The sequence below is a fragment of the Bacillus sp. RE35 genome (genome assembly GCF_052146655.1).
Classification (GTDB): domain Bacteria; phylum Bacillota; class Bacilli; order Bacillales; family Bacillaceae_G; genus Bacillus_A; species Bacillus_A cereus.
This window is the reverse complement of sequence record NZ_CP197377.1, coordinates 4027125-4139192: the sequence shown is the minus strand read 5'-3', so window position 1 is coordinate 4139192 and position 112068 is coordinate 4027125. Positions and strand designations below refer to the sequence as shown.

Below are 112068 nucleotides of genomic sequence, written 5' to 3'. Positions count from 1 at the left end.
CTTACATTAGTCGGGAAGGCAATTGAAGGGAGAATGAAGAAAAGTGATTAAAATTGAAAACCTTCATAAATCATTTGGTAAAAACGAAGTATTAAAAGGAATTACAACAACGATTGAAAAAGGGGAAGTAGTTGCAATTATAGGACCTTCTGGATCAGGAAAATCAACATTTTTACGTTGTATGAATATGTTAGAAGCACCAACGGATGGTCACATTTGGATTGGAACGGAAGAAGTAACGAATCCGAAAACGAATGTTATGCATGTTCGTGAAAATGTCGGTATGGTATTTCAACATTTTCACTTATTTCCTCATATGACTGTATTAGAAAATATTACGTATGCTCCTACCAATGTAAAAGGGGTAACGAAGCAAGAAGCTGAAAAGAAAGCTGAGAAACTTTTAGAAAAGGTTGGACTAGTAGATAAAAAAGATACGTATCCAAATCGTCTTTCGGGAGGACAAAAGCAACGTGTAGCAATTGCAAGAGCGTTAGCAATGGAACCCGAAGTTATGTTATTTGATGAACCGACATCGGCGCTAGATCCAGAGATGGTGAAAGAAGTGTTAGAAGTTATGAAATCGTTAGTTACGACAGGAATGACGATGGCTATCGTTACACATGAAATGGGCTTTGCAAAAGAAGTGGCAGATCGTGTTCTTTTCTTGGACGGAGGAAAGCTTGTAGAAGATAGTGCGCCAGAAGAATTTTTTGCAGCGCCGAAAAGTGAACGTGCGCAACAATTTTTACAAAAAATATTGTAATATGAAAAGGTTATGTGAATAATAAGTAGAAAAGGATGACATTGTGTCATCCTTTTTTTATACTAGCTGTAAATACGTTTATACATATAGGAGTAATGATATGTTTAAAATTGGATACCGTACAGTAAAAACAGCAATAGGGACAGGCGCGGCAGTTTTTATTGCTCAGTTATTAGGGTTGGAATTTTATAGTTCAGCAGGTATTTTAGTTATTTTATGTGTACAAAATACGAAGCGCAAATCGCTTCAAGTGTCGTTACATCGTTTTCTAGCTTGTGTATTATCAATGGTATTCGCGTTTTGTATTTTTGAAACGATCGGCTATACACCACTTGCAATTAGCATATTGTTACTTACATTTATTCCGACTGCAGTAATGCTTAAAATTCAAGAAGGCATTGTCACGAGTTCAGTTATTGTTATGCATCTATATTCATTGAAGCAAATTACATGGCTTATAGTTGGAAATGAAATTGCTATATTAACGATAGGGATTAGCGTGGCGTTATTAGTAAATATGTATATGCCGAGTAGTGAAAATAAGCTAAAAGAGTATCAGGATAAAATAGAGAGCAATTTTAAAACGATTTTGTTTGAAATGGTTGTGTATTTACGAAATCGAGAAAGTAGTTGGAGTGGGGCAGAACTCATTGAAACCGAGAATATGTTAAATGAAGCAAGAGATTTATCGTTTAAAAAACTTGAGAATGCATTTATGCGAGAAGATGATTATTACTATCGTTATTTTAATATGCGTATGCAACAATTCGAAATTTTAGAGCGAATGATACCACTAGCAGCTTCTTTATCATGGACATATGAACAAGCTGATATGATTGCAGATGTTGTTGAAAACATTGGTAATGCTATTAGCCCTGAGAGTACTGGCGTTATTTCCTTAAGGCAGCTTCAAGAAATGAGGGAATTATTTAGAGACATGCCATTACCAGCTACACGCGAAGAATTTGAGATACGTGCGAAACTTGTTCAACTTGTGTATGAAATGGAACAATATTTACTCATTAAAAGTCGCTTTAAGGGAAAGGATAATATAAAAGAACTTATATAGAAGGTAGGAATTATCTATGCCGTATCTTCTCTCTATCATATTATGTCTTTCTTTATCGCCGATTTGGCCTCTTGGGGATAATCCACGTGCCGGAGATCCTTTTATTATTGTAAATAAAGCAACGAATAAATTAGCTTACATTGACGATGGGAAGATTCAAAAGGTTTTTCCAGTAGCGACAGGGAAAACGAATGAATTAACTCCAGAAGGAACTTTTGATGTTGTAATGAAAGCGAAGGATCCGTATTATATTGCGAAGAATATTCCAGGTGGGTCGCCAAAAAATCCACTTGGGTCAAGGTGGATTGGATTTAATGCAAGAGGAACTGATGGAAGTAAATATGGAATACATGGAACAAACCAACCGAGTTCAATTGGAAAGTATATTTCACAAGGGTGTATAAGAATGAAGAAAAACGATGTGGAATATTTGTTTGATCGCATTCCAATTGGAACGAAAGTATGGATTGTGAAATCGAAAAAATCATTTCAGCAATTGGCAAAAGAAAAAGGAGCCGTTGCATATGAAAAAGCCAACGAAAAGGTTGGCTTTTTCTATTATAATAAGTTGTCTTGACATGTGTACATAACCGTGCGTTAATGAGAATATAGAAAGATAAAATTAGATAAAGGGGTTGCTCATATGTACTTGAATCCAAAACTTTCGTATATGCAGTTTTTTATGGGATTTCTATTTGTTATTACATTCATATTGGCAACTTTTAATATATGTTCTTATCTTGTAGCGATTGTATGTATGGCATTACTTAATCTAACTTTTGTTATTGGAGCATTTCAGCAGAAACAATATACAAGTTTTGTAATAGCACTTGTAATGTCATTTTCCTTTAGTATTGTAGCGATTGTGTTTTATATAAAATAAACCATCTCGATGTCGAGATGGTTTATTTTGTCATGTGTAAAAAGTAAAAAAAGGACGAACACATCGCCCTTTTTACCAAAACATACTCGCGCCAGCAAGTAATGTTGTTACAAGCATAGAAATCAGCATCACATAAACCATAACTTTTTGAGCTTTTTTATGCATCGTTATACCTCCTTGCAAATCAGTACAATTTCATTGTAACGAGAAATGAAATTATGGACAAGGGGAGAGTGAGGACAAAATTCGGGAGGGGATTGCAAAATATAACAGGAAATTTGAGTGTGTATAGAGAATATAGTAAAAGGGTATATTGTTAATTTTTAGTTGGGCAAGCTGAAGAATGGAGATACGATGATGAAAATATACGAAACAGATCGTTTATACTTAAGGGAAATTGATGAGTCGTATGCTGAAACAGTTCTTCAATATTACGACAGAAATCGTGAATTTTTAAAAGCTTGGGAAGAGTATAGACCGGATGATTTTTTTACGCTAGATTATCAAAAGAAAAAGTTGCAAAAGGATAGAAAAGAGTTCGAAGAAGGGAAAATCATCAGACTATGGATTTTTAAAAAGGGTGATGATACGAAAATAATTGGGTGTATTTCATTTAATTTAATCGTTCGTGGCATTTATCAATCTTGTGTACTCAGTTATAAATTAGATAAAGCAGAGTTAAACAAAGGGTATACGACAGAAGCGCTTAGAAAAGCAATTCAAGTTGCTTTTGGGGAATTTCAGTTACATCGTATAGAAGCTCCGATTATGCCGCGTAATTTAGCATCTATACAAGTAGTAACGAAGATAGGTTTTCAATATGAAGGCGTGTCTAGGAAGATGTTAATGGTAAATGGCGTGTGGGAAGATCATATGCGCTGGGTATTGTTAAATGAGTAATAGAAAGCAGATGGTTATCTAGACATGTAAACCATCTGTTTTTTGTCTTGTATTTCGAAACTTTTGCGAAATTCTGTTATAATTAATAGTGTTACATACATAATGGTAGTGCAGGAGGCGCAGTCTTATGATTAATCAAGAACGTTTAGTAAATGAATTTATGGAATTAGTACAAGTAGATTCTGAAACGAAATTTGAAGCAGAAATCTGCAAAGTATTAACGAAGAAATTTACAGATTTAGGTGTAGAAGTATTTGAAGATGACACAATGGCTGTAACTGGTCATGGTGCAGGTAACTTAATTTGTACTTTACCAGCAACAAAAGATGGTGTTGATACAATTTACTTTACTTCTCATATGGATACAGTAGTTCCTGGTAATGGAATTAAGCCTTCTATTAAAGATGGATATATCGTATCAGATGGTACAACAATTTTAGGTGCGGATGATAAAGCTGGATTAGCATCAATGTTCGAAGCAATCCGTGTTTTAAAAGAGAAAAATATCCCTCATGGTAAAATAGAATTTATTATTACAGTCGGAGAAGAATCAGGTCTTGTTGGTGCAAAAGCATTAGACCGTGAGCGTATTACAGCGAAATATGGCTACGCATTAGATAGCGATGGAAAAGTTGGTGAAATCGTTGTTGCAGCTCCAACACAAGCGAAAGTGAACGCAATTATTCGCGGGAAAACAGCTCACGCTGGTGTAGCGCCGGAGAAAGGTGTATCTGCAATTACTATCGCAGCGAAAGCAATTGCGAAGATGCCACTTGGTCGCATTGACTCTGAAACGACTGCAAATATTGGACGTTTTGAAGGTGGTACACAAACGAATATCGTTTGCGATCATGTACAAATCTTTGCAGAAGCTCGTTCTTTAATTAATGAGAAAATGGAAGCACAAGTTGCGAAAATGAAAGAAGCATTTGAAACAACTGCAAAAGAAATGGGCGGTCATGCAGACGTTGAAGTAAACGTTATGTACCCAGGATTTAAATTTGCTGATGGCGATCACGTTGTAGAAGTTGCAAAACGTGCAGCTGAAAAAATTGGTCGTACACCTTCTCTTCACCAAAGTGGTGGCGGAAGTGATGCAAACGTAATTGCAGGACATGGTATCCCAACAGTTAACTTAGCGGTTGGTTATGAAGAAATTCATACAACAAACGAGAAGATTCCTGTTGAAGAATTAGCAAAAACAGCAGAATTAGTTGTTGCAATTATTGAAGAAGTAGCGAAGTAATGGAATAGAAAAAGCGTGTAAATCAATTATGATTTACACGCTTTTTATTTTGATTCGATTGCTTTGACAAGACGTATAAGCGAATATAAGAAAAACTATGGAAGTATATACGTTGTTGCTACATGTACTAGACGAGGGAATAACCTTAACGTATTCATATTGAAAATCGGAAGTAGTAAATAATTAATTGCAATGATTAATATAACTACAAGGAATGTATAGTTGAGTTTATCCCGCTATTTGCCGGACAGTAAGACCCCTACCTCAAAATTCAGCGAAAGTAAAGAAGTTAGGTGGGGGCCCTGCTGCCCATAAAAGTCCGATTAGTGAGAGTTGATTAAAGTTTCGATTTATATCGATTATAAAAAAGAACAAGTAATTATTATAACTATTGTGCAAAATTTGATATAATAAAAGAACGAACGTTCTGATTAGGGAGTGAGTACTATGCGAGAAATGTATCCGAAAAATGGTCGTGTTATTTTACATGTAGATATGAATTGCTTTTTCGCATCTGTTGAAATTGCTCATGATCCATCATTACAAGGAAAGCCATTAGCGGTTGCTGGAAATGAAAAAGAGAGAAAAGGAATTATTATAACATGTAGTTATGAGGCGAGAGAATACGGAATACGTACGACGATGCCCCTTTGGGAAGCGAAAAGGTTATGCCCGCAATTAGTTGTAAGGCGTCCTAATTTCACATTATATCGCGAAGCTTCATTTCAAATGTTTCAAGTCCTTTCTCGTTTTACAGAAAAGATACAACCAGTCTCAATAGATGAAGGATATTTAGATATTACAGATTGCTACGCACTTGGTTCGCCTCTTGAAATAGCAAAGATGATTCAACAAGCACTATTAACAGAGTTGCAGCTTCCGTGTAGTATCGGAATCGCTCCAAATCTTTTCCTAGCAAAAACAGCTTCTGATATGAAAAAACCTCTCGGTATTACCGTACTTCGAAAACGTGATATTCCAGAAATGATTTGGCCACTTTCAGTTGAAGCAATGCATGGGATTGGAGAAAAAACAGCTGAAAAATTAAATGAAATTCATATACATACAATTGAACAGTTAGCGAAGGGAGACGAGCATATCATTCGCGCTAAAATTGGCAAGCACGGTATTGATTTACAAAAGCGTGCAAAAGGTACGGATGATAGGGAAGTGGATCCGAGTCAAATGGGCCAACATAAAAGTGTCGGTAACTCGATGACTTTTTCAAAGGATATGGATGAAGAGAAAGAATTACTTGATATGTTAGAACGGTTATCAAAATCAGTGAGTAAAAGATTACAAAAGCGAACCCTTGTCAGCTATAATATTCAAATTATGATTAAATACCATGATAGGCGAACAGTAACACGGAGTAAGCAATTGAAAAATGCAATTTGGGAAGAACGCGATATTTTTCAAGCAGCATCCCGTTTATGGAAGCAACATTGGGATGGTGATTCCGTTCGTTTACTAGGTGTTACAGCTACTGAAATAGAGTGGAAGACAGAATCGGTGAAACAATTAGATTTATTTTCATTTGAAGAGGATGCGAAAAAAGAACCACTACTTGCTGTCATTGATCAAATTAACGATAAGTATGGAACACCGATTTTACAACGAGGTAGTCAACTACTACGTAAGCAAGAGAAGTCGTTTCAACAAAAGTTAGAAAATAAGTTTATGTAGAAGGTGTCATGAAGTAGTAAAATCATGACACCTTTCCTAGTTAACTCGCTTCTAAATTTAAAGAAGTCTTCCATCCAGCTCCAGTAACGCCAGATTCTAATAGCATTCTACTTACTATTTTTTCAATTAAGATAGCCGCATTTGTCTTGCAATGTAATGTAGCCTGTATACACACCTTTTGATTAGAATCTACGTCTTCACTATACAACTCTTTTAAACCGATTCCTTCTGTACTTACCATATGCATAAGTAAAAAACGAATATGTGCTTCATTTTCTTCTGAACAAGTAAGGGAAAGTAAGTAGTTCGTTTGTTCTGGTGATTCTTCTTTTGATTTTTTATTCATAAAAAGAGCAATTGGGCGAAGAAGTATATTTGCTAGTAACACGCCGGCTGCACCTAATATAGCTGCAACGAGGAAACCGGCGCCTGTAAGAGTACCGACAGCAGCTGCACACCATAAAGTAGCTGCTGTATTTAGCCCTCTAATACTAAAACCATCGCGGATAATAACGCCACCCCCTAAAAATCCAATACCACTAACGACTTGAGCAGCAATGCGGGATGGGCTAGCATCATGATCAAGCATGACGGATAATAAAACAAATATACAGGCACCAAGTGATACGAGAGCATTTGTCCGTAACCCAGCCATTCGGTGTCTCCATTGTCTTTCCATTCCAATGCAAGCTCCTACAATAATTGCTATAACTAACCTGAATACAATGTCGTACCATACCATCATGGTCACCTCCATATATAATATGTGTTATGTTTTTTAGAATGAGCGGGGGATACCCACTCATTCTTATTTTTACAACCAGCTATGAAACTTTTTAATATAAAGCTTTTTCAGGAATTGTGTTAAAAAAGCGTAGCCTAATAGTATTCCTACTAACCAAGGGAAATAGTTAAGTGGCAATGCTTGTAAACCAACGGCTGCACCAAGTGGTGAGAATGGAATATAAATCCCGATTGCCATAATAAGAGCGGTTAATAAAACGACTGGTGTTGATGCAGTGCTTTGAATAAATGGAATCTTTTGTGTTCTTATCATGTGAACAATTAAAGTTTGTGTTAACAACCCAACGACAAACCAACCGGACTGGAATAATGATTGCTCGCTCGGTGTATTTGCACCAAATACATTCCACATGACTACGTATGTGATAATATCAAATATAGAACTAATTGGGCCGATACAAATAATGAAGTTTCGTAAGTTTGCAGTATCCCATTTTCGTGGTTTTTCTAGAAACTCTTTATCCATTTTGTCCCATGGAATAGAAAGTTGTGAAATATCATAAAGTAAGTTTTGAATTAAAAGATGAATGGCAAGCATCGGTAAAAAAGGAATGAAAGCACTTGCTACTAACACGCTAAACACATTACCGAAGTTAGAGCTAGCTGTCATCTTAATATATTTTAAAATATTTCCGAATGTAGTACGTCCTTCTAAAATCCCTGCTTCTAATATAGTTAAACTTTTTTCGAGTAGAATAATATCGGAAGCTTCTTTCGCAATATCAGTAGCAGTATCAACAGATATTCCGACATCAGCTTCACGTAATGCTACAGCATCGTTAATGCCGTCTCCCATGTAACCTACAGTGTGTCCATTTCCTTGTAATGCGTGTATAATACGAGATTTTTGCATGGGATTAAGCTTCGCAAATACAGTCGTTTCTTCGGCAAGTCTTGCTAATGCTTTATCTGGTAAAGAATCAATCTCGTAACCGAGGATTGGTTCGCAGATATCTAATCCAACTTCTTTACAAACCTTTCTTGTAACAATTTCGTTATCGCCAGTTAAAATTTTCACTTGTACACCATGTTTTTGTAATGCTTGAATTGCAGCTGCTGCAGATGGTTTCGGTGGATCTAAAAAGCCGATATATCCAGCGAGAATCATATCAGTTTCGTCTTTTACTGCGTACTCTGTATCATTTATTCTTCTATCTTTTTTATAAGCCACAGCAATAACCCGCATACCTTCACTATTTAGTGTCTCACTTATTTTTTTGACATTTGAACGTATTTCCTGGGTGAGTGGAACGATTTTTTCATCCACTTCAGTGTAGTTACAAATTGATAAAATTTCTTCTACGGCACCTTTACAAACCATTGTATGTTCACCTGAAATATCCTTTACGATGACTGACATACGCCGGCGGGCGAAATCGAATGGAATTTCATCTAGCTTTTGAAAAGCTGATGGATTAAATGTATTGTTTTCCTCTGTATGCTTAATAACAGCTTTATCTATTAAATTTTTCAATCCAGTTTGATAGAAACTATTTAAATAGGCAAATTGCAAGACGCGATTGCATTCATTTCCCTTGGGATCTAAGTGACGAACAAGGACAACGTTATCTTCTGTTAAAGTTCCGGTTTTATCTGTACAAAGAATGTTCATAGCACCTAAGTTTTGAATAGAATTTAGCTGTTTTACAATTACTTTTTGTTTAGACATTTTAACGGCACCTTTAGCTAAATTAGCAGTTACAATCATTGGTAACATTTCAGGTGTAAGGCCAACAGCGACGGCAATAGCGAAGAAGAAAGCTTCTTGCCAATCACCTTTTGTGAATCCATTAATGAGAAGGACAATAGGTGCCATAATAAGCATGAATGTAATTAAGAGCCAGCTTACTTTGTTTACACCTTTATCAAAGCTTGTTTCTACACGCTTTCCAATTACCTTATTGGCTAAAGAGCCGAAATACGTATCGGTACTTGTTGAGATGACAACAGCTTTTGCGCTACCACTTACAATATTTGTTCCCATGAAACAAAGGTTTTCCATATCGAGTGGATTGTAATTTTTTTTCATGTTTGTCGGTAAGATATGCTTATTTTCTGTATGGTAGCAGTGTTCGTATTTTTCTACAGGAAGTGCTTCCCCTGTTAAAGAAGATTGATTAACAAATAAATCTTTAGCGGATACAATACGCACATCAGCTGGAATGATATCACCGGCTGAAAGGGAAATGATATCGCCAGGTACAAGTTCCTCAATTGGAATTTCTGTTGTGTAATTTCGATTTAAATTCGTTACATTTTTTGTTTCATGTACAAATCCATTTATTCTAAATACGCTTGCAGTTGTTCGAACCATAGCTTTTAAATTATCGGCAGCTTTTTGAGAACGAAATTCTTGGGAAAACCGAATTGTTGCACTAAGTAGTACCATTGCAGATACGACAATTGTTCCTTGCATATCATCCGTGAAAAAGGAGAGTGCTCCAAGAGCTAATAAAACGAAAATAAATGGATTTTTAAATGCCGACAGAAATTGAATGTACCACGGTGCCATTTTATTATGAGCTATTTCGTTCGGACCATATAAAGAAAGTCTACGAGACGCTTCTTGTTTAGATAATCCATCTTGTGTTGTTTCTAAAAGTTTTAACGCAGAGCTTACATCTTGTGTTGCAACCTCCACTAATAATTCGTTATTTGTTTTCATGCTATCTTGCTCATAAGCATGCTTTGTTTCTTGTCTTTGTAAATTAAACATCGGTAGTTCCTCCTCTGTCATGAAGGAGGAAACAATCTGTTACCTAACTATTTGAAATGGTGAGGAACAGTTTCTTTCCTACCTACATGATGAAATATGAATGTAAAACGTATGGGTATCTGGGCCGAATCATCAATTGCCAACTGTTCCTCACCTCCGTACAATTTAGTAGTTTCTGAATATGCTATGTTTGTTTCATAGTAAGGTGCATATAGACGTAAAAAGACCTTTACTCAAAACGAGTAAAGGTCTGAATTCGCAGCTAAAAGAGTCCACAACAAAGACTGTTAGTAGACATAAATAAAAACAGTTTTTGTGTATGACAAAATACATGCACCTCTCCCTCGTTGAGTTTTAGCACTGTATAGCATAGGTACTGAAACCAGCTACGTTAAAAAAGGCCTTCATTCCGACCTTTCCTGTTGACCCATTGGCGTCTCTCGACATTTTTGGGCAGCAGCGTTTCTCTATACAGGAGCCTCACCTAACAGAGACCATATTCAATTACATGTTGAATGTTAGCACTGTAAAATCGTAGTGTCAACATCTTTTTATCTGTGTTTTTAAAATATTAAATGGATTTATAATAGATATATGGGATGAAATGTATGATATTGATTATGAATAATATGGAAAATAAATATTTTTATAAAAGGGGAATTTGTAATGGTACCACAAAATTTTATTATAAATATTGAGAATCAAAAGTGGTTGTTTAATGAGCAGGAAGATTTATGTTCTCACGGGGAAATTTATTTAAATGTGGATGGAACGATTATTACACAAACAGGTATGGATGAGGAATGGGGAATAAGTGAATCAGCTTTAGCTCTGTTACGAACTTTAGATAAAGAATATATTTGTGATATTGAAAATGAAGAGGGGCTTATTTTGCACGGATGTGGCACTATGCTCATGTTAGGATGCCCAATTTCAATTCATTGGACTATAAACCATATAGGTGAAAATGTGGTTTTAAAGGATTTTGTCAAAGTTATTTCTACTGATCAAAAGGCTATATACTATGAAGGGCTTCATATAGAAGTAAATGAAAATGAATATAGAAAACAAATTGTTTCTTTTGCACTACAAGCAAAAGAATTATTTAATAAATCAAGTGAAAAGATAATTTCAAATGAGTTTGAGCGAAGTATGTATACCGACTTTTGGACGGAATATGATCATTTGTTAAATAAGTATAAATAAAAAAGCACTGGTTACAGTGCTTTTTTATTATAGATTACGAGATTGTAGGATTTTCAAAAATAACAATCTCTGAACTGTTTGTAGTTGAAACACGTTGGGCGTAATATGTTAAAGCTGAAGAAATATATGCTGGTAACGTATCATTTGTATGTGATGTTGTATATTCATGGATTAATTCCTTTAAAGTTGTCCATTCTAATTGTGCTGGGTGATCAGACACGAAAGAACTTACCCAGCGATCAAATGAAGATGAAAAATCAGTTTGTAAACGAAATACTTCTTTCATAATAAAACGCTCCCTTAAAATGTAGTATAATTATTTTAACACAAAACACGAACGATAGCTAAATTTTTTGAGTATAACGTTCGTGTTATATAGTTGTCTAGATGTTTGGTTATGTAAATTCAATTTGCCATTTGAAATAACATTCCGTAAGATGAGAGATAGAGTATATTTAGAGCTGGAGGAAAGAAAGTGGAATTTGTATTTTTAGGAACTGGTGCAGGTGTTCCTTCAAAAGGAAGGAACGTTTCAGCAATTGCTTTACAATTGTTAGAAGAACGAGGACAAACTTGGTTATTTGATTGTGGCGAGGCCACGCAACATCAAATATTACATACATCTGTACGTCCGCGCCGCATTGAAAAAATATTTATTACGCATTTACATGGCGATCATATTTTTGGATTGCCTGGTTTATTAGGTAGCCGTTCATTTCAAGGAGGAACTACGCCTTTAACGGTGTATGGACCGAAAGGAATTAAACAATTTATTGAAGTGGCATTATCGATAAGTACGACACATGTGAAATATCCACTTGAAGTTGTGGAGATAACAGAAGAAGGTACCGTATTTGAAGATAATGAATTTTATGTAGAAACGAAAAGATTGTCACACGGTATAGAATGCTTTGGATATCGTATTGTAGAGAAAGATATACAAGGTGCTCTTTTAGTTGATAAGTTGCTTGAGATGGGTGTGAAACCAGGTCCAATCTTTAAACGTTTAAAAGATGGTGAAGTAGTTGAATTAGAGGATGGCACGATATTAAATGGAAATGAGTTTATCGGCCCACCTCAAAAAGGAAGAATTATTACTATCTTAGGTGATACGCGATATTGCGAAGCGAGTAGGGAGCTTGCGCAAGATGCAGATGTACTTGTCCATGAAGCGACTTTCGCAGCAGAAGATGAGCAACAAGCGTATGATTATTTTCATTCTACATCTAAGCAAGCTGCGAGCATTGCACTTCAGGCAAATGCGAAGCGACTAATATTAACTCACATTAGTTCTCGCTATCAAGGAGATACATATAAGGAATTATTGAAAGAGGCTAGAGAGTTGTTTTCTAATACAGAAATAGCGACAGATTTGAAATCATTCCCAGTAGAAAAATAATAATTTTGTAAAAAATGGTAACGGTGGGTTACCATTTTTTTATGTCTAAAAAAATTTAAAAATAAAACTGTTATTATTTTATACTTATACTTGGATGATACAGAAAATTAGGATGCTTTGAATATATAGGATAAAAATACGAAATAATGATTATTTAGAAAAACTGTTATATAAGTCAGATGACATACAAGTGATACAAATAGCAGAAATGGAATTTTATTCAGAACTTTTAAAATTCAACAAAAGTAAGCGTTTTATAAAAAACAAGCTATAATGAGGGCAGATTATAATTTATGATAAGTCGCATGTATTTTAGTCATTATCGTAACAAGTGAAGTTGACTAAATCATGAGAGAGTAACACGAGAATTATAATAGGAAAGATATTACTATTATTTGTCATAAGTCTTTTTCACTTTTTAGCTAAACGATATGATTAGCAAGTGTAGCTATTGCGAGTTCCTTAGTAGAAGCTTTTTATTAATAAGGTGGTGGAGATTTAATTGGTACACCACTCTTTAAAAGAGTTCAGAACATCAGCAGGTAGTCTAGGCGGAATAGCGGGTGCAAATTTAGTTGCATTAGCAATGGTTATATCACTTGTTTATGCTATGCTTGCAATGGCTTCTGTGTTAAACTTTGGATTGCTACCAGACTTTATTCTGGATTATCTTGTATCATTTTTAAATGAAAATAATGCTAAGATTCTTATGTATTATGATAACTGGTATTATTTCAGGTTATATTGGATTACTTTTATTCAAAAACTATCCAATTCGTACAGCAGAACAAATTCGTGGTACAACTGGAAAAGCGATAGATGTAGCAGCTTAATAGAATAGTAGAATAAATTTTTTCATAGAGGTTTAGGGGGAGTTATGATGAAGTATCGCTCAGTATTTGATATTATCGGTCCAGTTATGATTGGACCATCAAGTTCACATACAGCAGGCGCAGCAAGAATGGGGCAAGTTGCTCGCCAGCTGTTTCGTCATGAACCAGAAAGAGTAAGCATTTCGTTATATGGATCATTTGCAAAGACGTATCGAGGGCATGGTACGGATGTAGCACTAATCGGTGGAATATTAGGATTTGAAACAGATGACTTACGTATTCCAGAGGCGCTAGAAATAGCAAAAGAGCGCGAAATTGAAGTGGAATTCATTGAAGAAGATGCCAATGCACCTCACCCAAATACAGCGAGAATTCGTTTGTATAAAGGTGAAGATGAAATTGAAGTTGTTGCTTGCTCAATTGGTGGCGGTAAAATTGAAGTTGTAGAATTAAACGGATTCGATCTTCAATTATCAGGCACGAGCCCAGCACTACTTATTGTAAATAACGATCGCTTCGGTGCTATTGCAGCGGTAGCTTCAATCCTTGCGAAACATGAGATTAACATTAGTACAATGAGTGTTTCTCGTAAAGAAAAAGGAAGAAGAGCGCTTATGGTCATTGAAACAGATGAATTATTAGCAGATGAAGTGATTGAAGAAATAAAAGCGCAACAAAATATTTGTCAAGTAACTATTATGGAATAATTGCAGGGGGGACACACCATGTTTCGGAACGCAGCGGAACTAGTGGCGCAAGCTAAAGAACAAAATGTAAAAATCGCAGAAATTATGATTCAATGTGAAATGGAAACAAGAAGTATTTCACGTGAAGAAGTAATTGCTGGTATGGAAAAGAACTTAGTCGTGATGGAGCAAGCAGTAGAACGTGGTATTCGCGGCGTGAAATCACCAACTGGTTTAACTGGTGGAGATGCTGTAAAAGTTCAAGCGTATATGAAGAGTGGAAAAGGCTTATCAGGAGATACGATTTTGGACGCAGTAAGCAAAGCTGTTGCAACAAATGAAGTAAACGCGGCGATGGGAATTATTTGTGCAACACCAACAGCAGGGTCTGCTGGAACAGTGCCAGGTGTACTATTTGCACTAAGAGAAAAATTGCAGCCTACACGTGAAGAAATGATTGAATTCTTATTTACAGCAGGAGCTTTCGGTATGGTTGTTGCGAATAACGCTTGTATTTCTGGTGCAGCGGGAGGATGCCAAGCTGAAGTTGGTTCAGCAAGTGGAATGGCGGCTGCAGCCGCAGTTGAGATGGCTGGTGGAACACAAGATCAAGCAGCTACAGCGATGGCAATTTCATTAAAGAACATGCTTGGTTTAGTGTGTGATCCTGTTGCAGGACTTGTAGAAGTACCTTGTGTAAAACGTAATGCAGCAGGAGCTGCGAATGCGATGATTTCAGCAGATTTAGCATTAGCTGGTGTAACGAGTACAATTCCATGTGATGAAGTAATTGAGGCAATGTTTAGAATCGGACAAACGATGCCAGTAGCACTTCGTGAAACAGCAGAAGGTGGACTTGCAGCAACGCCGACTGGTCGTCGCCTGCAAGAAGAGATTTTTGGGAAGAACAATAACTAAGTGTAATTATAGAAAAAGGAGCTCAAATAAACTTGAGCTCCTTTTTCTATTTTTCTTTTGTTAGTTGTTCTAATGTTTTTCCAAGATTATGTGATCGTTTCGTTGCCTGTGTAATACAAGAAATAAGTGCTTGTTGAAATTTATGTTCTTGTAATACTTCAATACCTGCTTCGGTAGTTCCACCAGGAGAAGTAATTTCCTTTCTCAAAATAGAAGGGTGTTTGTCACTTGCTTTTAGCATTTCAGCAGCACCAATCATCGTTTGAAGAATAAGTGATTTTGCAACATCTTCTTTTAAACCGATTTTTTTTGCAGCTTCTTCCATAGCTTCCACTACGTAATAAATATAAGCAGGTCCACTTCCGGATAATGCAGTGACAGCATGCATATCTTCTTCCTCTACAACAGAGACGAGACCAATCGTTTCAAATAAAGATGTTGCAGTGCGAATATGCTCCGCTGTTGCATGTTTTGAAGGGGAGATAGCGGTAGCTGATTTTAAAATGGCTGCGGATGTATTTGGCATTGCACGAATAATTGGAACGTCTTTTTGAAGTAGTTTTCTAATTGAGTCAGTAGAAACACCTGCTAGTAATGAAATAATAAGCACGTTATTATTTATGTATTCTTTAAAAGGGGTAAGCGCCTCTGCAACATCCTTTGGTTTCATTGCTAGAAAAAGAATATTTGCATCAGTAAGTAATTCTTTTTTATTATGAGTACCTTTGACACCGTATTTTTTATGTAGCTCTTGTAATCTTGTCTCGTTAGAACGATTACTTACAGTAATTTGTTCACCTTTAACGACATTTGCATGTAACAAGCCACCAATAATAGCTTCGGCAATAGAGCCTGCACCGAGAAAGGAAATGTTTTGAATAGACATGATGTTCCTCCTTTAATTTTGGTTAGAAATTCTTATAAATGTACATACATTCGTTTTTTTATAGGAAACACCTCTTTTTATCTGAAAATAATGACAAATATATATAGAAGTTGTAAACTGAAGAAGTATTCATTTTTGAACCGGAAAGAGACAGGGGGGCTAAGCATGACGGCGATTCACCGAATGGAGATTCCTGTACCATTTGCAGTGGAAACTGTGAATGTGTTTTTAGTTGAGGGGGAGACATTAACATTAATTGATACAGGGACGAATACAGAAGAGGCAAGGAATGCGTTAGAAAGTCAATTAGGTGCATTAGGACATACGATAGAAGATATTGAAACAGTAGTCATTACGCATCATCATGCAGATCATTGTGGACTTTTAAATATATTTTCTGAGAAGACGAATATTATTGGACATCCTTGGAATGAGCCTTGGATTACACAAAATCCAGAATTTTTAAAGCGGTATCATGAATTTTTTAGAGAGACGGCCTTACAGTTTGGTGTGCCAGCAGCATTTTTGAAAGACGAGTCGTTATTGACGACGAGGACACTTAAATATTCTTGTAATAGATCGTTAACGCATACTGTGAGAGAAGGAGATCGTATTGATTCTTTGCCTGGATTTACAGTACTTGAAACACCAGGTCATGCTTCTACTCATATTTCTTTATATAGAGAATCTGATGGAATATTAATTGGTGGAGATGCTCTCATTAGTCATATTTCTTCGAATCCAATACTAGAACCACCATATGAAGGGCAAACAGAGCGGGCACGCCCATTACTACAATATAATCAAACATTACAGCGTTTAAGCGAAATGAATATTTCACGCATTTTATCAGGGCATGGGGAAGATGTTCTAAATGTGAAACAACTTATTGAAACGAGATTACAAAAGCAAGAAACACGTGCTTTTAAAGTGCTTGAATTATTAAAGGAAAAACCAATGACAGCATTTGAAGTATGTGTAAAACTATTTCCGGTATTATATAAAGAACAATTACCACTTACTATTTCAGAAACGGTTGGACAATTGGACTATTTAGCATATAATCAACAAGTGATGATTGATGAGTCATCGCAACAATTGATTTATTATGCAAAGTAGGTGACAGCAATGACAGGACGTTTACAAAATAAAGTAATCGTCATTACAGGTGCTTCTAGTGGGATTGGTGAGCAAGTTGCAATGCAAGTTGCAGCACAGGGAGCGACGCCAGTATTAATGGCTCGAACAGAAGAGAAACTACAAGTGTTAGTAGATAAAATTAAAGAAACTTATAATACGCCTTGCTATTATTATGTATTAGATGTAAGTGAAGAGATGGAAGTACAGTCTGTTTTTTCAAAGGTATTACAAGAAGTGGGACGTATTGATATATTAGTAAACAATGCGGGATTTGGTATTTTTAAAACGTTTGAAGATGCGTCAATGGGTGAAGTAAAAGATATGTTCCAAGTAAATGTATTTGGATTAGTAGCATGTACGAAAGCGGTACTACCTTATATGGTAAACAAGAACGAAGGACATATTATTAATATTGCTTCACTTGCCGGAAAAATTGCAACTCCGAAATCAAGTGCGTATGCAGCAACGAAACATGCTGTATTAGGATTTACGAATAGTTTACGCATGGAATTAGCGAATACAGATATTTATGTTACAGCAATTAATCCAGGTCCGATAGATACAAACTTTTTTGAAATAGCGGATCAATCTGGTACATATGTAAAGAATATGGGACGTTACATGTTAAAACCAACATACGTAGCAGAACAAATCGTAAAATCGATGCACACGAAAAAACGTGAAGTAAACTTACCGAAGTGGATGGGAATTGGCCCAAAACTTTATGCTTTATTCCCAGGTTTGTTTGAACGTGTAGCAGGTAAATCATTAAGTAAAAAATAGGAGATTTCCACATGGAAATCTCCTATTTTTTATTGTTTTCCAGTCACATAATCATAAACAATATCCTCAATCTCCTCGTATAAATCAATTTCAATATTTGAATGAGTCACCGTTTGAATATGTTTCACTAGCATTTCCTGATCTTCTTTTGATATTGGACTGCATTGATATTGCTGAAAACTTTTTATAATCATTTTCTCAATTAATTTTTCGTTCATATTTTTTCCCGCCTGTATGTACGTATGTATTGTTTTATTGTACTTGAAGTGAAATAAAAAAACTACCATGCACTATCTTTGTATAAAAATTCGGTTGAGTATATTATTTTTCTAATAAAATTAAGTTTTTTTACTTTTAAAAATTTATAAATATTTAATTGACTCTATAAATATACAATATTATAATCATACTTAATTTAAAGAATCGATTTGAGGAGGAACTTATGAAAGTCGCAATTATTGGAGCCACTGGATATGGGGGCATTGAGTTAATTCGTTTATTAGAACAACATCCATATTTTTCGATAGCATCTCTTCATTCTTTTTCGCAAGTTGGTGAGTGTATAACAAATGTATATCCGCATCTTCGAAATGTCCTTTTTCATACGTTACAAGAAATTGATGTGAAGACAATAGGGAAAGAAGCAGAAATCGTATTTCTAGCAACCCCAGCAGGAGTATCGGCGGAGTTAACTCCCAAGTTAGTAGCAGAAGGTTTAAAAGTAATTGACCTATCTGGAGACTTTCGTATGATAGATCCTTCGTCATATGAACTGTGGTATAAAAGGCCAGCAGCGAAAGAAGAAATTCTTAGAAAAGCAGTGTATGGGTTAAGTGAATGGAAAAGGACTGAGATTCAAAAGGCAAATTTAATTGCAAACCCAGGATGTTTTGCTACAGCCACATTGCTAGCGATAGCGCCGTTAATACGTAGTAGCATGATTGAAGAAGATTCGATTATTATTGATGCGAAATCAGGGGTATCAGGAGCAGGAAAAACACCAACAACAATGACTCATTTTCCTGAGCTATACGATAACTTACATATCTATAAAGTAAACCAGCATCAGCACGTTCCAGAGATTGAGCAAATGCTTACAGAATGGAATAGTGAATCACAGCCAATTACATTTAGCACACATTTAATACCGATATCACGAGGAATTATGATTACACTTTATGCAAAAGTAAAACAAAAGATGGAAATAAAGCAACTTCAAAAATTGTATGAAGAAACGTATGAACAATCGCCTTTCATCCGAATTTGTACGCAAGGGAAATTTCCAAGTCCAAAAGAAGTGAGAGGCTCAAATTATTGTGATATTGGCATAGCTTACGATGAAAGAACTGAAAGAGTTACGGTCGTTTCTGTTATAGACAATATGATGAAAGGCGCGGCTGGGCAAGCGATTCAAAATGCAAACATAATAGCGGGACTAGAAGAGACAACAGGTTTACAACATATGCCGCTTTATCTATAAGGGGGACATGATGATTAAAGTAGCGTCTATTACAAAATTAGAAAATGGTTCAATTGTAACGCCTAAAGGCTTTTCGGCAATTGGTACTGTAAATGGTCTGAAAAAGGAGAAAAAGGATTTAGGTGCCATCGTTTGTGATGTACCAGCATCATGTGCCGCTGTGTATACAACGAATCAAATACAAGCAGCTCCTTTGCAAGTAACGAAGGATAGTATAACGGCAGAAGGGAAGTTACAAGCAATTATCGTTAATAGTGGAAATGCAAATGCTTGTACTGGAATGAAAGGATTACAAGACGCATACGAGATGCGCGCATTAGGGGCGGAACATTTTGGGATGAAAGAAAATTACGTTGCAGTAGCTTCAACAGGTGTAATTGGTGTTCCACTGCCGATGGATATAATCCGAAAGGGAGTTGCAACTCTTATACCGACGAAGGAAGAAAGTGAAGCATATTGTTTTTCTGAAGCAATTTTAACGACGGATCTTATCACGAAAGAAACTTGTTATGAAATGATTATTGATGGGAAGAAAGTGGCGATTGCGGGTGTTGCAAAAGGTTCAGGGATGATTCATCCGAATATTGCAAACAGTGTTATCCCAAATTACGAATCATACATTTAATCAAATTACGGTAGATGGAGATACTTCTACGAATGATATGGTCATCGTTATGGCAAGTGCATTATCAGAAACAAGACCGATAAATATGGAACATACAGATTGGGAAACTTTCGTATGTGCTTTACAGAAGGTATGTGAAGATTTAGCGAAAAAAATTGCGCAAGATGGTGAAGGAGCTACGAAGTTAATAGAAGTAAATGTGCTAGGAGCTCAAACGAATGAAGAGGCAAAAAAAATTGCAAAGCAAATAGTCGGTTCGAGTCTTGTGAAAACAGCAATACATGGTGAAGACCCAAACTGGGGGCGAATTATTAGCAGTATTGGACAAAGTGAAGTAGTTATTAATCCGAACACAATTGACATTACTCTTCAATCTATATCGGTATTAAAAAATAGTGAGCCTCAAATATTTTCTGAAGAAGAAATGAAAGAGAGATTACAAGAAGATGAAATAGTCATTAATGTGTACTTACACTTAGGTGAAGAGACAGGATCAGCTTGGGGCTGTGACTTAAGCTATGAATATGTGAAAATAAATGCTTGTTATCGTACATAAGGAGAGAGAAGATGAGCGATTATATTGTAGTGAAATGCGGCGGTAGTATGTTGAATCAATTAAATGATGTGTTTTTTGAATGTATAAAGAAATTGCAACAGAAGTATAAAGTAGTGATTGTTCATGGTGGTGGACCAGAAATTGATGCCAAATTAAAAGATTGTAACATCAACGTAGAAAAAAGAGATGGATTACGGATAACACCAAAAGAAGTTATGGATGTTGTTCAAATGGTGCTATGCGGAAGTATGAATAAAAAACTCGTAATGAATTTACAAAAGCATAATTTACTTGCTGTAGGTTGTTCAGGGTGTGACGGCAATTTACTTCAAGTTCAACCTGTCAGCGAGGAGATAGGATATGTGGGAGAAGTAAGTTATGTAGAAACAGCCTTATTAAAAGGATTAATAAATATGGGGTATATTCCTGTTATTGCTCCAATCGGGGTAAATGGTAATGAAATTTATAACATAAATGCGGACAATGCTGCAGCTGGGATTGCGGCCGCGTTAGGGGCAAAAGAGCTGATTTTTATTACGGATGTAGATGGAATATTACATGAAGGGAATTTGGTAAAGGAAACGGATGAATCTGAAATTGCTACTTTTATAGAAACAGGTGTTATTACAGGTGGGATGATTCCGAAAGTACAGGCGGCACTAGCATCATTAAAAATGGGAGTGCAAAAGATAAGTATTGTGAATGGTACAAAAGATTTTACTGAGGTTACGGGAGAGTGTATTGGAACGACGGTAACGAAAGGCGTGAGTATTGCATGACGAGTCATCTTTTTCAAACGTATGGCAGAAGAACTATTGAGTTTGTAAAGGGAACTGGAACGAAAGTTATTGATAATAACGGTAAGGAATATTTAGATTTCACATCAGGAATTGGCGTATGTAATTTAGGACATTGTCACCCTACTGTTCTCAAAGGTGTACAAGAGCAACTTGATGATATATGGCATATATCTAACCTGTTTACAAACAGCTTACAAGAAGAAGTTGCGTCATTATTAACAGAAAATAGAGCATTAGATTATGTGTTTTTCTGTAATAGTGGGGCAGAGGCAAATGAAGCGGCTTTAAAGTTAGCACGTAAGCATACTGGAAAATCTCTCGTCGTAACATGCCAGCAGTCTTTTCACGGTAGAACATTTGGAACGATGAGTGCAACAGGCCAAGATAAGGTGAAAGAAGGATTTGGTCCATTACTTCCATCTTTTTTACATATCCCTTTTAACGATATTAAAGCATTAGAGGAAGTAATGAATGAAGAAGTTGCGGCGGTAATGGTAGAAGTAGTTCAAGGAGAGGGAGGAGTAATACCTGCTGATCTATCTTTTTTGAAAGAGATTGAAACATTATGTAATAAGTTCGGTTCCTTATTTATTATAGACGAAGTACAAACGGGGATAGGAAGAACTGGAACACTATTCGCTTATGAACAAGTGGGAATAGAGCCTGATATCGTTACCGTTGCAAAGGCACTTGGGAATGGGATTCCTGTCGGAGCGATGATTGGCGGGAAAGAGCTCGGAACGTCGTTTACTGCAGGATCACACGGTTCAACTTTTGGCGGGAATTACATCGCGATGGCTGCAGCGAAAGAAGTATTGCAAGTGAGTAAAAAACCATCGTTTTTAAAAGAAGTACAAGAAAAAGGCGAGTACGTATTAGAGAAGTTGCAAGAGGAATTACAGCATGTCGGATGTATTCAAAATATACGTGGTAAGGGGCTTATGATTGGGATTGAGTGTAAGCATGAAGTTGCAAGTTTTATAGAACAACTAGAAAACGAAGGACTTCTCGTATTACAAGCAGGCCCTAATGTTATAAGACTATTACCGCCACTCATTGTCACGAATGAAGAGTTAGAACAGGCAGTATATATAATAAAAAAAGTAGTTTGTACAAAAAACGTATCAATCATATAAGGGGGAAGTTTCATGTCAACTGTACAAGTACCGAAATTAAATACGAAAGATCTTTTAACACTAGAAGAATTAACGAAAGAAGAAATTATTTCTTTAATTGAGTTCGCTATATATTTAAAAAAGAATAAGCAAGAGCCTTTATTACAAGGCAAAATATTAGGGCTTATTTTTGATAAGCATTCAACTCGTACTCGCGTATCTTTTGAAGCGGGAATGGTACAGCTCGGGGGACATGGTATGTTTTTAAGTGGGAAAGAGATGCAAATGGGGAGAGGAGAAACCGTTTCAGATACTGCGAAAGTATTATCGCAGTATATTGACGGGATCATGATACGTACATTCTCCCACGCGGATGTAGAAGAGCTTGCAAAAGAATCAAGTATTCCTGTTATTAACGGTTTAACGGATGATCATCATCCTTGTCAAGCATTGGCAGACCTCATGACGATATATGAAGAAACAAATACATTTAAAGGAATAAAATTGGCTTACGTAGGTGACGGAAATAATGTATGTCATTCATTGTTGCTAGCGAGTGCAAAAGTCGGAATGCATATGACTGTTGCAACGCCTGTAGGATATGAACCGAATGAAGAGATTGTAAAAAAAGCGTTAGCGATTGCCAAGGAAACAGGAGCTGAAATTGAAGTTTTGCATGATCCTGAATTAGCGGTGAATGAAGCTGATTTCATTTATACTGACGTTTGGATGAGCATGGGGCAAGAGGGCGAAGAAGAGAAATATTCTTTATTTCAGCCATACCAAATCAATAACGAACTTGCTAAGCATGCGAAGCAAACATATCGTTTCTTACACTGTTTACCTGCCCATCGTGAAGAAGAAGTAACAGGAGAAATTATAGATGGACCACATTCTATCGTCTTTGAGCAAGCTGGTAATCGATTGCATGCTCAAAAAGCGTTATTAGTGAGTTTATTTAAAAATGTAGAAGAGCCTTCCTAAAAGGGAGGTTTTTTTATATTAAAATGTCATATGTATATTTAGTTAACCATTTCGATATCATTTATAATAAAAGAGAAAACTAAATTTGTTTTTCAGAGTGTGTAAGGACATACTACATATAAAAATATAGTTAAAGAGATGATGAGGGTGAAAACAACTAAGAAAACATATTCGTTTTTTCAGCGGATGTGGAGAATATTAAAGTTTCAATATTATAAGTTGCTTCGATCGCCAGAAGGCGCAAAGAAAGTATCGTTAGGGTTTGCTATAGGATTCGGCTTAGAAATGTTAGTCATTTATACGGCATCGCTCGTATATGTAATATTTTATCCAATCGTCAGGTTAGCAAAGGGATCTTTTCCTGCGGCAGTTATTGGCAATATTATTGGGAAAATATCGTTTCTCCCAGTATTTTTATTTCCGCTTGCGTATGCGCTAGGAAAAATGATTTATCCATTTCATGTACAGAAAATTCATCATGAACCATTTAAGATATCGGACTTGTTTTCAAGTCACATTTTTACGATATTAAAGAGCTTATTACAAAGTGAAGTGTATGTATTAATTGGAATGACGATTTTAGGAGTTGTGTTTGGTCTCATTTCGTATTTCGTTGTGCATTATTTATACGAAAAGAACCGTAAGTTACGCTTGAAGAAAAGGAAGAAACGAGTGAGAGAACCACTTGTACAATTATAAACAATGTCACATCCATTTTCTCCTTTGAATATGTTTAAGAAAAAGGAGGAGAGGATAATGTATTATTATTACGTACCTCAAGTATATCCATATGTAAATTATTATCCGGTTTATGATACGAGTAGACAATACGAATTATATCGGCAACAACAATTACAGCAATTATCACAAATACCACAAATACCACAACAACAGCCTACACAGGAAAAAAAACCATATTTAACAACATGGCCATATTCCAATGTGTACTATGGTAATTATTACGAATCATAAAGCTGCTTCTATTTAGAAGCAGCTTTATACGTTTGTTTTCAAAATTAAATTTTGAATGGTTTGAAGAGAATGAATGAGCTTTTCGCGCTCTTCCTCAGATAATGTTTGGAAATTTTCTTTTAGTTTGTCTAAAATGAATTGCTGATACTGATTTACTAATAATTTCCCTTCAGCTGTTAGAGAAATTAAAATGACCCGTCGATCTTTTTCGCTATAATGACGCTCTATTAGTTCTTCTTGAATAAGTTTGTTTAATAGAGGTGTCATGTTAGGCCGTGAAATCGCTAGCCGCTTGCCGATTTCGGAAACTGCTAATGTGCCGTTTTCATGCAAAAGCAGTAATACTTGTGTATGTGATGGCGGCATATGTCTTTGAGAAGAAAATTCTCCAGGAAGCATAAATTTGCGATAAAAAAGAGGCACTAGCGAAAGAAGATGATCAACAATACGTTCCCACTCGCGTGATTCCATATAAAGGCCCCCTTCCACTCTCATTGTAACAAAAAAGACATGTTATAAAAATAGAATTGTTTCATGGGAATTTTAATATTTGTAGGCCAACACTTTTTTTGTAAATGAATCGGCAATAATCGTATAGCCTTTATCATTTGGGTGTACTTGGTCAAAGAGCAATTCTTTTTTATCATTCGATATTAATTTACGAATTGGCAAAACGATAGATGGTTGATTCACTTTTGCAATGGAATAAACGGATTCATTCCAGCCGTCTAAAAACATATCTGCATAACTTGCGATGGAGTCATCGAGTTGTAACGGGTTATAGAGTTCAGAAAGAATGAGTAAAGCATCCGGATTTTGATCTCGGACTGTCTTTACAATATTTTTTACATCCGCTTCAAAATGAGCTTTTTCTTTATTTAACATTTTAATACCGTCTATAACACCGACATCACGATTTAAGCGAAATAAATTATTTCCTCCAATATTAATGGTAATGATATTTGCTGCTCTAATTTTTTGCTTTACATCTTCTGATTGAACTTTTTTAGCGAGACGATCTGTTGTAAGACCGTTTATCCCAAGGTTTTCTACAGTAATTGGTTTATGAATTTGTGCTTCTATTTGTTTAGAGGCTAATTCAGCAAATCCACCTTGTGTTGATCCATATCCTTTGGCGAGCGAATCACCTAGTACGAGATGATAAAAGGAATCGTTTGTTTGCTTATCAATCCAACTTGGAGTAGATGTTTTTTCTGTTTTTTCTTCGGGTTCATTTTGTTTTGTCTCGTCGTTCTTTTCAAAATAAGAATAAGAAATGATCAGAAGGAGGAGACAAACAATTGTTAAGATGACTTTTTTCATAAATTCATCCTCCTTGTAATTGGTAATTGTATCATATTCAGCAGTATTAGCAATGTAAGGGCATATTATATGTTTATGAAAAGTTTATAATAACTTTACAGAAAATTTGTTGAAGTTTGTCAAAAAATATTGACGATAGGAAAGAACTTTATATATGATAATGTCAGATAAGGTGAAATTTTAATTAGTGGGAGCTTTATTTCCTATTAATTGTTAGTCTTCATCAATCGGGCGTTTAAGGGGACTACTCGTTAGCGCAGGGTGAAATGAAAATTGTGTCTCTAATAGAAGAAAAAAGGTATGTGGTTAGAGACAGATAGGGATTCATTTCATTATTTCTGGTAATTGTATAAGGGGGATTTTTTGTGAAAAAGTCAAAAAAAATGCTAGCTGGAGCAACTCTTGCGATTGGTGTAATGGCACCGCAAGTAATGCCAGCAACAGCTCATGCAGATGAGAACACTGGGGAGAGTACAGTTAACTTACGAATTCTAGAAACATCAGATATTCACGTTAACTTAATGAATTACGATTATTATCAAACGAAAACAGATAATAAAGTAGGTCTTGTACAAACGGCAACACTCGTTAATAAAGCACGTGAAGAAGTGAAAAACTCTGTCCTATTTGATGATGGGGATGCATTACAAGGGACACCGCTTGGGGATTACGTAGCGAATAAAATAAAAGATCCGAAGAATCCTGTGGATCCTAGTTATACACATCCATTATATCGTGTAATGAATTTAATGAAGTATGACGTCATCTCTCTTGGGAATCATGAATTTAACTACGGTTTAGATTATTTAAACAAGGTGATTGAAAAAACGGATTTCCCGGTTATTAACTCGAATGTATATAAAGTTGACCATGATGATAAGGAAGAGAACGATGAAAATTATTTTAAACCATATCATATTTTAAAGAAAGAAGTAGTGGATGAAGCAGGCCAAAAACAAATAGTGAAAATTGGTGTAATGGGATTTGTTCCACCACAAATCATGAACTGGGATAAAGCGAACTTAGAAGGAAAAGTAAAAGCGAAAGACATCGTCGCAACAGCAAAAATAATGGTGAAAAAAATGCAAGATGAGGGTGCGGATATTATCGTTGCATTGGCTCATTCAGGCGTCGATAAGAGCGAATATAAAGAAGCGAATAAAATGGAAAATGCATCATATCATTTAGCAACACAAGTTCCTGGCGTAGATGCAGTATTAATGGGACATTCACATACTGAAGTGAAGGATGTATTTAATGGTGTTCCAGTTGTAATGCCGGGTGTTTTTGGTAGTAACTTAGGTATTATTGATATGCAATTGAAAAAGGTAAACGGAAAATGGGAAGTGCAAAAAGATCAATCTAAGCCACAACTTCGCCCGATTGCTAATAGTAAAGGTACCCCATTAGTAGAATCTGATCAAAAATTAGTTAATGAAATTAAAGATGAACATGAAAAGACAATCGAATATGTAAATACACATGTAGGTGAAACGAAAGCACCAATTAATAGTTATTTTTCATTAGTACAAGATGATCCTTCCGTACAAATTGTGACAAATGCGCAAAAATGGTATGTAGAAGAAGAACTTAAAAAACCAGAGTACGAAAAGATTAAAGATATTCCGGTTTTATCTGCAGGCGCACCATTTAAAGCAGGTGGCCGAAACGGTGCTACATATTATACGGATATTCCAGCTGGAACGTTAGCGATTAAAAACGTTGCAGATTTATATGTATATCCAAATACGTTATATGCTGTAAAAGTAAATGGGGCACAAGTGAAAGAATGGCTTGAAATGTCTGCAGGTCAGTTTAATCAAATTGATCCAAAGAAAACAGAAGAACAGCCGTTAGTAAATATAGGGTATCCTACATATAACTTTGATATTTTAGATGGCTTAAAATACGAAATTGATGTAACACAACCGGCGAAATACGATAAAGATGGAAAAGTTGTAAATGCAAATACGAATCGTATTGTAAATATGACATATGAAGGTAAGCCAGTAGCTGACAAGCAAGAGTTCATCGTCGCTACAAATAACTATCGTGGAAGTAGCCAAACGTTCCCAGGTGTAAGTAAAGGGGAAGTTGTATACCAATCACAAGATGAAACACGTCAAATCATTGTGAAGTATATGCAAAAAATAAAAGATATTGATCCAGCAGCTGATCAAAATTGGACATTTAAACCGATTGTTGCAGATAAATTAAATACAACATTTGATTCTTCACCAAATGCACAAAAGTATATAAAGAAAGATGGAAAGATTTCATATGTTGGACCATCTGAAAATGAATTTGCGAAATATGCAATTGATATAACGAAGAAAAATGATGATAAAGAAACTGGTGAAGGAAACCCAACAACACCGCCGAAAGGTGATGGAGAAAATCCGACGACACCACCAAAAGGTGATGGAGAAAACCCAACAACACCGCCAACAGAAGAAGGTAATAATGGTAATGAACCAAAGCAAGATGGAAACAATACTGGATCTGGACAAACTACAACAGATGATCAAAATACAAAAGAAACAACAACTGTAAGTGAAAATAAAGAAGCTGAAAAAGATGAACGTGATTTACCGAAAACAGGTGCAAGTATTGCTTCTACAATTGGAGCTGGTCTTGCGTTTGTTGGAGCGGGATTACTTCTGTTATTTAGAAGAAAGAAAGCGAATAGATAGTCAAGAAATATAAAAAGGATTACCGATTTGGTAATCCTTTTTGTTATATTATGAAACTGGTACTGCTTTTTCTTTTTTCCATGAAAGACCGAATCCAGTAAAACCGACAATAATGGTTACGACTGGACATGCTAAACAGAAGATTGCGTATGGCAGGTAATCGAATGTTGGAACGCTAAGAACGTTTGTTAAGAATACGCCACTTACACCCCATGGTACGAGTGGATTAATTACTGTACCAGCATCTTCTAATACTCGTGATAAATTACGACGTTCTAAACCGACTTCATCGTATTTATTAGCAAATGCTTGTCCTGTTAAAACGATGGATAAGTACTGCTCACCAAGTAAGAAGTTTACACCAATTGCAGTTGAAGCAGTAGAAATAATTAAGCGTGTACTAGTTTTTACGAAGCTAGAGATAATATTCATCAGCTGCGCTATAATACCCATTCCTTGTAATAATCCTCCCATACAAAGAGCTAGGAAAATAAGAGCAATTGACATCATCATACTTTGCAGGCCACCGCGAGATAATAAGCTATCAATATCTTTGATACCAGTTTTAGAAACGTAACCGTCTTGCATAATTTTAATTAAATCAGCTAAAGAAGTGCTAGGTTTAAAAATAAAGAGAATAATAATTCCTACCACAATTCCTGCAAGTAATGTTGGAACTGCGGGTACCTTTTTAAATGCGAATAGGAACAGTAATAAAATAGGAATCAGTGTAACGATAGAAATCGTTGCATTTTTTTCTAGTGTGTTAATAAATGCTGAGAAATCAACGTTTCCACCAGATCCGCTTCCTAAAATGAAAAATGCGATAAAAGCAATAATGAAAGCTGGCACTGTTGTCCAAAGCATGTTACGAATATGTTCAAATAAATCTACACCCGTTACAGCAGGCGCTAAGTTTGTTGTATCAGATAAAGGAGACATTTTATCTCCGAAGAATGCACCAGAAATAATTGCACCAGCAATAAGAGCTGGATCGTATCCAAGGGCAGTACCCATTCCCATAAAAGCAAGTCCTACAGTTGCAGCAGTTGTAAAAGCACTACCGATACTCGTTCCAACAATTGCACAAACAACAAAAACAGTTGGAACGAAAATTTTTGGAGATACAAGCTGGAAGCCGTATACCATTAAAGTCGGAATAGTTCCAGCTGCGATCCAAACGCTAATTAATACGCCTACAAGTAAGAAAATAAATATAGATGGAATACCAGCTGAAATACTACTAATCATCCCTTTCTCCATAGTAGACCAAGAGATTCTCTTCAGGAATCCAAATGCTAATAAAAGAACGATACCAAATAAAATTGGAATGTGTGGTGAAACTTCTAATTGAATAACACTAAAACCAATACAGAAAAAGATAAAAATTGTTAAAAGAACAGACTCAATTTTTGAAACCATTGTTTTCCCCTCCTAAGTAATGTAAAATAGCTCTTTTTTATATAAAATTCGCCAATATTGTATATTTCCTTCTAAAATTTAGAATTTTGTGACAAATTACCGGTAATTGTTAGTCCTTCTATATGATACGGAAATGATTGGATAAAAAAACGTCCCTGCATATAATTATGCAGGGACGAAGAAATCGCGGTACCACCCTAGCTTGTGAAATGAATGCGTCACAAAATAAAGGGTCATATGATATGCGCTTATAAAATAAAAAACGCCCCTGCAATATATGCAGGGACGAAAAATTCGCGGTACCACCCTAAATTGTGAAACAGTGTCGTTTCACCACTCTTTAGACATAACGGTCTATAACCGTCTTTCACTACTCCTCACGTTTCGTAAAAGAAGCTCCAGGGGGTAATTCATAATTCGCTCTGTACTGGTTCGCACCGACCACCAGCTCTCTGAAATCAGAAATCGAAATACTACTAAATCCTATCAACGCCGATTCATATGATGTTAGTTAAATTTTTATCATATTTTCATCTTACATGTCAATAAAAATATTAAATGTTTTTTTAGGGAAATAAAGGATAATTGTTTTTAACGCTGTAAAAATGTACGTTATAATGAATTTGAAAGGGGGAGGAAAGAGTGAAGAAAAAAATAATTCTTTTTACCACTTTATTAGTTATTGGAGGAAGTGCTGGAATTTACACAGCTTTTGCGGCTGAATCAGAGCAGTTGAAACAAAAGCAAATACAACAGTCAGAAGTGAAGAAATTAAAAGAAATAGAAGAGAAGAAATCAATGGAAAAAGCAGCAGAAAAACTAGGAGTTTCTACTGAGGGGAAAACAAAAGAAGAGGTTACGAAAGAAGTAAATACCGCTAGATTTGAGAAGCGTCATGATTTATTAATTGAGCACGCTAAGCAACTTGGAATTGATACAGAGGGGAAAAAAGATGAAGAAATTATTTTAGAAATTGGAAAGATACAGCATGGAAAGTAGAACAACTTATCGTATGATAAGTTGTTCTTTTTTAAGAACTATTTGATTTTAAAATAATTGACAGTCATTCGGATTTAATGTTAACTATATTTATAAACAAGTTAACATTAGGGGTGACAATTGTGACAATAAATAGTAGAACGATTGAAAAATCATCTTATACATATGAAGAATTAGCAGAGAAAAATAAAGCTTACGTATGGCACCCATTTACACAAATGAAAGATTATTTAGAAGAAGATCCTGTCATTATTGAACGTGGAGAGGGAAGAAAACTATACGATGTAAATGGTAATGAATATTGGGATGGTGTTTCATCTATATGGTTAAATGTTCACGGACATCAAGTACCGGAATTAGATGAAGCAATTCGTGAGCAATTAAATAAAATTGCTCATTCTACTATGTTAGGACTTGCTAACGTTCCATCTATTTTATTAGCAGAAAAAATTATTGAGGTTGTACCAGATGGATTGAAGAAGGTATTCTATTCTGATTCAGGTTCTACCGCTGTTGAAATTGCAATTAAGATGGCTTTCCAATATTGGCAGCATAAAGGGAAACCAAAGAAACAAAGATTCGTTACATTAAAAGAAGCATATCACGGTGATACAATTGGAGCTGTTTCAGTAGGAGCAATAGACTTGTTTCACCAAGTGTATAGTTCGCTCTTATTTGATGCGATTAAAATGCCGTATCCATATACATATCGTTCTCCTTACGGAAATAATAAGGAGGAAATTGTAAAAAGCCATTTAGAAGAAATGGAAGAATTGTTGAAAGAAAAGCATGAAGAAGTAGCTGCCATCATTGTAGAGCCATTAATGCAAGGTGCTGGCGGGATGATTACAATGCCAAAAGGATATTTAAAAGGACTGCGCGATTTATGTACTAAGTACAATGTATTATTTATTACAGATGAGGTAGCAACTGGATTTGGGCGTACAGGGAAAATGTTTGCTTGTGAACATGAAAATGTGACGCCAGACATTTTAACTGCTGGGAAAGGTTTAACAGGTGGATATTTACCAATTGCAGTTACGGTAACGACAGATGAAATATATAATGCCTTCTTAGGAGAATATGAAGAACAAAAAACATTTTTCCATGGACATAGCTACACAGGCAATCCGTTAGGGTGTGCCGTAGCAATCGCGAATCTAGAACTATATGAAAAAACAAATTTAATAGAAGAAGTGGCACGTAAAACGGATTATGTGGCAGCGCAATTAGAAAAGCTCTTTGCTTATAAACATGTAGGTGATATTCGTCAGTGCGGATTAATGGTTGGTATTGAGCTTGTGAAGAATAAGGAAACGAAAGAAGCGTTTGACTGGACAGAGAGAGTCGGTGTTCAAGTATGTAAACGCTCAAGAGAGCTGGGTATGATTTTACGACCGCTAGGTAACACGATTGTATTTATGCCGCCACTTGCTTCTACTTTTGAAGAGATTGATGATATGTTACGCATTTTATATAAGGCAATCTCGGATGTTACGGAGGGAGAATAATGAGTGGTTTTTTCATAACAGCAACTGATACTGAAGTTGGAAAAACAGTAGTTGCAGGTGCTATAGCAGGTGTATTTAGAGAATTAGGATATAACGTAGGGGTATATAAACCGTTACAAAGTGGGCATGTTGCATCAAACCCTGAGGGAGATGCGGCAAGGTTAAAATCATTATCAGGTGTACCGACACCAGAAAATGAAATTTGCCCTTATTCTATTGAAGAACCACTTGCTCCGAGACTTGCCATGAAAAGAGCTGGAAGAGTAGTAAAGTTAAAAGAAATTACTGATTACTATAATGAACTATTAAAAGAGTTTAATAGCTTATTTGTAGAAGGAGCAGGTGGGCTTGCTGTCCCATATACAGAAGATGCTTTAGTAATTGATTTTGCAAAAGAATTACAGTTGCCTCTTATTGTAGTAGCTCGTCCTACATTAGGAACAGTAAATCATACAGTGTTAACGATTGCTTACGCAAAGGCGCATGGCTTAACCGTAGCGGGTGTCATTTTATCAGGTTGCAAAGAATGTGAAATGGAAAGAGTGCAAGAAAATAAAGAGATGATTGAAGAGCTGAGCGGGGTACCAGTTTTAGGATTATTACCATTCTTTGAAGGTGAGTTTACGAAAGAAGAAGTATTAGAATCTGCAAAAGAACATATTATGATTTCAAAATTAGAGGAGTTTATCCAAAATGAATCAAACGTGGCGGGCGCACCTTCAATCTAAATTACAACAATTACATGAGCAAGGGCAGTATCGTGATTTGCATGTAACAGAGGAGGCAGAAGAGACTTGGCTTATTCGAGATAAAAAAAGGATGTTAAATTTAGCGTCAAATAATTATTTAGGGTTAGCTGGAGATGAAAGGTTAAAAGAAGCTGCTATTGCCTGTACAAAAAGATATGGAACTGGAGCGACTGCCTCTCGTCTCGTTGTAGGAAATCATCCATTATATGAAGAGGTTGAGAGAAGCATATGTGACTGGAAAGGTACTGAAAGAGCTTTAATTGTAAATAGTGGGTATACGGCAAATATAGGTGCCATATCTTCTTTAGCCTCTCGGCACGATATTGTTTTTAGTGATAAGTTAAATCACGCAAGTATTGTTGATGGAATCATATTAAGCGGGGCAGAGCATAAAAGGTATCGTCATAATGATTTGGATCATTTAGAGAAGCTGTTGAAAACAGCGTCACCTGAAAAAAGGAAATTAATCGTAACAGATACTGTTTTTAGTATGGATGGTGATACTGCGTATTTGAGAGATTTAGTACAGCTGAAAGAGAAATACGGGGCAATCATTATAGTCGATGAAGCACATGCGAGTGGAATATATGGAATCGGCGGAGCTGGGTTATCTCATATAGAAAAAAATCTTGCTCAAAAAATTGATATACATATGGGGACGTTTAGCAAGGCTTTAGGGTGTTATGGTGCGTATTTGACAGGTGATGAAATTTATATAGAGTATTTACAAAATATGATGAGAAGCTTTATTTTTACTACAGCTTTACCACCAAGTACGTTAGGAGCGGTGCAAAAAGCAATTGAAATTGTAAAAGAAGATAACGAAAGAAGAGAGAACCTTATAGCAAACGGAGAATACTTCAGAGCTAAATTAAGGGATGCTGGTTTTGATATTGGGAATAGTTCAACTCATATTGTACCGATTGTAGTCGGTTCAAATGAACATGCTTTACGGTTTAGTAAAAGGTTGCAAGAGGCAGGGATTGCGGCTATTGCAATTCGTCCGCCAACTGTGCCGGTTCATAGTTCTCGAATTCGCTTTGCAGTTACATCGCAACATACAATAGCTGATTTAAAATGGGCTATTGACCGAATTATCCACATTGCGAAAGAAGAGGAGCTTTTCGTATGAATGAGCTAAAGATTATTTTTATCCCCGGATGGGGAATGGAAGAGAATATTTGGGATTTAGTACTTCCGTATTTTAAAGGATATTCTGTTCAATGCATAGATTGGCGTAATGTGAAAGAACGAAGTGAATTTGCGGAACGAATTATAGATGTAGCGCATAATGACAACGTAATATTGGTTGGATGGTCACTAGGAGCGTTAGCAGCAGTTGAAGCTTATAAAAAGATTCAGGCAAAAGGCATCGTATTAATTGGTGGTACTGCTAAATTTACAAATACGAGCGATTACAGTAACGGATGGAATGCTTTGCATGTAGAACGGCTGAAAAGGAATTTGGCGAGAAGGAAAGAAGATACGCTCAAGCGGTTTTATGAAAATATGTTTACGAAAGATGAGCTAAAAGAGAATAAAAACTTTGAAGACATTGTAGACCGTTTTAAAGGTGATTCTATTCAGTCTTTACAACTAGGTTTGGATTATTTAATAGAAACAGATATGAGAGAAGAACTAAAAGAAATTAAAGTACCTATACTACTTATTCACGGAGAACAGGATGTAATATGCCCATTGTCTGCGGCACGTAGTATGACGGAAAATAGCAGCAGCGAGCTGAAAGTAGTAAGTGAAGCAGGGCATGCATTATGTGCGACGAATTTTGAATATTGCGCAAATGAGATAATTCAATTTGTAGAGGGGATACGACATGATCAACAAAACGTTACTACAAAAACGGTTTAATGGGGCAGCCGTATCTTACGATCGATATGCAAATGTACAAAAAAAGATGGCACATTCATTACTTTCAATCTTAAAGGAACGATATAGTGAAACGGCATCAATACGTATTTTAGAACTGGGATGCGGGACGGGGTATGTAACAGAGCAATTATCAAAGTTATTTCCGAAAGCACATATTACAGCAGTTGATTTTGCTGAAAGTATGATTGCGATTGCGCAAACTAGACAAAATGTAAAAAATGTAACGTTTCACTGTGAAGATATTGAGCGATTACGATTAGAAGAATCATATGATGTCATTATTTCAAATGCTACATTTCAATGGTTAAATAATTTACAACAAGTGTTAAGAAATTTATTTCAACATTTGTCTATAGATGGGATATTACTCTTTTCAACGTTTGGACATGAAACGTTTCAAGAATTGCATGCTTCGTTCCAACGTGCGAAAGAAGAAAGAAATATAAAAAATGAAACATCGATTGGTCAACGTTTTTATTCAAAAGATCAGTTGCTTCATATATGTAAGATAGAAACAGGGGATGTGCATGTTTCTGAAACATGTTACATAGAGAGTTTTACAGAAGTTAAGGAGTTTCTGCATTCTATTCGAAAAGTAGGAGCAACTAATAGCAATGAAGGATCATATTGTCAAAGTCCCTCACTCTTTCGTGCGATGCTACGCATATACGAAAGAGACTTCACGGGAAATGGAGGGATAATGGCAACGTATCATGCTTTATTTATACATATAACAAAAGAGGGGAAGAGATGAAATGAAACAAGTACAAACAAAAAGGGATTGGAAAAAACTTGCATACGACGTAGTGGAAGAGAAGATGATTACGAAAGAAGATGCAATAGCGATATTAGAAGCTGATGATACAGAAGTTTTAGAAATTATGAATGCGGCTTACATTATTCGCCATCATCACTTTGGTAAGAAAGTAAAATTGAATATGATTATTAATACGAAATCTGGATTATGTCCTGAAGATTGTGGATATTGCTCACAGTCTATTATTTCAGAAGCACCGATTGATAAATATGCATGGTTAACGCAGGAGAAGATTGTAGAAGGGGCACATGAAGCAATACGCCGTAAAGCAGGTACATATTGTATTGTAGCGTCTGGTCGTCGTCCGACGGATAAAGAGGTAAATCACGTAATTGGAGCAGTTAAGGAAATTCGTGAAACGACAGACTTGAAGATTTGTTGTTGTTTAGGTTTCTTAAATGAAGATCAAGCAGGACGTTTAGCGGAAGCAGGCGTGCATCGTTATAACCACAACTTAAATACACATGCAAATAATTACGATAGTATTTGTTCAACTCATACGTATGATGATCGTGTTGATACAGTTCAAAAAGCAAAACAAGCGGGCATTTCCCCATGCTCGGGAGCGATTTTTGGCATGGGAGAAACAATTGAAGAGCGTGCTGAAATTGCATTTGAATTACAACGTATAGATGCAGATTCTATCCCTTGTAATTTCCTTGTTGCTGTAAAGGGGACACCTCTTGAAGGACAAAAAGAGTTAACGCCAGTAGAATGTTTAAAAGTACTGGCAATGATGCGTTTTGTAAACCCAACAAAAGAAATTCGTATTTCAGGAGGACGTGAAATCAATTTACGTTCTGTACAGCCAATCGGTTTATTTGCAGCAAATTCTATTTTTGTCGGGGACTACTTAACGACAGCTGGACAAGAGCCGACTGCGGACTGGGGTATGATTGCAGATTTAGGATTTGAGATTGAAGAATGTGCATTATAAGATAGATGAAAAAGCAAACTTGTAAAAGGGTTTGCTTTTTTTGTAAATAAAATGTAATAAATAGTTGTGAACGCTTGATATTATTGGTTTTTAAGCGAAAAAAAGAATTTTTGTGGACGAATTTTCCAAGCCCTAGTTGTACATAGTAAATATGTAATTTATATTGGGTTGGAGGATTTTACATGTACAAATACATATTAGCGATTATGACTTGTTTAATTTTAATAAAAGCAATAAGTTCTGATCCAGTTAAGGCTGCTGAAAATCCTGAACAAAAAGAAATGCAACAAAGAATCGAACAACACTTTCGAACGAAAGCTGAACATTTTGGATTGAAAACGGAAGGAAAAGATTTAAAGGAAGTTAGAAAAGAAATTACTATTATAGAAGAAGCGAAAAAAAGAGAGAATGTATGGAGAACGGCACAAGCTCTTCATATAAAAACAGAAGGAAAAACGATGAATGAATTAATAAAAGATGTACAAAAAAAGGTGAAAAAATAAAAAGAGGCCGCAGCCTCTTTTTTTATGCCCATTGTTTTGATAAGTGAGCCATTTCAATTGCAGCAACAGCTGATTCATATCCTTTATTACCAGCTTTCGTACCTGCGCGTTCAATCGCTTGTTCAATTGTTTCTGTCGTTAATACGCCGAAAATAACTGGGATGTCCATTTGTAGTGATAAAGACGCAACACCTTTTGCTACTTCATTACAAACGTAATCGTAGTGAGTTGTAGCACCTCGGATTACAGTACCTAATGTAATAACAGCATCATACTTTCCGCTACTAGCCATCTTTTTAGCGATTAAAGGAATTTCAAATGCACCAGGAACCCAAGCAACATCAATATCATTTTCTTCTACACCGTGACGCTTTAATCCGTCTAAAGCGCCGCCAAGTAACTTACTTGTAATAAATTCGTTAAAACGTCCAACAACAACTCCAACTTTTAATCCTGTACCAACTAAATGACCTTCGAATACCATAATAAATCTCTCCTTTAATTATAAGTTTAGTAAGTGTCCTAATTTGTTTACTTTCGTTTGTAAATACGATTTATTCTCTTCTTTTGCTGGCATTTGCAACGGTACACGCTCGACTACTTCTAAATCGTAACCTTGTAAGCCAGCAATTTTTCTTGGGTTATTCGTTAATAATCGTAAACTCTGTAAACCTAAATCTTTTAATATTTGAGCACCGATACCGTAATCACGAAGATCAGCAGGGAAGCCGAGTTTTTCATTTGCTTCTACAGTATCGAATCCTTCTTCTTGTAATTTATAAGCACGAAGCTTATTAAGAAGCCCAATGCCTCTTCCTTCTTGCCTCATATAAAGAAGAACACCTTTTCCTTCACGCTCAATTTGAGCAAGTGCTGCATGGAGTTGTGGTCCGCAATCGCAGCGATGTGAACCGAATACATCTCCTGTTAAGCATTCAGAATGAACACGTACAAGTACCGGTTCACCTGTTGAAATATCACCTTTTACAAGTGCGATATGTTCTTTCGTATCTAATGAGTTAGAATAGCCAATTGCGTGGAAAGTACCGAAATCTGTAGGTAATGTAATTTCCACTTCTCTCGTCACAAGTGTTTCATGATGGCGGCGGTAAGCAATTAAATCTTCTATTGTAATCATTTTTATATCAAATTGTTTTGCGCATTCTATTAAATCAGGTACACGTGCCATCGTGCCGTCCTCATTTATAATCTCGCAAATAACTCCAGCTGGTTCGGCACCGCATAGCTTTGCTAAATCAACAGCAGCTTCTGTATGACCTGCACGACGCAGGACACCGCCTTCTTTCGCAATTAATGGAAAGATATGTCCAGGTCGATTGAAATCAGCACCTTTTGATGCGGGGTTTAACAATTCTTGTATCGTAGTTGCACGTTCGTGAGCGCTAATCCCTGTTGTTGTAGAGACATGGTCAATGCTCACTGTAAACGCAGTATGATGTGAATCTGTATTATGAGATACCATTGGTTCTAATTGTAGACGTTCTGCGTACCCTTCCGTAATCGGTACACAAACGAGACCACGGCCATGTGTAATCATAAAATTAATTGTTTCTGGTGTAATGTACTCTGCTAAAGCAATAAAATCGCCTTCATTTTCTCGGTTTTCATCATCACATACGATAACGACTTTACCTTTTTTTAAATCTTCTAGAGCTTCTTCAATACGGTGAAACATTGTGCTTCCCCCTTATAGAAATCCGTTTTCTTGTAAAAAGCTTTCGGTCATTGAACCTACTCGTTTTGTAGGTTTAGTAATAAAGCGTTCAATATATTTACCAATCATGTCACACTCAAAGTTTACGATATCTCCGGCATTTTTTGCTCCAATGACAGATTCGCTTACTGTGTGCGGGATGAGTGAAATCGTTATGGAAGATTCGTCTATATCAAATATCGTTAAACTCGTTCCATCAACAGCAATGGACCCTTTCTGCAAACAATAGCGCAGTAGTTCATCAGAAATTGCTATTTTGTAATAGACGGCATTGTAATGTTGTTTTTTATTTAAAATCGTTCCGATTCCATCAATATGTCCTGAAACGAAATGTCCACCGAATCGTCCGTTTGCAGCCATTGCTCGCTCTAAATTTACTTTAGAGTGCGGTTTAAGCATGCGAAGTGATGTCGACTGCATCGTTTCAGGCATTGCATCAACTGTAAATGAAGTAGTTGTAAAGCTTGTTACAGTTAAGCAAATACCGTTAACCGCGATACTATCACCTAAGTGCACATCTGATAAAATTTTCTTTGCATGAATCGTTAATTTCATCGCTTCTCCGCTTTGTTGCATGTTTGCTATCGTTCCTAATTCTTCTACAATTCCTGTAAACATTTCGTCACCTCGTTTCGGGCATTCGCAACGATTTTTATATCATCACCAATTTGTTTCATCTCTTGAATTTTCAAGAAAAGCGCATTTTGTAATTTTGAAAAACCATTTCCTCCAAATAAAGTAGGAGCATCTTTCCCACCAATTAATTTCGGGCTTATATAGGTTACAATTTCATTAAAATTGTTTGTTTTTAAGAAACTTGCATGAATCGATTGGCCACCTTCAACGAATAGAGAAAGAATTTGTTTCTCTCCAAGAAAGGAAAGAAGGTCCTCGATTTCTATATGTTTCGTTTCCATTTGGAATATAGCTATATTTTTAGATTCATAAGAAGATATCTTCTCTTCCTTTACATCCTTACCGACAATAATCCATGTCGGTGCTAAACCATCTGTTATAACATGAGAAGATGGTGGCGTTCGTAAATGGGTATCTAAAACAACGCGAATAGGATGTTTCCCACCATTTGGAATTCTTGTTGTTAAATGAGGATTATCAGCTATAACTGTATTCACTCCAACAAGAATTGCATCATGTGTATGGCGATATTGGTGAACATCAGCACGTGCTTCTTCACCTGTAATCCACTTACTTTCACCAGTTACAGTTGCTGTTTTTCCATCTAAGCTCATCGCTGTTTTGATTGTTACAAAAGGGCGCTTCGTTTTCATGTAGTGAAAAAAGTAGCGATTTAATAAAACTGCTTCTGCTTCAAGAACACCGGTCGTTACTTCAATTCTAGCTTCCTCTAATCTTCTTTTTCCGTTACCAGAAACGAGCGGATTACAATCGAGAGTAGCAATTACAACACGCTTAACTCCTTTTTCGATGAGCAATTCACAACAAGGTGGTGTTTTTCCAAAGTGGCTACACGGTTCCAGTGTTACATAAACGGTAGCGTCTTTGGCGTTCTGACCAGCCATTTGAAGGGCATGAACTTCTGCGTGTTCTTCACCAGCTCGTAAATGAGCCCCCATACCAACGATGTTTCCATCTTTTACAACAACAGCACCAACCATAGGATTTGGACTTGTTTGTCCTGATGTCCCTTCTGCTAACTGTAGGGCAATCCTCATATATTCTTGATCTGTCATTTTCTTCACCTCTCCTAAAAAAATCAAAAAACCCCAAGGATTTAATATCCTTGGGGTTTGGGAGACGTGATTTCTAGAAATATAGTTTGAATACGAAAGCATAGGAAAGAAACCTAACGATAATTGATATTTCTGCATAAGGAAAAAACCTAGCAAAATATCGAATTTTTAAACGCTAGTTGTCTCTTTTTATTTCAGTATAAAAAATAAGTATAGAAAATTAAACATATATAAAGAATCAAAATGAATCTTTAAAAATATGCATACTGAAATAAAAGTGTATTCACTATATAAAAAACTAGAAACATATCCTTCTCCCATCCAGACTATACTGTCGGCCCTAGAGTTTCACTAGATCCACCGTTTTCGAGTTGAAAACGGGTCACGGACTTAGAAGTTTTCACTTCATCACCGCCGGTTGGGAATTTCACCCGACCCCGAAGGATGCTGTTTGCTCAAATTATAGCACAAAAAAAATAAAAGGCTAGTAAAAAATATTCGAATGTGAAGAATTGTGTGAAAATATATGCAGGCTGGAATGGAAATAAAAGTATTAGAAATGTTGTAAGGAGAAGGGATATAACGGAGTTGCTAAAAAGAAAAAACATGCACAAAAAAATGTGCATGTCACATGTAAAATTATTCTGCCTCTGGTGCTCTAACAACAGACTCGAATTTACCTTTATGCGAAGCGTCGCAATAAGGCATATTTTTTGATAAACCACACCGGCATAAAGAAAATGCCGGTTTTGCTGGGAATACATTCCCTTGTGAGTCGACTAATTCCACGTCCCCTGTAACGCGAAAAGAGCCATTATCATTTACTTTAATTTGTACTTTTGCCAACGTTATCCCTCCTTCCCAAACGCTTAATTTCATCATATAATCAAGGGAAGTGCTTGACAATATAAAAAGAGCACTTTGTTTGAGAAAGAAGAGAGTGTTATAATAGTTTTCATAACTGACTAGAGTAAGGTGACGAGAGATGGATAAACAATTACATACATTACGAAACATTGCAAATGAGCGCACGTGGGCATCATTTTTGAATGATAATCATCCATATAGTTTGTTACATTGGTCCATTGCAGGTGTAGGACAAGAGGCAAAGGATGTTTGGTTACTTCAAGATGAAGTAACATTTCAAACGACAGAATTCCCAACGTTAGATGATGCAATGCAATGGATTTCTGAAAATATGGAACAAGTTACAGACGTTTTAGCGCAATAAAAAACAGGCTTATGCAAGCCTGTTTTTTGTTTCTTTCACATATGTGTTTAAAAATTGATCGACGGCTGCTTCGTACTCTTCTTTATTTTCGTTATAAGAGCAAGCGTGTGCACCGTGTTCTGCAATATAAAGCTGCTTATTATTTTCTTTCGCTTCATATAACGCTTTTGTCATATCAGCTAAAATATAGTCGTCATCTTTACTATGAATAAAGAGAACGGGATTGTTAATGTTTTTTATACAGTCGATTGGTGAAACTTCACGAATTGTATAACCGTCACGAACTTTCAAAAATGCGTTTGCTAAAGGTAATAAAGGCCATTTTGGTAAATGGAATTCAACCTTTAAACGGTGCTGTAATTGTCCGTGAAAATCAGAGAAAGGACAATCTGCAATATAGAAATCAGCACCATCTTCTACAAGTCCTGCGTATTGAAGAAGTGTTGCAGCTCCCATAGATTCACCATGAATACCAAGTGTAATATTGGTGCCAAAACGGTTTTTTAGCCAGTCAACTACGGATTTTAAATCATGTTTTTCATAGTATCCATAGCTTGTTGTTTTTCCGCCAGTTTTACCATGACGACGATGATCGTAAATGAGGACGTTATATCCCCTTTTTAAGAATAAGTTTGCATATTTTACAGAGTTTATTTTATTTACAGTTACACCGTGGCAAAAAACCATAAACTTATTGGTGGAATGACCAGCAGGAATGTAATATCCGTGAAGGTCGTATCCGAATTGTGAAGGGATATGAATTTCTTCTTTATGAAGAGCATCAAAATCCTCTATACGAAAATGTTTTTTCGTTTCTCTTTCGAGTACTTCTTCCTCTGTTTTTTTCTTTAAGTACATCACTTTATTTGTAAAGAAAATCCCAAGGGCAGTTATTGCACCTAGTATAGTAAACAATGCTGCAAAAAAACGTTTCATACTTTACCTCATCCTCCAAATACCGTTACATGTGATACACTTATATTGTATCACAATGATATAAAAGGGGAGAAATAGGAAATGCTGCATATACAAAAAATTACGCCAGCGATGAAAGAAACAATCCGAATGTTCATGTGTGAGAACTGGGGAAGTTCATTGATGGTTTCACGTGGTAAGGGACATCAGTTAGAAGAGTTGCCAGGATTTGTTGCGCTCTCAGATGACAGAATAATCGGAATTATAACGTATGAAGTGACCGGAAATATATGCGAAATTGTATCGCTAGATAGCTTTGAAGAAAGAAAAGGAATAGGGACGAAACTTGTGGATTGTGTATTACAAGTTGCAGAAGAAGAACGGTGCAGACAGGTTTGGCTTATTACAACAAATGATAATATGAATGCGTTACGATTTTACCAAAAACGTAATTTTGTAATGACTAATTTATATGTGAATGCGGTAGAGGAGGCACGAAAAATAAAGAAAGAAATTCCACGTATGGGATATGATAATATCCCAATTTTACATGAAATTCAGTTGGAGTATCGTTTAGTGAAATGATGTAACAATTTTCAGAAATGTGAGTTATTAATCTTGACGGATAGTGTAATTTAGGTTACCGTAAAATTGTAATCTATTACCATATTAAGGGGTGACGATGTGGCAACTATACGTGATGTTGCAAAATTGGCAGGTGTTTCAGTCGCAACCGTTTCACGAGTTATTAATGAAAAAGGATACGTTCATGAGGACACAGTAAAACAAGTAAAGGAAGCAATTGAAGAATTACGTTATAGGCCAAACAGTGCAGCGAAGCCACTATTTAAAGAGAGTTCAACGATAATTGCATTACTTGTAGATAATTTATGTAACCAATCAAACATCACTTTGCTACATTGTATTGAGGAAATAGCATATAAAGAAGGCTATCAAATCATTATTTGTAATATAGAGAATAAAGATAGATACATACATATGCTGAAGCAAAATAACATTGCAGGTGTTATTTTGACGAGAGCAGTTTTTAAAAGTGTAGGAGAAATTCCATTTCCGTTTGTTGTGATCGATGAGCAACAATCACATGGAAATTATTATGAAAGTGGACAGAGAGCTGTTTCTTTATTAAAAGAGAAAGGGTGTCACTTTCTTGCATATTTCGGTGAGGGAGAAGAAAGTGAAGAAATGGAAGATCATATAGCAGGGTTTTTAGACGCTGTTTGGGATGAAGGAATCTCTTATCGAGAAGAATGTGTACAAGGGTATACAAATAAACAATTTATTACATTATTGCAAAACAATCCGTATATAGATGGAATTGTAGCCTCAAGTGATCAGATTGCTATTGAGTTAATTCGGTCAGCGAGATTTCTAAATATACATATACCAGATAAATTGAAAATTGTTGGACCGAATGGGAGTATAGAGTGTGAATGGATAGGTTCATCACTACCGACAATTGAAAGCTATGTCAAAGATAACGGAAAAGTAGCTTTTCAACAATTAAAAGGAAAAATAAAAAAGTAAAAGGTGCGTTTTATACGCACCTTTTTATAATGTAATTGCGGCAATAAAGCCAAATATAAGTAACGGTATATTGTAATGTAGAAAAGTGGGTACACATGTATCCCATATATGATGGTGCTGACCATCAGCATTTAAACCGGATGTTGGTCCAAGGGTACTATCCGATGCTGGAGATCCTGCGTCACCTAGTGCTCCGGCTGTACCGATAATTGCAATTGTGGCCATTGGACTAAATCCAAGCTGAATGCAAAGAGGTACAAAAATGGTTGTTAAGATAGGGATGGTTGAAAAGGATGAACCAATTCCCATCGTAACGAGAAGTCCAATAACGAGCATAAGAAATGCAGCGAGTGGTTTGTTATTTCCGATTATATGTGCACTCGTTTGCACTAGAGATTCAACATGTCCTGTTTTTCGAAGAACAGCGCCGAATCCAGCGGCAGCAATCATAACAAAGCCAATAAAGGACATCATACGCATTCCGCTTGTTAATATTGCATCTGCTTCTTTAAGTGGTAGACTGCCACTAACTGATAAGACGATAATACCTGCTAAAGCACCGAAAATCATGGATTCTGTTGTTAATTGAACAGTTAATGTAGCAATGATAGATAATAACCCGAAAGTAATGCTACGTTTTGTATAGGGAACGATTTCATTTTCGGTAGTATGAATTTGTTCTGTTTCATACGTACGAGGTTTTCGGTACGTAATGAATACCGCTACACATAATCCAATAATCATACCGATTGCTGGAATAGTCATTGCTTTTGGAATAAGTGTGACATCAAATGTAAGGCCGCTTTGCGCAGCGTTGGTTTGCAATACGTCATGATAAATTTTTCCGAACCCTGCAGGGATCCACATATAAGGAGTAATCAATCCAAATGTAATAATACATGTGACAAGTCTGCGATCCACTTTCAGCTCATTTAATACTTTTAAAAGTGCTGGAATTAAGATGGGGATGAAAGCAATGTGAACAGGAATCACATTTTGTGAGAAACAAGCCATCGTTAAAATAATGAATAAAATAAGTATTTTAGAATAAACTTGTTTTTTCGTGTCTTGTTCATTGCCAATCCATTTTAATGCAGTTTGAATCATAGCATCTGGAAGTCCTGTTTTGGAAAGGGAAATAGCGAAACCACCAAGCATTGCATAACTTAAAGCGATTGGAGCACTGTTTCCAAGACCAGTTGTAAAAGTGTTAATCGTTTCTGAAATACCGAGTCCGCCGATAAGTCCGCCTGTTAAAGCTCCAACAATGATGGCGACAATGACCTGGACACGTAACAAACTAAGCAATAGCATAATTGCTACTGCGACGAGTACAGCGTTCATAATAAATGTAATCTCCCTAAATTTTTATTCTGTTAAGACAAGTAAATATGAAACATTTTGCTATGTTTATACATACTTGCGACATATTATTATAAAATGTTTTCTATGAAATGTAAAAGAGCCTTTTGTTACTAATGCTGAAAAGCTAGCTCTTGTTTAATTGATTGTAAAGAATTAGCGAATAATTCTGGTTCTTCTAAATCAGGAGAATGTGCTGAATTTGGGAACCAAATCATCTTTTTTATAGGCGCTTCAATAATATCGCAATATTCCTGAACGAGTGCATAAGGAGTTTGATAATCATAGCGACCAGAACAAAAATAAACTGGAATAGATAAACTTGAGATAGAAGAAAAGAAATCGATTGTCAGCATTTCTTCCCATAAAATTCCAGATTTTAAATTTCCTGCGAGAAACTTGAACCAATCTAATAGCGTATATTCGGGAGAAAAGAAACCTTTTCGTATGAAAGAAAAGGAAGATCCGTTTTGGATTGCGCCTCCAAATGTGCCAAGCCACTTTCTTTGAATAATGAGACGTCTCGTATCTAAAAATGGTGGTTTGCCTAATTTTAAAAGGGAAGCTAATGCTTTTTTATGATCATGTTTTTTTGCAGAATGAATTAAATGTTGATATAGCAATTCTTCATTTTGTTTCATATGTACAATTTGCCCAATACCGATGTAAGCCTCGATATACTTTGGATATTGATGTGCTATGTTAAGCCCAATAATACTTCCCCAAGAATGACCAGCGAGAAATAGTTTTTGTTTGTTGAACTTTTTAAGTACATATTGAATCACTTCTTTTGCATCGGAAACGAATTGTTCGATTGTGAAATTTGCTCCGAAATCTTTCATTGAAAAGGATTTACCAGCTCCGCGCTGATCCCAATTAATAACAATAAATTGCTTCTCTAATTCTTTTTGAAAATGGCGAATAAATCCGATTTGTGCCATCCCAGGTCCGCCGTGACAGCATAATAAAATAGGTTGCTCTACGTTTTGTCCACGCATAAGGAGAGTTTGTTTTCGATTATTAATCATAACGCTTTCTATCGTAGCGATACTATTAGGAATGAGTTGTTTGTTTTCGTTATAGAACTGAGGGGTGTAGCTACGAAAAAGCATATTGAAAACCTCCTTTTGTGAAATCGTATGAATCGCACAGGCTATTCATTTTGCATATACTGTTAGAAAATCATTGTAACATACCATACTAGTGTCATTTCAACACGGGAGGAGGGAAATTGTGACGATTGGAGAAATTATAGATGGTTTAAATAGACGTGAATCCATCGCTATTATAGCAAAACGTCTTGAAATAAGCCCGTATACATTATCGAAGAAATTAAGATTGATTGGATACGAATATGATGGAGAGCAGAAGAAACGTATTTTTGTAGGAGATGGAGAAGAACCACGTCACTTACAACTCCAAGAAGCGACCGCCCTTCAATATGAGAAAACAGATTATCAATTATTAATTTATGAGCAATTACAAAGTATTTATGAGTTATTAAGAAAAAGAGAAGAAGTAATTGCACCAATTGTGAGTAAAAGTACAGAGAAAAAGAGACGAACCTTTTCTATTAATACAGAAATATTAGCAAGATTGGACCTTATATCAGAATCGAAAGGAATTCAAAAATCTAAACTTGTAGAAGAGGCGTTGCAACAATTTTTACAGCAATATGAAGTTGACAAAACATCACATTTTGATAACTAAAGAAAAGGATACTATGTTCATTAGAAGAACGAGTATCCTTTTTATGATGTATATTACGTATAAAATAGAGGATCAGTACAAATCCTTTATACGTGAAAAATGAAATTTATTATTAGAGAAACACTTAATTTACTTTTTGAATTCTTCCATCAATAACTGGCTGAATTGGTTCTTTTAATTGTTTTACGTAATTGACTAACGCTTCAAAGTCGTTTGGCCCAGTTTCTGCATTTTTACCATTTTTAAATGATACGAATCCATCACCGCCAGAAGCTAAGAAGGCATTTGCAACTACGCTATACGTTGTAGATGGAGATAATTCTTCTCCGTTTGTTAAACGTATATTTGTAACTTTTTCACCGTTTGGTTTATTTGCATCCCACGTATATTGAATACCTGAAATTTGAAGCATTCTTGTTGTTCCTTTTTGCCATTGCTGATTTAAAATATCGCGAATGTCTTGACCTGTTAAATCTACTTTAATCAATTGATTTCCAAAAGGTTGAATGCCGTATAACTCACCCCACGTAATATCACCAGCATCTAAGTCATTACGAATGCCACCAGGATTCATGAGGGAGATTTGAGTTTGCATCGTTTGACGCTGAGCATCGGCAACTAAATTTCCAAGAGTGGACTCACCAGCATCATTTTGTTTACGGTCGATAGGTGCTGTAGATTTTCCGACCACTTCATTTACAAGTGGTGCGATTTTTTCTTTATATTGATCTAGTTTTTTCTTTACTTGTTTATCAGGTTCTACACCTTCATGATACGTTGTAATAACTTCAGCTTTTTTCTTTACAATATCCTTTGTTTTACGATCAATTGTTACATCGACGTCTGAGAAAGCCATTCCGTATGAATTTGCTTGGACAATTAGTTTATTATTTACTGTACCATTTACATACGTATGACTATGTCCACCGAAAATAACATCAACTTCTGGGTCTGTTTCATTTGCAATTCGAGTAAGATCGCCATTTGTTACCCCAGACTCATCGGTTGTTCCACCGACATGAGCAAGAACGACGATAGATTTAACGCCGAGGCGTTTTAATTGTTGTGTTGATTTATTAATTGCTTCTACTTCATCAGTAATTTGTACATTGTTAAGCATCGTAGGCATAACGACATTTGGTGTATCAGTTGTAACAACCCCAATGAATCCTACAGGAACACCATCTACCATTTTTACGGTAAATGGTGGTAAAAATAAGCGGCCAGTTGATTTGTTATAGAAATTAGCAGCTACATAGGGGAAGTTAGCCCCTTTGAAATTTCCTGTTTTTTCATGATATCCACCGTAAATGAGGCGTTTCATTTCATCAATGCCTTCATCAAATTCATGGTTCCCGATTGTACCGACATCAAATTTTAAGTCATTTAAAAATTCAATCGTCGGTTCATCTTGTAATAATGCTGAAACTGGTGGACTAGCTCCGACGATATCACCAGCATGTACGAGAAGTGTATTAGGGTTTTGTTTTTTATGTTCTTTTAAATAAGTAGCTAAGTAATCAGCGCCACCAGCTTCTTTATTATTGATTTTTTTAACAGTATCTAGTTGTCCATGGAGATCATTAATACCAAGCATTTGTACGTCTATGTAGCGGTTTTGTTCAGCTGGATTCTGAGATGGGGGAGCGGCAAATACGCTTGAAAAAGTAATGGTGCTTAAAACAGCAACGGCAGGAATAATTTTTTTCCACATAATATAATTCTCCTTTTTTATAATCTGACATCATACGACATAATTTTAATAGATTCATAGGATTATAGCTACATAAAAATTTAGTCTTTTCGAAAAATTAACATATTTACAAAAAGTGAATAATAGAGTAAAGACCCTTTTTTATTGTCGATTTCATTGTGTATCTACTATAATGGAGAAAAAAGTAAAAGGTGAGTAGCATGAAGAAAAAGAAACAAAGACAAATGCAAAGACAATCACAAGTGAATCAACCAAAGAAAGAAACACTTACATTAGGCGATCAATTAAATGATTCACTCATGCAACAATTAAAGAGTAAGAAGAAAGAGTTGCAAGTGAGGGAAGAGGAAAAAGAGGCAGCTGAACTGGAAAGAAAGCGCCAAGAACAAAAAGAACGTGAAAAGAATAAATCATTTGAAGAACTGCTAAGTGAAAGTAACCTTACTTGGAAAGACTTTAAATAATAAAAAAATGATCAGTGAAATACCACTGATCATTTTTTGACGAGCTTGTAAGAAAAGGGGAGTTAGAATGAGAAAAATTGTCGTTGTTCCACATGAAAACCATTGGAGTGAAAAATTTCAAATGGAGGCTAAAAGATTAAAATCAGCGATGCCAGAAACGGTAAAAATTTATCATATTGGAAGTACGTCAGTTCCCGGACTGGCAGCTAAACCTATTATTGATATGATCATGGAAGTAGAAAATATCGAAAGAGTAGATGGGTGGAATGAACGATTTATAGAGCTTGGTTACATCGTAAAAGGGGAAAATGGTATTTCAAGACGCCGATATTTTATTCATGGAACTGAAGAAAAACGCTCGTATCATTTACACGTGTTTGAAAAAGGAAATCCAGAGATAGTAAGGCATTTAGCATTTCGTGATTATATGATGGCTCATTGTGAAGAAGCAGAGGCATATGCAACCTTAAAGAAAGAATTAGCCGAAAAGTATACATATGATGGCGCGTTATATACGGAAGGAAAAAATGAGTTTGTGCGCAATGTGGATGAAAAAGCGAAAGAATGGAGAAAAAATAACGTGAATGAGTGAGTTCACGCTATTTTTTAGCTATATAAAAGTGTTATGTAAACTGTACGTATGTTTTGACTTTTGGGATGAATCTTGTTGAAATAAAATTGTGGCTTATAAAAAATGTAACAATGAAAGGGAGACGACTGTGCATATTCCAACAACTACACTTCATAATGGCGTGAAAATGCCGATGATTGGTCTAGGCGTATATAAAGCGAAAGAAGGAGACGAAGTAAAGCAAGCAGTAAAAACAGCGTTAGAAGTTGGATACCGTTCGATTGATACAGCAACTGTATATGAAAATGAAAGCGGTGTCGGAGAGGCGATACGTGAATCAGGAATTCCAAGAGAAGATATATTTATTACAACAAAAGTATGGAACGACGATCAAGGATATGAGGAGACACTCGAGGCGTTTGAAAAGAGTTTGAAAAAATTACAAATGGACTATGTAGATTTATATTTAATACATTGGCCGGTAAGAGGGAAGTATGTTGATACGTACCGAGCTTTAGAGAAATTGTATGAAGAAGGTAAAGTGCGTGCGATTGGTGTTTCTAATTTTCATAAACATCATTTAGAACTATTATTACCAAATTGCAAAGTGAAGCCGATGGTAAACCAAGTGGAACTTCATCCGATGTTGACGCAATTTGAGTTGCGAAATTATTGTCAAGATGAGCAAATTCAAATGGAAGCATGGAGTCCGTTAATGAGGGGCGGAGAAGTATTCCAGCATCCAATCATTCAGGCTATTGCTAACAAATATGAAAAAACACCTGCACAAGTTATATTAAGGTGGGATATTCAAAGCGGGATTGTTACAATTCCTAAATCTGTTACACCATCTCGTATTAAAGAAAACTTTACTATTTCTGATTTTGCACTAACTGAAGAAGAGATACGTCAAATTAACACGTTGAATCGTGATTTACATGTAGGAACGAATCCTGATAAATATGATACGTTATAAAAAAGACTGTCTCCTAATACTGGAGACAGTCTTCTGTTTTATCGGTAATTCGATATTTTTAACGATGCAAAGCATATGTGTCATATTTAACAATCTTTTGAAGTTGTATATATTCTTCTTTCGTTAAAGGTAACTGTTGACTAGCTCGTATATTTTCCTGTAATTGTTGAAGAGAGCTTGCACCAGGTATAACAGCTGCAACAGTCTTATTATGTAAGCAATATTGAATAGCTGTTCCTGTTAAAGAGCGTTCTCCAATCATTTCTTTTACACTTGCTAGAGTTGCATGTAATTCATCGTAAGAATAAGAGAGATAATCCTTTTCCTTTACTCTTTCTATCTTTCTTGCATTATTGTCAGTTAAAATTCCTTTTGCAAGTGGCCCGCGGGCAATGACGCTAATTTGGTGTTCATTTAGAAGGGGGAACCATTCTTCTGGACGACGATTTAAAAGGTTATATTCCATTAGTACACTAACGATGTTTGAGCGTTTTGCATATTCACGAACGACATTTGGGCGTATAGAAGAAATACCGTAATGGCGAATAATACCTTCCTTTTTCAATTCTTCAAAAGCTTCAATTGTTTCATCTATTGGATCTTCAATTGTTCCGCCATGAAGTTGGTAAAGGTCAATATAATCAGTTTGAAGTCTACGTAAACTTTCCTTTACTTCAGTCTTTATGTAAGCTTTAGAAGGATCCCAAGACCAGCCATTTTTTTCTTCTGTCCAACGATTTCCAACCTTCGTTGTAAGTACAATTTGGTCTCTTCTTCCCTTCAAGGCTTTTCCAACAAATTCTTCATTTAATCCGTAATCATATAAATCTGCTGTATCAAAAAAATTAATTCCTAAATCGATCGCTTCATCGATAATATGCATAGCTTCTGTTTCAGATGTACCGAGAGACATACAGCCAAGGCCCATTTCTGTAACAAACAAATCTGAGTTTCCTAATTGACGTTTTTTCATAGGTCAACCTCCTTACCTTTATTGTACGAGAGGGAAAAGAGGTTGACAAACGTTTACTTTCCGCTTCGCATTAACTGCCCGTAAAAGCATGATTAATGTTTCACTTTATTTGCTGTAATCCACTCTTGTACAGTTGTATACTCTTTGCTATATTGCTTTAGCTTATGGCGAATTTGCCATGCTTTTCCGACTAAAGTGACGCGATTTGGTAAAATATAAACTTTCATTTCTATCACGCTCCTTTCAATGTGGTAAAATGTATGAGGAAAGAATAGGAAATAGAACAGGGAGATGAAGTAGTATGAGTAATCTTGCAGAGAGAACAGTAAAAACTGAGCCAATTTTTGATGGTAGAGTTATAAAAGTTCGTGTTGATGATGTAGTATTACCAAATGGAGCAATGAGTAAACGTGAAATTGTAAATCACCCTGGTGCAGTTGCTATTATTGCTATTACTGATGAGGGGAAAATTGTGCTTGTTGAGCAGTATCGTAAAGCACTTGAAAAGGCGATTATAGAAATTCCGGCTGGCAAGTTAGAACCTGGTGAAAAACCTGAGGTAACAGCAGTTCGTGAATTAGAAGAGGAAACAGGATATGTATGTGAAAATATGGAGCTCATTACTTCTTTCTATACATCTCCAGGATTCGCAGATGAAATTTTATATGTATATAAAGCGACAGGTTTGACAAGAAAAGAAAATAAAGCTGAGTTAGATGAAGATGAGTTTGTGGAATTAATGGAAGTATCGTTAGAAGAAGCGATTACTCTTATGAAAGATCTTCGTATTCATGATGCGAAGACGATGTTTGCAGTACAATATTTACAACTACAAAAATAAACACTCGCCAAAGGCGAGTGTTTTTTAATTGATTTTTGCATATACACGTGCATCACGTAAGCTACCATCTGGTGCTAGGAAGTCATTTTCCATTGTCCCTTCTAGAATGAATTCTAGACGTTCTGCTAAGCTACATGCATTTATATTTGTTGCATCAGTACGAATTTCAATTCTTCTAGCGCCTAGTTTATCAAAGGCGAACTGAATTGCACCTTTAACAGCTTCGGTCATATAGCCTTGTTTTGTATAGGCACTATGTAGCCAGAAGTGAAGTGAAAACTTTGGAATATCCCAGTTTTCAGGCTTTAGTGTAATTGCTCCGATGAATGTACCAGATACTTTATCGTATAAGTGAAAATCAAGTGTTTCACGAAGTAAAAACTGTCCGTGAGCTTCGCGAACAATTTCTTCAGCACTCTCTTCTGTTTCAGCGTTAATTGGTATCCACGGTACTAAGTTTTCTAGAGAAGCTTGGATTGCTTCATATACTTCTGCACCATCACCTGGAAATGGTTTACGAACTTGCAAGCGTTCAGTTTGAAATAATGTTGGAAAATCTAATAATAATGGTTTCAAGAGAAATCCCTCCTATTCTCTACTTTTTAGTTTAGCAAAGTAGAGCGGAATTTCAATGTTAATTCGTCATACTTTTTTCTTTCTTTCATACATTTTTAATAAGAGTGTGAACGGAGGGAAGAAAAATGTGGCGAAAAAATTGGCAAGACCGTGTAATGTCTCACATACAGGAAAACTCTTCATTATATATATTTAACGCTGTTTTATTATTGATGGGAGTAATATTCGGAGCCATTCTCGTGAATAGTTTACAAATCAATCAAAAACAAGATTTATCATTTTATTTACAACGTTTTTTTGGACAAGTCTCTAAAGGAGAATTTGCCATTGCGGGCGAAATGTTTCGAGAAAGTTACTTTTCGCAATTAAAATACATCGGATTTATTTGGATTTTAGGAATTTCAATTATTGGATTACCACTTATTTTTATTTTATTATTTGTAAAAGGAGTTGTCGTTGGATTTACAGTTGGTTTTTTAGTAAGTCAGCATGGATGGAATGGACTATTATTAGCATTTGTATCTGTTTTGCCACAAAATTTAATTATCATTCCAGTCTTTCTCGTTATGACAACCATTGCTGCAAGTTTTTCTTTACGGATGATTAGGCATCAATTTATTAGAAAAATAACCGAGCCACTATTACCATTATTAATCCGTTATACATGCTTCTTTCTCGTAATTGGAGTGGTGTTAGCACTTGCTTCTAGTGTGGAGGCTTACGCATCACCAGTTTTAATGAAAGAAGTCGTTGAGGCTATTAATAAAAAATAAATACTTTTTGAGAATAATTATCAATTTGTTTTTATTGTTTTTTCTTTTGACAGAAGCCCTTCTTCTGATATAATGGTGTAAGAGTGGCGAGGAGGGAGTAGTACCGAATGGAAGAAAGAATTGAACGAATTAAGAAGCAATTACATGCAGCGAGCTACAAATTAACACCGCAACGTGAAGCAACAGTTCGTGTGCTGCTAGAAAATGAAGAAGATCATTTAAGCGCAGAAGATGTTTACCTCCTTGTAAAAGAAAAGTCGCCAGAGATCGGATTAGCAACCGTCTATCGAACTTTAGAACTATTATCTGAGTTAAAAGTTGTCGATAAGATTAACTTCGGAGACGGTGTTTCACGCTATGACTTACGCCAAGAAGGTGCGCAGCGTTTCCACCATCATTTGATTTGTACACAATGTGGTGCTGTACAAGAAATACAAGAAGATTTACTTGGTGAAGTGGAAAGGAAAGTAGAACGAGACTGGAGCTTTAAGGTGAAAGATCATCGTTTAACATTCCATGGGATTTGTAAAAATTGTCAAGAAAATGAAACGGATGAAAAATAACCTTTTCCTATTTATCTAGGAAGAGGTTTTTTATTTGAATAAGGTATAAATTGGTGAAAGCTTGGCATATGTTGTAATAACTTATATTTTGGAGGAATTTACAATGCGCCGAGCTTTAAAATTAACTTTTGATGGAATAAAAGTATTTTTATTATTTACAAGTTGTACGATTTTGTTTTATTTCGCTATACTATGGATAAATGAAGAATATGAAAGCTATCATCGTTATGAAAAACCTAAAGAAGAGACTGTAGAAAAAGTATCAGGGAATGAAGAACCGGCAAAGGATGCTTTCGTAAATAGAATGATGTTTTTCTATGAAAATGGGGAGTAGTGTAGAGTGGAAGATCAATTAAAAGATTTTATTCATTATATGGTTGTCGAAAAAGGATTAGCAAAGAATACAGTAGTATCTTATGAACGGGATTTAAAAAGCTACGTAAAGTATTTGCAAAATGTGGAACAGACGAAAACTTTTCATGAAGTGACCCGTTTACACATTGTTAACTTTTTGCAGTATTTAAAAGAGAACGGAAAATCTTCGAAAACATTGGCGCGTCATATCGCATCAATTCGTTCGTTCCACCAATTTTTACTTCGTGAACGAGCGGTAGAACACGATCCATCCGTACATATTGAAACGCCACAAGGGGAACGGAAATTACCAAAGGTATTATCAGTTGATGAAGTAGAGGCGTTACTTCAAACACCAAAAATGACAAGTGCTTTTGGTATTCGTGATAAGGCGATGCTAGAGTTACTGTATGCGACAGGACTTCGTGTTTCAGAATTGATTGCACTCAATTTAGAAGATGTACATTTAACGATGGGATTTGTTCGTTGCATAGGGAAAGGGAATAAAGAAAGAATTATTCCACTAGGAAGTTTAGCAACGGAAGCGATTCAAAAGTATATTGAAAAAGGAAGAAGAGAATTAATGGGGAAAAAAGTAGTAGATGCACTCTTTTTAAACCATCATGGTAATCGATTATCAAGACAAGGATTTTGGAAAATATTAAAACGATTAGCGAAAGAGGCAAATATTGAAAAAGAACTTACACCTCATACGTTGCGTCACTCGTTTGCTACGCACTTATTAGAAAATGGAGCAGATTTACGTGCTGTACAAGAAATGCTTGGACATGCAGATATTTCAACTACGCAAATCTATACGCACGTTTCAAAAACTAGATTAAAAGATGTATATAAACAGTTTCATCCGAGAGCATAGTTACTATGCTCTTTTTTTCATAGATTAAGAGGGGAAGACCGTTTCACAGAAACTTCACAAACATTTCGTATATTGTTTTCAGCAGAAGACTAGAATATTACAATGTATTTCCTCTATACTAAATAAAGTATAAAGGAGGAAATGATGATGAAAAAACTGATTATAACTTTATTTATCGCGATGCTAGCGTTGGCTGGCTGTAATACAAACAAAGAAGAACCGAAAAAAGAACAGAAACTTGAAGCTGTAAAAGTAGCAGTCCAAACAAATCCGAAAGAAATTAAACCAGGTGAAAAAACAGAAGTACAAGCACTTGTTACACAAGGGAAAGAAAAAGTAACGGATGCCGATGATGTAAAGTTTGAAATTTGGAAAGATGGCGACGAAAAGCACGAGATGTTAGATGGTAAGCATAAAGGAAAAGGTGTTTATGCAGTAGAGAAAACATTCGAAACGGATGGAGTATACCATATTATTGCTCACACAAATGCACGTGAAATGCACGTTATGCCAGAAGTGAAAGTTGCTGTAGGAAATGCGAAAGTAGAAGATGCGAAAAAAGAAAATAGTGATCACAGTGCAGGACATGGAGATCATAAAAGTGACACAATGATCCATCTTATGGCTGGAGACATAAAGGCAAATGCTGAATCTACAATGAAAGTTCATTTAAAGCAAAAAGAAGAAGCATTAACTGGTGCTGAAGTACAACTAGAGATTTGGAAAGATGGTGTTGAAAAACACGAATTTATTCCAGCGAAAGAAGGGAATAAAGGAGAGTATGAAACGAAACATACTTTCAAAGAGAACGGTGCTTACAAAGTGAAAGTACATGTAAGAAAAGGCGAATTGCATGAACATAAAGAAGAAACAATAGAAGTAAAATAAAAAGTAGCTCTTTAGAGCTACTTTTTATTTTTAATATGAAGAAATAAATCATAAAAAAATTAGCACTTCGTTGCAGAATGGATTACAATAGAAGTGTGAAGAAAATGAGAAATTCTACGAAAATGTATTAAAAAGAAAGCGTAAACATGTTATGATATCAGTATCAGATGTCTGACATCTGACTTAGAAAAAACTAGAAATGTTTTTGAATCGTTTCAAGTAAACGAAATAGGTTAGAAAATGATTTAAAGAAGTACTGTTTGACAATGAGAATTCTTTTGGATAACAGTTTCACTTTATAGCGTTTTGAACATACTACAAGAAGTAGAACTGAACTTATAGGAGGTCGCAGTTATGAATAAATATAAACGTATATTCCTAGTCGTAATGGACTCTGTGGGAATCGGTGAAGCACCAGATGCTGAGCAATTTGGTGATCTAGGATCTGACACAATTGGTCACATTGCTGAACATATGAATGGGTTACAAATGCCTAACATGGTGAAATTAGGTCTTGGTAACATTCGAGAAATGAAAGGTATCTCTAAAGTAGAGAAACCACTTGGATATTACACAAAAATGCAAGAGAAATCTACTGGTAAAGATACAATGACAGGTCACTGGGAAATCATGGGCCTTTACATTGATACACCATTCCAAGTGTTCCCAGAAGGATTTCCGAAAGAATTACTTGATGAATTAGAAGAAAAAACAGGCCGTAAAATTATCGGTAATAAGCCAGCTTCTGGAACTGAGATTCTTGATGAACTTGGTCAAGAGCAAATGGAAACAGGCTCTTTAATCGTTTATACTTCTGCTGATAGCGTATTACAAATTGCAGCACACGAAGAAGTAGTGCCACTTGATGAGTTATATAAAATCTGTAAAATTGCACGTGAATTAACATTAGATGAGAAATACATGGTAGGTCGTGTTATTGCTCGTCCATTCGTTGGTGAACCTGGAAACTTTACACGTACACCAAATCGTCATGACTATGCATTAAAACCATTCGGCCGTACAGTAATGAACGAATTAAAAGATAGTGACTACGATGTAATTGCTATTGGTAAAATCTCTGATATTTATGATGGTGAAGGGGTAACTGAATCACTTCGTACGAAGTCTAACATGGATGGAATGGATAAGCTTGTAGATACGTTAAATATGGACTTTACAGGTCTTAGCTTCTTAAACTTAGTTGACTTTGATGCATTATTCGGCCACCGCCGTGATCCACAAGGATACGGAGAAGCTCTGCAAGAATATGATGCACGTCTTCCAGAAGTATTCGCAAAACTAAAAGAAGATGATCTATTATTAATTACAGCAGACCACGGTAATGATCCTATTCACCCTGGTACTGACCATACACGTGAATATGTACCATTATTAGCATATAGCCCAAGCATGAAAGAAGGCGGACAAGAGTTACCACTTCGTCAAACATTTGCTGATATTGGTGCAACAGTAGCAGAAAACTTCGGTGTGAAAATGCCAGAATACGGAACAAGCTTCTTAAACGAGCTAAAGAAATAGGGGGATAAACAAATGAATCGTGAACTTATTACAAAATCAGCTTCATACTTAAAAGAGAAATTTCAAGAGACACCACAAGTAGGACTAATCCTTGGATCAGGACTAGGTGTATTAGCAGACGAAATTGAGAATGCAGTAACAGTACCTTACAGTGAAATCCCTGAATTCCCAGTATCAACTGTAGAAGGCCATGCAGGTCAACTAGTATTTGGTACACTTCAAGGTGTAACAGTAGTAGCAATGCAAGGACGTTTCCACTTCTATGAAGGATACGACATGCAAAAAGTAACATTCCCAGTTCGTGTTATGAAAGAACTAGGTGTAGAAACAGTAGTTGTAACAAACGCAGCTGGTGGTGTAAATACATCATTTGAGCCAGGCGATCTTATGTTAATTTCAGACCACATTAACTTCATGGGTACGAATCCATTAATCGGACCGAATGATTCTGAAATGGGCGTACGTTTCCCTGATATGTCTACATCATATACAGTAGAACTTCGCGAAATGGCGAAACAAGTTGCAGCAGACTTAAATATTAAAGTACAAGAAGGTGTATACGTAGGAATGACAGGTCCTGTATATGAAACACCTGCTGAAATTCGTATGCTTCGTACACTTGGCGGAGATGCAGTTGGTATGTCAACAGTACCTGAAGTAATTGTAGCGCGTCACGCTGGTATGAAAGTATTAGGTATTTCTTGTATTTCAAATATGGCAGCTGGTATTTTAGATCAACCACTTCACCACGATGAAGTAATTGAAACGACAGAACGTGTTAAAGCTAACTTCTTAGCATTAGTAAAAGCAATCGTAAAACAAATGAAGGGGTGACTTCACAATGAGAATGGTGGACCTAATTGCAAAAAAACGTGACGGACATGCATTAACGACAGAAGAAATTAACTTTATTGTTGAAGGATATACGAATGGTGATATTCCTGATTATCAAGTAAGTTCACTTGCAATGGCAATTTTCTTCCAAGATATGAACGATCAAGAGCGTGCTGATTTAACGATGGCAATGGTAAATAGCGGTGATACAATCGACTTATCGGCTATTGAAGGTGTAAAAGTAGATAAGCATTCAACAGGTGGTGTTGGTGATACAACGACACTTGTATTAGGTCCATTAGTAGCTGCTTTAGATGTACCAGTAGCGAAAATGTCTGGACGCGGTTTAGGACATACTGGTGGTACAATTGATAAATTAGAAGCAGTTCCAGGATTCCATGTGGAAATTGAAAACGATGAATTCATGCGTCTTGTAAATGAAAACAAAATCGCTGTTATCGGCCAAAGTGGTAACTTAACACCTGCTGATAAAAAGCTATATGCACTTCGTGATGTAACAGCAACAGTAAACTCAATTCCGCTTATTGCAAGTTCGATTATGAGTAAAAAAATTGCTGCTGGTGCAGATGCAATTGTTCTTGATGTAAAAACTGGAGCAGGTGCATTTATGAAAACGGATGAAGATGCAAAACGTTTAGCAGAAGCAATGGTACGTATCGGTAATAACGTTGGTCGTAATACGATGGCAGTTATTTCTGATATGAGTCAACCACTCGGTGAAGCTATCGGTAACGCATTAGAAGTTCAAGAAGCAATTGATACATTACAAGGTAAAGGGCCGAAAGATTTAGAAGAGCTATGTTTAACACTTGGAAGTCAAATGGTGTACCTTGCTGGACAAGCTTCATCTTTAGAAGATGCACGTGAAAAGCTAATTGAAGTAATGAACAACGGAAAAGCGCTAGAATCATTTAAAACGTTCTTATCAGCGCAAGGCGGTGACGCATCTGTTGTTGATGACCCTTCTAAATTGCCACAAGCACAATTTAAAATTGAAGTGGAAGCGAAAGAAGACGGATATGTATCAGAAATCGTTGCAGACGAAATCGGAACAGCAGCAATGCTTTTAGGAGCAGGACGTGCAACGAAAGAGTCTGAAATTGATTTAGCAGTTGGTCTAATGCTGCGCAAAAAAGTAGGCGATAGCGTGAAGCAAGGTGAATCTCTCGTTACAATTTACGCAAACCGCGAAAATGTTGAAGATGTAAAAGCGAAAATTTATGAGAACATGAAGATCTCTAAAGAACACGTAGATGCACCAACTTTAGTACACGGTATCGTAACGAAGTAATAAAAAAAGCTGAGGAGATTTCTCCTTGGCTTTTTTTACTATTTTTTGTTTATAATAATAATGGGTGAAATTATGATTAGAATTTGTGCAGTAACAAAAACAGATGAAGTATTATATGATGTTTCTCTAGAAGAAACAAAGAAAGACCATATTGTATGGTATTGGCTAGATTTATATAAGCCAACGAAAGAAGAGTATACATATATTCTGCAAGACCATTTTAAGTTCCATCCCCTTGCAATTGAAGACTGTCTAGAATACGTACAGAGGCCAAAAGTTGATTTTTATGATGGATATAACTTTTTAGTTCTTCACGCGTTTGGAGAAGATGGGCTAGAACCACATGAAATTGATTTGTTTGTTAGTGATCGCTATATTGTTTCTTTCCATTTTTCTCATAATAATGCAATTGAAAGAGTATGGAAAACACTTGGTGAGAAGAGGCGGATTAAGAAAGGACCTTTACATGTAGCACATACGATCACTGATCAAATTGTAGATGATTATTTCGCACCTGTATATTACATTGAAGATCATTTAAATGCGATTGATGATAATTTAACAGGTGAGACAGCAGGAGCCGTACTAGAAGAAGTATTTGATATTAGGGCAGATTTATCTAAGTTAAGACGTACAATTATTCCAATGCGTGATTTATTGTATCGTATTTTGAATTCCACTCGTTTTTACGGTATAAGTGATCATGAGATTTATTTTAAAGATATACATGATCATTTACTTAAACTTACGGAAATGATTGAGGCAAGTCGAGAGTTAACGGCGGATATTCGGGATAGTTATTTTTCATTAAACTCACATCATATGAATAACATTATGAAAACATTAACTGTATTCTCGACTATTTTCATGCCATTAACATTTATTGCGGGAGTATATGGAATGAACTTTACGCATATGCCAGAGCTTGGTGGACAATATAGTTATTTTATTTGTCTTCTTCTAATGGCATTAATTGGCGGCGGAATGATGGCCTGGTTTTATAAAAAAGGATGGTTTAAGTAAAAAAACACCGAGGATTTCCTCGGTGTTTTTTTTCAACCAATAGCATGTAATACAAACATAGCTAAGAATAAGCATGTAATGATATACATAGATGGTGCGACTTCTTTACGCTTTCCAAGAGCAACTTTTAAGATAGGGTAAGCAATAAATCCGAACGCAATGCCATCAGCGATACTATATGTGAGCGGGATCATGACGATAATTAAGAACGCTGGAAATCCTTCTGAAAAATCGTTCAGAGGAATTTGCTGAATGCTTGTAATCATCAGGCCGCCAATAATAATTAAGATTGGTGCAATGGCACTATCAGGAATTAGTTTGACAAACGGAAGTGCAAACAATGATGCAAAGAATAACAACCCCGTAACGATAGACGTCAGACCTGTCTTTCCGCCTGCAGTAATACCTGCGGCACTCTCTACTGTTGATACGGTAGGGCTTGTGCCAAATAGACCACATGTCATTGCTGAAATTGCATTGGCTTGGTAAGCACGTGGGAATTTACGGTCATCTTCTAATAAACCGTGCAGAAGTCCCATGTTCTCAAAAATAAGCACCATGCTTAAGGAGAATGTTGCAATCCAAAACGGTAAGGAAGAAAGTTTGCCAAATGACATAGCTCCAAACACATCGCCGTAATTAGCGAATGAGAATGAACTATTTCCGATTTGACTTGTATCAACAAGGCCAAATAGCCATGCAATACCAGTTCCTATTGCAATCGTCCATAAAAAGTTTCCACGTACGTTACGAATAAATAGTACAAGTGCAACGATAAGAGTAAGCACGGTCGCAAGAACGACAGGGTTACTTAATTTACCCATTGCAACAGCAGTATTTGGGTTCGAAACGACTAAGCCACCTTTTTGCAATCCGATAAACGCTAAAAATAATCCGATGCCGACAGTAATTGCTTCCTTTAATGACTTTGGAATTGATACTGATAGCACGCGAGCGATTGGTGTAAAAGCGGCAATTGCAAAAATAATACCAGAGATAAAGACAGCAGCCAATGCTTCTTGCCAAGTTAGTCCAAGCGTATGCACAGCTGTGTACGTGAAGAATGCATTTACACCCATACCAGGGACAAGAATAGCAGGTGCATTTGCCCAAAATGCCATGAGTAGACATCCGACAAATGAACTGAAAACAGTTGCTAAAATTCCAGCTTCAAGAGGAATGCCAGCATCGGATAAAATTGATGCATTTACAATCATAATATATACGATCGTGAAAAATGACGTAACTCCAGCTAAAACTTCTTGTTTTGGTGATGTTTCGTGTAAACCTAATTTAAATGTTCTTTCAAGTATTCCTTTCATGTTAAACCTTCTTTTTCATATCCCTCTCCCACCCGTGATATCTCTTTCGTAAGAGCTCACCGTCCTTTATTATATCAGAACATCATGTTTTTACAACAAGGAAAATGATAACGTTTACTTATAAATGAAATTATTTATAAATACGTAAAAATTGCCCTTATTGTTGAAATAATTTCTAACTCTCCCGATTGAATGGGTGGAGCTGCTTGCGCATGTAAAGTAGCATAAGACGTAACCTCCCTTGGTAATTGGGCAGATTCTTCAACGAATGAGAGGGGAACAGGATTAATATTTAAATTATATGTACTCGCAATAGCACGAGCTTTTTCTACTGCTTGGTGCAGAGCTTGAATGAGAGCTTGCTCATAATATTTATTTGGATGAGATACTCGGAAACGTAAACCTTTTGCTACATTTGCACCATTTGAAACGGCTATATCATATACTTCCCCAGCTTTTTGTACATTTAAAACGGTAATTTCATACAAATGCTCCACGCGGTATCCTTGCAGCAAGGCTTTATCATTTACATATTCGTATTGAGGAGTAATTGTATAAGAAATCGTCTCTATATCTTTATCGGCAATACCAAGCTGTTTAAGTGCATCCAACAATTGTTTGGATTGCACTGCATTTTCTTCTTGAGCCTGTTTTACATTTTTATCATCTGTTCGAATGCCGAGTGTTAATATAACAACATTCGGTTTTGCTTTTACAACACCTTCTCCTTGTACAGTAATAGTAGCTTCTTTACCAGTATTAGCAGTGCGTACGTTGTGTAAATAAGGATTCATTCCACCCTGCATTTTCCATCACCATCCTTTTTATATGTATATGTGTGAACAAAAAAGAAATTTATATGAAAAAAGTTACATAAATGAGAATGTTGAGGAAAGAAAGCATATACAACATAGGTATTTATAGATTATAATATGTGTAAATATGATAAAAAAGGGACGAGGCTATTGAACGAAAAAAGAGAAACGCTGATTTTAGATTTATCTGCATCATTTCGAAAAATGATACGTTTATTACAAAATGATATTAATACACGTTTTGCAGAACATATGCCATATAATGAATTTTCTGTATTACGTGCGTTATTTTTAAACAGTCCACAGATGGCTTCGCAAATTGCGAGTGAAGTAAACGTAACCTCCAGTCATATTACAGCTGTTACAGATCGTCTCGTACGAAAAGGATTAGTAGAAAGAAAACGTTCTAATTCAGATCGTCGAATCGTGTACTTAGAAATTACAGAGCACGGAAGAGAAGTAACTGAAAAACTTGAAGCTGTGCGTAAAGAATATTATAAAGAGAGATTTAAAGGTTGGAGCGACCAAGAAATAGAAATGGTCTTAGAACTATTTGGCCGCGTATTATAATAAATGAGGATAGGAAGCGAAAGCATTCCTATCCTTTTTCTTTTGAATAAAAATATTTTGAAACTCCGATACTTTAATTAAAAGATCGGAGGAAAGATTATGAAATATATTGCTGCACTTACCATTTTATTTGGTGGTTTTTTCTGTTTTCAAACATTCACGTACGCAGATACGCCTATCCAAGTAGTGCGAAAAGAAGTGAAGTACATTGAAAATGATAATACAGTCTTATATTCGAAATTATGGGTTCGTTCTATGCAAAACGCAGTATTATTCCACCATAGCGATAATATTCGTAATCGGGACACATTACGTAATGTAACAAGTTCATCGCTTGTTAAAGCGAAGCAACTATCTTTTCAGAAAGCAGCACTTTATATACCGAGACTATCGCAATACGTATCAAAAATAGGGAAAGAAAACATTCAAGTGTACTACATTGCGATTCACTATAATGTGAAAAAAGAAAATGCATATCAATTAGATGGCATGAACTATTTTCTACAAGTATTCGTAAAAGAGCGTGGGGAATGGAAAATTGCCGAAAGTGTAGTTGCCCCGACAGAGCAAATTGTGCAAAATGGTGATGGATTTGGAATGAAAGAAGAGATGGTGTATGGGGATAGGAGAGAGAATGTGAAATAACCTCCTCATCGAGAGGAGGTTATTTTATTTGAAATTCCAAGAGACTTTCCATTTTAATATTTTAGGTAGGAAGAAATACGTAATGAAACTAGTTATTAAAAATCCGATGTAAAAGCTGGACAATGAGTGCGCGCGACTTAGTATTAAACCTCCAACGATCCCACCAAAGAAAATAGCGCATGCCATTACTAACTTTTGTAACTTTGGATATAATAGATAGTTACCATTTCGCTCATTGATTGAACGGGCATATAAATAAATACCGAGTGGTAATAAAATAAGTATATGTGCAATAGGTGCAATCAATGTTTTTACCGGCGGAATCTTTGTAAAGTTTGGTTCGTTATGACGTACTCCATTTTGATCAGTATAAGCGCTTTGTGGATCATAATTAAAGTTAATAGTAAAATCTTCTGCTGGACTAGAAATACGTATGTTTTCCATAACATCATGTATAATGCCATTGTTCTCATGAAAGTCGGCACTCGAGTGAACAGCAATGACTCCTGATATTAGAGATGGAAGTAACGCTGGGAAGATTAATATAGCTGCAGTAAGAAATCCTTGCGATATCACATTTCCAGCGATTGTGCCTATACATAAGGCAAGTGTATAAATAGCGATTAATACAATTAACATATATATAAAGTAACTATGAAACGGTGAAAATACTTGATATTTATTATGAAAAGTCAACCTTTTCATAATAGCAAATAGCCCCCAGTTTAAAATGACAACAGCGGCGATATTACAGATTCCAAACAACCACTTTGTTATATAAAGGTGTGAACGTTTAAAGGGCATAGACCATAACAAGTCGCTAGCGTTATTTTGTCTTTCCCATCCAATTAACGTACAAGCTAGAATGGTCAGTATGCTACCTAACAGCATGATAGGATCTAAAAGTGTTAAATCAAAGTGATAATGATATACATAGTTCCATTTTTTATTGTCATTTAGAAAGTGTTGCTGTTGAATAGAAGTCATATAGTATTTATATGACAAACTATAGAAGCTGACGAGCCAAAATAACCATACAACATATTTACTTTGTTGATACGTTCTTAGCCATAGTGCTTTTTGAAACATAGGATCTCTCCTTTAAAAAACTTTATAATTTGTTAGGCGTGATAATACAACATAAGTAATGATTCCAGCGAGAAACAAACTGATATAGTAGTTAGGTAAGAAATAAAATTGATTGATTTTATAGCCACCTAGTAATGAAAAGTAAATGGTTGTCCCCCATATACATATTTTTAAATGTTTTTGGAAAATAAATATCCTTTGACTATTTTCATTTGGTGAACGCACATATAAATATGTCCCAAGTAGTAAATAAAATATTGTATAGAAAATAGGGACTAACATTGATTTGGCTGAATAATATACGTGAGATGCTGGATTTCTTAAAGTAGTTGGATCGTTGTCCCTCTTCCGAGAATCTGGCTGATAGTTATAATCAATAGAAAAGCGATATATTGGTACAACTATATTTGTTTTTTGATTGATTTCATATAGTTGTTGATCTAATTTATTATTTTTAGTATCGGTAGCCTCTAAATGGTTTAGTGTAAAAGTGTACACTAGTGGAATAAATGTAAGGCCCATTAGTAGCCATGGAATGCAAAAAATGACCTGTGAAACAATACTTCCAGTAAAAGTACCGATACATAGAGCAGCTGTATAGACTGCAACATAAGAAACTATCGCATAAAGAAAGTATCGGTGAAGTGGACTAAATGATTGATAATCAAAATGGATAGTTGTTCTATAAATAACATACATAATAATCCAATTTATAAGTAACGAGCTCACAATACAGAAGGAACCGAAAGCCCATTTAGATAAGAAAACATGTTTTCTTTTAAATGGCATCGTCATAAGTAGTGTATTAGATTGGTTGCTACGTTCCCATCCTATCAATAAGCAGGCTAAAGCAATGATAAGAACAGTTAACCAAAAACTATTACCATCTCGTGCAGAAAAGGTATAAAAATAATAATACTGTTCCCCTTTTTCTTGTAATTCGTAATATTTATCGAGTTCCATCTGAGCACTTCTATAGTATCCGAGAGATAGAAGATAAAGCGAACTAAAGAAGAATAGTAACGCAGCATATTTCCCACGCTTCCAATTCCACATCCACAACGCCTTATGAAACATACCCATCCTCCTCCAGTGTCGTAACGAAGACATCTTCAAGTGACATTGTTAATTCTTCAATGAGCAGTGGTTGTTCTTTATAAAACTTCTCGAGTGTTGTAGCCACATTTCCTTCAATTAAGATTGTATATACTTTTCCTGTTTGATTTAATATTTTAATATTGCTTAAGTTTTCTAGTTTTTGAGGTAATGAACGCTCGTAAGCTACTTGTATTTTTGCAAATTGTGATTTTGCATCGTCTAGTGACGTAATAGATGCTACAGTATGTCCTTTTAACATAATGATTGTATCTGTAATTTGTTCCACTTCATCTAAATGATGGGTAGAGATGAAAATGGTAATTTCTTTTGCTGCAACTTCTCCAACGAGAAACTGTAAAATCTGTCTTTTAACGATAGGATCAAGTCCGTTTGTTGGTTCATCTAAAATAATATATTCTGCCTGTGCAGCAACAGCTAAAATGATAGCAAGCAGTGCCTTCATTCCTTTTGAATAACTACGAATTCGTTTGTTTGGTAAGTTGAAACGTTCTAGTAGTTCGTAGAAATATGGTTCATCAAATGCGGTATAAACTGCTTTATAAAACTTCACGATTTCTTTTACTTTATAACCGTTCAGTATGTTAGTAGAATCCGGGACATATACGATTTTTTGTTTCGTTTCAGGATTCTTATGAATGTCGATATCCTCATATGTAACAGTTCCCTCATCTGGGTCTAAAATGCCGACTATCGTTCGTAATAAAGTTGTTTTCCCCGCACCATTTCTTCCAAGTAATCCGACGATACTACCTTTTTGTAATGTGAAAGAAACATCGTCTAAAATTGTTTGATTATCAATTGTTTTCTTCAAGCTTGTCACTTTCAACATCCGTATTCCCTCCAATCTCTTTATAGTATGAATCTATCCAATCATGAATTTTATCTTTCGTAATACCAAGATAAGAGGCTTCTAATAGTAATTGATGAAATTGCTTTTCAACCATAGCGATTTTCCTTTCGTCTAATGTTGGGGTAATCGATTGGGATACAAATGTTCCTTTTCCTCGTAACGTTTCAATAATTCCTTGTCTCTCTAACTCTTGATACGCTTTACTCACTGTATTTGGATTTATAACGAGTAAAGAAGCGAGTTCGCGTACAGAAGGAAGTTTATCACTTGGAGCCAACATGTTTTTCAATACGAGTTCTTTTATATTTTGAACAATTTGTTCCCATATCGGAGTGTTGCTTCTTGGATCAAGTTGAATATGCAAGAGCAATGTCTCCTTCCTCATATGTATTAAGTGTACTACTATGTGTAATACACTTAATACAATATAGGGGACGAATGTATTTGTCAACTGAAAATAATAGAAAAAATTGGTATTAAAAAAAGATGAATTGGAAAAAATAGGTCTGATATAGAATGGAGGGTTAGTCATGAAGCGAGTTTTTGGAATACTTGTTTGTTTCATGTTATTGCTTTCTGGAACTTCAGTGAGTTTCGCGCAATCTGAGAAAACGAAGCCAGAGAAAACAGAAGAAACAACGCCGAAGTTAGCGGAACAAGCGTCGTCAGCAATCGTAATTGAGCAAGATACAGGTAAAGTTTTATTTGATAAAAACCCAAATGAAAAATTACCACCTGCTAGTATGACAAAGATTATGACAATGCTTTTAATTATGGAAGAAGTTGAAAAAGGAAAATTAAAACTGACCGATAAAGTTAGAGCGAGTGAACATGCAGCTTCAATGGGTGGATCGCAAATCTTTTTAGAACCTGGGGAAGAGATGACTGTAAATGAGATGTTAAAGGGTATTGCAATTGCATCTGGAAATGACGCATCTGTTGCGGTAGCCGAGCACATCGCAGGTTCAGAAGAAGGATTTGTAAATATGATGAACAAAAAGGCGAAAGATTTAGGGCTGAAAAATACACATTTTCAAAACCCAACAGGTCTTCCGGCCAAAGACCATTATTCGACAGCAAATGATATGGCTATAATGGCGAGAGAATTGATGAAGTATCCACTTATTCGTAAATACACAGGTAAGTACGAAGATTATTTACGTGAAGATACAGATAAAAAGTTTTGGCTCGTTAATACGAATAAACTAGTACGTTTTTATCCTGGCGTAGATGGAGTAAAAACAGGTTTTACGACAGAAGCGAAATATTGTTTAACAGCATCGGCTGAAAAAAATGGTATGCGTGTCATTTCAGTTGTCATGGGAGCACCAACATCAAAAGAACGGAACAACCAAGTGACAAAGCTTCTTGACTATGCATTTGGACAATATATGACAAAGAAATTGTATACGCGCGGCGAAAAAATTAAGACAGTTCAAGTAGGAAAAGGGAAAAAAGAAAAAGTAGATTTAGTTGCGTCAGATAATGTTTCTCTTCTTATGAAGAAGGGCGAGAATATGGACAAGGTAAAACAAGAAGTAATTGCTGAAAAGAAAGTAAAAGCACCGATTAAAAAAGGTGACGCGCTTGGCACCCTTGTTATTAAAAAAGATAAAGATGTTTTATTAAAACAAACAATTGTAGCAAAAGAAGATGTTGCTGCAGCGAGCTGGTGGGAGTTATTTAAAAGAAGTTTTGGGATGTTTTCAACATCAAAATAGCGGCAAATATTTTGCCGCTTTTCTATTCGTATGTAAGTGAATAATGCTGAAAGGTTTCACTTTATGACGAAATAGTTCTTCTTTTGTCAGCAGGAAGGATTCTTATTTTGTATCACGAAAATCTTTATGTATGTGAATAAGTAAAGTTTGAGCATAAGGAGGAAATCGTGTGAGTCTTTCCATGCAATTAGAAGTAAAACGTGACGTCCTATGTGTGAGACTAGAGGGTGAATTAGATCATCATACGGCTGAAGAGTTGCGAACGAAAGTAACAGATATGATTGAGACACATGGTGTTCATCATATTGTTTTGAGTCTAGAGAACTTATCGTTTATGGATAGTTCTGGTCTAGGTGTTATATTAGGCCGATATAAACACGTAAAGGGATTAGGTGGAGAAATGGTTGTTTGTGCAATTTCACCGCCTGTTAAGCGTTTATTTGAAATGTCGGGCTTATTCAAAATCGTTCGCTTAGAAGAAAGTGAAGCGCACGCGCTCGCGACGTTGGGGGTGGCATAGATGAGAAATGAAATGAACCTTCAATTTTCAGCATTAAGTCAAAATGAATCATTCGCTCGCGTTACAGTGGCGGCTTTCATTGCACAACTAGATCCAACGATGGAAGAATTAACGGAGATTAAAACAGTTGTGTCAGAAGCGGTTACAAATGCAATTATTCATGGATACGAAGGAAATGCAGAAGGTATTGTTTATATTTCTGTAATTTTGGAAGAAGCAATGGTGAAACTCACGATTCGAGATGAAGGGATTGGAATCTTTAACTTAGATGAAGCGAGACAACCCCTTTTTACAACTAAACCTGAATTAGAGCGTTCCGGAATGGGATTTACTATCATGGAAAATTTTATGGATGAAGTAGAAGTTATTTCAAACGAATCTTTCGGGACAACAATCCATTTGACAAAATACTTATCAAATAGTAACGCTCTATGCAATTAAGGAGAATAGCCTATGGACATAGAGGTCAAAAATGAGAAGAAGAAACCTCAGTTAAAGGACCACGAGCTAAAAGCGTTAATTCAAAAAAGTCAAGATGGAGATCAACAAGCGAGAGATACAATCGTTCAAAGTAATATGCGCCTCGTTTGGTCGGTTGTACAGCGGTTTCTTAATCGAGGATACGAACCAGACGACCTATTTCAAATTGGATGTATTGGGCTCTTGAAATCGGTAGATAAATTTGATTTATCTTTCGACGTGAAATTTTCAACATATGCAGTTCCAATGATTATTGGTGAAATACAACGTTTCTTACGCGATGATGGATCAGTAAAAGTTAGTAGGTCTTTAAAAGAAACAGGAAACAAAATTCGAAAGATGAGAGATGAGCTTTCGAAAGAATTCGGAAGGGCTCCAACGATTAATGAAGTGGCAGAGGCACTAGAACTAACGCCAGAGGAAGTTGTTCTAGCACAAGAAGCGAGCCGGGCCCCTTCATCTATACATGAAACTGTATATGAAAACGATGGAGATCCAATCACTATTTTAGATCAAATTGCAGATCAATCTGAAACGAAATGGTTCGATAAAATTGCTTTAAAAGAAGCGATTAGAGAACTAGATGAACGAGAGCGCTTAATTGTATACTTGCGTTACTATAAAGATCAAACACAGTCAGAAGTAGCCGAGCGCATAGGCATTTCGCAAGTACAAGTTTCAAGACTTGAAAAGAAAATATTAAAACAGATGAAAGATCGAATAGACGAATAATCGTCTATTCGATTTTTTTATGCCGTTAATAGGAGAGAGATGTTAATTTTCGCAAAAATTAACAGAATTTATTGATAATTTAGTCAATTTAAAATATAATCCAAGTATGAACTTGTCATAAAGGGGGAAGGAAATATGGAAACGAGGCAACAATGGGGAACGAGAGCTGGATTTATTTTCGCAGCGGTCGGATCTGCCGTTGGATTAGGAAACATATGGCGTTTTCCTTATACAGCGTATGAAAATGGAGGAGGAGCATTCTTTTTACCGTATTTATTTGCATTATTAACGACTGGTATTTCATTGTTAGCGTTTGAGTTTGCCCTTGGTCATCGTCATCGTGGCTCAGCACCACTTACATTTTTCCGTATTAGCCCGCGTGCAGAATTTATTGGATGGTGGCAAATGTGCGTAACATTTATTGTTTCAACATATTATGCAGTGATTATTGCTTGGTCTATATCGTATACATACTTTGCAATTACTGGAGCATGGGGAAAAGACACGCAATCATTTTTATTTAAAGAGTACTTACATGTTGCAGATAAGCCAGGACAATTTGGAGGACTTGTACCAGAAGTATTAATTCCGTTAGCTCTCGTTTGGATTATTGTGCTTGGCGTTGCATTTAAAGGAGTTAAAAAAGGAATCGAAGTTGTTAACCGTATATTTATTCCTTTATTAGTTGTTATGTTCCTTATTATCGTTGTTCGTGCAGTGACGATGGAAGGTGCTATGCAAGGACTAGATGCATTCTTTAAACCAGATTGGAGTCGTATTTTTGATGGGAAAGTATGGCTTGCTGCTTACGGTCAAATATTCTTTAGTTTATCTTTAGCATTTGGAATTATGATTACGTATTCTAGTTATTTACCGAAAAACTCGGATACAACAAATAATGCCTTTATTACTGGATTTGCAAACTCAGGATTTGAATTATTAGCAGGTATTGGGGTCTTTGCAGCTCTTGGATTTATGGCAAATAATATGGGAGTACCGGTTGATAAAGTAGCAAGTGCTGGCGTTGGGCTTGCGTTCGTAGTATTTCCCCAAATTATTAATGAATTGCCGATGTCACCGTTGTTTGGTGTTTTATTTTTCTTATCGTTAACGGTTGCTGGAATTACATCACTTATTTCACTCGCGGAAGTATGCTTTGCCGCTGTATCTGAAAAATTCAGTTTAAGTCGGGAAAAAACTATTGGAATTATGGGAACCCTTCTCGTGTTAGTTTCTCTTGTTTTTGCAACACGTGGTGGACTTATGTTCTTAGATGTTGTCGACTATTTCGCTAATAATTTCGGATTAATTACAATTGCACTTGCGGAAGTAGTTACGATAGGGCTCATTTTACGCCGTTTACCAGTTTATCAAAATCATGCAAACTTTGTATCTGATATTAAATTAGGAACGTTTTGGAGAGTGAGTTTACTCGTTATTACTCCGCTTATGTTAGGGTATATGCTAATTGATGGTACAATCCAAAATATTAAAAAGAACTACGGAGATTATCCGACTGAGTTTGTTGTAACGTATGGTTGGTCGATAGCAGCAGCATTCCTCATAGTTGCAATAATCATTGGCCTGAAAAAATGGGATGCACAAATTCATTCGGATTCTGCCAAGCTTGAAAAAGAATGGAAAGATCGAGGTGTTTCATAATGAGTGGATCAGCGATTATGATGATGGTTATTGGAATAGTAGTCATTTGGGGAGGGCTTGCATTAAGTATTGCAAACTTATTTAAGAAAAAGGCATAAGTAAAAAACATCTGTACCGAAATGGTGCAGATGTTTTTTTATGAAAAAATTGTATTAGAAAAAAATTCAATAACCATACTACAACTACGAGGAAGAGTGAAGGGGTGAATGAAAGTTGGAACAAACGATTTATATTAAAATGCGCAATCGTTTAAAAGTTTCTCCTACTTATGAAGTAAAGCTGGGCGATGTTGCTCAACTTGCCGGAGATTCTTCCGTAGTTGAGTTGTTACAAAATGAGATAGTTTACAAAATAACAGCGCATGATAAGACGCATGTTGTAATTGATGTTATGAAAGTAATTGAGATTATTCAACAGAAAGCATCTCATGTACAAATTAATTTACTCGGTTCTGGACAAACTCTTGTTGAAATTATATACGAAAAAAAGAAGACACACCCAATTTTTTTCGGGCTTGTATGGCTGTTACTGTTCATTGGAGCGGCCCTTGCGATCATTTATTTCCATGAAGATGTAAGTATGCAACAAGTACATCAACGGTTATATTACATGATTACTGGAGAATTTAATGCACAACCACTTTTATTTCAAATTCCTTATTCTTTAGGTCTTGGCTTAGGGATGGTTTTATTCTTTAATCATGTATTTCAAAAGCGAATTAATGAAGAGCCGAGTCCGTTAGAAGTTGAGATGTTTCAATACCAACAGTCACTTGATCAGTATGTAATCGTTAATGAAAACAAGGATAATATGAAACAACTTGCCGATGATTGAGTCTGGATTTGTTATTTTAATTGGTTTAGCTGGAGGGATTGCGGTAGGTAGCGGATATGTCGCATTTTTAGCTGTACTTGGTATAATCCCCCGTTTAGCTCAATTAACGAGAAGTGGAAAGCATATTCAATATTTTGAGTGGGCAGTCATTGCAGGTACTTTAACAGGGGCTTGGTGCAGTTTGAAAAACATTACATTTCAAACGTCGCAATATTGGCTCGTTATATTAGGGATATTTTGTGGCACATTCATCGGAATGCTTGCTGCGGCATTAACAGAGGTGTTAAATGTTCTACCTATTTTAGCGAAACGAGTAGGGGTAGAGGGGAAGATTATTGTTTTACTCGTTGCTCTTGTACTTGGGAAAGTAATAGGATCGTTGTTTCACTGGATTTATTTCGTAAAGTAGGAGGCAGTATATAAATGACAAGTCAGAAATTGAAGGATGATTACATAAATAAAGTGAAGGAGTATCATCCAAAGCCAAACTATTTACTAAATTGTATCAAAGCATTTCTTGTAGGTGGACTCATTTGCACAGTTGGAGAAGTATTGATGAAATTTTATATACATTATTTTCACTTCAGTGAACAAGAGGCAGGAAACCCAACTGTTGCAACCCTTGTTTTATTATCCGCGATTTTAACAGGGTGTGGTGTATATGATAAAATCGGTCAATTTGCTGGAGCAGGATCAGCGGTACCGGTAACAGGATTTGCAAATTCTATGGCGAGCGCTGCCTTAGAACATAAGAGCGAAGGGGTTGTTCTAGGGATTGCTACAAATATGTTTAAACTGGCAGGAAGTGTGATTGTATTTGGGGTTGTTGGTGCATATATCATTGGGTTAATAAGGTATACCTTTAAAATTTTTATGTCTTAAAGGAGGGGCTAGTATGAGGTTGACCGGAAAACAAACGTGGGTATTTCAAAATGATATATATGTGAATGCAACGGGTACTGCTGTCGGTCCGAAAGAAGCTGAGGGCCCTCTTGGGAAAAAATTTGATATTTCATATGATGAATTGCATTGTGGAGAAGAAAATTGGGAGCTCGCCGAACGAAGATTAATGTCAGACTCAATTCAACAAGCAGTGCAAAAAGGGAATATAAAAACATCGCAAATTGATTTCTTTTTAGCAGGAGATTTATTAAATCAAACAGTGACAGCAAATTATGTTGCGCGTAAGTGGGGCATTCCTTTTTTAGGAATGTTTAGCGCTTGTGCGACGTCTATGGAGACTTTAGCAGTTGGCTCAGCTTTTATAGACGGTGGATTTGCAAATCGTGTTTTAGCTACAGTAAGTAGTCATAATGCAACGGCTGAAAGACAATTTCGCTATCCAACAGAGTACGGTGGACAAAAGCCAGGGACAGCAAATTCAACTGTGACTGGTGCAGGGTCTATATTAATTAGCAATGAAAAAAGTGCAATTAAAATTACGTCGGCTACAATTGGAAAAGTGCAAGATTTAGGAATCACAAATCCTTTGGATATGGGAGCAGCGATGGCTCCAGCAGCAGCTCATACAATTCAACAACATTTTGAAGATTTAAGAAGAAGTGCCGATGATTATGATTTGATTGTTACGGGAGATTTATCAGCTGTTGGGACGCCGATTGCGAAACAACTTTTACTTGAGGAAGGTTATGATCTTGGGCATATATACAATGATTGTGGATTGATGATTTATGAACCAAGTCAAGAAGAAGTGTTTGCAGGTGGTAGTGGTTGCGCTTGTTCAGCAGTTGTCACATATGGTCATTTATTACACGAGATGCAAAAAGGGAATTTACAACGAATTTTTGTCGTTGCGACTGGTGCATTATTAAGCCCGATGATGATGCAACAGAAGGAAACGATTCCAACAATTGCACATGGTGTCGTATTTGAGAGAGTTAAAGGAGAGTGAATTGTGGATTTTATATATGCATTTCTTGTAGGTGGAGTTATTTGTTTAATTGGGCAACTATTGTTAGATTTTGTAAAGTTAACACCAGCTCATTTAATGGCAACTTTTGTAGTCATCGGAGCAATTTTAGATGGATTTGGATTGTACGATAAACTAATAAAGTTTGCAGGTGCTGGAGCAACAGTCCCTATTACAAGTTTTGGACATTCACTATTGCACGGAGCAATGCATGCAGCAGAAAAACATGGATATTTAGGAATTGGTATTGGCATGTTTAGTTTAACGTCTGCGGGCATTTCCGCAGCGATATTGTTTTCGTTTTTTATAGCACTTATATGTAAACCGAAAGGATAAATCAAATGAGACGAAGGGTTGTTTTGGTCACAGATGGAGATGAATATGCAAAGCGGACAATTGAGCTTTTAACGAAGGAATTTGGGGGAAGGTGTATTTCAGCATCACAAAGTAATCCAACCAAATTGACAGGGAAAAAAGTTGTTGAGCTTATTATGCAAACGCCATATGACCCTGTATTTGTCATGTTTGATGACAGTGGATTTATTGGAGAAGGATCTGGTGAAAAGGCTTTAAAATATGTGGCTACCCATAAACAAATTGATGTGCTCGGTATTTTAGCGGTAGCGTCTAATACGCATCATTGGGAATGGGCACGTGTAGATGTAAGTGTAGATCGGAACGGGAATTTAACCGAATACGGTGTTGATAAATTTGGACTTCCAGATGGCGAAATTGGCAGAATTAGCGGAGATACAATTTATTGTTTAGATGACTTGAATGTTCCTGTCATCGTTGGAGTCGGTGACATTGGTAAGATGTGTGGAAATGATGAATGGGAGAGGGGATCACCTATTACGAAGAAAGCAATTCAATTAATTTTGGAAAGGAGTGGTTTTTATGACGAAGCCTAAAAAAGTGGATATCCCTATATCAACTTTCATAAGTGACAATGAAAATTATTTAAAGCAGACAGTTGGGCTAGGCGTTACATACGATGTTGGCATTCGTAAATTTCAAATTTTGAATAAAGAAATTGGTGTGTTATTTGTAAACGGACTTTGTGATACAAATTATATTATCCCTATTTTAGAAGAAGCGGTGGATACAAATGAGATAAGGGATGTAGAAGAAGATACAGTGAAGCTTTTAGAGAATCGCTTAATCCATCAACAAGTAAGTAAAGTGAAAACGATGGATGAGGTAATGCTCCAAGTATTATCAGGACTCATCGTGATATTTGTGGAAGGTGAAACGGAAGCGTTTGCAATCGATGTTCGTAGTTATCCAGGGCGAACGCCGACAGAACCAGATACCGAAAAGGTAGTACGCGGTGCAAGGGATGGATTTGTTGAAAATATCGTTGTAAATACAGCATTAATCCGTAGAAGAATTCGAGATCCACGTCTTCGAAATGAAATGGTTCGAGTAGGAGATAGATCACAAACGGATATTTGCATTACATACGTTCAAGATGTTGCAAATCCAGATTTAGTAAAGATTATAAAACAAGAATTAAATAACATCGATGTAGATGGAATTACGATGGCGGATAAAACAGTAGAAGAATTTGTTGTAAAGCAAAGCTATAACCCATTTCCACTTATTCGATATACAGAAAGGCCAGATGTAGCAGCAAATCATCTACTAGAAGGACATGTGTTAGTACTTGTTGACACATCGCCAAGTGCTATGATTACACCGACAACATATTTTCATCATTTACAGCACGCGGAAGAGTTTAGACAAAATCCAGCTGTCGGTACATTTTTACGCTGGGTGCGCTTTTTAGGTGTTATATTCTCGTTATTTTTATTACCATTTTGGTTAGTGTTTGTATTTGATCCAACTCTTTTGCCAGCAAATCTTGCTTTTATTGGACCGACTAAGATGACGCATTTACCAATTTTATTACAGGTGTTAATGGCAGAGGTCGGACTTGAGTTTTTAAGGATGGCAGCCATTCATACTCCAACGCCGTTATCGTCTGCAGCAGGGTTGATTTCCGCTATATTAATTGGTCAAATTGCAATTGATGTAGGTTTGTTTGTGCCAGAAGTAATTTTGTATGTAGCAGTTTCGATGATTGGTGCATATGCAACACCGAGTTATGAATTAGGATTAGGGAATAAGGTTGGGAAATTGTTTGTTATTATTTTAACAGGTCTCTTCCATGAGATGGGATTTGTAATTGGTATGACGATATTAATTTTATTTTTAACGTCTATAAAAAGTTTACAAACACCTTATTTATGGCCGTTTTTACCATTTGATTGGGGCGCATTAACAAAAATTTTACTCCGTCCAACGATGTCTAGTTTAAAAGTACGACCAAGTATTGTAAGACCTCAAAATGTAAAAAGACAAAAATAAACGGGATTATACACCCGTTTATTTTTTTTAGCAAAAATTTATTATTTTTTAACAAAAATCAAACATTTTTTGTGTACACTTAGAGTAGATATTGTGTATGGAAGGGGAAGAGGACATGATTAAATTATTTGTAAGTGATTTAGATGACACGCTCGTTTACGATGTGAATCATATGCAAAAAGAAGATGAACGTGCGCTGTGTTGGTTAGCTGAGAAAGGGACAAATATTTGTTTTGCCTCTGGCCGCTTTACACACAGAATTGATGAAGTTGTAAAAAGGTTTTCATTCCCATATTATACAACTGGCTTAAATGGAGCGACAATGTTGCTTCCGGATGGAAATTTATTTCATGAATCGAGTTTTGAAAATGTGGTTGCCCAGGAAATATATCGATATATACATAAAAAAGGACTAGCGGATATTGTTTGTGCAAATGAGCAGCGATATACAAAAAGGAAGAATGAACATCACCATAATTTTGAAGCGTATATGGGCGTGCATATCGCTGAAATTGAAGCGTTAGAAGAAGAGTTTGGTAAGACTGTACACCCTGCAAAATTGTTTGTTTTTGGAGAAGAAGAGAAAATTGTGACGTTAGATCAAGAGCTACGAGATACGTTTCAAGGCGAAGCGGAAGTTTTTATATCAGGTAAACGCTATGTTGATATTATGCCAAGAGGCGTGAGTAAGGGGAGTGCTCTAAAGCGACTAATGGACCATTTGCAAATTGAAGCAAATGAAGTTGCTTGTATTGGAGATTCTTTCAATGATATTTCTATGTTTGAAGTAACCCCGCATTCATTTACTCTTCATCATGCCCATCCATATGTAAAGGAGAAAGCAAATCATATAGTGCGTTCGGTTGAAGAGGCTGTTATGAAATTACCATTACTTGTATAAAACAGAAGCCCGTCACTGGCGGGCTTCTGTTTTACTTGAATAAAGATTTAACAAAATCAATGATACTTGAGAAGAAATCTTTCACTTTATCTAGAAAACTTTGTCCTTCTTCAGATCCTAAAAAGGCAGAAACATGTTCTTTTGCTTTGTTTAATTGACTACCAACTTGATTCCAATCGATATTAAGATTTTTCATTTTATCAAATAACGATACTAAGTTATCTAACTGTTCATCTGTTAATGTAATGCCGAGTTGATCAGCAATTTTTTTAATTAATGAACGTAAATCTTCTGTTGTTTTTGGCTGTTCTTTTGCAATTTCTTCTTTAATTTTTGCAACAAGTTGAACTGCTTTTTCTTCACCAATTTTATCACCAAGCTGGGCTGTTTGTACCATTTCTTCATTCGCTACTTTTTTAATTTCTTCAGGAATTTGTTTATTGGACGCAGTTTCGTATGCTTTCATTAATCCAGTTAAAGCTGCAGTTCCTGAAACTTTAAAAGGTGCAGTAATTTGAATTTCTGCATCTTTTACACCTGCTGTAATCAAAGCGTTAGTGTACATTGCATCTGTTACCCAGTTAATGTTCTTTGATCGTACAATAAGACCAGATCCTGGTTTTGTGTATGTAATCATAGAAGAAGAAATTGCTCTCGTACCAATTTGTGCTTTTGGAACAATGCCTTCTAGAAATTTATGTTCTTCCGCATTAGATACAGTGATAATTGTAGCATCTTTTGGTGCTTTCATTTCTTTTAACAGATCTTGTTTTTGTTGTTCGGATAAGTTCTCTCCTAATGTAACAATTGATTCTCCCTCAATGATGTCTGCAAATGAAGCTGTTGGCATCATAAATACCGTTACAGCTAATAGCAGAGCTAATAATTTCGTTTTCACGAAAAATCGCTCCCTTTCTCTTTCTAAAATTTTCGGGCAACAAAGTTATTATAGTATATATTTCTTATTTGTCACCTAGCTTTTTCCACATTTCAAAAAAGAAGTATCTAGATTGTCGGATTCTTTTTGTTTCTAGTCATGAATGTGGTAATATAGTGCTGAGATAGTTGAAAGGAGACATATACGTATGAAAACTTTAGGATACATATTAATGGAAAACGGTGAAAAAATCGACTTGGAATTTTTCCCAGAAGAAGCACCGAAAACAGTAGAAAACTTTAAAAAATTAGCAGAGCAAGGATTTTATGACGGTGTTACATTCCACCGTGTTATTCCTGGCTTCGTAAGCCAAGGTGGAGACCCAACAGGTACAGGTGCAGGTGGCCCAGGTTACTCTATTCCATGTGAAACTGATGGAAACCCTCATAGACACCTTGTAGGATCACTTTCTATGGCTCACGCTGGCCGTAACACAGGCGGTAGCCAATTCTTTATCGTTCATGAGCCACAGCCGCATTTAGATGGTGTTCATACTGTATTCGGTAAAGCAACAAGCGGTATTGAAACAGTATTAAAAATGCGTCAAGGCGATGTAATGAAAGAAGTTAAAGTTTGGGAAGAATAAGGTAAGGAAAAAGAGAGCTTTTGCTCTCTTTTTTATTTTTAATGAGATTGAGTACTACTTCTACAGCTCATCATACAAGTAGTATTGTTGCTAAAATATATTGTTTGTGAGAACAAACCTTTAACCAATTACATAGAATACATTACATTATATGTTTCAATAAATATTTTTTGTTATATTAATTTTGCTAGAATTGTGCTGCTTTAGAGTAACTATAAATGAAGTGCTGTTGAATGATATGTTTCTTTCCATTCCATATAAAATTTTCTTTTTTTAACTCTATTTATTAAAGGAATAGTGCTGAAACATAGATTTGACTTTCTTCTTTTCGCTTTGTATGATTATCAAGTTGTTTTAGACTCTTCTCACTCTGTTGAAAATATTGTAAAATGAATGTGATATGAAAAGAGTGATTGAGGGGATTACTAGTTTGTAACTTTTGTAAGAAGGGATAAGGGTTATGTTAATTCGTTTTAAAAAAAGTTATGAAAAAATTGCAATGGGGCTTCTTTCGTTTATGCCAACTGAAAAAGATGTGAAAACATTACAATTGACAATGAAAGAATATGAAGCAAAAGATGATTGGCAATTGTATTTGTGGAAAGAAAATGAAGATTTTGTTGGAATAATGGGGATTGTAAAAAAAGAGAATCAAGTATTAGAAATTCAGCATTTGAGTGTGAACCCGTCTCACCGTCATGTGGGGATTGGGACGAAGATGGTTCAAGAGTTAAAGAGTAAATTTCTTGAGTTTACAATTTGCGGAAATGAGCAAACAGCAAGTTTTTGCGAAAAATGTAAAGGGCTAGAACAAAATATACATTCGTGAAAGCAGAGATAAGTAGTTTATTATCTCTGCTTTCTTTTTTGTAATTGTTCGTTTCGTTCAGTAATGACCTCTGTGCGATCACGCAAAGTGTGCTTGTTTATAATATATTCACCTGGGATAGCATTCAAGTCTTTCCAAGAGAGGTTTTGTTTTTGACATAACTCTATGCACTGCTTCTCTAACGATGAATCTGATAAGGGTAAAAATAAAGGTACAAAACGTTCTTTTTTATGGATAGATTGCAATCTTTCATTGAGCAAGGAAAGAAGTTGTACTTGATTAATTCCTAAACGTTGTAAAGGCACACCGCTTTTTTCTAAAATTGTAATTGCGCTTTTCATCATTTTTGTAGAACCATTCCAATTAGCACGTCTTTGGTGGTATAAAGAAACTGCAATTTGAATGAGACCAACTAAGTAATGATCACGATTACCTCTTGGTTTTGTCTTCCAATACTCTTCTAGTATTTCGTGGCATTCAAAATAGTCATAATCTCCATGGAAATGAATTAAAAATTGTATGTATTCGGTAGGATACATGTTTTCTCGCTCCTATCTAACGGTTATACATATAAGTGTATCATAGAAATATGAACAATAAACGACTAGGAGGTTTCCCCCTAGCCGTTATTGTTCATATTAGCAGAAGCAAGCTGCTCCTACAATAATTAGTAAAATAAACAGTACAACAAGTAATGCGAACCCACCGCTAAAACCACAATCAACGTGACCCATAGTTTTTTGACCTCCTACATTGTTCTTACTACACTGTTATCATATGAAGTGGTGGGCATGATGACATAGGCATCGGTCTATTTTTAATTAAATTTCTTAAAAAGGTTGGATAGAACATGAGTATGCTCTATACTTATGTTGTTATAGAAAAAATGTGGTGGGATGCTTTGTGCAATATAATTTTAAAGTAGAGGCTTTTGAAGGGCCGTTAGATCTATTGTTACATTTAATACATCGTTATGAAATTGATATATATAATATTCCTGTAGCAGATATTACAGAGCAATATTTATCTTATGTGCATACGATGAAAGAACTTCAATTAGATGTTGCAAGTGAGTATTTAGTAATGGCTGCAACGTTATTACAAATTAAAAGTAAGATGTTGTTGCCGAAACATGAAGAAGATGTACTTGATAACGGTGATGATTTTATAGATGATCCTCGTCAAGAATTGATGGAGAGGTTAATTGAATATAAGAAATATAAGCAAGTTGCTACTGAGTTAAAAGAAAGAGAACAAGAAAGAGCACAGCTATATACACGTCCACCAATTGACTTTACATCGTTGCAACAAGAAGAGGAGACAAGCTTACCTCTTGATGTTACGTTATATGATATGCTAGCAGCATTTCAAAAATTAATGCGCCGTAAAAAGGCAAAAAAACCTGTAACAACACGTATTACTCGTCAAGAAATACCAATTGAACAGCGAATGACTGATATTTTAAAACAGTTAAAAATAAAGGGTGGTCGCCAAAGTTTTTATGATTTGTTTGTTGATGATGAACGTGAAATAATGGTTGTAACATTTTTAGCAGTTCTGGAACTTATGAAAAACCAACAAATCATAATTGAGCAAGAACATAATTTTGATGAAATTTTCGTATCAAGCTCTAATAAATCTGCATAGAGCCAGTATGTGAAAATGGGATAGCAACATTTTATCTCATGCTATGTTTTAATGTATCGTTTGGAACAAGAGAAAAAATATTGAACCGAACGCATTAATTGTGATTCGGTTTTTTGATGTGTATTTTTATGAGAAAATAGAAGGAAGGAGCTCGTGAAATGGATAGGAAAGAACAAAAGTCAATTATTGAAGGCCTTTTATTTGTTTCTGGTGATGAAGGGATTTATCCAGAACAAATAGCGAAAGTTCTTGAAATTGAAATGAATGAAGCAATTAATATTTTAGAAGAAATGCAACAAGAATGTGAAGGTGCAAACCGTGGTTTGCAAATTGTACAGTATGCAAAAGTATATCGTTTTGCTACAAAGAAAGAACATGCTTCATATTATCAAAAATTAATAGATACACCAACAGCTGCTTCACTCTCACAAGCTGCCCTCGAAACGTTAGCGATTGTTGCATATCGCCAACCAATCACAAGGACTGAAATGGAAGAGATTAGAGGAGTTAAAACTGATAAGGCGTTACAAACGTTGGTTTCACATTTACTTATAAAAGAAATGGGAAGAGCAGAAGGACCAGGGCGTCCTATTTTATACGGAACAACAAAAGAATTTTTAGACACATTTGGATTGAAAACATTAGATGATTTACCACCGCTTTCTGAAGAGAATGAACAAATGAATGAAGCAGATTTATTCTTCGGTTCTTTACAAGAGATATCGAAATAAAAGCTTAGCATTTTGCTAAGCTTTTTTTGTATATCAATTATTTACAGTGCCATACTAAATGAAAAAAGGAGACGAGTTATGAGAGGTATGCGGATTATTTTATTATTAGTTTCTGTTTTATTATGTTTTTCTTTAAATAGCGCATCAGCTAAAAGGTATATGATGTCCATTCATACTACGTCTCCTTTACATATGCATCGGCAACATCTTAGTAAAATGAAAGTGAGCTTTTTAAAAGTGGGGCAAGGTGACGCAACACTTATTATAATGCCAAATGGACAAACAATGTTAATTGATGGAGGACCTTATGAAGCAGGAGAGGTTATTATTCAGAAATTAATTGAGAAAGGGATTAATCATTTAGATGTAATTGTCAGTACGCATCCCGATATGGATCATATAGGGGGGTTAATTCCAATTGTAGAGCAAATGCCGGTATCGCTTATATTAGATAGCGGAAAAACATATAGTTCTCTTACTTATCATACGTATCGGAATAATATAAAAAAAAGAGGGATACCTTTCGTTTCAGTAAAGGAAGGACAATATATACCGCTGGATCCACATGTTTCTATACAAGTATTAAACAATGGGAAATCAAAAGATGAAAATAATGAATCCTCAATTGTTTTAAAGGTGCGATATGGAAAAGCGGATTTTTTATTAATGGGTGACGCGGATGTACGGACAGAACATGAAATATTAAAACAATTTGATGTCCATGCAGATGTGTTAAAAGTGGGGCATCACGGCTCATATACTTCAACAAGTGAAACGTTTATAAAAAAAGTGGAACCGCAGTTTGCTATTTTGTCGTACGGGAGTAGTAATCCGTATGGACATCCTCACCAAAGTGTAGTGAAACGCTTAAAAAGGCACGGTATAATGGTATATAGAACGAATAAAAGTACAGTAGAAATGGAAACAGATGGTGAACATATTATGTTAGAGTCTAGCGGGTTAATGCCATTATTGAAGTGATTTCTATATTAGGGGGGCGATACTGTCCCTTTTTGGAAAAATGAATAATATATATTATAATTATAAGAGACGTAAGAAATTTCCTTTTCTGTTGAATAAAAAGGAAATTTTATTAGAATGTATAGACAACTACTCGTGTGTATATTAAGATGGAACTAGGCGAATAAGGTAATAATAACAAGTAGGTAATTCATGGGAAAGGATCGATGAAAATGAAAACGCAAATTGTCATCAATGCCAAAATTTACACAGGTCAAGAAATAGTGGAAAACGGATTTATTCGTTACGCAGAAACCATTAAAGAAATTGGTTTGATGGCTCAATATGTACCACAAGAAAATGAAACTGTTTTTGATGCTACAGGGAAGATTGTAATTCCAGGTATGATCGATGTTCATATTCATGGTGGATACGATATTGATGCGATGGATGCAAATAGCGATGGGTTAGTAACTCTAGGTAAAGAAATGTTAAAAGAAGGGGTTACAACTTACTTCCCAACAACAATGACACAAGCTCCAGAGGCAATTGAAGCAGCGTTAACTGCTGCAAAAGAAGCAAAAGAAAAAGGAGCGCATTTCGAATATATTCACTTAGAAGGACCTTATGTTTCAAAGAAACGTGCAGGTGCACAACCACTTGAACATATCGTTCCTGCAAATATTGAGCAATTTAAACAATGGCAAGAAGCAAGTGGGAATTTAATTAAATTAGTAACATATGCACCAGAAGAAGAGGGAGCATTAGAGTTTGAACAATATCTTGCTGAAACTGGTGTAGTTGGCACAATGGGGCATACAGATGCAATTGATGGGCAACTAAAAAATAGAAAAATTACACATGCAACACATTTATACAATCAAATGCGTGGATTACATCACCGTGAACCAGGAGTTGTTGGTCATGTGTTATTAAATCCAGATGTAATGGTTGAAGTAATTACAGATGGTATTCATATTCACCCTGATATGGTGAAATTAGCATATAAGTTAAAAGGACCAAAAAAAGTAAGTGTTATTACTGACGCAATGCGTGCAAAAGGTCTTGAAGATGGATTATATGAGCTTGGCGGACAGCCAGTACATGTAAAAGATGGTAGTGCTCGATTAGAAGATGGAACGTTAGCTGGTAGTATTCTAAAAATGGATCAAGCTTTCCGAAATGTAATTGAATTTACAGGTTGTTCAATCGAAGATGCAGTACTGATGACATCAGTTAACCAAGCAGAAGAGTTTGGATTAAATAATAAAGGTGCATTAGCGGTAGGAAAAGATGCAGACTTTGTTGTGATGAATGAAGATTTACATGTATATGATACGGTTCGTTTAGGAATTCATATGAAGGAAGGGAAGTAATTAAATGAATATTCTTGTTGTAAAAACTCCAGAAGAACTAGCAGAAGCAGGTTATAAATTAATTGAAGAAGTTGTAAAAACAAAAGAAAATCCAACATTAGGAATGGCTACAGGAAGCTCTCCATTAGGTATTTATGCAGAAATGCGAAAAAATAAACTTGATACAAGCCGTGTAACCACTGTAAACTTAGATGAGTACGTAAATTTACCACATGAAGATAAAAACAGCTATCACTATTTCATGCAAGAACAGTTGTTTGATCATCTTCCATTTAAACAAACTTATGTACCAAACGGGATGGCAAGTGATTTAGAGGAAGAGTGCAAACGTTACGAGAGCATTCTAGCTGCTAACCCAGTTGACCTACAGATTCTTGGAATCGGTGAAAACGGTCACATCGGATTTAATGAGCCAGGAACACCGTTTAATTCTCCAACAAACATTGTTGAATTAACAGAATCTACACGCCAAGCAAACCTTCGCTTCTTCGAAAAAGAAGAAGATGTGCCAACTCATGCGATTACAATGGGAATTGGAAGCATTATGAAAGCGAAACAAGTTCTACTTGTTGCTATGGGTTCTAAAAAGGCAGAAGCTGTTAAAGAATTATTGCAAGGTGAATATAGTGAAGAGTGTCCGGCTACAGTTTTACAACGTCATCCGAATGTAACCGTAATCGCTGATCAAGAAGCTCTATCTTTATGCAGTGAGGCGATTGCTGATGAACATCGACAAGTATTCACCATTTCCGATCTATTATCAGATTCAAGAGTGGGTGAAACAGCTAATTGAGGACGGCGAATGGAAGCCGGGAGATAAAATCCCATCTGAGAATGAACTTTGTGATAAGTTCGAAGTGAGTCGAATGACAATCAGACAGGCGATTAATAATTTAGTGGAACAAGGCTATTTATATCGGAAGCGTGGAATTGGAACATTTGTCCAACTTCCGAAAGTGGAACAAAAATTGCAAGGAATGACGGGATTCACAGAAGACATGATTTCTCGTGGGATGAACCCAAGTAGTCAATTACTTAGTTTCCGCCTAGTTCCAGCTACTGCTAAAATAGCAGACCGGTTGAGAATACAGGAGGGGGAATCGGTTTATGAAGTGAGGCGTATTCGCTTAGCTGATGATGAACCGATTGCTTTTGAGACGACATATTTGTCGCCAGCTCTTGTAAAAGATATTAACGAAGAGATATTGCAACAATCTTTATATGAACATTTAGAGAAAAAACTGGGCTTTAAACTTGTTAGCGCTACTCAGTCAATTGAAGCTTCCGTTGCGACGGAAAATGAAGCTGAACATCTGCATATTCCTAAAAAGGCGCCTGTACTTGTAATGCGTCAATGGTCATATTCAGAAGGTGAGGTACCGCTAGAGTACGTGAAATGTATTTATCGTGGAGATCGTTATAAATTTATTACGAATATCGCACGTAACAAATAGTATATTTCAGTTTGTGAAGTACAGTGGAATTGAAAATGGTTAACATGTAAAGAAATAAAAATACGACTCATCCTTATAAGGAATGAGTCGTATTTTTATTATGAGCAATTACGTGGTTAACAGCATCTTTGACGTGATTTACTACATAGTGAGCGTGATTTTTTACTGCATCATCTGCTTGTGACATAGCAAAACTGTGAGGAGTTAAAGAAAACATAGGAATGTCATTGTAAGAATCCCCTATACAAGCAATTTCCTCAGGTTTTATTTGAAACTCATTTAATAAAACAGAAATGGCAGAGCCTTTACTAACATTCGGTGGCATTACATCTAAACATTGTTCTGCTGAGATGAAAGTACTAACTTTCCCGTGGAATTTTTCATCAATTTTTTTCTGAAGGAGTTGTAAGCTCTCCTTTGTTCCGCCGACAGAAATTTTATTTGGGAAAATTGTATCATCAATCTTCTGTAGTAAGTTTGGTTCTTCAACAGAAGTCATAGTTACTTGTTGTTCAAGTTCTTGAATAAAAGGTGTTTTCTCTTCAATGTAATAATTATGCTCATCACTTACATAACGGAAATAAGGCTCTTCATTCGTCATAGCTAACAAATCGGGAAGTATGCTGGAATCAAAAGTTGCAGATAATAGTTGTTTATTTTCATGTGTATATACAAAAACACCATTTACACTAATACGATGAAAATTTGTATTCACAGCTTTCATTAAGTCTGCAATTTCATTATCAAGTCTTCCGGAAGCGAAGCAAAGAATAACATTTTGTTCGGCGAGGCTGCGCAGTGCCGCAACATCTTGTTCATCAATAAGACCTCCGTGTTGCATCATTGTACCATCGATATCACTTACAAACATTTTAATCATGCTGTTATCTCCTTTCTATGTACAGTTGCTCTTACATTATACGCATCATATATAAACATGTCTAAAAAATGAATTTTTATTAAATGGCAGATGTTTTACATTGACGACAAAGAAGAATATTCTGTAACATAAAAGTAGGCTATTTAAGTACGAGGGTGGTGTTATATGAGTAATTATCTAGAAATTAAAAAAGTTTTAAATAATAATGTCATCATTGCTAGCCATCCGGAACACGAGGAAGTAGTAGTGATTGGTAAAGGAATTGGATTTGGGAAAAAAGCGAAAGATGTATTGGAGCAAGAACAAATCGAAAAAATGTTTGTCTTAAAAAATGAACGTGATCGTGAACAATACAAATTATTAGTGCCGCATATTAGTGAAAAATTAATTGAATTGATGAACGATATTATGCTGTACATTCAAGGAAAAGCGAAATCTCCACTAAATGAACATATTCATATTGCGTTAACAGATCATATTTCATTTGCGATTAAAAGGTTAAAACAAGGACTTACAATTGATAACCCTTTTTTAGTTGAAACAAAAATGCTCTATCCAGAGGAATATGAAATTGCGGAAGGTGTTGTAGAACTTTTAAATTCTCGTTTGCAAATTACATTGCCTGAAGGAGAAATTGGTTTTATTGCACTGCACATTTACAGTTCGCTTACAAATTCTGATTTATCTTCAGTTAATCAAAACTCCCGTCTCATTGCACAACTTGTATCTTTAATTGAGACAAACTTACAAATTACATTAGATCAAGAGAGCATTCATTATTTACGTCTTATTCGTCATCTTCAATATGCTATTGAGAGGGTGAAAAAAGGAGAAAAAGTAGAGGAATCGCAAAGTTTTGCTGATTTATTAAAGGCGGAGTATCCAGTTTGCTATAACTTGGCTTGGAAGCTAGTTAAGGTCATGCAAAAAGAGTTGCAACTACCTGTATATGAAGCTGAAAGTATTTATTTAACGATGCACTTGCAACGCTTAGTAAAGGCAGAGCATGTGTAAAAAGTCATATATTTTTGTCTAAAATGAAAACGTTAAAAAAAATGATTGAATCGCTTACAATAGTTATGTATAATAACTATTGCAAAGTTATACAAATTTCGACAAACACATTAAGGTGAGTAACGAAAACGTTTGCCTTAATTATAGTGAACTTATACGTAAACCTATTTTTGACACGTGTTACTGATTCGATCAGGCATGAGTGGAGAAAAGTAAGGAATGTAAGCTAGAGAAAGGGATATACTACCCTTTGTATAGCTATCGTTCTATCTTTTTTTCCTCATGTCTTTTTGGCGTTTGTCGGAAGGTATCAATATAGATAAGAGAGGAAGGGTTTCCATGTTTAAGAATATCTTTGGTGTTCTTCAAAAAGTCGGAAAAGCGTTAATGCTTCCAGTAGCGATTTTACCGGCGGCAGGTATTTTACTTGGATTTGGTAATGCATTTCAAAATCCACAGTTAACAAATGTTATTCCTGCTTTAAAAGCAGATTGGTTCGTAATGGTTGCAAAAATTATGGAACAATCTGGTGATATTATTTTCGCTAACCTTGCATTATTATTCGCAGTTGGGGTAGCAATTGGTTTAGCTGGTGGAGACGGAGTAGCTGGTTTAGCAGCATTCGTCGGCTACTTAATTATGAACAAAACGATGAGTGTGTTCTTAGAAGTAGATAAGCTAGTGAAAGTAACAAGTTCTGGAGCAGACCCAGTAAAAATTGGATTTGCAGATCCAGCGTATGCGAACGTATTAGGTATTCCAACGCTACAAACAGGGGTATTTGGTGGTATTATCGTCGGTATAGTAGCGGCATATTGCTATAATAAATACTTCAACATTGAATTACCATCATACTTAGGTTTCTTTGCAGGTAAGCGTTTCGTACCGATCGCAACTGCAACATTCTCTTTAATAGTAGGTATTATCATGTGCTTCGTTTGGCCATACATTCAAGGTGGCTTAAATACGTTCTCACATCAAATGATTGATGCAAATAGAACAATCGCAGCATTTATATTCGGTTTAATTGAACGTTCATTAATTCCATTTGGATTACATCACATTTTCTATTCACCGTTCTGGTTCGAATTCGGTCAGTATACAAATGCAGCTGGCGAATTAATCCGTGGTGACCAAAAAATCTTTATGGCACAGTTAAAAGACGGTGTAGAATTAACAGCAGGTACATTTACAACTGGTAAGTATCCGTTCATGATGTTCGGTCTTCCAGCAGCAGCTTTAGCAATGTACCATGAAGCACGTCCAGAAAATAAAAAATTAGCAGCAGGTATTTTAGGTTCTGCAGCATTAACATCTTTCTTAACAGGTATTACAGAGCCACTTGAATTTTCATTCTTATTCGTAGCGCCAGTATTATTCGGAATTCACGCTGTATTTGCTGGTCTATCATTTATGACAATGCAAATTTTAGGTGTTAAAATTGGTATGACATTCTCTGGTGGTTTAATTGACTTCCTATTATTCGGTGTACTACCAGGCCGTACAGCATGGTGGTGGGTAATTATTGTTGGTCTTGTACTAGCAGTTATTTACTACTTCGGATTCCGCTTTGCAATTCGTAAATGGAATCTAAAAACACCTGGTCGTGAAGTGGCAAATGCAAATGACGGCGCAGGAAAAGCAGAAGCAGGCGAACTTCCTCGTGAAGTATTAGTAGCACTTGGTGGTAAAGAAAACATTGCTTCTTTAGATGCTTGTATTACTCGTTTACGTGTTCAAGTTAACGAACAAAAGAATGTAAACAAAGACCGCTTAAAAGAACTTGGAGCAGCTGGTGTACTTGAAGTTGGAAATAACATTCAAGCTATTTTCGGACCGAAATCTGACACATTAAAATCACAAATTCATGATATTATGTCAGGTCGTACACCTCATGTTGAAAAAGAAGAACCTGTAAAAGTGGAAGAAACTCCTCAAAAAGTTGATGAAAATGAAACAATTGTATCACCAATCGAAGGGAAAATCTTACCAATTACAGAAGTGCCTGACCAAGTATTCTCAGGAAAAATGATGGGAGACGGATTTGCAATTGAGCCAACTGAAGGAACAGTAGTTTCTCCAGTGAACGGTGAGATTGTCAATGTATTCCCTACAAAACATGCGATTGGTATTCAATCTGAAGGCGGAAAAGAAATTTTAATCCACTTCGGTATTGATACTGTAAAATTAAATGGTGAAGGTTTTGAAGCGCTTGTAGCACAAGGCGACAAGGTGAAACAAGGCCAACCATTATTAAAAGTAGATCTTGCATTTGTAAAAGAAAATGCACCATCTATCATTACACCAATTGTCTTTACAAACTTACAACAAGGGCAACAAGTCGAATTGAAAAAAGATGGAAATGTTAAGAAGGGCGAAACCGCTATTATTGACATTCAGTAGGAATTTGACGCAAAATGTTTATAATTATAATAGGCGATGTGGTTGACCGAACATCGCCTATTATATACAATAGATGATGTAGTACTCACGTCTATACAACTAAAAAATACTGTAATTTAAAGGAGATAAATTATCATGGAAAAAATCTTTAAAGTAACTAGCGACTCAGGAATTCATGCTCGTCCAGCAACTCTACTTGTAAACACTGCAAGCAAATTCGGTTCTGACATTAACTTAGAGTATAACGGAAAGAACGTTAACTTAAAATCAATCATGGGCGTTATGTCTTTAGGCATTCAACAAAACGCAGAAATTAAAATCACTGCAAATGGTGATGATGCAGCTCAAGCACTAGCAGCTATCGAAGAAACTATGAAAAACGAAGGATTAGGAGAATAATGACTCTTAACATTCAAGGGATCGCTGCATCAAGTGGGATTGCTATTGCAAAGGCTTTCAGACTTGAAAATCCTGAATTTAACATCGAAAAGAAATCAATTACAAACGAAGCTGCAGAAATTGCACGCTTAGACGCTGCGCTTGAGAAAGCAAAAACTGAATTAGAAGCTATTAAGGACCACGCATTTGCTGAGCTAGGTGCTGACAAAGCTGCGATCTTTGAAGCACATTTATTAGTGTTAAATGATCCAGAACTAGTAAATCCAGTAAAAGATAAAGTAAATAGCGAAAAAGTAAATGCTGAATTTGCAATGGATGAAGTTGCATCAATGTTTATTTCTATGTTTGAAAACATGGATAACGAATATATGAAAGAACGTGCTGCGGACATTCGTGACGTAACAAAACGCGTTCTTGCACATTTACTAGGAATTAACTTCTCAAATCCTGGTACAATTTCTGAAGAGGTAATCATCATTGCTGAAGATTTAACACCATCTGATACAGCTCAATTAAACCGTAAGTATGCAAAAGGTTTCACTACTGATATCGGTGGACGTACATCTCACTCTGCAATTATGGCTCGTTCTATGGAAATTCCAGCTGTTGTTGGTACGAAAGTTGTTATGGAGAAAATCCAAAACGGCGATATCGTTATCATTGACGGTTTAGATGGAGAAGTAATTGTAAACCCATCAGAAGAAACTCTTCGTTCGTTTGAAGAAAAGAAAGCGAAATTTGAAGAGCAAAAAGCTGAATGGGCTAAATTAAAAGACCAAGCTACTGTAACAAGTGACGGACATCACGTTGAGCTTGTTGCAAATATCGGAACACCAAATGATGTACAAGGTATTATCGATAATGGCGGAGAAGGCGTTGGCTTATACCGTACAGAATTCTTATACATGGGCCGTGACAATCTTCCAACAGAAGAAGAGCAGTTCGAAGCGTATAAAGCAGTTCTTGAAGGTGTAAAAGAAGGTCAGCCAGTCGTTGTTCGTACACTTGACATCGGTGGAGATAAAGAGCTTCCATACTTACATTTACCAAAAGAAATGAACCCATTCTTAGGATACCGTGCAATTCGCTTATGTCTTGATGAGCAAGATGTGTTCCGTACACAACTTCGTGCATTACTTCGTGCTAGCGTATACGGTAACTTAAAAATTATGTTCCCAATGATTGCAACTCTTGATGAGTTCCGTCAAGCGAAAGCGATTTTATTAGAAGAGAAAGCGAAACTTGTAGAAGCGGGTACAACTGTTTCTGATTCTATTGAAGTTGGTATGATGGTTGAAATCCCAGCTTCAGCAGTATTAGCAGATCAATTCGCGAAAGAAGTTGACTTCTTCTCTATCGGAACAAATGATTTAATCCAATACACAATGGCTGCAGACCGTATGAACGAACAAGTATCATACTTATACCAACCATATAACCCATCTATTTTACGTCTTGTAAAAATGGTTATCGATGCTGCTCATAAAGAAGGCAAATGGGCTGGTATGTGTGGTGAGATGGCGGGCGATTCACTTGCTATCCCATTATTATTAGGATTAGGTTTAGATGAGTTCAGTATGAGTGCAACATCTATTCTTCCTGCAAGAACACAGCTAAGCAAGTTGTCAAAAGCAGAAATGGAAACATTAGCAGAAAAAGCATTAATGATGTCAACTGCTGAAGAAGTTGTTGAACTAGTTAAAAGCATATAATTAATAAAAAAACCTGAGTCGATTTGAAATCGGTCTCAGGTTTTTTCTATGAGAAAAGTAAATCTTATTTGCTTACTATCGAGGATAAGAGACAGAATTAGATAGCGATTGCAACGATATCAGTTGGGCATACACGTAAAATACCAGTAAAAGTATTTCGATTTTGATTGTTCTTATCGTCTTTATTGTTATCTTTGTTGTCTTTGTCATTACGAGCTAAAGCAGAGAAAAGAGCAACACCGTTAGCGAAACCTTCAAAAATAACATTGTTGAATGTGCCGTTACCTCTAATGCTTAAAAGAGAAAGTTCTGTTCCAACTGAAATGTTAGCAAGTACGTTACATACAGCTGGTTGTTGTGGTCTAACCTCTCTCTCTCTCTCTTTCTCGCGATGGTCGCGCTCTCTTTCATGATGATGACATTCTCTAAAGTTATCACAGCATCCAAATGATCCAAACATAATCCTCATCACCCCCTTCACACTTATAATCTATGTAAGTTCGGTAGTTAGTGACTGGACAGAGAGTGGAATTTTTTCTAGGGGATTTTCTCATTTTAAATGACTAGCTGGGTGTTTAGTATGGAATGATGTTTAAAATAGGTGGAATATAACAAAAAAATGTAAAAACCACCGAAATAAATGAAATGGGTAGCCTTTACACTTTTTTACTTTTATATAAAACGATGATATATACAGGAAGAGCTAGGAGTAGTGGTACAATGGATCGTGCAGTATGTTTTTCTGATTCTAATTGGAATGCTTCTTCTTTTGGAAATTGTAAAATGGAGATGTTTGCGGCATCACCAATAAAATATAGAAGCAGTACAGTTACTATGTAACATAAAAGTGCGATAAAGCTTCCGTATGAACTCAATGAAAATCCCTCTCTTGTTATCTATTTGTTATCATTGTATCACAATTGTAACAAAAATACACGGGTATATTTCAACGCCTTAACAAAATTCGACATGAAACGTCACGTTTATTTATGAGAAGGGAATAGAATATACTTTTCCATAAGTATAAATGTCGAATGATTTGTAGTAATATTACAAAAGTATGACAGGGAATAAAAAAACGAAGGCAATGTAGTTGCCTTCGTTTTTTATTATTTTGCCCACTCGCTTACTTGCTCTACGCTCATGCGAGGTGCAGGGTGGCCTTTTAAAGTTGATTCACCAATTGTAATAAGCATAATTGGAACGTAACGAGATGAAACGTTAAATTCGTCTGTCAGTGATTGTGGATTGAAGCCACCAATAGCACAAGTATCCCAACCAGTTGCTTTAGCTGCAAGCATAAGTTGCATTGCTGCTAAAGATGCATTTGAAAAGGCAGCATCTCTTGGGAATTGTTCACGAGCATATGCAGATTCAATATTTTTAGCTAAGCGTTCTTTTGCTTCTTCTTTCATAAATCCTTGTTCTACAATTGGACCATATACTGGCTCAACATTTTTATAAGCTTCTAAATCACCTAAAATAGCGACTACTGCAGAAGCATCAAGAATTTGTTGTTGGTTATAAGCTATTGGGTGTAATCGTTTTTGTACATCTTCACCTTGAAAAACAAGGAATTTCCAGTGTTGTAAGTTCCAAGCGGAAGGTGCTTGTGCTGCTGCTTTTAAAATCTCATGTAATTCTGTAGATGAGATTTCTTTATTTGGGTTGAATGCACGTGTAGATGTGCGTTCATATAGAACGTTAAAAAAGTTGTCGTTTGTCATAATATATCCTCCAAATTGTATATAAAATTATCGGGAAAACGCAATGTATATTACTTACATTTTGTAAGTTATCGAATTTAAGAATATAATATCTTTATTTTAATTGTCAAGTTTTAAGAAATAAGCTAGGGCATTCATACAAACGATATAATTCCTATAATCATACACTAAAAAAGGAATTTATAGAGTGAAAAGGGAAGATAACATTCTCAATTAGCTTGTTAATATGTATTTCTCACAAATTAAAGTTTATTGGAGAACAGTCTTTTAAAAATGTTTGTGAGGAATTCAGTAGAACAAGATATATGAAGTGAGTGAAGACTAGTGATGAACATACTACATTTTTTATTAGAGAATACGGTTTTCCAAAATGTGTTACAAGATCTGCAGTTAAATGTCCTTTATATAGAAAATGGATGTAAACATCAACAAACGATAGAAAATATCCATCCAAAATGTATGTTTATAGCAAATAGTTTTGAAGAGGGCGAACTATTATTTCAAAGAACGAAACCGCACATTATAATTATGTATGTAACAGATTATTCTCAAATAAAATATATAAAGAATATGTATACCTCGCAAAGTACATTCATTGTCATTTGGGATCAACAAATAACAAAGGAATTTACAGATGTACTTGCATTAGGAATACGTAATATTGTAATAGCCCCTGTAACTCCGCAAGCAGTGTTAGAAGAAGTGAATAAGAGTTTGTATCAACTTTCTTTAGTAAGGCAAGTTAGTTTACAACAGGAACTGCTTCAAACGATGTTTGATTTTCAAAATGATTTATTATTTATAGTAGAAGATGATGAAATTGTTGATTGTAATACAAATTTTTTAACGTTTTTCGGATATGAAAATTTGTTTGCCTATCGCGAGCAACATTTAGTATTTGCTGAACATTTTATTAGAGAAAATGGATACTACTCGACGACGCATGATATAACATGGCTAGACGATACTTTATCAAGCGGTAGAAGAATTAAGATGTCAAATTATGAAGGGGCAGTATCTACTTTTCTATTACGTGCGACACCATTGCCAGAAGATTTATCAAGATTTATTGTAAAGTGCACGGAAATTACAGAATTAGATGAAATCTATCAAGAACAAGAAAGACTTGCTATGATAGATTCATTGACAGAGATTTATAATCGTTTAAAGTTTCAACAAATACTAGAGGTAGAATGGGAAAAGGTAATACGTAATGATGAGAAAATAGCAATTATTTTATTTGATATAGATAATTTTAAAACAGTTAATGACACATATGGTCATGATTTTGGCGATTTGGCATTAATACAACTTGCAGAGCTTATGAAATCTAAAGTGGAGCAGCAACATGTATTTGCAAGATGGGGAGGGGAAGAATTCATTATATTAGTGACAAATACAGTAGAAAAGGAAGCATTTCAAGTTGCGGAATCATTACGATTCTTCATTGAAACAAAGCAATTCACTGGAATTTCGAAGTTAACAGCTAGCTTTGGGGTTGCGTTATATGAACAAGGAACTACAAGAGAAGAATTAATGCAACGAGCGGATATTGCATTATATGAAGCGAAAAAAAATGGAAAGAATCAAGTATGTGTGTATAGAAAAGAAAAAATGTGATTTTTCGCAACAAATTGTTGCGATTTTTTTTTATTGTTTGATAATAGAATAGGGGGACAATTTTTAGCGAAGGAATTATGGAGGATCAATATGATAAAAAAAGTAATGGTGGTGGCTTCACTGTCTGCTATAGTTGGCGGCGGAGTATACTATTTTCTTGTTAGCCCCAATATAAAGGAAAACACTGTATTAACAACTAAAGTGAATCCTACTATTGAATCGGAAGTACAAGGGAATATAGAAGAAAAAGAAGAGCAACAAATTGATTATGCTAGCATATCTCAAAAATTAGATCAATATTTAGTCGGAAAGCAATTCAATGGAACAGTTTTGGTAACAGATAAAGAGCATGTTATATTGAATAAAGGATATGGGTATGCTGATGTTCAAAATAAAATAGAAAATACGCCTCAAACAAAATATCGTATCGGTTCTATTACGAAAACAGTCGTTGCCACATCTATTTTACAGCTGCAAGAACAAGGGAAATTGAATATTCAAGATAATGTAAATAAATATATTCCTTCATTTCCGGAGAATAAAAATATTACGCTATATCATTTATTAACGCATACCTCTGGTTTACCTGAACACGCAAAAGGCAATATTAATGCGGCTTCCCGCTTACAATTAATTAATTGGATTGGACGTCAAAATTTAGAATTTCCTGCAGGAACAGGTTGGAGATATACAGATTATAATTATATGGTGCTTGCTTATATAATAGAACATATATCGAAAAAACCTTTAGGAGATTACATAAAAGAAAACATATTTGTAAAAGCAGATATGCATGAATCCGGTATGGGAAATATGGTACCTGGAGATAAAAATTTTACAAAGGGTTATGTGAAAAAAGATCAAGAGCTTGTACCAGCGCAGAAGTTAGGCATGGATTGGCTATATGGTTGTGGTGAGATGTATACGACAGTTGGAGATATGAAGAAATTAGACGAAGCAATTATAAATGGAAAACTTCTTTCTGAACAAAGTATACAAGCAATGTTTTCACCTTCAGCAGAACGGAAATATGCATTTAGTTTTTATATATATCCAGATTATTTTCATAATCATGGTGTATTATCTGGTTGGAACACTTTCAATAATTTTAATAAAGAAAAAGGAACTTTTGTTATTTTATTTTCAAATGTGAAAAATAGTATGGATGATGACTTTAATAAAGAGTTCCGAAAGATGGTAAATGATTTATTAGAACAAAGGGGATGAGAAAATGGAACATAAAACTTTATCAATAGGTTTCATTGGTATTGGCGTAATGGGAAAAAGTATGGTTTATCACTTAATGCAAGATGGTCATAAAGTATATGTATATAATAGAACGAAAGCAAAAACAGATTCTTTAGTGCAAGATGGTGCAAATTGGTGTAATACGCCAAAAGAGTTAGTAAAGCAAGTTGATATTGTAATGACAATGGTTGGATATCCACATGATGTAGAAGAAGTGTATTTTGGTATAGAAGGAATTATAGAACATGCAAAAGAAGGTACGATAGCAATTGACTTTACGACATCTACACCTACTTTAGCAAAACGGATTAATGAAGTTGCAAAAAGCAAAAATATATATACGTTAGATGCACCTGTCTCAGGAGGAGATGTTGGTGCGAAAGAAGCAAAACTCGCAATTATGGTAGGTGGGGAGAAAGAAATATATGATAGATGCTTACCTTTACTTGAAAAGTTAGGAACAAACATTCAATTACAAGGACCAGCTGGGAGTGGACAACATACAAAAATGTGCAATCAAATTGCGATTGCTTCCAATATGATTGGAGTATGTGAAGCTGTTGCTTACGCGAAGAAGGCTGGACTGAATCCAGATAAAGTGTTAGAGAGTATTTCAACAGGGGCAGCAGGTAGCTGGTCATTAAGTAATTTAGCTCCTCGAATGTTAAAAGGAGACTTTGAGCCAGGATTTTATGTAAAGCATTTTATGAAAGATATGAAAATTGCTTTAGAGGAAGCAGAAAAATTACAATTACCAGTCCCAGGCTTAAGTTTGGCGAAAGAATTGTATGAAGAGTTAATTAAGGATGGCGAAGAAAATAGTGGAACACAAGTACTATATAAAAAATATATAAGGGGGTAAACGAGGTGGACCTTCAAAAGTTTGATGAGATGATTGATACTGTACAGCGAGCTACTTGTATGCAAATTAATGAAAAACAAAAAGAAGCTTTTAAACAAAAATATGATTTTGAACCAGAATTTGAATATGGAAGAGATGAGAAGGGACATTATGTAATTCGAACCTCAAAAAAGATGTTAGAAGAAATGGAGTTTTATTTGGCATTGAAATATGATCGTGATGGAGTGGATCTTTATATGCAAGCTGAGATTGATGGTATATTTCATGTATCTGTTAGCTATGGTGAAGATGCCCTACATCTACAAGAATTGTTTCAATTTCTAGAAGAAAATAAATAAAAGTCCTCATTTGAGGACTTTTATTTATTTAGTCATCTTTAATTTTTATAATTATAAGTTAGAAGCGCGTCGGCATCGTTCAACCGGGAACGGGATAATTTGTGCGATGTGATTAGGACCAAATTGTTTTGTACGAGCATGGCGTATTATATAAAAAGCACACAGAATTGAAACAGGAATAGCGCCGAATAAACCAAATAATAAAGCGCTTACACAAGATGCGACAAATCCTAAAACACCAATTTCTAACTCTTCCATAATAGCTCCTAAAATAACAGGAAATGCTCCACATGTAACTCCAAGTATAAGTGCGATAAGTAAGCTCATGATTATCCCCCTCTGTTTGCGATATTATTTTCCTTCTAAGTTAATTGTAGTATATCACATATAAAACAGAATTTTCAGAAAAAATTCAATAAATGTTCAAAAAATGTTCGAAAAATGCACTTGAAAAATTAAGGTGTAAATTTGTGATGAAATGGTACTTTCAAGTAAATAAAAAATCAGACTTATTTCAAAATGAAATAAGCCTGTTCCATAGGAGGATGTATATATGTAGAGTGAATAAAAGTTTGGAAAAGGGGGTCCAAGTCCTTTTATTCAACTAACTACCTTAATAGATTGGAACCCAGCCTTCAGTTGTCACAAAAATACGAATAGCTACAACTTGGCGATCATCTTGCAAGGTAAAATAATGTCTTGCATTTTCAGGAACAGATATTAAATCGCCTGGCTCAAGTTCAACATCAAAGAATTTCCCATCTTTACCTTCAATAGCGAAAATGCCGTGACCACTGACGATAAAGCGAACTTCGTCATCTGTATGATGGTGTTCCTTTTGGAAATTAATTAATAATTCGTCAAGGTTAGGTGTGCTACTTGAAAGTGAGATTACATCATGTGCTTTATAACCTCGACGTGCTGAAACATCAGCGATTTCTTTTGAAAAAATAGCTAATATTTCAGCTTTGTTTTCATCTGTTAACGAATAATTTTCATTTAAATGAGTAGGAAGTTTAGAAATATTCCATTTCTCATATAAAACGCCTTCCTCTTGTAGAAATTTAGATACTTCCACTTCATTTTCAATACGAGTATTTACTTCATGAATACGAATTTGCGCCATTAGAAACGCCTCCTTGAATTGATAATAGTTTTATATGAAATTGGAATAAAAACTCATAAGCTTCTAATCTCTTCTTTGCATCAAAGCTATCTCGGCCCCATACGGTAATACCGTGGTTACGGATTAATACTGCACCCGAATCTCCTTGTATATGCTTTCGGAAGTTTTCTCCAAGTGTTGGGATATGGGCATGGTTTTCGATAATAGGAATGTGAATGGTTGCACCTTCTTCCCAAATATCGAGAGCTTTAATAATTTCTTGATTTTGAAGGGTGACTGCATCACTATATAAATTTGTGATGACATTATTATCGGTTGTATGAACATGAAGTACGCAACCGGCATTCGTATTGTTATAAATGTGTGTATGCAATATTGTTTCTGCTGAAGGGCGTAATTCAGTCTCTAAAACGGGAACTCCTACATGATCTACTAATAGAAAATCATCTGGAGTGGTTTTTGTTTTATCTTTACCGCTTGCCGTAATAAGAAAAGTAAGTGGTTCATGACTAACCTTTATAGAAATATTACCACTTGTTGCTGGGAACCAATTTCGTGTTGTTAACTCTTTTTTTATCTCGCTTAAGTCATACCATTGACGAAAAAGTTGTTTCATGCCTTCACCTCCAACAAAAGTTTTAATTCAGCTTGCACATCTTGAAATGTTTCAAACGGTGTATAAGCAATATGATTTTCTTCACACTTTGTAATAAGAAAATCGCGAGCGAATACTTTATCAGCTTGTTTCGCGGCTTGTAAATCAGTAATAGAATCTCCAATTACAATATGAAAGTCATCTGTATCACTTAATTTACGGATTAATGATGATTTACATAATCCGCAATGATTTTGACAATGATCATCACAAGAATGAGGCCATTTAACTGTAATAAACTCTGCTGAAAAGTCTGTTTCATTACAATAAATTTGCTCTTTTGGAATGATTCCTTGTAAGAGTGGATAGACGAAGAAATCCATTCCACCTGATATCACGTAAAAAGAAATGTTATTTTCCTTTACGAATTGTATAAACTCATGAAAACCACTACGGATTTCAGCAGTTGCTATTAAAAATTGAATAATATCATCGTGCAGATTAGTAGGTATTAATTGAAATAATTGAGAAACACCTTCTTGAATGGATAGTTCTTGTGATAAAATTTTATTCTTTACTTCTTCGGCTTCTGGTGGTGCGAATTTTTCCATAATGGACATAATGTTATCATTATTTGTAATCGTGCCATCGAAATCACAAAATACTTGAATACTCATAATTTCACCTCATAAGAGGGATTTCCCCATATTTGTAGTGCACTATGCAAATTTATGTCGTCTACTTCATGGAGTGGTTTATTTTGCAAAGTAGCATCAATTGCAGTACGGAAAGCTTTACCGCCGCCTTGCGCTCCATTTGGATGTCCGTGTATCCCGCCGCCAGCATTAATAACAACATCTTTACCGAAATCTCGTACAATAAAGGGAACGAAACCAGGATGAATACCAGCAGACGGAACAGAAAAGCTCTTCTTGAAAGATGCATCGTCTTCAGTTAAATATTTTGAGATAGCAAGAGCCTCCTCTTTTTCTAGCGCAACACTTCCGTATGGAGATGGGAATAATGAAAAGTCAGCCCCAGCATAACGTAGTAGCTTTCCAAGTAATAATGGAGATGAAACTCCATATAACTTGGATGCTGAATAAGCACCACTTACAGCAGGATGTGCCATAATAGGAACTGGGATTTCATCATCTTCTGCAAGTGATTGTAGTACATCTAGTCCGTAAGCAAATACGTTCAATAATAGAATATCAGCTCCAGCTTGCACTGCACGTTTAGCATTTTCTTTTAAATCAAAAGTTCGTCCTGTTAAATTTACGGCATATAACGTTTTATGTCCGTATGTTTCATATACGGATTGTAAAACTTCTTTTCCAGATACAATGCGTTTCGTAAGTGGTGTTAATGCATTTTCAAATAATATTTCATCATCTTTTACTATATCTACACCACCAATTGCTTGATCGCGTAATTGCGTTTTTAAATACCCAATGTTTCGTCCAATCATTCCTTTAAAAATACTCATTAAAAGGGGACGATCATGCACTTGTAAAAGATTTCGAATACCATCTATCCCGAATTTTGGACCAGGAAAATGTTTTTTTAACTCGTCTGAAAAAGTTAAGTCAATTAATTTTACTTCGCCATCAAGTGATAGCTTTCCAAATGTAGTCGTTAAAATCGCTGGTAAATCTGGACTGAAGTTTAATAGCGGATATTCGATTTTAATAATTCCGCGTTTTACTTTTTTACGTAAATACGAATTGGTATGTTCATGTTCAGCTAATTCCTCAACATGAATGACGTTGCCTTTATGCTGCTTTAATTGTTCTTGCAATAAGTGTGGCAAATGAGTCCAAGAGCCAATTGTTAAACCGAGTGCAATTTGCTCAGCTTTTTTTTCTAAGTTATGTGAATCATCATGGATTAAATACGTCGCTATAATTCCGCTCATTGTTATAACCTCCTAGTTAAATAAAAAAACCTCTCAGCTAAGGAGAGGTTTTTTTACAACCAGCTCCTTATCTGTCAGCGTAATGCTGCGAGAATTAGCACCGTGTCTACAATTGTAGATCGGTTGCCGGGTTTCGTCGGGCTCGTCCCTCCACCTGCTCTTGATAAGAAGTATTTAGAAATGTTTAAATTTTTAAGATAACTGAATTTTGTCAGATATTTTTCGTGTTGTCAATTACTTTTTGAAAAAATTTAATTTATCAATTCGATTAATGGCTTCTCGTAATCTATCTTCTGTATGTAAGAGACCAACACGGACATACCCTTCGCCATGCTCACCAAATCCAACACCAGGAGCAACTGCGACATGTGCTTTTTCTAGTAAAATATTAGAAAATTGCTCAGAGGTATATCCTTTTGGAACGGGAAGCCATGCAAAGAATGATCCTGTTGGAATGTCTACATTCCAACCAATTGAGTGACAGGCTGAAATAAGAGCGTTTCTTCGAGATTCGTAACTATTTACAAGGTCTATTACACAAGACTGTGAACTTAATAGCGCTTCTCGAGCAGCATCTTGAACTGCACCGAATATACTAACATACATATGATCTTGTAATAGGTTAATTGTTTCAATCACACTTTCATTCCCTACAGCAAAAGCGATGCGCCAGCCAGCCATATTGAAAGTTTTTGATAATGTGTAAATTTCAATTCCTATATTTTTCGCACCATCTGCTTGCAAGAAACTAACAGGTTTTTGACCATCAAATCCGATAGCGCCATAAGCAAAATCGTGAACAACTAATATATTATGTTTATTAGCAAAGTGAATGGTTGCATCAAAAAAATCTTTTGATGCAGTAGCACCGGTAGGATTATTTGGATAGTTTAAAAACATTAATTTTGCACGCTCTGCAATAGAGTCATCAATGTTCGTATAATCTGGTAAAAAGTTATTTTCTGCAATAAGTGGCATTCTTTCAAAGTGTGCTTTTGCTAAAGCAACCCCGGATAAATAATCTGGATAACCTGGATCCGGAACGAGAATCGTATCACCAGGATTTGTAAAACAAATCGGTAATTCTACTAGTCCAGCCTTCCCACCAAACAAAATAGCAACTTCAGTTTTTGGGTTTAATTCGACGCCATATTCACGTTTATAGAATGTAGCCACGGCTTCCTTTAAGCTTTCATGTCCGCGAAATGGCGGATATTTATGATGAATGGTCTTTTCGGCAGCATCTTGTAAAGCTTTTACGATATGCTGCGGTGTTGGTTGATCTGGATTACCTTGACCTAGATTAATAACATCGTGACCAGCTGCAACGACTTTGTTAACTTTTGCAACAAGTGAAGCGAAAAATTGTGTTGGCAATGATGTTACTATCTCAGAAGGTTGAAATAATTTCATACTTTCCACCTCTTTTGAAAGTTGTTACAATTCTAGTGACAAATGATATAATCTTTCCAGTATTTTGTAAAGAGAAAAATAAGAATGGGGCTGAAAAAATGAAAGTCGCATGTATTCAAATGGATATTGTTTTTGGAGATGTAGAAAAAAATATTGAGAATGCTAAAAATAAAATAAGTGAAGCTATGAAGGAAAGGCCAGATGTTATCGTCTTACCAGAACTATGGACAACAGGATATGATTTAACGAGACTTTCTGAAATTGCAGATAGGGATGGAGTGGAAACGAAAGAAAAGTTAATAGAATGGGCGAAGCGATATGATGTACATATTGTTGGTGGGTCCATAGCAAAGCAAACAGAGCAAGGCGTTACAAATACGATGTATGTTGTAAATAATGAAGGACAGTTAGTCAACGAATATAGTAAAGTACATTTATTTCAGCTTATGGATGAACATAAATATTTAATAGCTGGTAATGGTACGGGCGAATTTAAGCTAGATGCTGTTGAATGCGCTGGAACAATTTGTTATGATATTCGTTTTCCAGAGTGGATGCGTGTTCATACTGCTAAAGGGGCAAAAGTATTATTTGTTGTAGCTGAATGGCCATTAGTTCGTTTAGCACATTGGCGTTTGCTATTGCAAGCAAGAGCAGTTGAAAATCAGTGTTATGTTGTTGCGTGTAATAGAGCAGGGAAGGATCCGAATAATGTGTTTGCAGGTCATTCTTTAATTGTGGATCCTTGGGGTGAAGTTGTAGTAGAGGCGAATGAAGAGGAATCAATTTTATTTGGAGAGCTTGAATTCGAGAAAATTAAAGAAGTACGTAAAGGAATTCCAGTTTTTGCGGATCGCCGTCCAGAATTATACAAATAAAATGTTGACAAGTGATTTTTATTCTTGGTATAGTCTTCAACATAAAGTTGAAAATTCAAAAAATTATACAACTCTTATCAAGAGCAGGTGGAGGGATTTGGCCCGATGAAGCCCAGCAACCGACCGTAATACCATTGTGAAATGGGGCGTTTATTACGCCAAAAGGCACGGTGCTAATTCCAGCAGAAAGTAAAACTTTCTGGCAGATAAGAGGGGAGAAGATAAACTTCAAACCTCTTTCTTAGTGGAAAGAGGTTTTTCTATGTTAGAAAAACCTCTGAATTTAAAAAGGGGGAGAAGAAGATGGGATATTATTCATTAACAGAAATAACAGCTGTACAATATGCGAAAGATCATGGCTATTTTGAAGAGAAGGCAAATGTCATTTGTCATGAAATTGGAGATGGAAACTTAAATTACGTGTTTAAATTAGATGATGGAGAGAAATCCATTATAATAAAACAAGCACTGCCTTATGCGAAAGTAGTTGGTGAAAGCTGGCCATTGTCTATAAAAAGAGCAACGATTGAAAGCAAGGCATTACAAATTTTTGCGCAGTATGTACCGGATTATGTTCCAGTAGTGTACAGTCATGACGAAGAGTTAGCGATAACGGTAATAGAAGACTTATCAAGACTAACAATTACAAGAAAAGGATTAATAGACGGAGAAGAATATCCGCTTTTATCCCAGCATATTGGTCGTTTTCTAGCACATGTTTTATTTTACACTTCAGATTTTGGTTTACAGTCAAAAGAGAAAAGGGTACTAGAAGGTACCTTTGTAAATCCGGACCTTTGTAAAATTACAGAGGATTTAGTGTTTACAGATCCGTTTGGACATTATGATACAAATGATTATGAGCGAGATTTACAGCTCGTGGTTGATGAACTTTGGAGTGATAAAACTTTAAAACTAAAAGTAGCACAATATAAATATAAGTTCTTAACAAGAAAAGAAACTCTTATTCATGGTGATTTACATACTGGTAGTATTTTTTCGTCACCTTCTGAAACGAAAGTGATTGATCCAGAATTTGCGGCATATGGCCCATTTGGGTTTGACATAGGTCAATTTATTGCAAATCTATTATTAAATGCGTTATCTAGAGAAGAAGAAAAGAGAAGTGTACTATTTTTCCATATAGAAAAGACGTGGAGTTATTTTGTAGAGACTTTTACAAAGTTATGGATTGGAGAAGGTGTAGAAGCATATACGAAAGAAAAACAATGGTTACCAATTATTTTGCAAAATATCTTTACTGATGCTGTTGGATTTGCCGGATGTGAACTAATTCGTAGAACAATTGGTTTAGCTCATGTAGCAGATTTAGATGAAATAGAAAATAAAGAAACAAGAATTCAAGCTAAGAAACAAGCGCTATCCTTAGGAAAAGAACTAATAAAATATGAATCTAAAAGTGCTGATATTCAACTGTTTCGAACATTATTTCAACAGACAGTTTCAAGGGGTGTAAAAGCATGAGTACAATCGTTACTGTTCCGAGATCTGTAAGTTGGAAAGGGGATGCAATTGCGGTATTAAATCAAACGAAATTGCCACATAGCACAGAATACAAAACATTAACGACTATTGAAGAGGTTTGGAAAAGTATCATAATGTTAGAAGTACGCGGAGCGCCTGCAATTGGAATTGTAGCTGCATTTGGCTTGGCGCTTGCAGCGAAAAAATATAATACTTTACATATCGAAGAATTTCAAAAGAAGTTTAATAGAGACTGTAACTATTTAGGGACATCACGCCCAACGGCAGTAAATTTATTTTGGGCAATTGATCGTATGAGAGAATCTATTCGAGAGATTACTACAATAAAAGAAGCACAAAAAATATTAGAAGAAGAAGCGCTTCGCATTCAACAGGAAGATGAAGAGGTGTGTCGAAATATTGGGGAATATGCGTTAACATGTTTTAAAGATGGCGATAATATTTTAACAATCTGTAACGCTGGAAGTATCGCAACTGCCAGATATGGAACTGCATTAGCTCCCTTTTATATTGGAAAAGAGAAAGGTGTGCGTTTACATGCATATGCGTGTGAAACGAGACCAGTTTTACAAGGTGGTCGCTTAACGACGTGGGAATTGAAGCAAGCAAATATTGATGTGACCCTTATAACAGATAATACTGCAGCTCATGCTATTCAAACGAAAGAAATAAACGCAATTATTGTGGGGGCGGATCGAATTGTCGCAAATGGAGATACAGCCAATAAAATAGGGACAATGAATTTAGCTATTTTAGCAAAGTACTTTAATATCCCATTTTACGTTGCTGCGCCACTGTCAACATTTGATGTTACGAAAGAAACTGGAGCCGAAATTATTATTGAAGAAAGAGATGAAACAGAAGTTACGAAAATCTTTGGAAAACAAGTAGCACCAATTGGAACGGATGTTTATAATCCAGCATTTGACATAACGCCGAATGAATTAATTACAGGAATTATTACTGAGAAAGGTATTATACGCGGGGACTATAAACGAGAAATTGCATCATTATTTGAAAAACAAGCTAATACATAATAGCTTGTTTTTTTATGCCTAAATGCAGTGTTTTCTCTTACTTATATAATGAAAGGAGGGGAAGAGGGTGGAAGAGTGGATCAAGATGATAGGTAATGTAGGGTTTCCGATTGTTGTAACATTATATTTACTCCACCGTATTGAAAGTAAATTAGAGGGGGTAATTGTTGCAATTGAGAAGCTCCCGCGGCAATTACTAAAGTACGAAGATCCTCGGGATAAAAAATAAAGTTTGCTCTTCTTGAGCAAACTTTATTTTTATTGAGCGGTATAACCACCATCGATAACGACAGCTTGACCAGTTATACCTTTAGCTTTTTCACTCGCTAAAAACATCGCATAATCTGCAATTTCTTGTACTTGTAATAAGCGCTTTTGTGGAACGAGTGGATAAATAACATCTTCTAAAACATTTTCAAGTGGTACATTTCGTGTAGTAGCTAAGTCTTGTAGTTGATTACGTACAAGGGGGGTATCAACATAACCAGGGCAAAGGGCATTAACAGTAATACCATGCGTAGCACCTTCTAAAGCGGCAACTTTTGTTAATCCAATTACGCCATGTTTTGCACTATTGTAGGCAGCTTTTCCAGCAAACCCGACAAGGCCGTTAATAGAAGCGACATTAATAATACGACCATATTTTTGTTGTTTCATAATCGGAAAGGCATGCTTAATTGCAATAAACGGAGCAATTTGCATAATTTGAATTAGTAGCTCGAACTTTTCAGTTGGAAAGTCTTCAATGGGTGAAACGTGTTGCATTCCTGCGTTGTTAATTAATATATGTAATGAACCGAAATGATCAACTGTTTGAGAAATTGCTGCTGTAATTTCCTCTTCAGATGTAACGTCACATTTTAAACCGATAGCTTGAAAACCTTCATTTTGTAATTGTTCAGCAGCTTCTTTTGCACGTTCTTCAAGCCGATCGGTAATCACAACTTTTGCACCTTCTTTTGCAAAAGCCTTTCCCATTTCATAACCAATGCCACTTGCAGCACCTGTTAAAAAGACAACTCGATTTGTAACCATGATGAAAAACATCCCTTCATAATAAAGTTTTCATAGTGCTCTATTTAGAGAAGCTATAATGAAATTCCTGCAAACATTTGGAAAAAAAATCGTTAGCTATCTTGTTTTGCAAAATAGTCTTTGCTATACTATTTTGTAAAGTAAGATACTTACGCTTATCTATCTTGTAAAGCAAGATAGTAGGAGGATTTGAATTATGTCGACAAGTCAAATGCTGAAAGGGATTTTAGAAGGATGCTTACTTGCTATTATTTCTGAAGGCGAAATATACGGTTATGAAATGAGTGAAAAGCTAGGGAAGTATGGTTTTACAATGGCGAGTGAGGGAAGTATTTATCCGTTATTAATACGAATGCAAAAAGAAGGACTAATAACAAGCGTAATGAAGGAATCTCCATCTGGTCCAAAGAGAAAATATTATACATTAACAGAAAAAGGCGAGGAAGCACTTGATGAATTTATGGATCGCTGGGAAACGATGCAAAGTAGTGTAGAACGTCTACTTGAAGGGAAGGGAAGGAGAAAATAATGCTATCAAGTGAAGCGCGAAAGTTTTTGTTAGATATGAGATTATTTTTGACGGCAAAGAGTGTGAAAGAAAGCGATATTGAAAATTTTATAGAAGATGCGGAACTCCATTTAATTGAGGGTGAGAGTGATGGGAAAAGTGTAGAAGATATTTTCGGAAGCTCACCGAAAGAATATGCAAATGAACTTGTACAAGTGATGGAAAAAGATAGACAGGAAACGTGGAAGCAAATTGGTTTTACAGTAATGAATATCGTATCGTTTTGGATTATTGCTTCTATCTTAATAGTGAATCATGGAATGTTACAGATTTCACTTATTCAGTGTATCGGTTATAGTTTTTCATTGATTTTAGTTGTTATAGGTCCTAATTTTCTACTTCGCAAAATGGCCTTCGTAACAAGTTTTACAAAAACATGGTTTTCTATGTGGTCTTTAGTTATGATCGCTCCAATGTTTTTATTAGGAGCTGTTACGATATTAGACGTGATATATCCGACAAAAATGCTCACATTCACCGAAGTGCAAAGTTATATAGTAGCTGGTGGGATTTTTATCATCACAGTAGCTATAAATATATACTTTGAAGGATGGTTTAAAAACTTATATTTAATCATTCCACTTTCAATTATGTTAGTGTTTAAAACATTTACAACGGAAGATCTTGTTCCAATGTTATTTCAAATTATATGTTTATACGGAAGTTTATTTATTTTAATTTTTGTTGAAATTATGGTGAAGGCGAATAGAAGAGAAATGGTTAAATAAGGGAGGGGCTATAATGCAGATTTCTAAAGAAGGAGAAAAGTTCTTAATCGATACGAAAGTATATTTAATAACACAAGGAATTAAAGAAGAAGATGTTGACGCTTTTTTAGAAGATGCAGAACCTCATTTAATTGAAGGTGAGAAAGAAGGAAAAACGGTAAGTAATATATTTGGTGATTCGCCAAAAGAATATGCGGAAGAATTAGCGAAAGAGATGGAGAAGGATAAAGGCGGAAGTATAAAGAGTGTTTTAGGAATGATTATTGGGATAGGTGGGTATTGGTTACTAACCAATATTTTATTTGGAAATCCGAATCAACAATTTACGTTAACAAATGTACAGGTAATTGGTTATCCTATCGTTTTAATTATTACAATTATTGGAACGGTTTTTGCGTTTAGAATGTCTTCTTTTAAAAGTAAATCAGTAGAGTTTGGAATTATTTATGTAATAGTAATGATACCTATTTTATTATTAGTGTTATTAATGTTTATGAATAAATGGTATGGGACGCCAATTTTACAATTGTCGACAATGCAGACATATATATTAGCAGTAAGTATATTTTTATTACTTCTTATTGGTGAAGTATATGTTCTTGGTTGGATGGGTGTTTTGGTACTAATTGTTCCTCTTGCGATTATGTTCTTATTTAAAGACTTAGAAGAAAGAAATGTATTTTGGGGAATTGCAAAGATATTACTTATGTATGGAAGTATATATGGATTAATGAGATGGTCTTTAAAAATTGAAGAAAGAAAAAGTGTGAACTAGAAATTCAATAAAAAGCGGCTGCTCTGGATATACCAAAAATTATTTCCAAAGAAATATTATATAGGGATTTTTAGAGGGATTACATTTACATTTAGTTGTCTATTTTTATTTCTAGCAGCCGGGATTTGTTTTGTTGATTGGAATAAGTTGTTTTAAACAGTAACATGAGGGTTACTGTTTTTTTCTTTGCAATAAAGAGCTTTGTAAAGAGAGTGTTTTTTGTTCGTTCGTCAATAGAGACTGAATAGGAACATTTTCAGGGCGCGGGACTATCGGATACATAAGATTGGTTGGAGAAGGATGGTGCTCCGAGCCAGTTGGGGAATGAGGATCTGCGTGAGTAAGTTTTCCGTGAACACGTCTTGTAAATAAAATATGACCGATTTCGTGAGCAAGCGTATATATATTTTTCATAGGA

At 35.6% G+C, this 112068-nt stretch carries 127 protein-coding genes, 2 pseudogenes, 4 riboswitches and 1 other annotated feature (2 of these 134 running past the window's edge); of the genes and pseudogenes, 87 read left to right on the top strand and 42 right to left on the bottom strand.

The window, feature by feature from the left end:
* From ACTL4X_RS21035 to ACTL4X_RS21015, 5 genes are all read left to right on the top strand, one after another.
* Positions 1-51, top strand: the final stretch of a protein-coding gene (locus tag ACTL4X_RS21035; protein WP_001046916.1) for an amino acid ABC transporter permease. 609 nt of this gene lie to the left of the window's left edge; the window shows 51 of its 660 coding nt (coding positions 610-660); the start codon falls outside the window, past its left edge; the stop codon is at positions 49-51.
* Positions 44-766, top strand: coding sequence for an amino acid ABC transporter ATP-binding protein (locus tag ACTL4X_RS21030; RefSeq protein WP_000590206.1), 723 nt, complete (start codon positions 44-46; stop codon positions 764-766). Before ACTL4X_RS21035 ends, ACTL4X_RS21030 begins: the two co-directional genes overlap by 8 nt.
* A gap of 100 nt (positions 767-866) precedes the next feature.
* Positions 867-1835 carry an aromatic acid exporter family protein gene (locus ACTL4X_RS21025; protein ID WP_000472671.1) on the top strand — a complete coding sequence of 323 codons (969 nt, stop codon included), beginning with the start codon at positions 867-869 and terminating at the stop codon, positions 1833-1835.
* Between the two features lie 16 nt (positions 1836-1851).
* Positions 1852-2412: a L,D-transpeptidase gene (locus tag ACTL4X_RS21020; protein WP_001146568.1), complete on the top strand. Its 561-nt coding sequence runs from the start codon at positions 1852-1854 to the stop codon at positions 2410-2412.
* Between the two features lie 66 nt (positions 2413-2478).
* Positions 2479-2718 carry a DUF3894 domain-containing protein gene (locus tag ACTL4X_RS21015; protein WP_000281167.1) on the top strand — a complete coding sequence of 80 codons (240 nt, stop codon included), beginning with the start codon at positions 2479-2481 and terminating at the stop codon, positions 2716-2718.
* A 72-nt stretch (positions 2719-2790) separates the two neighbouring features.
* On the opposite strand, the gene prli42 is transcribed toward ACTL4X_RS21015, so the two are convergent.
* Positions 2791-2883: a stressosome-associated protein Prli42 gene (gene prli42 / locus ACTL4X_RS21010; RefSeq protein WP_000549040.1), complete on the bottom strand. Its 93-nt coding sequence runs from the start codon at positions 2881-2883 to the stop codon at positions 2791-2793.
* Positions 2884-3072: 189 nt separating this feature from the next.
* On the opposite strand from prli42, the gene ACTL4X_RS21005 reads away from it, so the two are divergent.
* From ACTL4X_RS21005 to ACTL4X_RS20995, 3 genes are all read left to right on the top strand, one after another.
* The gene (locus ACTL4X_RS21005; protein ID WP_001987197.1) at positions 3073-3618 is read left to right on the top strand and encodes a GNAT family N-acetyltransferase; all 546 of its coding nucleotides are present in this window, start codon (positions 3073-3075) and stop codon (positions 3616-3618) included.
* 127 nt (positions 3619-3745) lie between these two features.
* Entirely contained in the window at positions 3746-4864 is a 1119-nt protein-coding gene (locus ACTL4X_RS21000; RefSeq protein WP_000609803.1) for a tripeptidase T, read from the top strand.
* Positions 4865-5311: 447 nt separating this feature from the next.
* Positions 5312-6550, top strand: coding sequence for a DNA polymerase IV (locus ACTL4X_RS20995; RefSeq protein WP_001208858.1), 1239 nt, complete (start codon positions 5312-5314; stop codon positions 6548-6550).
* Positions 6551-6590: 40 nt separating this feature from the next.
* On the opposite strand, the gene ACTL4X_RS20990 is transcribed toward ACTL4X_RS20995, so the two are convergent.
* Both ACTL4X_RS20990 and mgtA read right to left on the bottom strand, forming a co-directional pair.
* Positions 6591-7292 (bottom strand): MgtC/SapB family protein, encoded by a 702-nt coding sequence (locus ACTL4X_RS20990; RefSeq protein ID WP_000262342.1) that lies wholly within the window; start codon positions 7290-7292, stop codon positions 6591-6593.
* Between the two features lie 72 nt (positions 7293-7364).
* The gene (mgtA, locus tag ACTL4X_RS20985) at positions 7365-10070 is read right to left on the bottom strand and encodes a magnesium-translocating P-type ATPase (protein WP_048538477.1); all 2706 of its coding nucleotides are present in this window, start codon (positions 10068-10070) and stop codon (positions 7365-7367) included.
* 331 nt (positions 10071-10401) lie between these two features.
* A riboswitch (M-box (ykoK) riboswitch) is annotated at positions 10402-10569 on the bottom strand.
* Between the two features lie 167 nt (positions 10570-10736).
* Between mgtA and ACTL4X_RS20980 the strand changes: the two genes are divergently transcribed.
* On the top strand, positions 10737-11276 hold the full coding sequence (locus ACTL4X_RS20980) for a hypothetical protein (protein WP_000249064.1): 540 nt from the start codon (positions 10737-10739) through the stop codon (positions 11274-11276).
* A gap of 34 nt (positions 11277-11310) precedes the next feature.
* Here ACTL4X_RS20980 and ACTL4X_RS20975 read toward each other — a convergent pair whose 3' ends face one another.
* The gene (locus ACTL4X_RS20975; RefSeq protein WP_000665709.1) at positions 11311-11562 is read right to left on the bottom strand and encodes a DUF3932 family protein; all 252 of its coding nucleotides are present in this window, start codon (positions 11560-11562) and stop codon (positions 11311-11313) included.
* A 189-nt stretch (positions 11563-11751) separates the two neighbouring features.
* Between ACTL4X_RS20975 and rnz the strand changes: the two genes are divergently transcribed.
* The 3 genes from rnz to sdaAA all read left to right on the top strand — a co-directional run bounded on the left by rnz (position 11752) and on the right by sdaAA (position 15112).
* Positions 11752-12675, top strand: coding sequence for a ribonuclease Z (gene rnz / locus ACTL4X_RS20970; protein WP_000397439.1), 924 nt, complete (start codon positions 11752-11754; stop codon positions 12673-12675).
* 880 nt (positions 12676-13555) lie between these two features.
* A complete protein-coding gene (sdaAB, locus tag ACTL4X_RS20965; protein WP_000877445.1) occupies positions 13556-14215 on the top strand; it encodes an L-serine ammonia-lyase, iron-sulfur-dependent subunit beta in 660 nt (219 codons plus the stop codon).
* A gap of 18 nt (positions 14216-14233) precedes the next feature.
* Complete coding sequence (sdaAA, locus tag ACTL4X_RS20960; protein ID WP_000489461.1) at positions 14234-15112, top strand: L-serine ammonia-lyase, iron-sulfur-dependent, subunit alpha; 879 nt, start codon at positions 14234-14236, stop codon at positions 15110-15112.
* A gap of 46 nt (positions 15113-15158) precedes the next feature.
* On the opposite strand, the gene proI is transcribed toward sdaAA, so the two are convergent.
* Positions 15159-15998 (bottom strand): pyrroline-5-carboxylate reductase ProI, encoded by an 840-nt coding sequence (gene proI / locus ACTL4X_RS20955; RefSeq protein WP_000027249.1) that lies wholly within the window; start codon positions 15996-15998, stop codon positions 15159-15161.
* Positions 15999-16163: 165 nt separating this feature from the next.
* On the opposite strand from proI, the gene ACTL4X_RS20950 reads away from it, so the two are divergent.
* Together ACTL4X_RS20950 and ACTL4X_RS20945 are read left to right on the top strand one after the other, a co-directional pair.
* Positions 16164-17117 carry an MBL fold metallo-hydrolase gene (locus ACTL4X_RS20950; RefSeq protein ID WP_000125119.1) on the top strand — a complete coding sequence of 318 codons (954 nt, stop codon included), beginning with the start codon at positions 16164-16166 and terminating at the stop codon, positions 17115-17117.
* Positions 17118-17126: 9 nt separating this feature from the next.
* Positions 17127-17921 (top strand): SDR family NAD(P)-dependent oxidoreductase, encoded by a 795-nt coding sequence (locus ACTL4X_RS20945; RefSeq protein ID WP_000147797.1) that lies wholly within the window; start codon positions 17127-17129, stop codon positions 17919-17921.
* 29 nt (positions 17922-17950) lie between these two features.
* Here ACTL4X_RS20945 and ACTL4X_RS20940 read toward each other — a convergent pair whose 3' ends face one another.
* On the bottom strand, positions 17951-18139 hold the full coding sequence (locus tag ACTL4X_RS20940; protein WP_001003222.1) for a YqzH family protein: 189 nt from the start codon (positions 18137-18139) through the stop codon (positions 17951-17953).
* A 224-nt stretch (positions 18140-18363) separates the two neighbouring features.
* Between ACTL4X_RS20940 and argC the strand changes: the two genes are divergently transcribed.
* The 7 genes and pseudogenes from argC to ACTL4X_RS20905 all read left to right on the top strand — a co-directional run bounded on the left by argC (position 18364) and on the right by ACTL4X_RS20905 (position 24453).
* Complete coding sequence (gene argC / locus ACTL4X_RS20935; protein WP_000861245.1) at positions 18364-19401, top strand: N-acetyl-gamma-glutamyl-phosphate reductase; 1038 nt, start codon at positions 18364-18366, stop codon at positions 19399-19401.
* Between the two features lie 10 nt (positions 19402-19411).
* Positions 19412-20582 (top strand): annotated as a pseudogene (gene argJ / locus ACTL4X_RS20930) (bifunctional glutamate N-acetyltransferase/amino-acid acetyltransferase ArgJ).
* Between the two features lie 11 nt (positions 20583-20593).
* On the top strand, positions 20594-21361 hold the full coding sequence (gene argB / locus ACTL4X_RS20925; RefSeq protein ID WP_001286795.1) for an acetylglutamate kinase: 768 nt from the start codon (positions 20594-20596) through the stop codon (positions 21359-21361).
* Positions 21358-22518 carry an acetylornithine transaminase gene (locus ACTL4X_RS20920; RefSeq protein WP_000200553.1) on the top strand — a complete coding sequence of 387 codons (1161 nt, stop codon included), beginning with the start codon at positions 21358-21360 and terminating at the stop codon, positions 22516-22518. Before argB ends, ACTL4X_RS20920 begins: the two co-directional genes overlap by 4 nt.
* A 12-nt stretch (positions 22519-22530) precedes the next feature.
* Positions 22531-23481, top strand: coding sequence for an ornithine carbamoyltransferase (gene argF / locus ACTL4X_RS20915; RefSeq protein WP_048538476.1), 951 nt, complete (start codon positions 22531-22533; stop codon positions 23479-23481).
* Positions 23482-23619: 138 nt separating this feature from the next.
* Entirely contained in the window at positions 23620-24180 is a 561-nt protein-coding gene (locus tag ACTL4X_RS20910; protein WP_002026296.1) for a DUF2062 domain-containing protein, read from the top strand.
* A 57-nt stretch (positions 24181-24237) separates the two neighbouring features.
* Positions 24238-24453, top strand: coding sequence for a hypothetical protein (locus ACTL4X_RS20905; protein ID WP_000291955.1), 216 nt, complete (start codon positions 24238-24240; stop codon positions 24451-24453).
* Between the two features lie 24 nt (positions 24454-24477).
* Here the strand turns inward: ACTL4X_RS20905 and ACTL4X_RS20900 are convergent, their stop codons facing one another.
* Positions 24478-24924: a MarR family winged helix-turn-helix transcriptional regulator gene (locus tag ACTL4X_RS20900; RefSeq protein ID WP_000445819.1), complete on the bottom strand. Its 447-nt coding sequence runs from the start codon at positions 24922-24924 to the stop codon at positions 24478-24480.
* Positions 24925-24996: 72 nt separating this feature from the next.
* Positions 24997-25776: a GDSL-type esterase/lipase family protein gene (locus ACTL4X_RS20895; RefSeq protein WP_000755838.1), complete on the bottom strand. Its 780-nt coding sequence runs from the start codon at positions 25774-25776 to the stop codon at positions 24997-24999.
* A 365-nt stretch (positions 25777-26141) separates the two neighbouring features.
* On the opposite strand from ACTL4X_RS20895, the gene cpdB reads away from it, so the two are divergent.
* On the top strand, positions 26142-28469 hold the full coding sequence (cpdB, locus tag ACTL4X_RS20890) for a bifunctional 2',3'-cyclic-nucleotide 2'-phosphodiesterase/3'-nucleotidase (RefSeq protein ID WP_000748668.1): 2328 nt from the start codon (positions 26142-26144) through the stop codon (positions 28467-28469).
* Positions 28470-28517: 48 nt separating this feature from the next.
* Here the strand turns inward: cpdB and nhaC are convergent, their stop codons facing one another.
* Positions 28518-29891, bottom strand: a complete 1374-nt coding sequence (gene nhaC / locus ACTL4X_RS20885) for a Na+/H+ antiporter NhaC (RefSeq protein WP_000253736.1) — start codon at positions 29889-29891, stop codon at positions 28518-28520.
* A 278-nt stretch (positions 29892-30169) separates the two neighbouring features.
* Positions 30170-30390: a binding site (T-box leader), on the bottom strand.
* A gap of 143 nt (positions 30391-30533) precedes the next feature.
* Here nhaC and ACTL4X_RS20880 point away from each other — a divergent pair.
* The 8 genes from ACTL4X_RS20880 (at position 30534) to ACTL4X_RS20845 (ending at position 37297) form a co-directional block, all read left to right on the top strand.
* On the top strand, positions 30534-30890 hold the full coding sequence (locus tag ACTL4X_RS20880; RefSeq protein WP_000726900.1) for a hypothetical protein: 357 nt from the start codon (positions 30534-30536) through the stop codon (positions 30888-30890).
* 77 nt (positions 30891-30967) lie between these two features.
* Complete coding sequence (gene bioA, locus ACTL4X_RS20875) at positions 30968-32401, top strand: adenosylmethionine--8-amino-7-oxononanoate transaminase (RefSeq protein WP_002198144.1); 1434 nt, start codon at positions 30968-30970, stop codon at positions 32399-32401.
* Complete coding sequence (gene bioD, locus ACTL4X_RS20870; protein WP_000012474.1) at positions 32401-33129, top strand: dethiobiotin synthase; 729 nt, start codon at positions 32401-32403, stop codon at positions 33127-33129. The genes bioA and bioD overlap by 1 nt, the downstream gene beginning before the upstream one ends.
* Positions 33095-34282: an 8-amino-7-oxononanoate synthase gene (gene bioF / locus ACTL4X_RS20865; protein WP_001077291.1), complete on the top strand. Its 1188-nt coding sequence runs from the start codon at positions 33095-33097 to the stop codon at positions 34280-34282. Before bioD ends, bioF begins: the two co-directional genes overlap by 35 nt.
* Complete coding sequence (locus tag ACTL4X_RS20860; protein ID WP_001004168.1) at positions 34279-35019, top strand: alpha/beta fold hydrolase; 741 nt, start codon at positions 34279-34281, stop codon at positions 35017-35019. The genes bioF and ACTL4X_RS20860 overlap by 4 nt, the downstream gene beginning before the upstream one ends.
* Positions 34985-35794 carry a malonyl-ACP O-methyltransferase BioC gene (gene bioC, locus ACTL4X_RS20855; protein WP_048538475.1) on the top strand — a complete coding sequence of 270 codons (810 nt, stop codon included), beginning with the start codon at positions 34985-34987 and terminating at the stop codon, positions 35792-35794. Before ACTL4X_RS20860 ends, bioC begins: the two co-directional genes overlap by 35 nt.
* 1 nt (position 35795) lies before the next feature.
* Positions 35796-36794, top strand: a complete 999-nt coding sequence (gene bioB, locus ACTL4X_RS20850; protein ID WP_000815856.1) for a biotin synthase — start codon at positions 35796-35798, stop codon at positions 36792-36794.
* A 182-nt stretch (positions 36795-36976) separates the two neighbouring features.
* The gene (locus ACTL4X_RS20845) at positions 36977-37297 is read left to right on the top strand and encodes a hypothetical protein (protein WP_000280032.1); all 321 of its coding nucleotides are present in this window, start codon (positions 36977-36979) and stop codon (positions 37295-37297) included.
* Between the two features lie 22 nt (positions 37298-37319).
* On the opposite strand, the gene ribH is transcribed toward ACTL4X_RS20845, so the two are convergent.
* The 5 genes from ribH to ACTL4X_RS20820 form a co-directional block, all read right to left on the bottom strand.
* Positions 37320-37781: a 6,7-dimethyl-8-ribityllumazine synthase gene (gene ribH / locus ACTL4X_RS20840; protein WP_000230895.1), complete on the bottom strand. Its 462-nt coding sequence runs from the start codon at positions 37779-37781 to the stop codon at positions 37320-37322.
* A gap of 18 nt (positions 37782-37799) precedes the next feature.
* Positions 37800-38993, bottom strand: a complete 1194-nt coding sequence (gene ribBA, locus ACTL4X_RS20835) for a bifunctional 3,4-dihydroxy-2-butanone 4-phosphate synthase/GTP cyclohydrolase II (RefSeq protein ID WP_000468976.1) — start codon at positions 38991-38993, stop codon at positions 37800-37802.
* A 12-nt stretch (positions 38994-39005) separates the two neighbouring features.
* Positions 39006-39650 (bottom strand): riboflavin synthase subunit alpha, encoded by a 645-nt coding sequence (ribE, locus tag ACTL4X_RS20830; protein WP_441394948.1) that lies wholly within the window; start codon positions 39648-39650, stop codon positions 39006-39008.
* Entirely contained in the window at positions 39632-40744 is a 1113-nt protein-coding gene (gene ribD, locus ACTL4X_RS20825) for a bifunctional diaminohydroxyphosphoribosylaminopyrimidine deaminase/5-amino-6-(5-phosphoribosylamino)uracil reductase RibD (protein WP_017657346.1), read from the bottom strand. Before ribD ends, ribE begins: the two co-directional genes overlap by 19 nt.
* 305 nt (positions 40745-41049) lie before the next feature.
* A riboswitch (FMN riboswitch) is annotated at positions 41050-41193 on the bottom strand.
* Positions 41194-41383: 190 nt separating this feature from the next.
* Positions 41384-41590 (bottom strand): CDGSH iron-sulfur domain-containing protein, encoded by a 207-nt coding sequence (locus tag ACTL4X_RS20820; RefSeq protein WP_001151582.1) that lies wholly within the window; start codon positions 41588-41590, stop codon positions 41384-41386.
* Between the two features lie 139 nt (positions 41591-41729).
* On the opposite strand from ACTL4X_RS20820, the gene ACTL4X_RS20815 reads away from it, so the two are divergent.
* Positions 41730-41975: a DUF2552 family protein gene (locus ACTL4X_RS20815; RefSeq protein WP_000360793.1), complete on the top strand. Its 246-nt coding sequence runs from the start codon at positions 41730-41732 to the stop codon at positions 41973-41975.
* Between the two features lie 9 nt (positions 41976-41984).
* Here ACTL4X_RS20815 and ACTL4X_RS20810 read toward each other — a convergent pair whose 3' ends face one another.
* Entirely contained in the window at positions 41985-42911 is a 927-nt protein-coding gene (locus tag ACTL4X_RS20810; protein ID WP_000819234.1) for an alpha/beta hydrolase, read from the bottom strand.
* An 81-nt stretch (positions 42912-42992) separates the two neighbouring features.
* Here ACTL4X_RS20810 and ACTL4X_RS20805 point away from each other — a divergent pair, with 81 nt between their 5' ends.
* On the top strand, positions 42993-43475 hold the full coding sequence (locus tag ACTL4X_RS20805) for a GNAT family N-acetyltransferase (RefSeq protein WP_000902435.1): 483 nt from the start codon (positions 42993-42995) through the stop codon (positions 43473-43475).
* A 99-nt stretch (positions 43476-43574) separates the two neighbouring features.
* Entirely contained in the window at positions 43575-44438 is an 864-nt protein-coding gene (locus ACTL4X_RS20800) for a LacI family DNA-binding transcriptional regulator (RefSeq protein WP_000201363.1), read from the top strand.
* Between the two features lie 24 nt (positions 44439-44462).
* Here the strand turns inward: ACTL4X_RS20800 and ACTL4X_RS20795 are convergent, their stop codons facing one another.
* On the bottom strand, positions 44463-45782 hold the full coding sequence (locus ACTL4X_RS20795; RefSeq protein WP_000994816.1) for a Na+/H+ antiporter family protein: 1320 nt from the start codon (positions 45780-45782) through the stop codon (positions 44463-44465).
* 131 nt (positions 45783-45913) lie between these two features.
* On the bottom strand, positions 45914-46912 hold the full coding sequence (locus tag ACTL4X_RS20790; RefSeq protein WP_000898969.1) for an alpha/beta fold hydrolase: 999 nt from the start codon (positions 46910-46912) through the stop codon (positions 45914-45916).
* A gap of 121 nt (positions 46913-47033) precedes the next feature.
* Between ACTL4X_RS20790 and ACTL4X_RS20785 the strand changes: the two genes are divergently transcribed.
* A complete protein-coding gene (locus ACTL4X_RS20785; RefSeq protein WP_000151931.1) occupies positions 47034-47510 on the top strand; it encodes a ribbon-helix-helix domain-containing protein in 477 nt (158 codons plus the stop codon).
* 124 nt (positions 47511-47634) lie between these two features.
* Here ACTL4X_RS20785 and ACTL4X_RS20780 read toward each other — a convergent pair whose 3' ends face one another.
* Positions 47635-49224 (bottom strand): bifunctional metallophosphatase/5'-nucleotidase, encoded by a 1590-nt coding sequence (locus ACTL4X_RS20780; protein WP_000265550.1) that lies wholly within the window; start codon positions 49222-49224, stop codon positions 47635-47637.
* Between the two features lie 200 nt (positions 49225-49424).
* Between ACTL4X_RS20780 and ACTL4X_RS20775 the strand changes: the two genes are divergently transcribed.
* The 3 genes from ACTL4X_RS20775 to ACTL4X_RS20765 all read left to right on the top strand — a co-directional run bounded on the left by ACTL4X_RS20775 (position 49425) and on the right by ACTL4X_RS20765 (position 51235).
* Positions 49425-49688, top strand: a complete 264-nt coding sequence (locus tag ACTL4X_RS20775; RefSeq protein WP_000727561.1) for a YqkE family protein — start codon at positions 49425-49427, stop codon at positions 49686-49688.
* Between the two features lie 67 nt (positions 49689-49755).
* Positions 49756-50280 (top strand): GrpB family protein, encoded by a 525-nt coding sequence (locus tag ACTL4X_RS20770; RefSeq protein WP_001227190.1) that lies wholly within the window; start codon positions 49756-49758, stop codon positions 50278-50280.
* A gap of 127 nt (positions 50281-50407) precedes the next feature.
* Positions 50408-51235: an aldo/keto reductase gene (locus ACTL4X_RS20765; RefSeq protein WP_000547993.1), complete on the top strand. Its 828-nt coding sequence runs from the start codon at positions 50408-50410 to the stop codon at positions 51233-51235.
* A 58-nt stretch (positions 51236-51293) separates the two neighbouring features.
* Here ACTL4X_RS20765 and ACTL4X_RS20760 read toward each other — a convergent pair whose 3' ends face one another.
* The gene (locus ACTL4X_RS20760) at positions 51294-52208 is read right to left on the bottom strand and encodes an aldo/keto reductase (RefSeq protein WP_000747210.1); all 915 of its coding nucleotides are present in this window, start codon (positions 52206-52208) and stop codon (positions 51294-51296) included.
* Positions 52209-52300: 92 nt separating this feature from the next.
* On the bottom strand, positions 52301-52435 hold the full coding sequence (gene mciZ / locus ACTL4X_RS20755) for a Z-ring formation inhibitor MciZ (protein ID WP_000870302.1): 135 nt from the start codon (positions 52433-52435) through the stop codon (positions 52301-52303).
* A gap of 74 nt (positions 52436-52509) precedes the next feature.
* Here mciZ and ACTL4X_RS20750 point away from each other — a divergent pair, with 74 nt between their 5' ends.
* Complete coding sequence (locus ACTL4X_RS20750) at positions 52510-53049, top strand: NUDIX hydrolase (RefSeq protein ID WP_000067042.1); 540 nt, start codon at positions 52510-52512, stop codon at positions 53047-53049.
* Positions 53050-53073: 24 nt separating this feature from the next.
* Here ACTL4X_RS20750 and ACTL4X_RS20745 read toward each other — a convergent pair whose 3' ends face one another.
* A complete protein-coding gene (locus ACTL4X_RS20745; RefSeq protein WP_000803498.1) occupies positions 53074-53625 on the bottom strand; it encodes a GNAT family N-acetyltransferase in 552 nt (183 codons plus the stop codon).
* A gap of 155 nt (positions 53626-53780) precedes the next feature.
* On the opposite strand from ACTL4X_RS20745, the gene spoIIM reads away from it, so the two are divergent.
* From spoIIM to corA, 9 genes are all read left to right on the top strand, one after another.
* On the top strand, positions 53781-54398 hold the full coding sequence (gene spoIIM, locus ACTL4X_RS20740; protein ID WP_013142149.1) for a stage II sporulation protein M: 618 nt from the start codon (positions 53781-53783) through the stop codon (positions 54396-54398).
* Between the two features lie 107 nt (positions 54399-54505).
* Positions 54506-54961: a ferric iron uptake transcriptional regulator gene (gene fur, locus ACTL4X_RS20735; protein ID WP_000392657.1), complete on the top strand. Its 456-nt coding sequence runs from the start codon at positions 54506-54508 to the stop codon at positions 54959-54961.
* Between the two features lie 103 nt (positions 54962-55064).
* Positions 55065-55295 carry a YqzK family protein gene (locus ACTL4X_RS20730; protein ID WP_001250432.1) on the top strand — a complete coding sequence of 77 codons (231 nt, stop codon included), beginning with the start codon at positions 55065-55067 and terminating at the stop codon, positions 55293-55295.
* A gap of 6 nt (positions 55296-55301) precedes the next feature.
* Positions 55302-56192: a site-specific tyrosine recombinase XerD gene (gene xerD / locus ACTL4X_RS20725; protein ID WP_000390088.1), complete on the top strand. Its 891-nt coding sequence runs from the start codon at positions 55302-55304 to the stop codon at positions 56190-56192.
* 147 nt (positions 56193-56339) lie between these two features.
* Positions 56340-57080: a FixH family protein gene (locus ACTL4X_RS20720; RefSeq protein ID WP_000733456.1), complete on the top strand. Its 741-nt coding sequence runs from the start codon at positions 56340-56342 to the stop codon at positions 57078-57080.
* A gap of 354 nt (positions 57081-57434) precedes the next feature.
* Positions 57435-58619 carry a phosphopentomutase gene (deoB, locus tag ACTL4X_RS20715; RefSeq protein WP_001046079.1) on the top strand — a complete coding sequence of 395 codons (1185 nt, stop codon included), beginning with the start codon at positions 57435-57437 and terminating at the stop codon, positions 58617-58619.
* 12 nt (positions 58620-58631) lie between these two features.
* The gene (locus ACTL4X_RS20710) at positions 58632-59453 is read left to right on the top strand and encodes a purine-nucleoside phosphorylase (RefSeq protein ID WP_001078446.1); all 822 of its coding nucleotides are present in this window, start codon (positions 58632-58634) and stop codon (positions 59451-59453) included.
* A 7-nt stretch (positions 59454-59460) separates the two neighbouring features.
* Positions 59461-60765, top strand: coding sequence for a pyrimidine-nucleoside phosphorylase (locus ACTL4X_RS20705; RefSeq protein ID WP_001243069.1), 1305 nt, complete (start codon positions 59461-59463; stop codon positions 60763-60765).
* A gap of 60 nt (positions 60766-60825) precedes the next feature.
* Positions 60826-61788, top strand: coding sequence for a magnesium/cobalt transporter CorA (gene corA / locus ACTL4X_RS20700; protein WP_002026281.1), 963 nt, complete (start codon positions 60826-60828; stop codon positions 61786-61788).
* A gap of 32 nt (positions 61789-61820) precedes the next feature.
* On the opposite strand, the gene ACTL4X_RS20695 is transcribed toward corA, so the two are convergent.
* Both ACTL4X_RS20695 and ACTL4X_RS20690 read right to left on the bottom strand, forming a co-directional pair.
* Complete coding sequence (locus ACTL4X_RS20695; RefSeq protein ID WP_000676248.1) at positions 61821-63110, bottom strand: NCS2 family permease; 1290 nt, start codon at positions 63108-63110, stop codon at positions 61821-61823.
* 134 nt (positions 63111-63244) lie between these two features.
* Positions 63245-63916: an SIMPL domain-containing protein gene (locus tag ACTL4X_RS20690; RefSeq protein ID WP_001161449.1), complete on the bottom strand. Its 672-nt coding sequence runs from the start codon at positions 63914-63916 to the stop codon at positions 63245-63247.
* Between the two features lie 159 nt (positions 63917-64075).
* On the opposite strand from ACTL4X_RS20690, the gene ACTL4X_RS20685 reads away from it, so the two are divergent.
* Both ACTL4X_RS20685 and ACTL4X_RS20680 read left to right on the top strand, forming a co-directional pair.
* Positions 64076-64495 carry a MarR family winged helix-turn-helix transcriptional regulator gene (locus tag ACTL4X_RS20685; protein ID WP_001003307.1) on the top strand — a complete coding sequence of 140 codons (420 nt, stop codon included), beginning with the start codon at positions 64076-64078 and terminating at the stop codon, positions 64493-64495.
* Between the two features lie 99 nt (positions 64496-64594).
* Positions 64595-65140 (top strand): hypothetical protein, encoded by a 546-nt coding sequence (locus ACTL4X_RS20680; protein WP_000873774.1) that lies wholly within the window; start codon positions 64595-64597, stop codon positions 65138-65140.
* 24 nt (positions 65141-65164) lie between these two features.
* Here the strand turns inward: ACTL4X_RS20680 and ACTL4X_RS20675 are convergent, their stop codons facing one another.
* The 4 genes from ACTL4X_RS20675 to ACTL4X_RS20660 are packed head-to-tail and all read right to left on the bottom strand — an operon-like array spanning position 65165 to position 68562.
* Entirely contained in the window at positions 65165-66229 is a 1065-nt protein-coding gene (locus ACTL4X_RS20675) for an ABC transporter permease subunit (protein WP_000486539.1), read from the bottom strand.
* A 12-nt stretch (positions 66230-66241) separates the two neighbouring features.
* Entirely contained in the window at positions 66242-67306 is a 1065-nt protein-coding gene (locus ACTL4X_RS20670; RefSeq protein WP_000468523.1) for an ABC transporter permease, read from the bottom strand.
* On the bottom strand, positions 67296-68177 hold the full coding sequence (locus tag ACTL4X_RS20665) for an ABC transporter ATP-binding protein (protein ID WP_000922122.1): 882 nt from the start codon (positions 68175-68177) through the stop codon (positions 67296-67298). The genes ACTL4X_RS20670 and ACTL4X_RS20665 overlap by 11 nt, the downstream gene beginning before the upstream one ends.
* A complete protein-coding gene (locus ACTL4X_RS20660; RefSeq protein ID WP_000548027.1) occupies positions 68143-68562 on the bottom strand; it encodes a GntR family transcriptional regulator in 420 nt (139 codons plus the stop codon). The genes ACTL4X_RS20665 and ACTL4X_RS20660 overlap by 35 nt, the downstream gene beginning before the upstream one ends.
* A 166-nt stretch (positions 68563-68728) precedes the next feature.
* Between ACTL4X_RS20660 and dacF the strand changes: the two genes are divergently transcribed.
* The 14 genes from dacF to ACTL4X_RS20590 all read left to right on the top strand — a co-directional run bounded on the left by dacF (position 68729) and on the right by ACTL4X_RS20590 (position 79348).
* Positions 68729-69919, top strand: a complete 1191-nt coding sequence (gene dacF / locus ACTL4X_RS20655) for a serine-type D-Ala-D-Ala carboxypeptidase DacF (protein ID WP_000831981.1) — start codon at positions 68729-68731, stop codon at positions 69917-69919.
* 169 nt (positions 69920-70088) lie between these two features.
* Positions 70089-70439: an anti-sigma F factor antagonist gene (gene spoIIAA / locus ACTL4X_RS20650; RefSeq protein ID WP_000059135.1), complete on the top strand. Its 351-nt coding sequence runs from the start codon at positions 70089-70091 to the stop codon at positions 70437-70439.
* Complete coding sequence (spoIIAB, locus tag ACTL4X_RS20645) at positions 70440-70880, top strand: anti-sigma F factor (RefSeq protein WP_001243398.1); 441 nt, start codon at positions 70440-70442, stop codon at positions 70878-70880.
* Positions 70881-70892: 12 nt separating this feature from the next.
* Positions 70893-71651, top strand: coding sequence for an RNA polymerase sporulation sigma factor SigF (gene sigF / locus ACTL4X_RS20640; RefSeq protein WP_000350729.1), 759 nt, complete (start codon positions 70893-70895; stop codon positions 71649-71651).
* Between the two features lie 135 nt (positions 71652-71786).
* The gene (locus ACTL4X_RS20635) at positions 71787-73313 is read left to right on the top strand and encodes a sodium-dependent transporter (RefSeq protein ID WP_000450088.1); all 1527 of its coding nucleotides are present in this window, start codon (positions 71787-71789) and stop codon (positions 73311-73313) included.
* Entirely contained in the window at positions 73313-73411 is a 99-nt protein-coding gene (locus tag ACTL4X_RS20630) for a methionine/alanine import family NSS transporter small subunit (protein WP_000016826.1), read from the top strand. The genes ACTL4X_RS20635 and ACTL4X_RS20630 overlap by 1 nt, the downstream gene beginning before the upstream one ends.
* Positions 73412-73526: 115 nt before the next feature.
* A complete protein-coding gene (locus ACTL4X_RS20625) occupies positions 73527-74147 on the top strand; it encodes a stage V sporulation protein AA (RefSeq protein ID WP_000438369.1) in 621 nt (206 codons plus the stop codon).
* On the top strand, positions 74140-74556 hold the full coding sequence (gene spoVAB, locus ACTL4X_RS20620; RefSeq protein WP_000572936.1) for a stage V sporulation protein SpoVAB: 417 nt from the start codon (positions 74140-74142) through the stop codon (positions 74554-74556). The genes ACTL4X_RS20625 and spoVAB overlap by 8 nt, the downstream gene beginning before the upstream one ends.
* A 14-nt stretch (positions 74557-74570) precedes the next feature.
* Positions 74571-75029, top strand: a complete 459-nt coding sequence (gene spoVAC / locus ACTL4X_RS20615; RefSeq protein ID WP_000203810.1) for a stage V sporulation protein AC — start codon at positions 74571-74573, stop codon at positions 75027-75029.
* 13 nt (positions 75030-75042) lie between these two features.
* Entirely contained in the window at positions 75043-76059 is a 1017-nt protein-coding gene (spoVAD, locus tag ACTL4X_RS20610) for a stage V sporulation protein AD (RefSeq protein ID WP_001241165.1), read from the top strand.
* Positions 76060-76062: 3 nt separating this feature from the next.
* Positions 76063-76413, top strand: a complete 351-nt coding sequence (spoVAE, locus tag ACTL4X_RS20605) for a stage V sporulation protein AE (RefSeq protein ID WP_000345916.1) — start codon at positions 76063-76065, stop codon at positions 76411-76413.
* Between the two features lie 5 nt (positions 76414-76418).
* Positions 76419-76988 (top strand): stage V sporulation protein AE, encoded by a 570-nt coding sequence (locus ACTL4X_RS20600; protein ID WP_001254415.1) that lies wholly within the window; start codon positions 76419-76421, stop codon positions 76986-76988.
* The gene (gene spoVAF / locus ACTL4X_RS20595; protein WP_000165595.1) at positions 76975-78447 is read left to right on the top strand and encodes a spore germination protein SpoVAF; all 1473 of its coding nucleotides are present in this window, start codon (positions 76975-76977) and stop codon (positions 78445-78447) included. Before ACTL4X_RS20600 ends, spoVAF begins: the two co-directional genes overlap by 14 nt.
* Before the next feature lie 97 nt (positions 78448-78544).
* Positions 78545-79348 carry a Cof-type HAD-IIB family hydrolase gene (locus ACTL4X_RS20590; protein WP_002026273.1) on the top strand — a complete coding sequence of 268 codons (804 nt, stop codon included), beginning with the start codon at positions 78545-78547 and terminating at the stop codon, positions 79346-79348.
* 31 nt (positions 79349-79379) lie between these two features.
* On the opposite strand, the gene ACTL4X_RS20585 is transcribed toward ACTL4X_RS20590, so the two are convergent.
* On the bottom strand, positions 79380-80246 hold the full coding sequence (locus ACTL4X_RS20585) for a DUF1002 domain-containing protein (RefSeq protein ID WP_000850514.1): 867 nt from the start codon (positions 80244-80246) through the stop codon (positions 79380-79382).
* Positions 80247-80433: 187 nt separating this feature from the next.
* On the opposite strand from ACTL4X_RS20585, the gene ACTL4X_RS20580 reads away from it, so the two are divergent.
* Together ACTL4X_RS20580 and ribT are read left to right on the top strand one after the other, a co-directional pair.
* A complete protein-coding gene (locus ACTL4X_RS20580; protein ID WP_000853782.1) occupies positions 80434-80871 on the top strand; it encodes a peptidylprolyl isomerase in 438 nt (145 codons plus the stop codon).
* A gap of 460 nt (positions 80872-81331) precedes the next feature.
* Positions 81332-81700, top strand: coding sequence for a GNAT family N-acetyltransferase RibT (gene ribT / locus ACTL4X_RS20575; RefSeq protein WP_000908401.1), 369 nt, complete (start codon positions 81332-81334; stop codon positions 81698-81700).
* A gap of 20 nt (positions 81701-81720) precedes the next feature.
* On the opposite strand, the gene ACTL4X_RS20570 is transcribed toward ribT, so the two are convergent.
* Positions 81721-82239, bottom strand: coding sequence for a DUF309 domain-containing protein (locus ACTL4X_RS20570; protein WP_000283597.1), 519 nt, complete (start codon positions 82237-82239; stop codon positions 81721-81723).
* A 99-nt stretch (positions 82240-82338) separates the two neighbouring features.
* A complete protein-coding gene (locus ACTL4X_RS20565; protein WP_000510194.1) occupies positions 82339-82434 on the bottom strand; it encodes a YjcZ family sporulation protein in 96 nt (31 codons plus the stop codon).
* A 169-nt stretch (positions 82435-82603) separates the two neighbouring features.
* Between ACTL4X_RS20565 and scpA the strand changes: the two genes are divergently transcribed.
* From scpA to phnF, 6 genes are all read left to right on the top strand, one after another.
* The gene (gene scpA, locus ACTL4X_RS20560) at positions 82604-83347 is read left to right on the top strand and encodes a segregation/condensation protein A (RefSeq protein ID WP_001199753.1); all 744 of its coding nucleotides are present in this window, start codon (positions 82604-82606) and stop codon (positions 83345-83347) included.
* 158 nt (positions 83348-83505) lie between these two features.
* Positions 83506-84078 (top strand): segregation/condensation protein ScpB, encoded by a 573-nt coding sequence (gene scpB, locus ACTL4X_RS20555; protein ID WP_000375168.1) that lies wholly within the window; start codon positions 83506-83508, stop codon positions 84076-84078.
* A 78-nt stretch (positions 84079-84156) separates the two neighbouring features.
* Positions 84157-85059 carry a ComEC/Rec2 family competence protein gene (locus ACTL4X_RS20550; RefSeq protein WP_001214830.1) on the top strand — a complete coding sequence of 301 codons (903 nt, stop codon included), beginning with the start codon at positions 84157-84159 and terminating at the stop codon, positions 85057-85059.
* Between the two features lie 212 nt (positions 85060-85271).
* A complete protein-coding gene (gene nagA, locus ACTL4X_RS20545) occupies positions 85272-86414 on the top strand; it encodes an N-acetylglucosamine-6-phosphate deacetylase (protein WP_006928115.1) in 1143 nt (380 codons plus the stop codon).
* A gap of 4 nt (positions 86415-86418) precedes the next feature.
* Positions 86419-87207 carry a glucosamine-6-phosphate deaminase gene (gene nagB / locus ACTL4X_RS20540; RefSeq protein WP_001024210.1) on the top strand — a complete coding sequence of 263 codons (789 nt, stop codon included), beginning with the start codon at positions 86419-86421 and terminating at the stop codon, positions 87205-87207.
* On the top strand, positions 87137-87868 hold the full coding sequence (gene phnF / locus ACTL4X_RS20535) for a phosphonate metabolism transcriptional regulator PhnF (RefSeq protein WP_021727649.1): 732 nt from the start codon (positions 87137-87139) through the stop codon (positions 87866-87868). The genes nagB and phnF overlap by 71 nt, the downstream gene beginning before the upstream one ends.
* A gap of 73 nt (positions 87869-87941) precedes the next feature.
* Here phnF and ACTL4X_RS20530 read toward each other — a convergent pair whose 3' ends face one another.
* The gene (locus ACTL4X_RS20530) at positions 87942-88748 is read right to left on the bottom strand and encodes a Cof-type HAD-IIB family hydrolase (RefSeq protein WP_000594248.1); all 807 of its coding nucleotides are present in this window, start codon (positions 88746-88748) and stop codon (positions 87942-87944) included.
* A 165-nt stretch (positions 88749-88913) separates the two neighbouring features.
* Between ACTL4X_RS20530 and glcT the strand changes: the two genes are divergently transcribed.
* The 4 genes from glcT to ptsP all read left to right on the top strand — a co-directional run bounded on the left by glcT (position 88914) and on the right by ptsP (position 94276).
* Complete coding sequence (gene glcT / locus ACTL4X_RS20525; RefSeq protein ID WP_000073858.1) at positions 88914-89762, top strand: glucose PTS transporter transcription antiterminator GlcT; 849 nt, start codon at positions 88914-88916, stop codon at positions 89760-89762.
* 339 nt (positions 89763-90101) lie between these two features.
* Complete coding sequence (ptsG, locus tag ACTL4X_RS20520) at positions 90102-92165, top strand: PTS glucose transporter subunit IIABC (protein ID WP_000475799.1); 2064 nt, start codon at positions 90102-90104, stop codon at positions 92163-92165.
* A gap of 135 nt (positions 92166-92300) precedes the next feature.
* Positions 92301-92564: a phosphocarrier protein HPr gene (ptsH, locus tag ACTL4X_RS20515; protein ID WP_000411080.1), complete on the top strand. Its 264-nt coding sequence runs from the start codon at positions 92301-92303 to the stop codon at positions 92562-92564.
* Positions 92564-94276, top strand: a complete 1713-nt coding sequence (gene ptsP, locus ACTL4X_RS20510) for a phosphoenolpyruvate--protein phosphotransferase (protein WP_000174207.1) — start codon at positions 92564-92566, stop codon at positions 94274-94276. The genes ptsH and ptsP overlap by 1 nt, the downstream gene beginning before the upstream one ends.
* A 97-nt stretch (positions 94277-94373) precedes the next feature.
* Here the strand turns inward: ptsP and ACTL4X_RS20505 are convergent, their stop codons facing one another.
* From ACTL4X_RS20505 to ACTL4X_RS20495, 3 genes are all read right to left on the bottom strand, one after another.
* A complete protein-coding gene (locus ACTL4X_RS20505) occupies positions 94374-94736 on the bottom strand; it encodes a DUF3915 domain-containing protein (RefSeq protein WP_000468040.1) in 363 nt (120 codons plus the stop codon).
* 196 nt (positions 94737-94932) lie between these two features.
* On the bottom strand, positions 94933-95151 hold the full coding sequence (locus ACTL4X_RS20500; RefSeq protein WP_000100485.1) for a hypothetical protein: 219 nt from the start codon (positions 95149-95151) through the stop codon (positions 94933-94935).
* A gap of 234 nt (positions 95152-95385) precedes the next feature.
* Positions 95386-96003 carry a nitroreductase family protein gene (locus ACTL4X_RS20495; RefSeq protein ID WP_441394947.1) on the bottom strand — a complete coding sequence of 206 codons (618 nt, stop codon included), beginning with the start codon at positions 96001-96003 and terminating at the stop codon, positions 95386-95388.
* 327 nt (positions 96004-96330) lie between these two features.
* Here ACTL4X_RS20495 and ACTL4X_RS20490 point away from each other — a divergent pair, with 327 nt between their 5' ends.
* The 4 genes from ACTL4X_RS20490 (at position 96331) to ACTL4X_RS20475 (ending at position 100071) form a co-directional block, all read left to right on the top strand.
* Complete coding sequence (locus ACTL4X_RS20490; protein WP_001023185.1) at positions 96331-97623, top strand: GGDEF domain-containing protein; 1293 nt, start codon at positions 96331-96333, stop codon at positions 97621-97623.
* Between the two features lie 90 nt (positions 97624-97713).
* Positions 97714-98850: a serine hydrolase gene (locus ACTL4X_RS20485; protein WP_000592910.1), complete on the top strand. Its 1137-nt coding sequence runs from the start codon at positions 97714-97716 to the stop codon at positions 98848-98850.
* A 4-nt stretch (positions 98851-98854) separates the two neighbouring features.
* Entirely contained in the window at positions 98855-99733 is an 879-nt protein-coding gene (locus tag ACTL4X_RS20480; RefSeq protein WP_000400431.1) for an NAD(P)-dependent oxidoreductase, read from the top strand.
* A 5-nt stretch (positions 99734-99738) separates the two neighbouring features.
* On the top strand, positions 99739-100071 hold the full coding sequence (locus ACTL4X_RS20475) for a DUF3909 family protein (protein ID WP_000365619.1): 333 nt from the start codon (positions 99739-99741) through the stop codon (positions 100069-100071).
* Positions 100072-100122: 51 nt separating this feature from the next.
* On the opposite strand, the gene ACTL4X_RS20470 is transcribed toward ACTL4X_RS20475, so the two are convergent.
* From ACTL4X_RS20470 to ACTL4X_RS20445, 6 genes are all read right to left on the bottom strand, one after another.
* The gene (locus ACTL4X_RS20470; protein WP_000054659.1) at positions 100123-100398 is read right to left on the bottom strand and encodes a hypothetical protein; all 276 of its coding nucleotides are present in this window, start codon (positions 100396-100398) and stop codon (positions 100123-100125) included.
* A 286-nt stretch (positions 100399-100684) separates the two neighbouring features.
* On the bottom strand, positions 100685-101197 hold the full coding sequence (locus ACTL4X_RS20465; RefSeq protein ID WP_000057314.1) for a 1,2-dihydroxy-3-keto-5-methylthiopentene dioxygenase: 513 nt from the start codon (positions 101195-101197) through the stop codon (positions 100685-100687).
* Positions 101175-101813, bottom strand: coding sequence for a methylthioribulose 1-phosphate dehydratase (locus ACTL4X_RS20460; protein ID WP_000811341.1), 639 nt, complete (start codon positions 101811-101813; stop codon positions 101175-101177). The genes ACTL4X_RS20465 and ACTL4X_RS20460 overlap by 23 nt, the downstream gene beginning before the upstream one ends.
* A complete protein-coding gene (locus ACTL4X_RS20455; RefSeq protein WP_000027459.1) occupies positions 101810-102469 on the bottom strand; it encodes a 2-hydroxy-3-keto-5-methylthiopentenyl-1-phosphate phosphatase in 660 nt (219 codons plus the stop codon). The genes ACTL4X_RS20460 and ACTL4X_RS20455 overlap by 4 nt, the downstream gene beginning before the upstream one ends.
* Complete coding sequence (gene mtnW / locus ACTL4X_RS20450) at positions 102466-103710, bottom strand: 2,3-diketo-5-methylthiopentyl-1-phosphate enolase (protein WP_000014186.1); 1245 nt, start codon at positions 103708-103710, stop codon at positions 102466-102468. Before mtnW ends, ACTL4X_RS20455 begins: the two co-directional genes overlap by 4 nt.
* 64 nt (positions 103711-103774) lie before the next feature.
* Positions 103775-103880, bottom strand: a riboswitch (SAM riboswitch).
* Positions 103881-103944: 64 nt separating this feature from the next.
* Positions 103945-105123 carry a pyridoxal phosphate-dependent aminotransferase gene (locus ACTL4X_RS20445; protein ID WP_086400821.1) on the bottom strand — a complete coding sequence of 393 codons (1179 nt, stop codon included), beginning with the start codon at positions 105121-105123 and terminating at the stop codon, positions 103945-103947.
* Between the two features lie 14 nt (positions 105124-105137).
* Between ACTL4X_RS20445 and ACTL4X_RS20440 the strand changes: the two genes are divergently transcribed.
* From ACTL4X_RS20440 to ACTL4X_RS20425, 4 genes are all read left to right on the top strand, one after another.
* Positions 105138-106001: a carbon-nitrogen family hydrolase gene (locus tag ACTL4X_RS20440; RefSeq protein WP_137396677.1), complete on the top strand. Its 864-nt coding sequence runs from the start codon at positions 105138-105140 to the stop codon at positions 105999-106001.
* Between the two features lie 71 nt (positions 106002-106072).
* Positions 106073-106214, top strand: a riboswitch (SAM riboswitch).
* Between the two features lie 90 nt (positions 106215-106304).
* Complete coding sequence (gene mtnK, locus ACTL4X_RS20435) at positions 106305-107486, top strand: S-methyl-5-thioribose kinase (protein ID WP_000542684.1); 1182 nt, start codon at positions 106305-106307, stop codon at positions 107484-107486.
* A complete protein-coding gene (gene mtnA / locus ACTL4X_RS20430) occupies positions 107483-108544 on the top strand; it encodes an S-methyl-5-thioribose-1-phosphate isomerase (RefSeq protein WP_000104604.1) in 1062 nt (353 codons plus the stop codon). Before mtnK ends, mtnA begins: the two co-directional genes overlap by 4 nt.
* A 67-nt stretch (positions 108545-108611) precedes the next feature.
* Positions 108612-108773: a YvrJ family protein gene (locus ACTL4X_RS20425; protein WP_000393336.1), complete on the top strand. Its 162-nt coding sequence runs from the start codon at positions 108612-108614 to the stop codon at positions 108771-108773.
* 29 nt (positions 108774-108802) lie between these two features.
* On the opposite strand, the gene ACTL4X_RS20420 is transcribed toward ACTL4X_RS20425, so the two are convergent.
* Complete coding sequence (locus tag ACTL4X_RS20420) at positions 108803-109579, bottom strand: 3-hydroxybutyrate dehydrogenase (protein ID WP_000258428.1); 777 nt, start codon at positions 109577-109579, stop codon at positions 108803-108805.
* A gap of 196 nt (positions 109580-109775) precedes the next feature.
* Here ACTL4X_RS20420 and ACTL4X_RS20415 point away from each other — a divergent pair, with 196 nt between their 5' ends.
* The 4 genes and pseudogenes from ACTL4X_RS20415 to ACTL4X_RS20400 all read left to right on the top strand — a co-directional run.
* On the top strand, positions 109776-110108 hold the full coding sequence (locus tag ACTL4X_RS20415; RefSeq protein ID WP_000107997.1) for a PadR family transcriptional regulator: 333 nt from the start codon (positions 109776-109778) through the stop codon (positions 110106-110108).
* Positions 110108-110875 (top strand): DUF1129 domain-containing protein, encoded by a 768-nt coding sequence (locus ACTL4X_RS20410; protein ID WP_000952890.1) that lies wholly within the window; start codon positions 110108-110110, stop codon positions 110873-110875. The genes ACTL4X_RS20415 and ACTL4X_RS20410 overlap by 1 nt, the downstream gene beginning before the upstream one ends.
* A 13-nt stretch (positions 110876-110888) precedes the next feature.
* Positions 110889-111650 carry a DUF1129 domain-containing protein gene (locus tag ACTL4X_RS20405; RefSeq protein ID WP_001167278.1) on the top strand — a complete coding sequence of 254 codons (762 nt, stop codon included), beginning with the start codon at positions 110889-110891 and terminating at the stop codon, positions 111648-111650.
* A gap of 12 nt (positions 111651-111662) precedes the next feature.
* Positions 111663-111806: pseudogene (locus ACTL4X_RS20400) on the top strand (DNA-binding protein); the annotation flags it as partial.
* A 15-nt stretch (positions 111807-111821) separates the two neighbouring features.
* Here the strand turns inward: ACTL4X_RS20400 and ACTL4X_RS20395 are convergent.
* On the bottom strand, positions 111822-112068 hold the final stretch of the coding sequence (locus ACTL4X_RS20395) for an ImmA/IrrE family metallo-endopeptidase (RefSeq protein WP_000371608.1). It continues 371 nt past the right edge of the window; the window shows 247 of its 618 coding nt (coding positions 372-618); its start codon lies beyond the right edge, outside the window; its stop codon occupies positions 111822-111824.

What these genes read in the sequence shown, in the direction of transcription:
- ACTL4X_RS21025 (WP_000472671.1), top strand. Translation starts at nt 867, where the DNA reads ATGTTTAAAATTGGATACCGTACAGTAAAAACAGCAATAGGGACAGGC.
- ACTL4X_RS21020 (WP_001146568.1), top strand. Translation starts at nt 1,852, where the DNA reads ATGCCGTATCTTCTCTCTATCATATTATGTCTTTCTTTATCGCCGATT.
- ACTL4X_RS21015 (WP_000281167.1), top strand. Translation starts at nt 2,479, where the DNA reads ATGTACTTGAATCCAAAACTTTCGTATATGCAGTTTTTTATGGGATTT.
- prli42 (WP_000549040.1), bottom strand. Translation starts at nt 2,883, where the DNA reads ATGCATAAAAAAGCTCAAAAAGTTATGGTTTATGTGATGCTGATTTCT.
- ACTL4X_RS21005 (WP_001987197.1), top strand. Translation starts at nt 3,073, where the DNA reads ATGATGAAAATATACGAAACAGATCGTTTATACTTAAGGGAAATTGAT.
- ACTL4X_RS21000 (WP_000609803.1), top strand. Translation starts at nt 3,746, where the DNA reads ATGATTAATCAAGAACGTTTAGTAAATGAATTTATGGAATTAGTACAA.
- ACTL4X_RS20995 (WP_001208858.1), top strand. Translation starts at nt 5,312, where the DNA reads ATGCGAGAAATGTATCCGAAAAATGGTCGTGTTATTTTACATGTAGAT.
- ACTL4X_RS20990 (WP_000262342.1), bottom strand. Translation starts at nt 7,292, where the DNA reads ATGGTATGGTACGACATTGTATTCAGGTTAGTTATAGCAATTATTGTA.
- mgtA (WP_048538477.1), bottom strand. Translation starts at nt 10,070, where the DNA reads ATGTTTAATTTACAAAGACAAGAAACAAAGCATGCTTATGAGCAAGAT.
- ACTL4X_RS20980 (WP_000249064.1), top strand. Translation starts at nt 10,737, where the DNA reads ATGGTACCACAAAATTTTATTATAAATATTGAGAATCAAAAGTGGTTG.
- ACTL4X_RS20975 (WP_000665709.1), bottom strand. Translation starts at nt 11,562, where the DNA reads ATGAAAGAAGTATTTCGTTTACAAACTGATTTTTCATCTTCATTTGAT.
- sdaAB (WP_000877445.1), top strand. Translation starts at nt 13,556, where the DNA reads ATGAAGTATCGCTCAGTATTTGATATTATCGGTCCAGTTATGATTGGA.
- sdaAA (WP_000489461.1), top strand. Translation starts at nt 14,234, where the DNA reads ATGTTTCGGAACGCAGCGGAACTAGTGGCGCAAGCTAAAGAACAAAAT.
- proI (WP_000027249.1), bottom strand. Translation starts at nt 15,998, where the DNA reads ATGTCTATTCAAAACATTTCCTTTCTCGGTGCAGGCTCTATTGCCGAA.
- ACTL4X_RS20950 (WP_000125119.1), top strand. Translation starts at nt 16,164, where the DNA reads ATGACGGCGATTCACCGAATGGAGATTCCTGTACCATTTGCAGTGGAA.
- ACTL4X_RS20945 (WP_000147797.1), top strand. Translation starts at nt 17,127, where the DNA reads ATGACAGGACGTTTACAAAATAAAGTAATCGTCATTACAGGTGCTTCT.
- ACTL4X_RS20940 (WP_001003222.1), bottom strand. Translation starts at nt 18,139, where the DNA reads ATGAACGAAAAATTAATTGAGAAAATGATTATAAAAAGTTTTCAGCAA.
- argC (WP_000861245.1), top strand. Translation starts at nt 18,364, where the DNA reads ATGAAAGTCGCAATTATTGGAGCCACTGGATATGGGGGCATTGAGTTA.
- argB (WP_001286795.1), top strand. Translation starts at nt 20,594, where the DNA reads ATGAGCGATTATATTGTAGTGAAATGCGGCGGTAGTATGTTGAATCAA.
- ACTL4X_RS20920 (WP_000200553.1), top strand. Translation starts at nt 21,358, where the DNA reads ATGACGAGTCATCTTTTTCAAACGTATGGCAGAAGAACTATTGAGTTT.
- argF (WP_048538476.1), top strand. Translation starts at nt 22,531, where the DNA reads ATGTCAACTGTACAAGTACCGAAATTAAATACGAAAGATCTTTTAACA.
- ACTL4X_RS20910 (WP_002026296.1), top strand. Translation starts at nt 23,620, where the DNA reads ATGATGAGGGTGAAAACAACTAAGAAAACATATTCGTTTTTTCAGCGG.
- ACTL4X_RS20905 (WP_000291955.1), top strand. Translation starts at nt 24,238, where the DNA reads ATGTATTATTATTACGTACCTCAAGTATATCCATATGTAAATTATTAT.
- ACTL4X_RS20900 (WP_000445819.1), bottom strand. Translation starts at nt 24,924, where the DNA reads ATGGAATCACGCGAGTGGGAACGTATTGTTGATCATCTTCTTTCGCTA.
- ACTL4X_RS20895 (WP_000755838.1), bottom strand. Translation starts at nt 25,776, where the DNA reads ATGAAAAAAGTCATCTTAACAATTGTTTGTCTCCTCCTTCTGATCATT.
- nhaC (WP_000253736.1), bottom strand. Translation starts at nt 29,891, where the DNA reads ATGGTTTCAAAAATTGAGTCTGTTCTTTTAACAATTTTTATCTTTTTC.
- bioA (WP_002198144.1), top strand. Translation starts at nt 30,968, where the DNA reads ATGTTAACTATATTTATAAACAAGTTAACATTAGGGGTGACAATTGTG.
- bioD (WP_000012474.1), top strand. Translation starts at nt 32,401, where the DNA reads ATGAGTGGTTTTTTCATAACAGCAACTGATACTGAAGTTGGAAAAACA.
- bioF (WP_001077291.1), top strand. Translation starts at nt 33,095, where the DNA reads ATGAATCAAACGTGGCGGGCGCACCTTCAATCTAAATTACAACAATTA.
- ACTL4X_RS20860 (WP_001004168.1), top strand. Translation starts at nt 34,279, where the DNA reads ATGAATGAGCTAAAGATTATTTTTATCCCCGGATGGGGAATGGAAGAG.
- bioC (WP_048538475.1), top strand. Translation starts at nt 34,985, where the DNA reads ATGATCAACAAAACGTTACTACAAAAACGGTTTAATGGGGCAGCCGTA.
- bioB (WP_000815856.1), top strand. Translation starts at nt 35,796, where the DNA reads ATGAAACAAGTACAAACAAAAAGGGATTGGAAAAAACTTGCATACGAC.
- ACTL4X_RS20845 (WP_000280032.1), top strand. Translation starts at nt 36,977, where the DNA reads ATGTACAAATACATATTAGCGATTATGACTTGTTTAATTTTAATAAAA.
- ribH (WP_000230895.1), bottom strand. Translation starts at nt 37,781, where the DNA reads ATGGTATTCGAAGGTCATTTAGTTGGTACAGGATTAAAAGTTGGAGTT.
- ribBA (WP_000468976.1), bottom strand. Translation starts at nt 38,993, where the DNA reads ATGTTTCACCGTATTGAAGAAGCTCTAGAAGATTTAAAAAAAGGTAAA.
- ribE (WP_441394948.1), bottom strand. Translation starts at nt 39,650, where the DNA reads ATGTTTACAGGAATTGTAGAAGAATTAGGAACGATAGCAAACATGCAA.
- ribD (WP_017657346.1), bottom strand. Translation starts at nt 40,744, where the DNA reads ATGACAGATCAAGAATATATGAGGATTGCCCTACAGTTAGCAGAAGGG.
- ACTL4X_RS20815 (WP_000360793.1), top strand. Translation starts at nt 41,730, where the DNA reads ATGGATAAACAATTACATACATTACGAAACATTGCAAATGAGCGCACG.
- ACTL4X_RS20810 (WP_000819234.1), bottom strand. Translation starts at nt 42,911, where the DNA reads ATGAAACGTTTTTTTGCAGCATTGTTTACTATACTAGGTGCAATAACT.
- ACTL4X_RS20805 (WP_000902435.1), top strand. Translation starts at nt 42,993, where the DNA reads ATGCTGCATATACAAAAAATTACGCCAGCGATGAAAGAAACAATCCGA.
- ACTL4X_RS20795 (WP_000994816.1), bottom strand. Translation starts at nt 45,782, where the DNA reads ATGAACGCTGTACTCGTCGCAGTAGCAATTATGCTATTGCTTAGTTTG.
- ACTL4X_RS20790 (WP_000898969.1), bottom strand. Translation starts at nt 46,912, where the DNA reads ATGCTTTTTCGTAGCTACACCCCTCAGTTCTATAACGAAAACAAACAA.
- ACTL4X_RS20780 (WP_000265550.1), bottom strand. Translation starts at nt 49,224, where the DNA reads ATGTGGAAAAAAATTATTCCTGCCGTTGCTGTTTTAAGCACCATTACT.
- ACTL4X_RS20775 (WP_000727561.1), top strand. Translation starts at nt 49,425, where the DNA reads ATGAAGAAAAAGAAACAAAGACAAATGCAAAGACAATCACAAGTGAAT.
- ACTL4X_RS20770 (WP_001227190.1), top strand. Translation starts at nt 49,756, where the DNA reads ATGAGAAAAATTGTCGTTGTTCCACATGAAAACCATTGGAGTGAAAAA.
- ACTL4X_RS20760 (WP_000747210.1), bottom strand. Translation starts at nt 52,208, where the DNA reads ATGAAAAAACGTCAATTAGGAAACTCAGATTTGTTTGTTACAGAAATG.
- mciZ (WP_000870302.1), bottom strand. Translation starts at nt 52,435, where the DNA reads ATGAAAGTTTATATTTTACCAAATCGCGTCACTTTAGTCGGAAAAGCA.
- ACTL4X_RS20750 (WP_000067042.1), top strand. Translation starts at nt 52,510, where the DNA reads ATGAGTAATCTTGCAGAGAGAACAGTAAAAACTGAGCCAATTTTTGAT.
- spoIIM (WP_013142149.1), top strand. Translation starts at nt 53,781, where the DNA reads ATGTCTCACATACAGGAAAACTCTTCATTATATATATTTAACGCTGTT.
- fur (WP_000392657.1), top strand. Translation starts at nt 54,506, where the DNA reads ATGGAAGAAAGAATTGAACGAATTAAGAAGCAATTACATGCAGCGAGC.
- ACTL4X_RS20730 (WP_001250432.1), top strand. Translation starts at nt 55,065, where the DNA reads ATGCGCCGAGCTTTAAAATTAACTTTTGATGGAATAAAAGTATTTTTA.
- ACTL4X_RS20720 (WP_000733456.1), top strand. Translation starts at nt 56,340, where the DNA reads ATGAAAAAACTGATTATAACTTTATTTATCGCGATGCTAGCGTTGGCT.
- deoB (WP_001046079.1), top strand. Translation starts at nt 57,435, where the DNA reads ATGAATAAATATAAACGTATATTCCTAGTCGTAATGGACTCTGTGGGA.
- ACTL4X_RS20710 (WP_001078446.1), top strand. Translation starts at nt 58,632, where the DNA reads ATGAATCGTGAACTTATTACAAAATCAGCTTCATACTTAAAAGAGAAA.
- ACTL4X_RS20705 (WP_001243069.1), top strand. Translation starts at nt 59,461, where the DNA reads ATGAGAATGGTGGACCTAATTGCAAAAAAACGTGACGGACATGCATTA.
- corA (WP_002026281.1), top strand. Translation starts at nt 60,826, where the DNA reads ATGGGTGAAATTATGATTAGAATTTGTGCAGTAACAAAAACAGATGAA.
- ACTL4X_RS20695 (WP_000676248.1), bottom strand. Translation starts at nt 63,110, where the DNA reads ATGAAAGGAATACTTGAAAGAACATTTAAATTAGGTTTACACGAAACA.
- ACTL4X_RS20690 (WP_001161449.1), bottom strand. Translation starts at nt 63,916, where the DNA reads ATGCAGGGTGGAATGAATCCTTATTTACACAACGTACGCACTGCTAAT.
- ACTL4X_RS20680 (WP_000873774.1), top strand. Translation starts at nt 64,595, where the DNA reads ATGAAATATATTGCTGCACTTACCATTTTATTTGGTGGTTTTTTCTGT.
- ACTL4X_RS20675 (WP_000486539.1), bottom strand. Translation starts at nt 66,229, where the DNA reads ATGTTTCAAAAAGCACTATGGCTAAGAACGTATCAACAAAGTAAATAT.
- ACTL4X_RS20670 (WP_000468523.1), bottom strand. Translation starts at nt 67,306, where the DNA reads ATGTTTCATAAGGCGTTGTGGATGTGGAATTGGAAGCGTGGGAAATAT.
- ACTL4X_RS20665 (WP_000922122.1), bottom strand. Translation starts at nt 68,177, where the DNA reads ATGTTGAAAGTGACAAGCTTGAAGAAAACAATTGATAATCAAACAATT.
- dacF (WP_000831981.1), top strand. Translation starts at nt 68,729, where the DNA reads ATGAAGCGAGTTTTTGGAATACTTGTTTGTTTCATGTTATTGCTTTCT.
- spoIIAB (WP_001243398.1), top strand. Translation starts at nt 70,440, where the DNA reads ATGAGAAATGAAATGAACCTTCAATTTTCAGCATTAAGTCAAAATGAA.
- sigF (WP_000350729.1), top strand. Translation starts at nt 70,893, where the DNA reads ATGGACATAGAGGTCAAAAATGAGAAGAAGAAACCTCAGTTAAAGGAC.
- ACTL4X_RS20635 (WP_000450088.1), top strand. Translation starts at nt 71,787, where the DNA reads ATGGAAACGAGGCAACAATGGGGAACGAGAGCTGGATTTATTTTCGCA.
- ACTL4X_RS20630 (WP_000016826.1), top strand. Translation starts at nt 73,313, where the DNA reads ATGAGTGGATCAGCGATTATGATGATGGTTATTGGAATAGTAGTCATT.
- spoVAB (WP_000572936.1), top strand. Translation starts at nt 74,140, where the DNA reads ATGATTGAGTCTGGATTTGTTATTTTAATTGGTTTAGCTGGAGGGATT.
- spoVAC (WP_000203810.1), top strand. Translation starts at nt 74,571, where the DNA reads ATGACAAGTCAGAAATTGAAGGATGATTACATAAATAAAGTGAAGGAG.
- spoVAD (WP_001241165.1), top strand. Translation starts at nt 75,043, where the DNA reads ATGAGGTTGACCGGAAAACAAACGTGGGTATTTCAAAATGATATATAT.
- ACTL4X_RS20600 (WP_001254415.1), top strand. Translation starts at nt 76,419, where the DNA reads ATGAGACGAAGGGTTGTTTTGGTCACAGATGGAGATGAATATGCAAAG.
- spoVAF (WP_000165595.1), top strand. Translation starts at nt 76,975, where the DNA reads ATGACGAAGCCTAAAAAAGTGGATATCCCTATATCAACTTTCATAAGT.
- ACTL4X_RS20590 (WP_002026273.1), top strand. Translation starts at nt 78,545, where the DNA reads ATGGAAGGGGAAGAGGACATGATTAAATTATTTGTAAGTGATTTAGAT.
- ACTL4X_RS20580 (WP_000853782.1), top strand. Translation starts at nt 80,434, where the DNA reads ATGAAAACTTTAGGATACATATTAATGGAAAACGGTGAAAAAATCGAC.
- ribT (WP_000908401.1), top strand. Translation starts at nt 81,332, where the DNA reads ATGTTAATTCGTTTTAAAAAAAGTTATGAAAAAATTGCAATGGGGCTT.
- ACTL4X_RS20570 (WP_000283597.1), bottom strand. Translation starts at nt 82,239, where the DNA reads ATGTATCCTACCGAATACATACAATTTTTAATTCATTTCCATGGAGAT.
- ACTL4X_RS20565 (WP_000510194.1), bottom strand. Translation starts at nt 82,434, where the DNA reads ATGGGTCACGTTGATTGTGGTTTTAGCGGTGGGTTCGCATTACTTGTT.
- scpB (WP_000375168.1), top strand. Translation starts at nt 83,506, where the DNA reads ATGGATAGGAAAGAACAAAAGTCAATTATTGAAGGCCTTTTATTTGTT.
- ACTL4X_RS20550 (WP_001214830.1), top strand. Translation starts at nt 84,157, where the DNA reads ATGAGAGGTATGCGGATTATTTTATTATTAGTTTCTGTTTTATTATGT.
- nagA (WP_006928115.1), top strand. Translation starts at nt 85,272, where the DNA reads ATGAAAACGCAAATTGTCATCAATGCCAAAATTTACACAGGTCAAGAA.
- nagB (WP_001024210.1), top strand. Translation starts at nt 86,419, where the DNA reads ATGAATATTCTTGTTGTAAAAACTCCAGAAGAACTAGCAGAAGCAGGT.
- phnF (WP_021727649.1), top strand. Translation starts at nt 87,137, where the DNA reads ATGAACATCGACAAGTATTCACCATTTCCGATCTATTATCAGATTCAA.
- ACTL4X_RS20530 (WP_000594248.1), bottom strand. Translation starts at nt 88,748, where the DNA reads ATGATTAAAATGTTTGTAAGTGATATCGATGGTACAATGATGCAACAC.
- glcT (WP_000073858.1), top strand. Translation starts at nt 88,914, where the DNA reads ATGAGTAATTATCTAGAAATTAAAAAAGTTTTAAATAATAATGTCATC.
- ptsG (WP_000475799.1), top strand. Translation starts at nt 90,102, where the DNA reads ATGTTTAAGAATATCTTTGGTGTTCTTCAAAAAGTCGGAAAAGCGTTA.
- ptsH (WP_000411080.1), top strand. Translation starts at nt 92,301, where the DNA reads ATGGAAAAAATCTTTAAAGTAACTAGCGACTCAGGAATTCATGCTCGT.
- ptsP (WP_000174207.1), top strand. Translation starts at nt 92,564, where the DNA reads ATGACTCTTAACATTCAAGGGATCGCTGCATCAAGTGGGATTGCTATT.
- ACTL4X_RS20505 (WP_000468040.1), bottom strand. Translation starts at nt 94,736, where the DNA reads ATGTTTGGATCATTTGGATGCTGTGATAACTTTAGAGAATGTCATCAT.
- ACTL4X_RS20495 (WP_441394947.1), bottom strand. Translation starts at nt 96,003, where the DNA reads ATGACAAACGACAACTTTTTTAACGTTCTATATGAACGCACATCTACA.
- ACTL4X_RS20490 (WP_001023185.1), top strand. Translation starts at nt 96,331, where the DNA reads ATGAACATACTACATTTTTTATTAGAGAATACGGTTTTCCAAAATGTG.
- ACTL4X_RS20485 (WP_000592910.1), top strand. Translation starts at nt 97,714, where the DNA reads ATGATAAAAAAAGTAATGGTGGTGGCTTCACTGTCTGCTATAGTTGGC.
- ACTL4X_RS20480 (WP_000400431.1), top strand. Translation starts at nt 98,855, where the DNA reads ATGGAACATAAAACTTTATCAATAGGTTTCATTGGTATTGGCGTAATG.
- ACTL4X_RS20470 (WP_000054659.1), bottom strand. Translation starts at nt 100,398, where the DNA reads ATGAGCTTACTTATCGCACTTATACTTGGAGTTACATGTGGAGCATTT.
- ACTL4X_RS20465 (WP_000057314.1), bottom strand. Translation starts at nt 101,197, where the DNA reads ATGGCGCAAATTCGTATTCATGAAGTAAATACTCGTATTGAAAATGAA.
- ACTL4X_RS20460 (WP_000811341.1), bottom strand. Translation starts at nt 101,813, where the DNA reads ATGAAACAACTTTTTCGTCAATGGTATGACTTAAGCGAGATAAAAAAA.
- ACTL4X_RS20455 (WP_000027459.1), bottom strand. Translation starts at nt 102,469, where the DNA reads ATGAGTATTCAAGTATTTTGTGATTTCGATGGCACGATTACAAATAAT.
- mtnW (WP_000014186.1), bottom strand. Translation starts at nt 103,710, where the DNA reads ATGAGCGGAATTATAGCGACGTATTTAATCCATGATGATTCACATAAC.
- ACTL4X_RS20445 (WP_086400821.1), bottom strand. Translation starts at nt 105,123, where the DNA reads ATGAAATTATTTCAACCTTCTGAGATAGTAACATCATTGCCAACACAA.
- mtnK (WP_000542684.1), top strand. Translation starts at nt 106,305, where the DNA reads ATGGGATATTATTCATTAACAGAAATAACAGCTGTACAATATGCGAAA.
- mtnA (WP_000104604.1), top strand. Translation starts at nt 107,483, where the DNA reads ATGAGTACAATCGTTACTGTTCCGAGATCTGTAAGTTGGAAAGGGGAT.
- ACTL4X_RS20420 (WP_000258428.1), bottom strand. Translation starts at nt 109,579, where the DNA reads ATGGTTACAAATCGAGTTGTCTTTTTAACAGGTGCTGCAAGTGGCATT.
- ACTL4X_RS20415 (WP_000107997.1), top strand. Translation starts at nt 109,776, where the DNA reads ATGTCGACAAGTCAAATGCTGAAAGGGATTTTAGAAGGATGCTTACTT.
- ACTL4X_RS20410 (WP_000952890.1), top strand. Translation starts at nt 110,108, where the DNA reads ATGCTATCAAGTGAAGCGCGAAAGTTTTTGTTAGATATGAGATTATTT.
- ACTL4X_RS20405 (WP_001167278.1), top strand. Translation starts at nt 110,889, where the DNA reads ATGCAGATTTCTAAAGAAGGAGAAAAGTTCTTAATCGATACGAAAGTA.